General features: G+C 45.8%; 111 protein-coding genes, 2 riboswitches and 1 other annotated feature (2 of these 114 cut by a window edge). Of the genes, 92 read left to right on the top strand and 19 right to left on the bottom strand.

Translation table 11 applies throughout. The features are described from left to right. Nucleotides 1-342: the end of a 2,3,4,5-tetrahydropyridine-2,6-dicarboxylate N-acetyltransferase gene (gene dapD, locus SFC66_RS10715; RefSeq protein ID WP_411218671.1), read on the top strand. Its footprint begins 372 nt before the window's first position; 342 of the gene's 714 nt are visible here — the last part of the coding sequence; the start codon falls outside the window, past its left edge; its stop codon occupies nt 340-342. 60 nt (nt 343-402) lie between these two features. Continuing rightward, a complete protein-coding gene (locus tag SFC66_RS10710) occupies nt 403-1,515 on the top strand; it encodes an N-acetyldiaminopimelate deacetylase (RefSeq protein ID WP_411218670.1) in 1,113 nt (370 codons plus the stop codon). A 15-nt stretch (nt 1,516-1,530) separates the two neighbouring features. Here the strand turns inward: SFC66_RS10710 and SFC66_RS10705 are convergent, their stop codons facing one another. After that, nucleotides 1,531-2,385: a mechanosensitive ion channel family protein gene (locus SFC66_RS10705; protein ID WP_411218669.1), complete on the bottom strand. Its 855-nt coding sequence runs from the start codon at nt 2,383-2,385 to the stop codon at nt 1,531-1,533. A gap of 123 nt (nt 2,386-2,508) precedes the next feature. Here SFC66_RS10705 and SFC66_RS10700 point away from each other — a divergent pair, with 123 nt between their 5' ends. The 7 genes from SFC66_RS10700 to SFC66_RS10670 all read left to right on the top strand — a co-directional run bounded on the left by SFC66_RS10700 (nt 2,509) and on the right by SFC66_RS10670 (nt 9,845). Further along, on the top strand, nt 2,509-3,054 hold the full coding sequence (locus SFC66_RS10700; RefSeq protein ID WP_411218668.1) for a peroxiredoxin: 546 nt from the start codon (nt 2,509-2,511) through the stop codon (nt 3,052-3,054). A gap of 3 nt (nt 3,055-3,057) precedes the next feature. Beyond that, the gene (locus SFC66_RS10695) at nt 3,058-3,489 is read left to right on the top strand and encodes a TlpA family protein disulfide reductase (RefSeq protein WP_411218667.1); all 432 of its coding nucleotides are present in this window, start codon (nt 3,058-3,060) and stop codon (nt 3,487-3,489) included. A 67-nt stretch (nt 3,490-3,556) separates the two neighbouring features. Continuing rightward, a complete protein-coding gene (locus tag SFC66_RS10690; protein WP_411218666.1) occupies nt 3,557-4,726 on the top strand; it encodes an alanyl-tRNA editing protein in 1,170 nt (389 codons plus the stop codon). Between the two features lie 218 nt (nt 4,727-4,944). Then, complete coding sequence (locus SFC66_RS10685; RefSeq protein ID WP_411218742.1) at nt 4,945-6,267, top strand: cytochrome ubiquinol oxidase subunit I; 1,323 nt, start codon at nt 4,945-4,947, stop codon at nt 6,265-6,267. Continuing rightward, a complete protein-coding gene (locus tag SFC66_RS10680; protein WP_411218665.1) occupies nt 6,264-7,277 on the top strand; it encodes a cytochrome d ubiquinol oxidase subunit II in 1,014 nt (337 codons plus the stop codon). The genes SFC66_RS10685 and SFC66_RS10680 overlap by 4 nt, the downstream gene beginning before the upstream one ends. A gap of 82 nt (nt 7,278-7,359) precedes the next feature. Next, nucleotides 7,360-8,022: a potassium channel family protein gene (locus SFC66_RS10675; RefSeq protein WP_411218664.1), complete on the top strand. Its 663-nt coding sequence runs from the start codon at nt 7,360-7,362 to the stop codon at nt 8,020-8,022. Between the two features lie 98 nt (nt 8,023-8,120). Then, nucleotides 8,121-9,845 (top strand): pyruvate oxidase, encoded by a 1,725-nt coding sequence (locus SFC66_RS10670; RefSeq protein WP_411218663.1) that lies wholly within the window; start codon nt 8,121-8,123, stop codon nt 9,843-9,845. 35 nt (nt 9,846-9,880) lie between these two features. Here SFC66_RS10670 and rnjA read toward each other — a convergent pair whose 3' ends face one another. Beyond that, nucleotides 9,881-11,548, bottom strand: a complete 1,668-nt coding sequence (rnjA, locus tag SFC66_RS10665; protein ID WP_411218662.1) for a ribonuclease J1 — start codon at nt 11,546-11,548, stop codon at nt 9,881-9,883. Beyond that, nucleotides 11,545-11,757, bottom strand: a complete 213-nt coding sequence (locus tag SFC66_RS10660; protein WP_411218661.1) for a DNA-dependent RNA polymerase subunit epsilon — start codon at nt 11,755-11,757, stop codon at nt 11,545-11,547. Before SFC66_RS10660 ends, rnjA begins: the two co-directional genes overlap by 4 nt. Nucleotides 11,758-12,220: 463 nt before the next feature. On the opposite strand from SFC66_RS10660, the gene SFC66_RS10655 reads away from it, so the two are divergent. Then, entirely contained in the window at nt 12,221-12,994 is a 774-nt protein-coding gene (locus SFC66_RS10655) for a Cof-type HAD-IIB family hydrolase (protein WP_411218660.1), read from the top strand. Nucleotides 12,995-13,276: 282 nt separating this feature from the next. Here the strand turns inward: SFC66_RS10655 and def are convergent, their stop codons facing one another. After that, nucleotides 13,277-13,831: a peptide deformylase gene (def, locus tag SFC66_RS10650; protein ID WP_411218659.1), complete on the bottom strand. Its 555-nt coding sequence runs from the start codon at nt 13,829-13,831 to the stop codon at nt 13,277-13,279. Nucleotides 13,832-14,014: 183 nt separating this feature from the next. Here def and SFC66_RS10645 point away from each other — a divergent pair, with 183 nt between their 5' ends. The 5 genes from SFC66_RS10645 (at nt 14,015) to lpdA (ending at nt 19,810) form a co-directional block, all read left to right on the top strand. After that, nucleotides 14,015-14,668 carry a YkyA family protein gene (locus tag SFC66_RS10645; RefSeq protein WP_411218658.1) on the top strand — a complete coding sequence of 218 codons (654 nt, stop codon included), beginning with the start codon at nt 14,015-14,017 and terminating at the stop codon, nt 14,666-14,668. 405 nt (nt 14,669-15,073) lie between these two features. Beyond that, complete coding sequence (gene pdhA / locus SFC66_RS10640; protein ID WP_411218741.1) at nt 15,074-16,117, top strand: pyruvate dehydrogenase (acetyl-transferring) E1 component subunit alpha; 1,044 nt, start codon at nt 15,074-15,076, stop codon at nt 16,115-16,117. Between the two features lie 3 nt (nt 16,118-16,120). Beyond that, the gene (locus SFC66_RS10635) at nt 16,121-17,098 is read left to right on the top strand and encodes an alpha-ketoacid dehydrogenase subunit beta (RefSeq protein WP_411218657.1); all 978 of its coding nucleotides are present in this window, start codon (nt 16,121-16,123) and stop codon (nt 17,096-17,098) included. Between the two features lie 24 nt (nt 17,099-17,122). Beyond that, nucleotides 17,123-18,397, top strand: a complete 1,275-nt coding sequence (locus tag SFC66_RS10630; RefSeq protein WP_411218656.1) for a dihydrolipoamide acetyltransferase family protein — start codon at nt 17,123-17,125, stop codon at nt 18,395-18,397. 3 nt (nt 18,398-18,400) lie between these two features. Next, entirely contained in the window at nt 18,401-19,810 is a 1,410-nt protein-coding gene (gene lpdA / locus SFC66_RS10625; RefSeq protein ID WP_411218655.1) for a dihydrolipoyl dehydrogenase, read from the top strand. Between the two features lie 38 nt (nt 19,811-19,848). On the opposite strand, the gene SFC66_RS10620 is transcribed toward lpdA, so the two are convergent. Continuing rightward, nucleotides 19,849-20,856 carry a C45 family autoproteolytic acyltransferase/hydrolase gene (locus tag SFC66_RS10620; protein WP_411218654.1) on the bottom strand — a complete coding sequence of 336 codons (1,008 nt, stop codon included), beginning with the start codon at nt 20,854-20,856 and terminating at the stop codon, nt 19,849-19,851. Between the two features lie 176 nt (nt 20,857-21,032). Next, on the bottom strand, nt 21,033-22,592 hold the full coding sequence (locus tag SFC66_RS10615) for a glycine betaine uptake BCCT transporter (RefSeq protein ID WP_411218653.1): 1,560 nt from the start codon (nt 22,590-22,592) through the stop codon (nt 21,033-21,035). A 209-nt stretch (nt 22,593-22,801) separates the two neighbouring features. Between SFC66_RS10615 and SFC66_RS10610 the strand changes: the two genes are divergently transcribed. Beyond that, nucleotides 22,802-23,656, top strand: coding sequence for a polysaccharide deacetylase family protein (locus SFC66_RS10610; RefSeq protein ID WP_411218652.1), 855 nt, complete (start codon nt 22,802-22,804; stop codon nt 23,654-23,656). Nucleotides 23,657-23,683: 27 nt separating this feature from the next. On the opposite strand, the gene SFC66_RS10605 is transcribed toward SFC66_RS10610, so the two are convergent. After that, nucleotides 23,684-25,156 carry an aminotransferase class I/II-fold pyridoxal phosphate-dependent enzyme gene (locus tag SFC66_RS10605; protein WP_411218651.1) on the bottom strand — a complete coding sequence of 491 codons (1,473 nt, stop codon included), beginning with the start codon at nt 25,154-25,156 and terminating at the stop codon, nt 23,684-23,686. Nucleotides 25,157-25,281: 125 nt separating this feature from the next. Here SFC66_RS10605 and SFC66_RS10600 point away from each other — a divergent pair, with 125 nt between their 5' ends. After that, nucleotides 25,282-25,551 carry a UPF0223 family protein gene (locus SFC66_RS10600; RefSeq protein ID WP_411218650.1) on the top strand — a complete coding sequence of 90 codons (270 nt, stop codon included), beginning with the start codon at nt 25,282-25,284 and terminating at the stop codon, nt 25,549-25,551. A 39-nt stretch (nt 25,552-25,590) separates the two neighbouring features. On the opposite strand, the gene SFC66_RS10595 is transcribed toward SFC66_RS10600, so the two are convergent. Beyond that, nucleotides 25,591-26,214 carry a YktB family protein gene (locus SFC66_RS10595; RefSeq protein ID WP_411218649.1) on the bottom strand — a complete coding sequence of 208 codons (624 nt, stop codon included), beginning with the start codon at nt 26,212-26,214 and terminating at the stop codon, nt 25,591-25,593. Between the two features lie 141 nt (nt 26,215-26,355). Here SFC66_RS10595 and SFC66_RS10590 point away from each other — a divergent pair, with 141 nt between their 5' ends. After that, entirely contained in the window at nt 26,356-26,544 is a 189-nt protein-coding gene (locus tag SFC66_RS10590; RefSeq protein WP_411218648.1) for a hypothetical protein, read from the top strand. A gap of 39 nt (nt 26,545-26,583) precedes the next feature. After that, nucleotides 26,584-27,387: an inositol monophosphatase family protein gene (locus SFC66_RS10585; RefSeq protein ID WP_411218647.1), complete on the top strand. Its 804-nt coding sequence runs from the start codon at nt 26,584-26,586 to the stop codon at nt 27,385-27,387. 27 nt (nt 27,388-27,414) lie between these two features. On the opposite strand, the gene SFC66_RS10580 is transcribed toward SFC66_RS10585, so the two are convergent. From SFC66_RS10580 to SFC66_RS10570, 3 genes are all read right to left on the bottom strand, one after another. Further along, nucleotides 27,415-27,579, bottom strand: coding sequence for a DUF5325 family protein (locus SFC66_RS10580; RefSeq protein WP_411218646.1), 165 nt, complete (start codon nt 27,577-27,579; stop codon nt 27,415-27,417). A gap of 16 nt (nt 27,580-27,595) precedes the next feature. Next, a complete protein-coding gene (locus SFC66_RS10575) occupies nt 27,596-27,799 on the bottom strand; it encodes a YlaI family protein (protein WP_411218645.1) in 204 nt (67 codons plus the stop codon). A 118-nt stretch (nt 27,800-27,917) separates the two neighbouring features. Further along, nucleotides 27,918-28,382 carry a hypothetical protein gene (locus SFC66_RS10570; protein ID WP_411218644.1) on the bottom strand — a complete coding sequence of 155 codons (465 nt, stop codon included), beginning with the start codon at nt 28,380-28,382 and terminating at the stop codon, nt 27,918-27,920. A gap of 183 nt (nt 28,383-28,565) precedes the next feature. Between SFC66_RS10570 and SFC66_RS10565 the strand changes: the two genes are divergently transcribed. From SFC66_RS10565 to pyc, 3 genes are all read left to right on the top strand, one after another. After that, a complete protein-coding gene (locus tag SFC66_RS10565; protein ID WP_411218643.1) occupies nt 28,566-28,856 on the top strand; it encodes an Fpa/YlaN family protein in 291 nt (96 codons plus the stop codon). Nucleotides 28,857-29,005: 149 nt separating this feature from the next. Beyond that, on the top strand, nt 29,006-30,250 hold the full coding sequence (ftsW, locus tag SFC66_RS10560) for a putative lipid II flippase FtsW (protein WP_411218642.1): 1,245 nt from the start codon (nt 29,006-29,008) through the stop codon (nt 30,248-30,250). Then, entirely contained in the window at nt 30,238-33,681 is a 3,444-nt protein-coding gene (gene pyc, locus SFC66_RS10555; RefSeq protein ID WP_411218641.1) for a pyruvate carboxylase, read from the top strand. The genes ftsW and pyc overlap by 13 nt, the downstream gene beginning before the upstream one ends. A gap of 35 nt (nt 33,682-33,716) precedes the next feature. On the opposite strand, the gene SFC66_RS10550 is transcribed toward pyc, so the two are convergent. Next, a complete protein-coding gene (locus SFC66_RS10550; RefSeq protein WP_411218640.1) occupies nt 33,717-34,625 on the bottom strand; it encodes a COX15/CtaA family protein in 909 nt (302 codons plus the stop codon). Nucleotides 34,626-34,859: 234 nt separating this feature from the next. On the opposite strand from SFC66_RS10550, the gene cyoE reads away from it, so the two are divergent. The 9 genes from cyoE to coaD all read left to right on the top strand — a co-directional run bounded on the left by cyoE (nt 34,860) and on the right by coaD (nt 40,458). Next, nucleotides 34,860-35,834 (top strand): heme o synthase, encoded by a 975-nt coding sequence (cyoE, locus tag SFC66_RS10545; protein WP_411218639.1) that lies wholly within the window; start codon nt 34,860-34,862, stop codon nt 35,832-35,834. A gap of 108 nt (nt 35,835-35,942) precedes the next feature. Beyond that, the gene (locus SFC66_RS10540) at nt 35,943-36,464 is read left to right on the top strand and encodes a GNAT family N-acetyltransferase (protein ID WP_411218638.1); all 522 of its coding nucleotides are present in this window, start codon (nt 35,943-35,945) and stop codon (nt 36,462-36,464) included. 81 nt (nt 36,465-36,545) lie between these two features. Continuing rightward, a complete protein-coding gene (locus SFC66_RS10535; protein ID WP_411218637.1) occupies nt 36,546-37,571 on the top strand; it encodes a CAP domain-containing protein in 1,026 nt (341 codons plus the stop codon). A 101-nt stretch (nt 37,572-37,672) separates the two neighbouring features. Further along, the gene (ylbD, locus tag SFC66_RS10530; RefSeq protein WP_411218636.1) at nt 37,673-38,089 is read left to right on the top strand and encodes a YlbD family protein; all 417 of its coding nucleotides are present in this window, start codon (nt 37,673-37,675) and stop codon (nt 38,087-38,089) included. 14 nt (nt 38,090-38,103) lie between these two features. Beyond that, on the top strand, nt 38,104-38,337 hold the full coding sequence (locus SFC66_RS10525; protein WP_411218635.1) for a YlbE-like family protein: 234 nt from the start codon (nt 38,104-38,106) through the stop codon (nt 38,335-38,337). Between the two features lie 50 nt (nt 38,338-38,387). Continuing rightward, a complete protein-coding gene (locus tag SFC66_RS10520) occupies nt 38,388-38,825 on the top strand; it encodes a YlbF/YmcA family competence regulator (protein WP_411218634.1) in 438 nt (145 codons plus the stop codon). A gap of 104 nt (nt 38,826-38,929) precedes the next feature. Then, a complete protein-coding gene (locus SFC66_RS10515) occupies nt 38,930-39,205 on the top strand; it encodes a YlbG family protein (protein ID WP_093726711.1) in 276 nt (91 codons plus the stop codon). Nucleotides 39,206-39,418: 213 nt separating this feature from the next. Next, entirely contained in the window at nt 39,419-39,985 is a 567-nt protein-coding gene (rsmD, locus tag SFC66_RS10510) for a 16S rRNA (guanine(966)-N(2))-methyltransferase RsmD (RefSeq protein WP_411218633.1), read from the top strand. After that, nucleotides 39,985-40,458, top strand: a complete 474-nt coding sequence (gene coaD / locus SFC66_RS10505; protein WP_411218632.1) for a pantetheine-phosphate adenylyltransferase — start codon at nt 39,985-39,987, stop codon at nt 40,456-40,458. Before rsmD ends, coaD begins: the two co-directional genes overlap by 1 nt. On the opposite strand, the gene ylbJ is transcribed toward coaD, so the two are convergent. Further along, nucleotides 40,455-41,654 (bottom strand): sporulation integral membrane protein YlbJ, encoded by a 1,200-nt coding sequence (gene ylbJ, locus SFC66_RS10500; RefSeq protein ID WP_411218740.1) that lies wholly within the window; start codon nt 41,652-41,654, stop codon nt 40,455-40,457. The two genes, coaD and ylbJ, sit on opposite strands and share 4 nt — an antisense overlap. Nucleotides 41,655-41,822: 168 nt before the next feature. Here ylbJ and SFC66_RS10495 point away from each other — a divergent pair, with 168 nt between their 5' ends. After that, nucleotides 41,823-42,845 carry a SepM family pheromone-processing serine protease gene (locus SFC66_RS10495; RefSeq protein WP_411218631.1) on the top strand — a complete coding sequence of 341 codons (1,023 nt, stop codon included), beginning with the start codon at nt 41,823-41,825 and terminating at the stop codon, nt 42,843-42,845. Between the two features lie 35 nt (nt 42,846-42,880). On the opposite strand, the gene SFC66_RS10490 is transcribed toward SFC66_RS10495, so the two are convergent. Next, nucleotides 42,881-44,071 carry a nucleotidyltransferase gene (locus SFC66_RS10490; RefSeq protein ID WP_411218630.1) on the bottom strand — a complete coding sequence of 397 codons (1,191 nt, stop codon included), beginning with the start codon at nt 44,069-44,071 and terminating at the stop codon, nt 42,881-42,883. 499 nt (nt 44,072-44,570) lie between these two features. Between SFC66_RS10490 and SFC66_RS10485 the strand changes: the two genes are divergently transcribed. The 3 genes from SFC66_RS10485 (at nt 44,571) to SFC66_RS10475 (ending at nt 45,898) form a co-directional block, all read left to right on the top strand. Beyond that, a complete protein-coding gene (locus SFC66_RS10485; RefSeq protein WP_411218629.1) occupies nt 44,571-45,086 on the top strand; it encodes a YceD family protein in 516 nt (171 codons plus the stop codon). A gap of 32 nt (nt 45,087-45,118) precedes the next feature. Continuing rightward, the gene (gene rpmF, locus SFC66_RS10480; RefSeq protein WP_411218628.1) at nt 45,119-45,292 is read left to right on the top strand and encodes a 50S ribosomal protein L32; all 174 of its coding nucleotides are present in this window, start codon (nt 45,119-45,121) and stop codon (nt 45,290-45,292) included. Nucleotides 45,293-45,421: 129 nt separating this feature from the next. Further along, entirely contained in the window at nt 45,422-45,898 is a 477-nt protein-coding gene (locus SFC66_RS10475; RefSeq protein ID WP_411218627.1) for an RsfA family transcriptional regulator, read from the top strand. 20 nt (nt 45,899-45,918) lie between these two features. Here SFC66_RS10475 and SFC66_RS10470 read toward each other — a convergent pair whose 3' ends face one another. After that, nucleotides 45,919-46,368 (bottom strand): GNAT family N-acetyltransferase, encoded by a 450-nt coding sequence (locus SFC66_RS10470; RefSeq protein WP_411218626.1) that lies wholly within the window; start codon nt 46,366-46,368, stop codon nt 45,919-45,921. Nucleotides 46,369-46,657: 289 nt separating this feature from the next. Between SFC66_RS10470 and SFC66_RS10465 the strand changes: the two genes are divergently transcribed. The 43 genes from SFC66_RS10465 to SFC66_RS10255 all read left to right on the top strand — a co-directional run bounded on the left by SFC66_RS10465 (nt 46,658) and on the right by SFC66_RS10255 (nt 94,931). After that, entirely contained in the window at nt 46,658-47,041 is a 384-nt protein-coding gene (locus SFC66_RS10465; protein ID WP_411218625.1) for a DUF3397 domain-containing protein, read from the top strand. Between the two features lie 37 nt (nt 47,042-47,078). Next, nucleotides 47,079-48,704: a bacillithiol biosynthesis cysteine-adding enzyme BshC gene (gene bshC / locus SFC66_RS10460; protein ID WP_411218624.1), complete on the top strand. Its 1,626-nt coding sequence runs from the start codon at nt 47,079-47,081 to the stop codon at nt 48,702-48,704. Between the two features lie 166 nt (nt 48,705-48,870). Then, on the top strand, nt 48,871-49,302 hold the full coding sequence (mraZ, locus tag SFC66_RS10455) for a division/cell wall cluster transcriptional repressor MraZ (protein ID WP_411218623.1): 432 nt from the start codon (nt 48,871-48,873) through the stop codon (nt 49,300-49,302). A gap of 23 nt (nt 49,303-49,325) precedes the next feature. Next, nucleotides 49,326-50,285 (top strand): 16S rRNA (cytosine(1402)-N(4))-methyltransferase RsmH, encoded by a 960-nt coding sequence (gene rsmH, locus SFC66_RS10450; RefSeq protein ID WP_411218622.1) that lies wholly within the window; start codon nt 49,326-49,328, stop codon nt 50,283-50,285. 18 nt (nt 50,286-50,303) lie between these two features. Beyond that, nucleotides 50,304-50,684, top strand: coding sequence for a cell division protein FtsL (gene ftsL / locus SFC66_RS10445; RefSeq protein WP_411218621.1), 381 nt, complete (start codon nt 50,304-50,306; stop codon nt 50,682-50,684). A gap of 16 nt (nt 50,685-50,700) precedes the next feature. Then, nucleotides 50,701-52,839 (top strand): penicillin-binding transpeptidase domain-containing protein, encoded by a 2,139-nt coding sequence (locus SFC66_RS10440; protein WP_411218620.1) that lies wholly within the window; start codon nt 50,701-50,703, stop codon nt 52,837-52,839. 82 nt (nt 52,840-52,921) lie between these two features. Beyond that, entirely contained in the window at nt 52,922-54,856 is a 1,935-nt protein-coding gene (locus tag SFC66_RS10435) for a stage V sporulation protein D (RefSeq protein ID WP_411218619.1), read from the top strand. 162 nt (nt 54,857-55,018) lie between these two features. Continuing rightward, complete coding sequence (locus SFC66_RS10430) at nt 55,019-56,497, top strand: UDP-N-acetylmuramoyl-L-alanyl-D-glutamate--2,6-diaminopimelate ligase (protein WP_411218739.1); 1,479 nt, start codon at nt 55,019-55,021, stop codon at nt 56,495-56,497. Next, nucleotides 56,494-57,855, top strand: a complete 1,362-nt coding sequence (locus SFC66_RS10425; RefSeq protein ID WP_411218618.1) for a UDP-N-acetylmuramoyl-tripeptide--D-alanyl-D-alanine ligase — start codon at nt 56,494-56,496, stop codon at nt 57,853-57,855. The genes SFC66_RS10430 and SFC66_RS10425 overlap by 4 nt, the downstream gene beginning before the upstream one ends. A gap of 73 nt (nt 57,856-57,928) precedes the next feature. Further along, complete coding sequence (mraY, locus tag SFC66_RS10420) at nt 57,929-58,909, top strand: phospho-N-acetylmuramoyl-pentapeptide-transferase (protein WP_411218617.1); 981 nt, start codon at nt 57,929-57,931, stop codon at nt 58,907-58,909. Next, nucleotides 58,909-60,261 (top strand): UDP-N-acetylmuramoyl-L-alanine--D-glutamate ligase, encoded by a 1,353-nt coding sequence (gene murD, locus SFC66_RS10415; protein ID WP_411218616.1) that lies wholly within the window; start codon nt 58,909-58,911, stop codon nt 60,259-60,261. The genes mraY and murD overlap by 1 nt, the downstream gene beginning before the upstream one ends. Before the next feature lie 29 nt (nt 60,262-60,290). Next, nucleotides 60,291-61,436 (top strand): stage V sporulation protein E, encoded by a 1,146-nt coding sequence (gene spoVE, locus SFC66_RS10410; RefSeq protein WP_411218615.1) that lies wholly within the window; start codon nt 60,291-60,293, stop codon nt 61,434-61,436. A gap of 114 nt (nt 61,437-61,550) precedes the next feature. Next, nucleotides 61,551-61,657, top strand: a riboswitch (SAM riboswitch). 90 nt (nt 61,658-61,747) lie between these two features. Further along, nucleotides 61,748-62,299: an NADPH-dependent FMN reductase gene (gene ssuE / locus SFC66_RS10405; protein ID WP_411218614.1), complete on the top strand. Its 552-nt coding sequence runs from the start codon at nt 61,748-61,750 to the stop codon at nt 62,297-62,299. Nucleotides 62,300-62,311: 12 nt separating this feature from the next. Then, a complete protein-coding gene (locus SFC66_RS10400; RefSeq protein ID WP_411218613.1) occupies nt 62,312-63,586 on the top strand; it encodes an MFS transporter in 1,275 nt (424 codons plus the stop codon). 18 nt (nt 63,587-63,604) lie between these two features. Then, a complete protein-coding gene (locus SFC66_RS10395; RefSeq protein ID WP_411218612.1) occupies nt 63,605-65,011 on the top strand; it encodes an LLM class flavin-dependent oxidoreductase in 1,407 nt (468 codons plus the stop codon). Continuing rightward, nucleotides 65,001-66,191: an acyl-CoA dehydrogenase family protein gene (locus tag SFC66_RS10390; protein WP_411218611.1), complete on the top strand. Its 1,191-nt coding sequence runs from the start codon at nt 65,001-65,003 to the stop codon at nt 66,189-66,191. Before SFC66_RS10395 ends, SFC66_RS10390 begins: the two co-directional genes overlap by 11 nt. A gap of 411 nt (nt 66,192-66,602) precedes the next feature. Then, entirely contained in the window at nt 66,603-67,376 is a 774-nt protein-coding gene (locus tag SFC66_RS10385; RefSeq protein WP_411218610.1) for a cell division protein FtsQ/DivIB, read from the top strand. A 242-nt stretch (nt 67,377-67,618) separates the two neighbouring features. After that, entirely contained in the window at nt 67,619-68,911 is a 1,293-nt protein-coding gene (ftsA, locus tag SFC66_RS10380; RefSeq protein WP_411218609.1) for a cell division protein FtsA, read from the top strand. A gap of 51 nt (nt 68,912-68,962) precedes the next feature. After that, nucleotides 68,963-70,129 carry a cell division protein FtsZ gene (ftsZ, locus tag SFC66_RS10375; RefSeq protein ID WP_411218608.1) on the top strand — a complete coding sequence of 389 codons (1,167 nt, stop codon included), beginning with the start codon at nt 68,963-68,965 and terminating at the stop codon, nt 70,127-70,129. Nucleotides 70,130-70,304: 175 nt separating this feature from the next. Next, nucleotides 70,305-71,225 carry a sigma-E processing peptidase SpoIIGA gene (spoIIGA, locus tag SFC66_RS10370; RefSeq protein ID WP_411218607.1) on the top strand — a complete coding sequence of 307 codons (921 nt, stop codon included), beginning with the start codon at nt 70,305-70,307 and terminating at the stop codon, nt 71,223-71,225. 17 nt (nt 71,226-71,242) lie between these two features. Continuing rightward, on the top strand, nt 71,243-71,962 hold the full coding sequence (sigE, locus tag SFC66_RS10365; protein WP_411218606.1) for an RNA polymerase sporulation sigma factor SigE: 720 nt from the start codon (nt 71,243-71,245) through the stop codon (nt 71,960-71,962). Nucleotides 71,963-72,087: 125 nt separating this feature from the next. Then, nucleotides 72,088-72,870: an RNA polymerase sporulation sigma factor SigG gene (gene sigG, locus SFC66_RS10360; protein ID WP_411218605.1), complete on the top strand. Its 783-nt coding sequence runs from the start codon at nt 72,088-72,090 to the stop codon at nt 72,868-72,870. Between the two features lie 96 nt (nt 72,871-72,966). Then, a complete protein-coding gene (locus tag SFC66_RS10355) occupies nt 72,967-73,230 on the top strand; it encodes a YlmC/YmxH family sporulation protein (RefSeq protein ID WP_411218604.1) in 264 nt (87 codons plus the stop codon). A gap of 61 nt (nt 73,231-73,291) precedes the next feature. Then, the gene (pgeF, locus tag SFC66_RS10350; RefSeq protein ID WP_411218603.1) at nt 73,292-74,104 is read left to right on the top strand and encodes a peptidoglycan editing factor PgeF; all 813 of its coding nucleotides are present in this window, start codon (nt 73,292-73,294) and stop codon (nt 74,102-74,104) included. Continuing rightward, nucleotides 74,101-74,778 carry a YggS family pyridoxal phosphate-dependent enzyme gene (locus tag SFC66_RS10345; RefSeq protein WP_411218602.1) on the top strand — a complete coding sequence of 226 codons (678 nt, stop codon included), beginning with the start codon at nt 74,101-74,103 and terminating at the stop codon, nt 74,776-74,778. The genes pgeF and SFC66_RS10345 overlap by 4 nt, the downstream gene beginning before the upstream one ends. Before the next feature lie 17 nt (nt 74,779-74,795). Further along, the gene (locus SFC66_RS10340) at nt 74,796-75,242 is read left to right on the top strand and encodes a cell division protein SepF (RefSeq protein WP_411218601.1); all 447 of its coding nucleotides are present in this window, start codon (nt 74,796-74,798) and stop codon (nt 75,240-75,242) included. Nucleotides 75,243-75,248: 6 nt separating this feature from the next. Further along, nucleotides 75,249-75,506, top strand: coding sequence for a YggT family protein (locus SFC66_RS10335; RefSeq protein ID WP_411218600.1), 258 nt, complete (start codon nt 75,249-75,251; stop codon nt 75,504-75,506). A gap of 22 nt (nt 75,507-75,528) precedes the next feature. Beyond that, nucleotides 75,529-76,302, top strand: a complete 774-nt coding sequence (locus SFC66_RS10330; protein ID WP_411218599.1) for a YlmH family RNA-binding protein — start codon at nt 75,529-75,531, stop codon at nt 76,300-76,302. 65 nt (nt 76,303-76,367) lie between these two features. After that, entirely contained in the window at nt 76,368-76,868 is a 501-nt protein-coding gene (locus tag SFC66_RS10325; protein WP_411218598.1) for a DivIVA domain-containing protein, read from the top strand. A 69-nt stretch (nt 76,869-76,937) separates the two neighbouring features. After that, nucleotides 76,938-77,157: a binding site (T-box leader), on the top strand. A gap of 61 nt (nt 77,158-77,218) precedes the next feature. Beyond that, nucleotides 77,219-79,972: an isoleucine--tRNA ligase gene (ileS, locus tag SFC66_RS10320; protein WP_411218597.1), complete on the top strand. Its 2,754-nt coding sequence runs from the start codon at nt 77,219-77,221 to the stop codon at nt 79,970-79,972. A gap of 112 nt (nt 79,973-80,084) precedes the next feature. Next, the gene (gene lspA, locus SFC66_RS10315) at nt 80,085-80,549 is read left to right on the top strand and encodes a signal peptidase II (protein ID WP_411218596.1); all 465 of its coding nucleotides are present in this window, start codon (nt 80,085-80,087) and stop codon (nt 80,547-80,549) included. Next, a complete protein-coding gene (locus tag SFC66_RS10310) occupies nt 80,546-81,457 on the top strand; it encodes an RluA family pseudouridine synthase (RefSeq protein WP_411218595.1) in 912 nt (303 codons plus the stop codon). The genes lspA and SFC66_RS10310 overlap by 4 nt, the downstream gene beginning before the upstream one ends. Before the next feature lie 173 nt (nt 81,458-81,630). Beyond that, nucleotides 81,631-82,176 carry a bifunctional pyr operon transcriptional regulator/uracil phosphoribosyltransferase PyrR gene (gene pyrR, locus SFC66_RS10305; RefSeq protein ID WP_411218594.1) on the top strand — a complete coding sequence of 182 codons (546 nt, stop codon included), beginning with the start codon at nt 81,631-81,633 and terminating at the stop codon, nt 82,174-82,176. A 134-nt stretch (nt 82,177-82,310) separates the two neighbouring features. Continuing rightward, nucleotides 82,311-83,678, top strand: coding sequence for a solute carrier family 23 protein (locus tag SFC66_RS10300; protein WP_411218593.1), 1,368 nt, complete (start codon nt 82,311-82,313; stop codon nt 83,676-83,678). 13 nt (nt 83,679-83,691) lie between these two features. Continuing rightward, nucleotides 83,692-84,615 carry an aspartate carbamoyltransferase catalytic subunit gene (locus tag SFC66_RS10295; RefSeq protein ID WP_411218592.1) on the top strand — a complete coding sequence of 308 codons (924 nt, stop codon included), beginning with the start codon at nt 83,692-83,694 and terminating at the stop codon, nt 84,613-84,615. Further along, on the top strand, nt 84,575-85,855 hold the full coding sequence (locus SFC66_RS10290) for a dihydroorotase (RefSeq protein ID WP_411218591.1): 1,281 nt from the start codon (nt 84,575-84,577) through the stop codon (nt 85,853-85,855). The genes SFC66_RS10295 and SFC66_RS10290 overlap by 41 nt, the downstream gene beginning before the upstream one ends. Beyond that, entirely contained in the window at nt 85,852-86,952 is a 1,101-nt protein-coding gene (locus SFC66_RS10285; protein ID WP_411218590.1) for a carbamoyl phosphate synthase small subunit, read from the top strand. The genes SFC66_RS10290 and SFC66_RS10285 overlap by 4 nt, the downstream gene beginning before the upstream one ends. Then, nucleotides 86,945-90,142, top strand: coding sequence for a carbamoyl-phosphate synthase large subunit (gene carB / locus SFC66_RS10280; RefSeq protein WP_411218589.1), 3,198 nt, complete (start codon nt 86,945-86,947; stop codon nt 90,140-90,142). The genes SFC66_RS10285 and carB overlap by 8 nt, the downstream gene beginning before the upstream one ends. After that, entirely contained in the window at nt 90,136-90,909 is a 774-nt protein-coding gene (locus SFC66_RS10275; protein ID WP_411218738.1) for a dihydroorotate dehydrogenase electron transfer subunit, read from the top strand. Before carB ends, SFC66_RS10275 begins: the two co-directional genes overlap by 7 nt. Next, a complete protein-coding gene (locus SFC66_RS10270; protein ID WP_411218588.1) occupies nt 90,906-91,841 on the top strand; it encodes a dihydroorotate dehydrogenase in 936 nt (311 codons plus the stop codon). The genes SFC66_RS10275 and SFC66_RS10270 overlap by 4 nt, the downstream gene beginning before the upstream one ends. Next, nucleotides 91,813-92,529, top strand: coding sequence for an orotidine-5'-phosphate decarboxylase (gene pyrF, locus SFC66_RS10265; RefSeq protein WP_411218587.1), 717 nt, complete (start codon nt 91,813-91,815; stop codon nt 92,527-92,529). Before SFC66_RS10270 ends, pyrF begins: the two co-directional genes overlap by 29 nt. Next, nucleotides 92,513-93,124: an orotate phosphoribosyltransferase gene (gene pyrE / locus SFC66_RS10260; RefSeq protein ID WP_411218586.1), complete on the top strand. Its 612-nt coding sequence runs from the start codon at nt 92,513-92,515 to the stop codon at nt 93,122-93,124. Before pyrF ends, pyrE begins: the two co-directional genes overlap by 17 nt. 332 nt (nt 93,125-93,456) lie before the next feature. Further along, nucleotides 93,457-93,565: riboswitch (SAM riboswitch) on the top strand. Between the two features lie 85 nt (nt 93,566-93,650). Then, on the top strand, nt 93,651-94,931 hold the full coding sequence (locus SFC66_RS10255) for a Na+/H+ antiporter NhaC family protein (protein ID WP_411218585.1): 1,281 nt from the start codon (nt 93,651-93,653) through the stop codon (nt 94,929-94,931). 144 nt (nt 94,932-95,075) lie between these two features. On the opposite strand, the gene SFC66_RS10250 is transcribed toward SFC66_RS10255, so the two are convergent. Further along, nucleotides 95,076-95,498, bottom strand: a complete 423-nt coding sequence (locus SFC66_RS10250) for a translocon-associated protein subunit alpha (protein WP_411218584.1) — start codon at nt 95,496-95,498, stop codon at nt 95,076-95,078. Between the two features lie 760 nt (nt 95,499-96,258). Here SFC66_RS10250 and SFC66_RS10245 point away from each other — a divergent pair. Genes SFC66_RS10245 through SFC66_RS10235 form a run of 3 tightly spaced genes read left to right on the top strand, consistent with a single transcriptional unit; the run spans nt 96,259 to nt 97,984 of the window. Beyond that, nucleotides 96,259-96,753: an RNA polymerase sigma factor gene (locus SFC66_RS10245; protein ID WP_411218583.1), complete on the top strand. Its 495-nt coding sequence runs from the start codon at nt 96,259-96,261 to the stop codon at nt 96,751-96,753. Further along, nucleotides 96,750-97,298 carry a zf-HC2 domain-containing protein gene (locus SFC66_RS10240; RefSeq protein WP_411218582.1) on the top strand — a complete coding sequence of 183 codons (549 nt, stop codon included), beginning with the start codon at nt 96,750-96,752 and terminating at the stop codon, nt 97,296-97,298. Before SFC66_RS10245 ends, SFC66_RS10240 begins: the two co-directional genes overlap by 4 nt. A 2-nt stretch (nt 97,299-97,300) precedes the next feature. Next, entirely contained in the window at nt 97,301-97,984 is a 684-nt protein-coding gene (locus tag SFC66_RS10235; protein WP_411218581.1) for a YfjL-like protein, read from the top strand. A 382-nt stretch (nt 97,985-98,366) separates the two neighbouring features. Here SFC66_RS10235 and SFC66_RS10230 read toward each other — a convergent pair whose 3' ends face one another. After that, nucleotides 98,367-98,906, bottom strand: a complete 540-nt coding sequence (locus SFC66_RS10230; RefSeq protein WP_411218580.1) for a helix-turn-helix transcriptional regulator — start codon at nt 98,904-98,906, stop codon at nt 98,367-98,369. A 234-nt stretch (nt 98,907-99,140) separates the two neighbouring features. Between SFC66_RS10230 and SFC66_RS10225 the strand changes: the two genes are divergently transcribed. Beyond that, nucleotides 99,141-100,037: a DMT family transporter gene (locus SFC66_RS10225; RefSeq protein WP_411218579.1), complete on the top strand. Its 897-nt coding sequence runs from the start codon at nt 99,141-99,143 to the stop codon at nt 100,035-100,037. A gap of 206 nt (nt 100,038-100,243) precedes the next feature. On the opposite strand, the gene SFC66_RS10220 is transcribed toward SFC66_RS10225, so the two are convergent. Next, nucleotides 100,244-101,689, bottom strand: coding sequence for a DEAD/DEAH box helicase (locus SFC66_RS10220; protein ID WP_411218578.1), 1,446 nt, complete (start codon nt 101,687-101,689; stop codon nt 100,244-100,246). Between the two features lie 434 nt (nt 101,690-102,123). Between SFC66_RS10220 and SFC66_RS10215 the strand changes: the two genes are divergently transcribed. Then, nucleotides 102,124-102,621 carry a GNAT family N-acetyltransferase gene (locus tag SFC66_RS10215; protein ID WP_411218577.1) on the top strand — a complete coding sequence of 166 codons (498 nt, stop codon included), beginning with the start codon at nt 102,124-102,126 and terminating at the stop codon, nt 102,619-102,621. A gap of 27 nt (nt 102,622-102,648) precedes the next feature. Here SFC66_RS10215 and SFC66_RS10210 read toward each other — a convergent pair whose 3' ends face one another. Next, entirely contained in the window at nt 102,649-104,355 is a 1,707-nt protein-coding gene (locus SFC66_RS10210) for an Rqc2 family fibronectin-binding protein (protein ID WP_411218576.1), read from the bottom strand. A gap of 88 nt (nt 104,356-104,443) precedes the next feature. Between SFC66_RS10210 and SFC66_RS10205 the strand changes: the two genes are divergently transcribed. The 9 genes from SFC66_RS10205 to rsmB form a co-directional block, all read left to right on the top strand. Then, the gene (locus SFC66_RS10205; RefSeq protein WP_411218575.1) at nt 104,444-107,086 is read left to right on the top strand and encodes a cation-translocating P-type ATPase; all 2,643 of its coding nucleotides are present in this window, start codon (nt 104,444-104,446) and stop codon (nt 107,084-107,086) included. Between the two features lie 114 nt (nt 107,087-107,200). Then, entirely contained in the window at nt 107,201-108,079 is an 879-nt protein-coding gene (locus SFC66_RS10200) for a YicC/YloC family endoribonuclease (protein ID WP_411218574.1), read from the top strand. A gap of 256 nt (nt 108,080-108,335) precedes the next feature. Further along, nucleotides 108,336-108,596, top strand: a complete 261-nt coding sequence (remA, locus tag SFC66_RS10195; RefSeq protein ID WP_411218573.1) for an extracellular matrix/biofilm regulator RemA — start codon at nt 108,336-108,338, stop codon at nt 108,594-108,596. A 14-nt stretch (nt 108,597-108,610) separates the two neighbouring features. Beyond that, on the top strand, nt 108,611-109,225 hold the full coding sequence (gene gmk / locus SFC66_RS10190) for a guanylate kinase (protein ID WP_411218572.1): 615 nt from the start codon (nt 108,611-108,613) through the stop codon (nt 109,223-109,225). A 1-nt stretch (nt 109,226) separates the two neighbouring features. Next, a complete protein-coding gene (rpoZ, locus tag SFC66_RS10185; RefSeq protein ID WP_095214652.1) occupies nt 109,227-109,424 on the top strand; it encodes a DNA-directed RNA polymerase subunit omega in 198 nt (65 codons plus the stop codon). 99 nt (nt 109,425-109,523) lie between these two features. Beyond that, nucleotides 109,524-110,732, top strand: coding sequence for a bifunctional phosphopantothenoylcysteine decarboxylase/phosphopantothenate--cysteine ligase CoaBC (gene coaBC / locus SFC66_RS10180; RefSeq protein ID WP_411218571.1), 1,209 nt, complete (start codon nt 109,524-109,526; stop codon nt 110,730-110,732). Beyond that, nucleotides 110,729-113,131: a primosomal protein N' gene (priA, locus tag SFC66_RS10175; RefSeq protein WP_411218570.1), complete on the top strand. Its 2,403-nt coding sequence runs from the start codon at nt 110,729-110,731 to the stop codon at nt 113,129-113,131. The genes coaBC and priA overlap by 4 nt, the downstream gene beginning before the upstream one ends. Nucleotides 113,132-113,148: 17 nt before the next feature. Further along, nucleotides 113,149-114,099, top strand: a complete 951-nt coding sequence (gene fmt, locus SFC66_RS10170) for a methionyl-tRNA formyltransferase (RefSeq protein ID WP_411218569.1) — start codon at nt 113,149-113,151, stop codon at nt 114,097-114,099. After that, nucleotides 114,086-115,343, top strand: the 5' portion of a protein-coding gene (rsmB, locus tag SFC66_RS10165) for a 16S rRNA (cytosine(967)-C(5))-methyltransferase RsmB (protein WP_411218568.1). Its footprint extends 86 nt past the window's final position; only the first 1,258 of its 1,344 coding nucleotides appear in the window; its start codon is at nt 114,086-114,088; its stop codon lies off the right edge, out of view. Before fmt ends, rsmB begins: the two co-directional genes overlap by 14 nt.

The following is a 115,343-nucleotide window of genomic DNA, read 5'->3' as shown; positions in this document are numbered from 1 at the left end:
GGCGAAGGCACGATGATCGATATGAATGTTGTCATGGGAGGCCGTGCAACTGTAGGTAAAAACTGTCATATCGGAGCTGGTTCTGTATTGGCTGGTGTCATCGAACCGCCATCCGCGAAACCAGTCGTGATCGAGGATGACGTTGTAATCGGTGCGAACGTAGTTGTGCTGGAAGGTGTTACAGTCGGTAAAGGTGCGGTTGTTGCAGCTGGCGCAATCGTAACAGAAGATGTAGCTCCAAACACACTTGTTGGCGGAACGCCGGCTCGTGTATTGAAAGAAATCGATGACCAGACGAAAGCAAAAACAGAGATTCGTCAGGAACTTCGTAAATTGAACTAACAACGGAGAAGGAGCAGATTGCTGCTCCTTTTTTTATTATCAGATAAAGCAGGTGTTAGTATGAGGGAAGATCTAATCAAAATCAGAAGAGACTTACATAAGATACCAGAGCTTGGATTCCAGGAGGAAAAAACGCAAAGCTACTTGCTGGATTATATCCATCAGCTTCCACAGGACAATGTAACCATCAAAACGTGGAAAACGGGTATCATCGTCAAAGTGACTGGTTCTGTTGGAACAAAAACGATTGCTTACCGGACAGATATCGATGGACTCCCGATCACGGAAGCAACTGGACTAGCGTTCCAATCGGAGCATGAAGGGCGGATGCATGCCTGCGGCCACGACCTGCATATGACAATTGCTTTAGGGGCACTGACAGCATGTGCAAAAAATCAGCCTGAGCAAAATATTGTCTTCATATTCCAGCCTGCCGAGGAAGGGCCAGGCGGTGCTTTGCCGCTTATGCAAAGCGGGATTCTAAAAGAGTGGCAGCCGGATGAAATATTCGCTCTTCATATCGCCCCTGAACTGCCGGTCGGTACTGTATCATCCAGAGCGGGTTTGTTATTTGCCAATACAAGTGAGCTGTTCATCGATTTCAAAGGAAAAGGCGGCCATGCTGCTTATCCGCATTTGACAAGGGACATGGTTGTGGCAGCCAGTACATTTGTAACGAATATGCAAGGAATCGTTTCGCGCAATTTGGATCCGCTGCAAAGTGCCGTCATCACGATAGGCAAGATGGAAAGCGGATTCGTTCAAAATACCATTGCTGAAACTGCACGACTGGAAGGTACGATCAGGACGATGGATCCAGATGCCATTGCAGTAGTGAAACAGCACATAGAGCAGCAGGCAAAAGGTTTTGAAATCAGCCATAACTGCGACATCAGCATCGATTATGGCTCGAATTATTATCAAGTATTCAATGATGAAGGCAAGGTGGAAGCGTTCCGGTCAGCAATCAGCACTACATCGCTGACATACAAAGAAGCTGCCCCAGCTATGACTGGGGAGGATTTTGGGTATATGCTGAAGGAAATACCCGGGTTTATGTTTTGGTTGGGAGTCGACTCTCCTTATGGATTGCATCACAGTAAGCTTGCACCAGATGAGAAAGCATTGACATATGGTGTCGAAGCGGTCCTGTCGTACATGAATCGGGCATAAGAAAAAGCGCAAAGCTTATTGCTTTGCGCTTGCTTCATTTCGCTGAAGAAAAACTTGATGCGGATAAGGAATCTCGATGCCTTCCCGGTCAAATGCTTCTTTGATTGCTTTTTTCATATCCCGTTCGGCCCCGTACTGTTCATTATTGGCAGTGTGGCCGATGATCCGCAAGGTGATCTCAGAAGCTCCAAGAGTTTCGACCCCAATGACATCCGGTCCTTCGCGGAAACGTTCATCCTGCTTAAAGGTCTCGCATATCTCCTGAAGCACGCGGAGGGCATGATCGATGCTGTCTTCATAGCTGATACCAATATCGACCATCGCCCGCATGTTGCCGCGGGAATGGTTGCTGATGCCAGTGATGTTTCGGTTGGGGATGAAATTCAGCGTACCATCGAAACTCCTGACCTGTGTCGTCCGCAAGCCGACTTCCTCTACGACACCGTTATAGCCAGACGTCGTGATGACATCACCAACTTCGATCTGCCTCTCTAGAAGAATGAAAAAACCAGTCACTACGTCGCTTACCAAGCCTTGAGCACCAAAACCAATTGCCAGTCCGACAATCCCTGCTCCGGCAATCAATGGACCGATTTGGATATTGAATGTGCCGAACACCATTACGATAAGCAGGAATATCAAGGTATATCCATATGTATTGATCAGTAATTTCTCCAACGTTTTCATTCTGCTCGTAGAAATACGCTGTTTGGAACTTGCTTTATTCAAGCTCGTGCTGATCAGTTTTTTTCCCACAGCTCTCAAAACAAAGTAACCGATGATGATAAGCAACAGCTGCATGCCGATGGACACGGTTTTTTCAATCAAGCTATCATAGTTGAATTGTAGTCCGTCTGTTAGAAAGTTCATACCATGTCTCCTTTTAATTATATGCTCTTAGATGAGTACCCGGATTACTTTGAACTAAAACGTAGTGTAACACATGCTCCCGGAAAGCATATATTGGCAAAGGTAGAAGGAAGGGGAGAGCCTATGATCGGTAGTAACGCGCCCACTTTTGAACTGCCAGCTGTCATGCCGGATGGAAACACAGCCTTAATCAATTTAAGAGAAGAACTGAAAGCGAAGAAATGGCTGGTACTCTTTTTTTATCCTCGCGATTTCAGCACAGTATGTCCAACTGAGCTGAATGACTTGGCCGATCGGATCGATGAAATCAGAAATCTGGATGCAAAAGTGATAGCTATTTCCACCGATAGTCTTCTGTCTCACGCAGATTGGCAAAAGGTACCTCGCGAGCAAAATGGTATCCAGCATATCACGTATCCGCTGTTATCGGATTTCAAAGGTGATGTATCGCAAGCGTATGGTGTACTGGAACATAAGAGCTATACATCTTTGCGTGCTACGGTCATCCTGGATCCCGAAGGCGTTGTTTGTTATTATCTCATGCACGCAGATTTGGTAGGCCGTGATACTTCTGAACTATTGCGGGTCATAAGTGCTTTGCAGACAGGAGAAGCATGCGGTGTGAATTGGCAGCCTGGCGATGAACTTCTCCATAAGGAGGATGCATAAGTTATGATACCTCAGTTACCTGGTTTCATCGATCTGCAAGCAGCAAATTGGCTATATCCGCCGCACCAACATGCAGGAGGAAGACCGATCGTCATCTATTTCTGGTCTGTCAGCTGCGCTATTTGCAAGGAAAAAATACCGGATTTCTTGGAATTTACATCGTACGAAAGGCAATTTTTCGATATCATCTCTGTACACGTTCCTCGATCTGTTTCCGATTTGGACACGGATCTGGTTAATAAATATATAGTCAATAAAGGGATGGACATACCCGTTTACCTTGATAACAGGCATCAAATGAAAAATAGATTCAGAGTGCAAAAACTGCCAAGCATTGTTTTGCTGGACAAAAATGGCAGGATGCGTCATATACAGACTGGCGGGAACTTCACTACCATGCTGCATAACCAATTGGATGCTTTGAAATACAGTTAGAGAATACTTTCTGTGCAAGAGTGATTCATGGTAAGCTTGCTCTATCAGAAAGTAAAGGATGATCGATATGAGCAAGCTGCTTTATAGGGAAGATGCGTTTTGTAAGGAATGGAAAACGGAAATTGACGATACATATGAAAGGGATGGTCTTTTTTATGTTTCGTTAAAAGAAACGGCGTTCTATCCTGGAGGAGGCGGGCAGCCAGCTGATCATGGCACTATAGCTGGACTGGAAGTGAAGTCGCTCGCGAACAAGGACGGAATTACGTATTACGGCTTGGAAGATGGAATTGTTGGAGCGGCAGATTGCTGTATTGACTGGACCCATCGGTTTGATCTGATGCAGCAGCATACCGGACAGCATCTTCTTTCAGCAGCATTCCGTCACGTATTGGATAAAGAAACGATCGGTTTTCACCTCGGGAAAGAAGATGTGACAATCGATATACCTGGCAGTAAATCATCTGCAGATGAGCTGGCATTGGTTGAGCAAAAAGCGAATGAGTGGATTTACGATAATCGAATTGTTTCCAGCTATTATGTGAACTCAGAGGAGCTTGCTGCATTACCTGTCGTAAAACAACCGACCGTGACAGAGAATGTACGGATCGTGGAAATCGACGGAGTGGAATACAACCCTTGCGGCGGCACGCATGTATCTGCGACAGGACAAATCGGAATGATCAAGATCCTTCGAGTGGAAAAACAAAAGCAAGGTCAGCGCATCTATTTTCAATGCGGCAAAAGAGCTTTGGAAACGAGCAGAGAGGTATTCGCTATCGTAGACCAAACTGCGGCACAATTCCAGACCAACACCAAAGAAGTATTGCAGCGTATCCAGAAGCAAACAGTTGATCTGCAAGCTGCTGTCAGAAAAACGGAAGAGCTGAAGGAACAGTTGGAGAGCTTGGAATTGCAAGAGCTAATCCACTCCAAATCGAATATGATTGCTCGCTCCTACGACGGGAAGGATGTGAAATCTTTACAGCGGATGGCTGCCAAGCTACTGGAAACGGGTAAGGAATTCGTCATCTTAGCCGATCAAACAGAGCTTAAACTGGTATTGTCCCATCAGCTTGAAGATTTTCATTGCGGGAATTTATTCCGTACATCATTGTCCGATTTCGGAGGCAAAGGTGGGGGAAACGCTCAAACAGCTCAAGCAAGCTTTCAGCAAAAAGAAGATATGGCGCGTTACATACAATTTCTGCAAGGGCATTACCGAAGCATCGTGTAAACGATGCTTTTTTTTGATGGATTGATTGTTTATGCATGTTATCCAGGAAATCTTGAAAATCCCCGTAATGGCTATAAGTTGGATCAGCGAATTGCTTCCATCCCTATCACCTTGTTTTGGGTATTTTTCTTCTCTTTGGGCATAACAAGAGGAGCGATTATCTATAAAGAAAGCAGGGATATAATTTGTTCGCATATGATAGTGTAATTTTAGCGCGGATGCTAACTTCTATGACACTCGTTTTCCATATCATCTTTGCCACGATTGGTGCCGGTGTTCCGTTGTTGATATGCGCAGCCGAATATGTCGGCATCCGTAAGCGGGATCCCAAATATGTGCTGCTGGCGAGAAGGTGGACAAGAGGATATGTAATCATCGTCGCTGTCGGGGTCGTGACTGGTACCGCTATCGGTCTGCAGCTGTTTCTGCTATGGCCGACCTTCATGCAGATTGCCGGTCATGTGATTGGACTGCCGCTGTTTATGGAAACTTTCGCTTTTTTCTTTGAAGCTATTTTCCTCGGTGCATACATTTATACTTGGGATCGATTCAAAGGAAGGTATACGCATTGGTATCTCTCGCTTCCCGTCGTGATAGGGGGAGGGATGAGTGCTGTTTTCATCACCACCGTCAACGCTTTTATGAATACACCGCAAGGCTTTACGCTGGACGGACGGACAATTACATCGGTGAATCCGATAATGGCAATGCTGAATCCTGCTACGCCTTCAAAGGTATTCCATGTACTCACTTCCTCCTATATGACGTCAGCGGCAATACTGGCCGCCATTACGGCATTTTTCATTTTGAAGTATGGAAACAATGTGTACTATAAGAAAGCACTCAAGCTGACCATGATCATTACGCTGATATTCTCCATCTTCACTGCCATTGCAGGGGATACTTCAGCAAAATTTTTAGCAAGTTATCAGCCTGAAAAACTTGCGGCGGCTGAGTGGCATTTTAAAACCGAAAAAGGTGCAGATTTGATTTTATTCGGTAAGCTCACCGAAGACAATGAAATAAAAGGTGCCATTCATTTGCCAAAGCTGCTAAGCTTCTTATCTTTCGGTGATTTCAATAGCGAGGTTACGGGGTTGGATAAAGTGGATGCAGATCTAATACCGCCGCTATGGATACATTATATGTTTGACTTGATGGTAACCTGCGGGGCTTTTGGAATACTGATCAGCATGCTTTTTCTCGTATTCATGTTCTGGAAAAAGCGGGATCAATATAATAAATGGCTCTTGAGGGCGATAGTCGTGAATGCACCGCTTGCCATGCTGGCAATTGAATTTGGCTGGATTTATGCAGAAGTGGGGCGTCAGCCTTGGATTTTGCGAGGGTATATGCGTGTAGCGGAAGGAGCCATCTCCTCGCCTCATGTTCATTATGTTTTTGCAGCATTCCTGATTCTTTATGTATTGCTGGGTACTTTTGCGACTCTCGTACTAGTCCGGCTTTATAAAAAGAATCCGATTCATAAAGAGTGGGAAATGCGCTTTCCTGATACGTTATTCGGGGGTGATCAAAAATGAATTATGAATTATTGGGGTTATCTGCACTTTGGTTTTTCCTGTTCGCTTACTTAATCATCGCATCCATTGACTTTGGGGCAGGCTTTTTCGCTTACTATGCTATGCAAACGAGAAAAGATCACATTCTAAATCGGCTGATTGGGAGATACTTATCCCCGGTTTGGGAAATTACGAATGTTTTCTTCATTTTCTTTTTCTATGGTCTGGCGTTCTTCTTCCCAGATGCAGGCTATTACTACGGATCAGCCATGCTGATACCTGGATCGATCATTTTGTTATTGATTGGAATCCGAGGCTCATTTTATGCCTTTGAAAACTATGGTTCGAGAAAAAGTAAATTATATACCTTTCTCTATGGAGCGAGCGGGCTCTTCATTCCTGCTGCAATTTCCACCGGACTGACGATATCCGAGGGCGGGTTTTTACGACATGAAAATGGCAGTGTTTATTTACGATATAAAGAGCTTTTGACCAACCCATTTTCATGGTCGGTCGTATTTTTGGCTGTTGTCTCCGTCCTGTACATCAGTGCTCATTTCCTGACGTATTATGCGAATAAAGCCGGTGATGAACCAGCTCGGAAATTGCTTCGTTCTTATGCGCTTTTCTGGGCAGCTCCGCAAATCATCGCAAGTTTGACAGCGTTCATTTTCATCAGCAGGCAAAATCCGGAGCATTACAACAATATGCTGGATCTCTGGTGGATGTTTGGACTTTCGGTATTGTTCTTTCTCCTTGGCATATATTTTGTGTATAAGGAAAGAAAGTATGGTCTTTCGTTCATCTTCGTCATGCTGCAGTTTTTCTTTGCGCTTTTGGGATACGGAATCGGACATATGCCTTATTTGCTCTACAACGAAATCCAAGTGACGGCAGATGCAACTCTACCGGCAATGGGGACGGCATTATTGATTGCATTTGCGGGAGGATTGCTCATGCTTATTCCTTCCTTGATCCTCGTGATGCGTATGTTCTTGTTCGATGCGGAATACGTAAGAGGGAAGAAATGATACAACTTTCACTGTTTATGATAGACTAGGGTTAATTTATGATAGACTAAATACTGGTTTATTAAATAGTGGAGGAAGTACGATGAAAAGAGAATTTGCCGTAATCGGATTGGGCCGCTTTGGCGGGAGTATCTGTATGGAATTGAGCCGGGAAGGTTTCAATGTATTGGCTATCGATATCGAGGAAGACAAGGTGAATGAATTTCGCAATATTGCTTCCCATGCTGTCATCGCGGATACAACGGATGAACAGGTACTGAAAGAATTGGGCATCCGGAACATCGAGCACGTCATTGTTGCCATCGGAGAAAACATTCAAGCGAGTATTTTGACGACGCTTATGCTGAAAGAGCTGGGCATCAAGAAAATAACCGTCAAAGCCCAAAATGATTATCATGAAAAAGTGTTGAGTAAAATCGGTGCCGATCATGTTGTCCATCCAGAACGGGATATGGGCAAACGGATCGCCCATAAAATCATCAGCAACAATATCCTTGATTACTTGGAGCTGAGCGATGAGCATAGTATCGTGGAAGTGAAAGCAGGCAAGAAAATGGCAGGAAGTTCTTTGATCGACCTGGACATTCGTGCAGCGTTCGGCTGTAACGTCGTTGCAATCAAACAGTCGAATGAAATAAATGTCAGTCCTTCACCCGAGGCCGAACTGGACGCGGAGGATGTATTGATTGTGATTGGTGCAGACCGTGATTTGGCTCGCTTTGAGCGTGCCATAGCAGATGAATGATAGCAAAACCCAAACAGAGCTGAAACTGTTTGGGTTTTTTCATGCGTAAAAAAGGTTACATACAAAGAGGGGATAAAAATGAAACAGGAGATGGTAGCATGTTTGAAAGAAGAACGGGAGAAGTATTGGCGGATCAACTGATCGACTGGGGAGTGGATCACATATACGGAATACCAGGGGATTCCGTCAATGAATTCATCAGCGATTTACATAAGAAAGAGGAGGGATTGAAGTTCATTCAAGTGCGGCATGAAGAAGCAGGTGCCCTCGCGGCAGCAGCTTACGGTAAGCTTACTGGGAAGCTTGGGGTTTGTTTGTCGATTGCCGGTCCGGGAGCTGTGCACCTACTGAACGGACTGTATGATGCAAGAGAAGACAAAGCACCGGTTCTTGCCATCGTCGGACAAGTGCCGACAAACGAGCTTGGTACAGGTGCTTTCCAAGAAGTGAAGCTTGAGCAGATGTTCGAAGATGTCGCTGTGTTCAATGAGCGGGCGGAATCATTCGAACAACTGCCGGATCTCTTGAATCAGGCGATACGAGAAGCTTATGCCAATTCAGGTGTTAGTGTGCTTATCGTTTCCGACGATTTGTTCGCACAAAAACACCCAGAAAAGCCGGGCAAAACATCTGCCAGCTATGCAAAGCCGCGTATCGCTCCTGCCAAGCAGGATATGCAGGAGGCAGTAAAATTAATCAATCAAGCGAAAAAGCCGATCATATTGGCAGGTAAAGGTGCAAAGCATGCCCGAACCGAGTTGCTTACATTTGCAGAGCATGTCAAATCACCAATCATTTTGAGTCTGCTTGCTAAAGGAATCATTCCGGATCATCATAGCTATAACTTGGGGCAGCATGGTCAAATAGGGACCACACCTTCGTATGAAGCAATCAATGAAGCCGATCTATTGCTGCTAGTAGGGACAAGCTTCCCGTATCGTTCGTTCCTTCCGGATGATCTGCCGGCAATTCAAATCGACAATAAAGCCAGTGCCATCGGAAGCATCTATCCAGTCGAAGTGGGATTACCAGGGGACAGCAAGGAGGTGCTCCAGGAACTGACCAATCTGACGGAAGAAAAACAAGATACAGCCTATATTGAAAAGTACCAAGAAAAAATGAAAGAATGGCATACACAGTTGCAAGTACAAAAAAAGAGAGAAGAGTCTCCAATACAGCCGCCGCAAATCATGTATGCCTTGGAAAAAAATATTGAAAAAGATGCGGTCATTTCTTGTGATGTAGGAAATGTCACCGTATGGACTACAAGATATCTGCCATTGACACAGCAAGATTTTATTGTATCCGGCCGGTTGGCAACGATGGGCTGCGGGCTTCCCGGTGCCCTTGCAGCAAAAATGGCTTACCCGGACAAACAGGCAATAGCCATTTGCGGAGACGGAGGATTCAGTATGAATATGCAGGATTTCGTCACAGCAGTTAAATACGATTTGCCTGTAAAAGTGATTGTCTTGAATAATAGTCAATTGGGACTGATTAAATTCGAGCAAGCAACGATCGGATCCTCCAACTATGGAATCGATATGGGAGCTATGAACTTTGCCAAATTCGGGGAATCATGCGGAGGGGAAGGCTATCGTGTTGAAAAGTTTGAAGACTTGGAAACGAGCATCAAGCAAGCATTCCTTTCGGATAAGCCAGCCATCATTGATATCGCAATCGAGGATATGGCGCCGCTGCCAGGAAAGATTTCCTACCAGCAGGCAGTGAAATATACGGAATATCTGATCAAGGAATTCTTCTCCACAGGTAAAATAGAGCTTCCAGACATGAAAGAATCAGTCAAACGACTTTTTAAATAAGAAAAGAGCCTGAGCGGTAACGCTCAGGCTTCTTTTTATACTTCCATGATGATTGGAAGTACCATTGGACGGCGTTTTGTTTTTTCAAACAAGAACGGCGCGATAGTGTCTGTAATTTCATTTTTGATTTCAGACCACTGAGTTGTCTTTCTTTCCATCACTTTATTCAAGTGAGCAGAAACGATCTTTTGTGCTTCGTTGATCAGATCTTCCGATTCACGCATGTAAACGAATCCGCGGGATATGATATCCGGACCGGATGCAATGCGGAATTCTTTCATGTTGATGCTGACAACAACAATCACTAGTCCTTCTTCGGACAAGATACGGCGGTCGCGCAATACGATGTTTCCGATATCACCGATACCGCTTCCGTCCACATAGATGGAGCCGGATGGAATCTTACCTGCGATGGCAGCACTGTCTTTACCTAGTGCCAGCACATCTCCGTTATCCATGATGAAGGAATTTTCTTCACTGATTCCAGTAAGCTTACCAAGTTTCATATGCTCGACCAACATACGGTATTCCCCGTGGATCGGCATGAAGTATTTCGGGTTCATAAGTCGAAGCATCAGCTTCTGCTCTTCTTGACTTCCGTGTCCGGAAGTGTGGATATTGTTCAATGCGCCATGAATGACATCGGCTCCTGCACGATACAGCATGTTGATGATGCGGCTCACGCTGATCGCATTACCCGGAATCGGGGAAGAGGAGAACACAACGGAATCGCCTGGCTGGATTTGAATCTGACGGTGTGTACCATTAGCAATCCGGGAAAGTGCAGCCATTGGCTCACCTTGAGAACCAGTACAAAGGATGACTACTTCATTCGCTGGCAATCGATTGATCTGATGCGAGTCGATGAATGTCTCCTTCGGTGCATTGATGAAACCAAGCTCGATACCAAGATTGATATTTGTTTCCATGCTTCTGCCGAAGATGGCAACTTTGCGGCCTGTTTTCACAGCTGAATCGATTACTTGCTGCAACCGGTGAATATTGGAAGCAAATGTAGCAAATATCAAACGGCCATCTACGCGGCGGAAAATATCATTGATACTTTCGCCAACAACTCGTTCAGACATAGTGAATCCTGGAACTTCACTGTTTGTTGAGTCGGATAGTAAGCAAAGTACGCCTTCTTTGCCGATTTCAGCCATTTTAGCTATATCAGCTGGCTGTCCGACTGGAGTGAAATCGAATTTGAAATCACCGGTATGCACGATATTGCCTGGAGGGGTCTTGACTACTACACCGTATGATTCAGGGATACTATGTGTTGTCCGGAAGAAGCTGACAGAAGTTTTTCTGAACTTGATGATATCATCTTCTCCATAAACATTTAGCTTCGCATTGCGCAAAAGGCCATGCTCATCCAATTTATTTTTAATCATGCCCATTGCAAGTTTGCCTGCATAAATCGGAATGTTCACTTCTTTCAAGAGGTAAGGTACGCCGCCGATGTGATCTTCGTGACCGTGTGTGATGAACAAGCCTTTGACTTTGTCCTGATTTTGCACGATATATGTGAAATCGGGAATAACATAGTCGATACCGAGAAGCTCGTCTTCAGGGAATTTGATTCCCGCATCGATGATGATGATTTCATCCTGGAATTGGACACCATACATGTTTTTGCCGATTTCTCCGAGTCCGCCGATGGCAAAAACAGCTGTTTGGTCATTTTTTACGAATTTCATTTCGCTTGCTCCAATTTGAAGTCTTCTGATTGTTTTTCATAAGCAAGATGTGCTTCATCGAGCGGCTGGATGAACTCGATGTTGATGTCACGTTCTGCTAATGTGTTACGTACCTGTCTTACACTTTCCGCTTCCATGTACAAGCTCTTGGAACGCTCGCGTACTGGAATTTCGGAAGGGTTTTCCTGATAAAATACTTTAAATACCATATCTATCTCTCCTATTCTCATGGTTGACAATTGCTTTCTATATCCATAACGAACGGAGCAAGTCCATATAATACCGAATTGCTGGCGTATTGCTATTCAGTTAGATCTTGTCCGCACGTAGTAGGCACTCGTCGTTTTTGGCCAAATAAATCTTTCCACCGTTTCTTTAACTTTTCCTTCAAACGCTTGAGCACACGAAGCAACTCCTTTCGTTCAGCAGAAAAGCAAGAAAAAACGTTTACCCGTCCAATCCCTCTTACCTACAGTATAGTATGAAAACGCTAAGATGAAAACAAAAACACAGCATACTTTCAAAAAAACTGCCGATAAAAGGAAGGGATGGTTGTTTTCTCTTGGGATTCATGTAAAGATATTTTTCGACGAACCTGCATAACTTATACTCGATTATAAGAAGTGGAGAGGAAAGATGCAAGGGGACGAAAGACTAGGAGGAGGATGTACAATGGGGAAAAGCATCGTATTTCTGGATATCGACGGCACGATTTTGAATACAAAAGGTGAAATACCGCAAGCGACAAAGGATGCGGTCCGAAGCTTGAGGGCTAATGGGCATTACGTTGCAATCGCAACAGGAAGGGCTCCATTCATGTTCGAGGAGATCCGCAAAGTACTTGGAATCACATCTTTTGTGAGCTACAACGGACAATATGTCGTTTTTGAAGGGGAAGTCATCCATCGCAATCCGATCGAACGGGATCATCTGCTGCATTTATACAATGAAGCATCCGTAAACGAGCATGCCATGGTCTTCATGGGAGATACAATCATGAAGGCGACGGAAACGGATAATACATTCGTCCGGGATAGTTTGGCGTCCCTTGGTTTTACATATCCTGAAATAGATAAAGATTACTTCCATCATGAACCGATTTATCAAGCTTTGCTATTTTGCGAAGAAAATGAAGAAGCTGATTACGCCGCTCACCATGAGCATGTCCGCTTCATCAGATGGCATCCGCTTTCCTGTGATGTCCTGCCGGGTGACGGCTCCAAAAAGATCGGTGTCATGAAATTGCTCGAAGCAGCAGGCCTTTCCATACAAGACGCGTATGCTTGCGGCGATGGGCTGAACGACTTGGAAATGATCGAATATGTCGGTACAGGGATTGTAATGGGGAATGCCGTGCCGGAATTGAAGAAGCTGGCTGATATACAAACCGTTCATGTAGATGAAGATGGACTTGCGCTTGGTTTGAAGGAAGCTGGATTATTATAATACGTAAAGCGCCTGGGGCATAACTGAAATTCAGTTTTGAAAGACGAACGATGACCTAGGCATGGCTCCGGCAGAACGCGCCGATTCCCACTGCCTTAGCCCTCCTTGGGATGATAGCCACTGCGAGGTCTTCACCTCGCGCTGTTCCCGCAGGACAAGGAATGCTTCGACAGCATAGCCATATATAACTAAAAGCTGCAAAAAAAACAGACAATGCCGTAACAAGTCACGGTATTGTCTGTTTTTTATAGTGCATAAAGGCTTTTGTCCCAACCTCTATTCTTATAGTTCGATTGGTTTGCTATTCTCCGGCTGTGCAAAAGGATTTTCTTTATTTATACGTTCATAGAACATCGTGCCATTCAAATGATCGATTTCATGCTGAAAAACGACCGCTGCATAACCTTTCAAACGTAATTTGATTTCTTTTCCTTCCAATGTGACAGCTTTCACCGTGATACGTGAATAGCGCGGTACATAGCCAGGGATTTCGCGGTCGACGGATAAACATCCTTCCCCACTCATCAAATACGTACTTTCGACAGAATGACTGACGATTTTTGGATTGAATAAGCCATATTCATAATCATTGCCGCTCGGGTCTTCGAAATACACTGCAATCATGCGTTTGGATATGCCTATTTGCGGGGCAGCCAATCCAACACCGGGACGAAGGTCGTATTTTGCTGCGATTTCATCATCCTGGCTATTTTTCAGATACTCCAGCATTTCCGTCAATGTTTGTTTATCTTCTTCCGAAGCTGGCAGCTCCACTTCTTGTGCAACTTGTTCAAGAATCGGATTGCCTTCACGGATGATATCTTCCATGGTAATCATGATGATCACTCCTTGCGCTGTTACTTTTGCGTTTAATAGTTTATCACAAGTAGGGCGCCGTGACACCAGAATCAGTCTGTGAATTGCATTATCGTATTTCTTTCACGTTTCCAGGGTTTGTTATACAATGTATGGGAATACATACATAGAAGCTGTGGGTAACATGGCAGAGGAGGATACGTTTTGCGCAAGTTAGGATTGGGCCTACTCCTGATGGGGAGCGCCGTGGGACTCACTGCATGTAACAATGCATCGCCGGAGGAGCAGGTGTACAACCATCTGGAGGAGACGGTATCCCTTGAATCGGGATATGTCGATCAGCAGGATTCTTTGACGGATTTGGAAAAGAAGGAACAAGATTTATACAATGATATTTTGCAGCTCGGTGATGATGGAATGGATGAGATCAAGAGCAAATCACAGGAAGCGATTGACTTGATCAGCCAGCGCAGGGATGCACTTGCCAAGGAAAAAGAAAGTCTTGATGAAGCGGAAGCGGAATTCAAGGAAGTGGATTCGATCATCGATGACCTGGAAAGTGAAGATGCCAAAGAAAAGGCGCGGACCCTTTACGATACGATGGAAGCCAGATACGGTGCATACGATCAGCTTCATGAGGCATATTCCAAAGCATTGGATGAAGATAACTCCCTATATGAAATGTTCCAGCAAGAAGATGTCACACAGGACGAATTGACTGCTCAAATCGAAAAGATCAATGCAAGCTATGAGGATATCGAAGCTGCCAATGCTGAATTCAATAAACAGACAGAAGCATTCAATGAACAAAAGCAGCAGTTCTACGAGGCTGCAGGATTGAATGTAGCAAGCGAATGATAATTGAAAACCCTTTTCCCGATGTAGGAGGAGGGTTTTTTATTTGTATTGATACAGTATTAAAATATTGTGTAGTACAGTTGTAAATTGGAGAATTGTGAAGATTTCTTTAATACCGTTTTCATAAAATATTATTAATATCTAATCTAAGATGTTGACGTTTTCCGGCAAGATAAGCTAAACTATAACAGGACATGAATTGTATCACTTTTTGTTAACATGATTTATGTAACAGTTTTGTGTACTTCTGTTGTAACCGGTTAAAAGAGGGGATGCAGCGGGTACAGTAAACTATTGTGGTACTTCCTGTGTTTTTGGAAAGGCTATTACAGTAAATATAGTTCTAGGAAGGATAGGTGACTAGCTTTGAAACGTACGCTAGAAGGTATTGAAGAACAATTTGAAATGCTTCAGATCCTTAACGAAGACGGCGAAGTCGTAAACAAAGAAGCTTTACCGGATTTGTCAGATGAAGAATTGAAGGAATTAATGCACAGAATGGTGTATACGCGCATCCTTGATCAGCGCTCCATTGCATTGAATAGACAAGGTAGACTTGGTTTCTACGCACCTACAGCAGGTCAGGAAGCTTCTCAGCTTGGAACGCATTTTGCGCTTGAGAAAGAAGACTTCATCTTGCCTGGATATCGTGATGTTCCACAGCTTATCTGGCATGGTCTTCCGCTATACCAAGCATTCCTATTCTCACGCGGACACTTCCATGGCAACCAGTTCCCTGAAGGTGTGAACGCGCTAAGCCCGCAAATCATCATCGGTGCACAGTATACACAAGCAGCGGGTGTTGCATTGGGTATGAAGCGCCGCGGTAAGAAATCCGTAGCGATTACTTACACAGGTGATGGCGGTACGTCACAAGGTGACTTCTATGAAGGTATGAACTTTGCAGGAGCATACGATGCACCGGCTATCTTTATTGTACAGAATAACCAATTCGCAATTTCTGTACCACGTGAAAAACAAACAAAAGCGAAAACACTTGCTCAAAAAGCTGTGGCTGTAGGTATCCCTGGCGTCGTTGTTGACGGTATGGATGTCTTGGCGGTTTACGCAGCGACTAAAGAAGCTCGTGAGCGCGCAATCAACGGCGAAGGCCCGACATTGATCGAAACACTTACTTACCGTTATGGTCCACATACAATGGCTGGTGATGATCCGACTCGCTACCGTACAGAAGATATGGATACGGAGTGGGAAAAACAAGATCCATTGGTACGTTTCCGTAAATATTTGGAATCCAAAGGCCTATGGTCCGAAGAAGAAGAAAACAAAGTGATCGACCAAGCGAAAGAAGAAATCAAAGCTGCGATCAAAGAAGCGGATAACTATCCGAAAATGAAAGTTTCCGACTTGATCAACAATATGTACGAAGTCCTTCCTTCTAACCTTGAAGAACAATTGGAAGTGTACAAAGAAAAGGAGTCGAAGTAAGTCATGGCACAAATGACAATGATCCAAGCAATCACTGATGCTCTCCGTACGGAACTGAAGAATGACGAAAACGTTATGATCTTCGGGGAAGACGTTGGTAAAAACGGCGGCGTATTCCGTGCGACTGAAGGTCTGCAAGCTGAATTCGGCGAAGACCGCGTATTCGATACACCACTTGCAGAATCTGCAATCGGCGGTATGGCTGTAGGTCTTGCGATCGAAGGCTTCCGTCCGGTTCCTGAAATTCAATTCTTTGGCTTCGTATATGAAGTCATGGATGCAATCAGCGGACAATTGGCTCGTTTGCGCTACCGTTCCGGCGGCACGCAAAGTGCTCCTGTTACAATCCGCGCGCCATTCGGCGGCGGTGTGCACACTCCTGAGTTGCATGCGGATTCCCTTGAAGGACTTATGGCTCAACAGCCTGGTCTTAAAGTTGTCATCCCATCCAACCCTTACGATGCAAAAGGTCTTTTGATTTCTGCGATCCGCGACAATGATCCAGTTATCTACCTTGAGCATATGAAACTTTACCGTTCATTCCGTGAAGAAGTTCCAGAAGAAGAGTACACTGTAGAACTTGGTAAAGCGGCTGTTAAACGTGAAGGTACAGATGTGACATTGATCGCTTACGGCGCAATGGTACAAGCTTCCATGAAAGCTGCCGAAGAACTTGAGAAAAACAACGTATCTGCTGAAGTCATCGACTTGCGTACTGTAAGCCCGATCGATCTTGATACAGTTCTTGCATCTGTCAAGAAGACTGGCCGTGTAGTGGTTGTGCAGGAAGCACAGCGTCAAGCTGGTATCGCTGCTCACTTGATCTCTGAGATCCAAGAGCGCGCTATCCTTCACCTTGAAGCACCAGTGATGCGGGTTGCTGCACCGGATACAGTATTTGCTTTCTCACAAGCAGAAGAAGTTTGGCTTCCAAACCACAACGACATCGTTGAAAAAGCAAACGAAGTAATCAATTTCTAAAAGCAGAATCAGGAGGTAATTATTTTGGCTTTCGAATTCAAAATGCCGGATATCGGTGAAGGTATCCACGAAGGTGAAATCGTAAAATGGTTCGTCAATGAAGGCGACACAGTAGCAGAGGACGACGTACTTTGCGAAGTCCAAAACGATAAAGCAGTTGTAGAAATCCCATCTCCTTACGAGGGTAAAGTACTTAAAATTTCTGTAGGTGAAGGTGAAGTCGCTATCGTTGGCGATACACTTATCACTTTCGAAGGTGAAGGCGGCGAAGAAGGCGGAGATGCTCCAGCTCCAGCTGAGCAGGAACAGACTTCCATCCAAGCTAACGCTACTGAATCCAATGAAACAGTAAAAGAAATCAAAGAAGAAGGTCCTAAAGCTGAAGTTTCCGGTGAACTTATCATCGCTATGCCTTCTGTAAGAAAATATGCGCGTGAGCAAGGCGTGGATATCAAACAAGTATCCGGTTCTGGTAAAGGTGGCCGTGTGCTGGCTGAAGATATCGACAGCTTCAAAAATGGCGGATCTGCTAAAGCTGCTCCACAAGCTGAAGCTTCTGAGAAGAAAGCATCTGCTCCAGTTGTTTCTGGTGATGAGTATCCTGAATCCAGAGAGAAAATGAGCGGAATCCGTCGTGCAATTGCTAAAGCGATGGTTACATCCAAAACGACAGCTCCTCACGTTACATTGATGGATGAAGTAGACGTAACTGAGCTTGTTGCTCATCGTAAGAAATTCAAAGCTGTTGCAGCTGAAAAGGAAATCAAGCTTACGTATCTTCCATACGTTGCCAAAGCGCTTGTTTCTGTATTGAAAAACTTCCCGATCTTGAACTCTTCCATCGATGATGCGACTGACGAGATCGTTACAAAACACTATTACAACATCGGTATCGCAGCAGATACTGAAAAAGGTCTTCTTGTACCAGTTGTTAAAAATGCGGATCGCAAATCCATCTTCACTATTTCCCAGGAAATCAATGAACTTGCTGTGAAAGCTCGTGATGGAAAACTTGCTCCGGATGAAATGAAAGGTGCTTCCAGCACTATCTCTAACATCGGTTCTGCAGGCGGACAGTGGTTCACTCCGGTAATCAACTACCCTGAAGCAGCAATCCTAGGTGTAGGACGCATTGCTGAAAAAGCAATCGTTAAAGACGGCGAGATCGTTGCAGCTCCAGTGCTTGCGCTTTCTCTAAGCTTCGACCATAGAATCGTTGATGGTGCAACTGCTCAAACAGCAATGAACCATTTGAAACGTCTATTGGCTGATCCACAACTAATCATGATGGAGGGATAAGGAATGGTAGTAGGAGATTTCCCAATCGAATTAGACACTCTTGTTGTAGGTGCAGGACCTGGCGGCTATGTAGCTGCCATCCGCGCTGCACAAGAAGGACAAAAAGTAACAGTAGTGGAAAAAGGAAACCTTGGCGGTGTTTGCTTGAACGTCGGCTGTATTCCTTCCAAAGCATTGATCCAAGCTGGCCACAAAGTGGAGTACGCTCATGGTGATGCAGATCTTGGTATCTCTACTGAAGGTGCAAAAGTAGACTTCTCCAAAGTTCAAGAATGGAAAGCTAGTGTTGTAAACAAGCTTACTTCTGGTGTTGGCGGTCTATTGAAAGGTAACAAAGTGGATGTTGTCAGTGGTGAAGTTTACTTCGTGGACAAAAACACTGTAAAAGTTATGGATGAGAAGAGCTCTCAGACTTATACTTTCAACAACTGCATCATCGCGACAGGTTCTACACCGATCGAGCTTCCTAGCTTCAAGTATACTGATCGTGTCCTTGATTCTACAGGTGCTCTTAACCTGAAAGAAATTCCTAAGAAACTAGTTGTCATCGGCGGCGGTTACGTAGGAATCGAGCTTGGTACTGCTTATGCTAACTTTGGTACTGAAGTTACTGTCCTTGAAGGATTGAAAGATATCCTTGGCGGTTTCGAGAAACAAATGACTTCGCTTGTTTCCCGCAAACTGAAGAAAAAAGGCGTTAACATCGTGACGGAAGCTATGGCTAAAGGCGTTGAAGAATCCGCTGACGGCGTAAAAGTGACATATGAAGCGAATGGTAAAGAAGAAACTATCGATGCTGACTATGTACTAGTTACAGTTGGTCGTCGTCCGAACACTTCCGAACTTGGTTTGGAAGAAGTAGGAATCAAGATGACTGATCGCGGTCTTATCGAAATCGATGAGCAATGCCGTACGAACATCGAGAACATCTATGCAATCGGTGATATCGTGGAAGGCCCGCCACTTGCACACAAAGCATCTTACGAAGGTAAGATCGCTGCGGAAGCAATCAGCGGCAAACCATCTGCCATCGATTACAATGGTATTCCGATGGTAGTCTTCTCTGAGCCTGAACTTGCTTCTGTAGGTCATACAGAGCAGTCTGCTAAAGACGCTGGCTACAAAGTGAAAGCTGCTAAATTCCCATTTGCTGCAAATGGTCGTGCGCTATCTCTTAACGACAGTGACGGTTTCATGAAACTTATCACTCGTGAAGAAGACGGTGTTGTACTTGGTGCTCAAATCGCTGGCCCTAATGCTAGTGACATGATTGCTGAGCTTGGCCTTGCGGTTGAGTCCGGAATCACAGCTGAAGATATTGCACTTACAATCCATGCTCACCCATCTCTTGGTGAGATCACAATGGAAGCTGCTGAAGTTGCAATCGGCACACCGATCCATATCGTAAAATAAATCGTAAGAGCCTGCCCCATATGGGACAGGCTCTTATTTTATATATATCCCTTTAGCGTAGTGCACTTCATATTTTCTCCGGCAAACCAATCCTCCACATTGACCTCCATTACAGCACCACGCGCTAGTGCAGTAATCAAATATTTTTTTTCAAAAGTATAAGCAATTGTGTGTAATGTACCAAATAATTTATCGTAATCATCATAGAAGAGTGGGGAAGAAGGATTGGCGAACATTTCGAACAGCTCATTCTGACGCATATATGCAGTCTTTTGGTTTGTGAGAAAGTCATCACGATTCACTGACCCGGTAATATCGTCGCGATTATAGATACGAAATGCGCGGTCCTGAAAATGATTTACGCAATTGATACCAGTTTTCGAGGACCGTACAGAAATCGTCTCAGGTGTGGCTTCAATGACTGCATGATGCCCTTTGGCATCACCAACCGAAAAGTTATAGCATGCGGCATGAGGAAGCTCTCTGAACAGATTGATGACTTGTTCTGTCGTATCACATGTATCTAGTGCTAATCGTACGGCAGACCAAGCTGCCAGTCCTTTCTTGTATCCTTTATTACTGACAAAGTGTAAACCGATTGCCAATCCTTTTTCATTCACACCGTCATGCCTGCCGATAAGCTGAAGGTTGTAGCCGATCGAGCCTATCGCATTTGTCGGAGCAATGAAGCTGAGACAATGATCGTATAAATCAGGTCCGAAATCGTAGTTACGCACAAAATGGTTCTTATCAATAAAAGCGGTACATCCCAGAGCTTCAGTTTTTTTATTGTTAAAGCCGCTGCAGAGCGTCATGGTGTCGCTTAAAGACATCTTCAATCCATCTGAAAGTCCGTGTAGCTCATCCAATAAATGAGGAGCATAATCTGAAAATAATGTTTTGGTTTCTATGTGATTTGTTGAAGCATTGGCGAGCTGCCTGAATTGATCAAGGATTGGATTGGTTAAATAGTAGGAAGCGGTTTTTTTACCGATTTCATAAGAGCTTCCCCTTACTTGAATGATATCCGCTGCAATTTCTTTCATCTCATCACCTCCCTGCAGATTTTAATTCGATAGATTTTATAATATACCTTCAAGTTAATTAGGGGGAACAGGAATATTTCAAATCATGCCATGCAAGAATTACTCGCTACATGTCAAATTCCTTAAGTCAAAAAAGCTGCCGAATCAGCTCCGGCAGCTCCAAAAAGATGTATTTTTTATTGATTTTCTTTTATTTTTTGCTCTTTATCCAAGTCGTTCACTTTAGCATCCCGTTTAAATGCCAAAATCAATGAAATGACAACCAATATCAGTATCACCGCAAATGGCAGAGCAGCGATGATGGATGCTGTTTGGAGTGCATTGAGGCCATCCGTTCCACCAACCCATAATAGAATGGCAGCTACAGCAGACTGCACCAGACCCCAAATCAACTTGATGCTTTTAGACGGATTCAAATCGCCATTCGTCGTCTGCATACCCAATACAAATGTTGCAGAATCGGCAGAGGTGATGAAGAATGTTGCAATAAGCAGCAGTGCAAGAAGGGATAAAATGAACCCTCCAGGCAAATGTGAAAGCATCGCAAACAATCCAACTTCGGATCCTAATTCTTGCACCTCGGAAAATAGGTCGATGTTTTGGAAGAACTCCATATTTAGACCAGTAGCTCCGAAAACAGAGAACCATAATGCACCAAATATCGTGGGGACGAGTAATACGCCGCTGACAAATTCCTTGATGGTACGTCCTTTTGATACGCGGGCGATGAATGTTGCGACAAATGGCGCCCACGCAATCCACCAAGCCCAATAGAATAACGTCCAGCTACCAATCCAGGAGTTATCTCCGTCATATGGCGTCAGACGCATACTCCACTCTGGCAGATGCTGCACATATTGTCCAAGGGAAGTCACGAATGAATCCAGGATGAAACCTGTTGGTCCCATTATCAATACGGCAACCATTAACAAAATCGCAAAGATGACATTGAAATTACTGAGTATTTTTATTCCCCGGTCCAAACCACTCAAAGCGGAACCTAGGAATAAGACAGTGACAACGACGATGATGATTAATTCTGTCTGGAAAGTCGGCTCGACTCCATCAAATATGTAGGATAGCCCGCCGGCAATCTGAATGGCGCCAAGCCCCAGCGATGTGGCAACACCAAAGACAGTGGCAAAAACGGCAATGATATCGATGACTTTTCCTAGCGGTCCGTAGATTCGTTTACCGAAAATCGGTTCAAGGATGGAGCTCACGACCCCGCCTTTTGATTTTCGACGGAAAGTAAAGTAGGCAATCGCCAATCCAAGGATTGCATAGATGGCCCAAGGATGAAGACCCCAGTGGAAAAAGCTGTATGAAAGAGCTGTTGAGCCAGCTTCTCCAGTTCTTGCGGAATCAACGATACTTGGAGGGTTGTTGAAGTGGTTAAGAGGTTCGGATGTTCCCCAGAACACTAACCCAATTCCCATGCCCGCACTGAATAGCATCGCAAACCAAGTTAAGTAACTGTATTCAGGTTTATCTCCCGGTTGACCCAAAGTGATCTTACCGTATTTGGAGAACATCAAGAAGAAGGCAAATCCTAAAAGGAGCGTTGCGGTTATTAAATAAAACCAACCAAAGTTGTTAATGATTCCGTTTTGGATAATCTCGGTTACATTTCCTACATTTCCATTAGGAAGGACAGTATCTGGAATGCTTCCCCATACCAGGAAAGCAAGTACGATTCCGAGTCCCCAATAAAATACGCTAGTTGTTTTCTTCATAAACAAATCCTTTCTGCAGTATGACCCAAAAATTTCATGCAATTTATTATTATAACAATGTCTACTTCATGTTCCTACCCATTCATGAAAATTAGTAAACCTTGACCGGTACAATTCTACTAAACTCGACATCAGTTGACCTTCTCGGGTTACAAGTCCAAAAATTTCCTCTATAATGGCAGTATTATGTCAAAATGGAGGTATTTACAGTGAAGAGATACTTAGTATTTCCCATAGTACTGGGACTATCCAGCTTACTGATCAGTGGTTGTGCCAGCTCGGAAGAGGCAAATTCGGATTCTGATCAAACGAACAGCGCGGATAGTACGGCTTCTGAGCAGAAACAATCTGAGAAAACCAATCAGGCTGAAAAGGAAGAGCAGCAAAAGAAGGAAGAAGAACAAAAAGCAAAACAACAGGAAGAGCAGCAGGAACCTCTGTACGAAGTATCTGAAGTATCTTCCATCGTCCCAATCGATGATGCCGAGCCACAAGTCGCTCTTCTTACTTTTGATGATGCACCGGATAAACATGCGCTTGAGATAGCGGAGTCGCTTAAAGAAGCTGATGCACCGGCTATCTTTTTTGTGAATGGTCATTTCCTGACGACAGACGAAGAGAAAGAAACACTGAAAAAAATCCATGACATGGGGTTTGCAATCGGAAACCATACATATAGTCATGCAAACTTGAATGATTTGACGGAAGAAGAAACAAAAGATGAAATCCTGAAAGTGAATGAACAGGTAGAGGAAGCTATTGGTGAAAAACCGGAATTCTTCCGCGCTCCGTTCGGTGAAAACACAGATTACAGCCGCCAGCTGGCAGAAGATGAAGGAATGACTGTGATGAACTGGACCTATGGGTATGATTGGGAAAGTCAATATCAAGATAGTGCTGCTTTGGCAGATATCATGGTCAACACAGAGTTACTTGGGAATGGTGCCAATTTGCTTATGCACGACCGGGAATGGACAGCCGAAGCGGTTCCGGACATCGTGAAAGGTTTGAAAGATAAAGGCTACGAGCTTGTCGATCCGGATACGATTGAACGGCCATCATGAAAAAACTCCCCAAACGGGGAGTTTTTTTCATTGAAAAGCGCGATGCTCTTTGATGACTCGGATATATTCTATCGATTCGTCCATCAGTCCCTGCACGGGCAATCCTGCTTCCAGGTTACGTTTGATATAAGCGATATTCTCAGAGCTGATGATTTCACCCGGTATGAAAATCGGGATGCCTGGCGGATAGACCATGATGGCTTCTGCGCTGATCCTGCCTTCTGCTTCCTGTAGGGGAATGGTTTCAGTATCAGCATAAAACGCATCACGAGGACTTAATGACAATACAGGTATATCGGGTACGGAAACTTTGATTTCCGTGGAAGATATATCGGCATGATGCAGTTGGGCAAGATCGGCCAATGCATCGACAAGCAGCTGAATCTCCTCTTTAGAATCAGCTGGCGTGATGAGAAACAGCAAATTATATAAATCGGAAAGTTCCACTTCGATATTTTTTTCATTCCGCAGCCAGCGTTCTGCATCACTACCGGAGATACCGAGCTGTTTTACCGATACGAGCAATTTGGTAGGATCCATGGCAAAGGCAGCTTCTGATCCCAATATCTCTTCCCCGGCACAATACAAGCCTTCTATGCCATTGATTTGGTTTCGGGCATCACTTGCCAGCTTGATGGCATGTGTGTTCATTGCCTGCCCTTTGGTCGCGAGCTGGCGCCGTGCTGCATCAAGGGAGGCAAGCAAGATATAGGATGTGCTCGTCGAAGTGAGCATGGATAGTACCGTTTGAACTTGCTCATGGCGTACCAATCCTTCGCGCAGGTTCAAGATGGAGCTTTGTGTCAAAGAACCACCTAATTTATGCACACTTGTAGCGGCAAGATCTGCGCCGGCAGCCATTGCTGAGACCGGCATATCCTCGTGAAAGTGAATATGGACCCCATGTGCTTCATCGACAAGCACCGGAACTTCGAATCGATGGGATATGTCCACGATACGTTTCAAATCAGCTGCGATGCCGAAATATGTCGGGTTGATGACCAGTACTGCTTTGGCATCTGGATTTGCTTCCAAGGCTTTTTCGACAGCTTCCGGGGTTATACCATGCGATATGCCGAGTTTATGGTCCAGCTGTGGATGGACAAAAACCGGAATCGCGCCAGAGAAGATGAGCGCACTTGTCACCGACTTATGAACATTCCGAGGTACGATGATTTTATCTCCTGGTTTGCATACACTCATGACCATGGCCATGATCGGCGTGCTCGTACCCTGGACTGAAAAGAAAGTATAATCCGCTCCAAAGGCTTTAGCTGCAAGCTGCTGTGCTTGTTGGATCATGCCTCGTGGATGATGTAAGTCATCCAAAGGTTCAATATTTATCAAATCAATGGATAGAGCATTATCGCCAATGAAAGCTGCGAATTGCTCATCCATCCCTTTTCCAGTCTTATGTCCTGGTATATGGAATTGCAATGGCTTGTTCGCGGCATGTTTGCGCAAACCGTCGAACAGTGGTGCGTGTTTTTGAGTAAACATCTTAGCTGACACCTCTTTACAAGTTAAAAACAAATGAATTATAGCAAAACTGCTCACTCAATACTAGCATCGCATGGAAAGTTGTTTTCGTGTTACACTATTATCCAGTGATAAGGGGGGATAAAATGAGTTACAGCTATCCAATCGACGAAACATGGTCGAAAGAAGAAATCATCGACGTAGTGAATTTCTTTTCACTAGTGGAGAGGACTTATGAAGATGGAATCTTACGGGAAGACTTGCTGCTGGCTTATGAACGATTCAAACAGATTGTTCCTTCCAAATCGGAAGAAAAGCAGCTTGACGCTAAATTCCAAAAGGATTCCGGTTATTCCAGTTATCGGGCAGTCAAAGCAGCGAAGGCTGCATCTGCAGGAGAAAAAATAAGAATGTAAAAAAATCCCCATCCTGATTCAGGAAGGGGATTTTTGATATCATGCAGGTTCGAATGCTGCTTGCTCATACAAAATGGCTGTATGTTTCAAGACATCCTGACATACCTTAAGGAATGCTTCCTTGGAAGCGAGTGCCGGATCATCAGGTGATAAGTGGACGCCGCAGACCAGTTCTGCCTTTTTGACATGTTGCAAGCGATCTGCGATTTTGTCATAAAATTCATCTGAAATGGGAGAAGCATCCGGTTTCATGTGATCCATCGACCAGACGTAGTCGGAGGGGATGGATGAAAGGATCTGCGCTTTTCCTTCTGTCATCTTCCGGCCGACTGTTTCTTTTAAGGGACTTTCATATATAAGCGCAAACTGAACGAATACATGCGTTCCCCATAATCCGATTTGGAAATGGGGCAGTTTTTTATAGCCGCGTTTGCTGGAAGCAAGAGCGGACCATGTGTCATTCGGTGCATTTTTTGTGCGGCGTGCGTGCTTGGCGACATGTACATACATATCATGATCCGTCACCTGCTCTGCATAAGGCGCAAGCTCGGTCGCAAGCATTTCTAATTTCGGTGATAAGCGGCTGCGCAGTACTTCCATTCTTTCTTCCAATCCATCTATCGAGAAAACATCGAAATCTTCTTTCGTGAATAATGCGGTCATAACTGTCACTCCTTGCAGAAATCTTCTTTCATCATATCATCCGGTTGTGAAATTGCAAGCGGGAAAAGGTTTACAAACCGCATGACAGTGGTATTAAAAACACAAATTGACAGAGTGGGAAAAGGACAGGAGGAGATGGAAATGCGTGATGTAGTGGAAGCTTTGCGAAAAAGGGAAGCTCAGGAAAAGGTGCCGGCCATACGTCTGGAAATCGATTATTATCTAGTAACACTGCATGAAGCGATCCAAGAAGAAGACGACAAGACAATCAAGGAAACGAAATCCAAACTGCGCGTATTGAGCGAGCAATTGAATCGGTTCGAATACTGAGTGTATTGTGGTAAGCTAATGGAAAGAATGGGGGACCACATGATGGAGCAAACAATGAAGCATACATTATATCAGCAAGCACAGCAATGGATACTAGAAGCAGGGCGACTCATTAAAGAAAAGATGGACGAACCACTTGAAATCATGACTAAGTCGAGTCCGAAAGATCTTGTGACAAAGATGGACAAGGCAGTGGAGACTTTCTTCCTGACAAAAATCGGTGAAACTTATCCGTCCCACAAAGTGTTGGGCGAGGAAGGGATCGGTAAAGCGGTATCTGAAACGAAAGGGACGGTTTGGATCATCGACCCGATTGATGGCACGATGAATTTCGTCCATCAGAAATCAAACTTTGCAATCTCGATCGGGATCGTTCACGAAGGAGTAGCTGAAATCGGCTTTGTCTATAATGTGATGGAGGATACACTTTATCATGCAATGCGCAACGAAGGGGCATACAAAGGCAAAAGGAAGCTGCCGATGCTCCCTGAAAAGACACTTGATCAATCCATCATCGAGCTGAATCATTTTTGGCTTTGTCCGAACCGCCGTGTGAACGAAGAGAAGCTGCAGCAGCTCGTTTATCGTGCCATGGGTACACGTGCGTACGGATCGGCGGCGCTTGAGCTTGCTTTTCTTGCTGAAGGGATAACCGATGCGTACTTGACATTCAGTCTGCAGCCTTGGGATTACGCCGGCGGATTTGTAATCCTGCGGGAAGTGGGTGGCAAGCTCACTGATGCTATAGGCGAGCCTGTGGATTTCCTGAACCGGACGACGGTGGTTGCTGCCAACAGCAGCATCCATCAGGAACTGATCGATGATTATATCGAGTTGAAATGAAAAAAAGACGGGTTGTCCCGTCTTTTTTTACTGACCTTTTCTTTTTGCAAAGATGCCGGCACCCATGATGAAGAATCCAGCAATGATGGCTACTGTCATCCAGCCGTAATTTTCGTAGCTGATTGTCACACCGGCTGCTACAAAGCAAGCGATCACCAATATGGCAGTTAATAAAGCCAATCCTTTTGACATCGTTTCACCTCATTTTTTAAATTAAAGGTTCATCTGTCTTCTTTTCCCGGTATAGATTGAAATTTCCGGTTGCTTTTCGTTCATTTGTCCGCAGGGAGATACGCTCCGAACACTCGCTGCATAAATGCATCGTATTGCGCCGGTTCCGTAATTTCTTTGCATGCGGACTTCCGTCATCTATTTCTTCGACTTTATCGCAAAGTACACATTTGACACGCATGCTATCACCTCAGGAGAGTAAAATACCTTTTCAGTTTACCATACGAAAGCCCAAAGTGCGTATCCAGCTTGAAGTATCCTCAGTCATACCCAGATAGAGCCCGAAGCATACCCGATCGTCAGCAGATCTTGATCTGCCGGATGGCTTTGATCGGTGTTTCTTTTCTGCTTGGCAAATAACAATGTGCCGGTCCGGATTCTTTGATGCTGCGACCGTCGATTGCAAACAAAAACATACTGGCCTCAAGCTCATCCAATGGGACGACTTCTTCCCCTTGTTCCGTTATCAAGACGGCGTGGGAGGCATCTTCCTGGATGGCCGCTGTTGCAAGAAAGTCAGCAATCGGCATCACATAGCTATTCTCGAGTGCCCGCTTACGCTCTTCCTTTGTCAGGCTTTTATTGATCGGTGGCTTCATCTTCTGCTGATAAACAGAACGGTCCCAATGTTTTTCTTCAACGGCAGGGACTGCTTCGCTCTCTTTAAAAGCGTTTTCAAAAAGGACTTTGCGATCGTCGAAAATCCAAACGGAGGGATCAAGCGTTAAAGGGAAGTCCACTTTCCCTTTCAGGGTGATTACCATATAATGACACTTCCTTTTCCAGGGTATCTTTACATATATAAGACTATCAATGCATATAGCTTAACATAAAAAATGAACCATTTGACAACGATTCGACAAAATTAATAGGTGGACGTGTCTTGCAATTTAACAGGACTACCGCTAGAATTGTATAGAAGAAGTCTGTTTAACGGAGGGATAATATTGATATCTGAGATCACCGTTAGTAATCAAGAGAAAGCATATGCCCTTCTTTTGGCGGATGCTGATAAAATACTTAAACTAATCAAAGTACAGATGGACAATCTGATGATGCCTCAATGTCCTCTATATGAAGAAGTACTCGACACACAAATGTTTGGTTTGTCACGTGAGATAGATTTTGCAATTCGATTGAACCTGGTGAAAGAAGAAGATGGAAAAGAGCTTCTTGAAAACTTGGAAAGGCAGTTGAATGTGCTGCATGAAGCGGCGCAACGGTCTATGCGTCCATAACAGCGGCCAGCCGTCTGCAATTGTATGTACGGGCATCCCATATGAAAGATGAAACCCCATTGCCCTTTTTTATTGGCGGGGTTTTTTTATTATTCTATGAATCTGACGGTTTATATCGTTCGTAAAATACATACTATGGGAGTCTTAAAATGAAAAAAAGATTGCGTAATTTCGATTTTACTTTACTATTCACTCCTTTGCTTTTGACCATTTTCGGGGCAGTGATGATCTATAGTGCAAGCTATACGGTGGCAGTGGTCAAATATGGTTGGCCAGCCACACACTTCTTCGTTCGGACGCTGATGTGGATTGCGATGTCTTTGCCTATCTTCGCATTCTTCAGCTTTGTACCTTACCAGAAGTTCCAGAGATGGATAAAGCCTATCATGCTTGTTGTCGTCGCAATGCTGGTTTTGGTGTTATTCACGGAAAAAGCAAATGGATCCCGGTCATGGTTCAATCTGGGATTTTTCAGTCTTCAGCCAGCCGAACTCGCCAAGGTGGGCATGATCATTTATCTATCGGCGGTTTATGCGAAAAAGCAGGAATACCTGGATAGTTTCTCCAAAGGTGTCCTGCCTCCGCTGATTGTATTGGGTCTCGTACTCGGCTTGATTGTAATCCAACCGGATGTGGGGTCAGCATCCATTGTATTCCTGATTTCCTGTTCGATCATCATAAGCGCTGGTATCCGCTGGCGGCACTTGAGTCTGCTGGGCCTTGCGGGGGTTGCTCTCGTGCTGGCTGTCCTTCCGCATATGGTAAATGAGGAGCGTATCTCCCGTTTTACAGGTGCTTATCAGCCGTTCAGTGATCAAAATGCACAGGATGGCGGATTCCAGCTTGTGCAGTCGTATCTTGCCATCGGAACGGGCGGCGTTTTTGGTGATGGTCTTGGGCAGGGAGTTCAGAAACTTGGTTATCTGCCTGAACCGCATACCGATTTCATCATGGCCGTGATTGCTGAAGAACTTGGTTTTATTGGTGTTGCTGCCGTATTGGCTATGCTGGCGATCATTGTTTTACGCGGTTTTTATATCGCGAAGCAATGTCGCGACAGTTTTGGTTCATTATTGGCAATAGGCATATCGTCGATGGTGGGGATCCAGACATTCATCAATCTGGGCGCAATCACCGGTTTATTGCCAATCACAGGTGTTACACTGCCATTTGTCAGTTATGGCGGTACATCTTTGATGATACTATTCGCATCCATGGGGATCCTGAATAACATTGCCAAGTATGTACGTTCGCAGGAACTGATTGTGTCAGAAAGCACCTTCACGCAGGACAAGCGTGGAAGACGTCCCTCCAATCGACAGAGGATCCGCACTACTAGTACTACTACACAAACAAGGGGAAAGACTAGAGGAGGAGAACGATGGACGAACTAAAGGGAATCAGCAAAGTATTGGTGGCAAATAGAGGGGAAATAGCGATTCGTGTATTCCGGGCTTGTGTCGAGCTTGGAATACAAACGGTCGCTGTTTATTCAAAAGAAGACAAATCTTCCAGCCACCGATTCAAAGCGGATGAGGCATATTTGGTCGGTGAGGGTAAAAAGCCGATCGATGCCTATCTTGATATCGAGAATATTCTCGAAATTGCAAAAACTTCAGGTGCAGATGCCATTCATCCAGGTTATGGATTTTTATCCGAGAATATTCTCTTTGCAAGACGCTGTGAAGAAGAGGGAATCATTTTCATCGGACCGCGCAGTGAACAGCTTGATATGTTCGGAGATAAAGTGAAGGCAAGACAGCAAGCTTTACAGGCTGCAATCCCGGTAATTCCGGGAAGTGATGGCCCGATTCAAGATCTGGATGAAGCAAAAGCATTCACCGATACACATGGTTATCCAATCATCATCAAAGCATCCCTGGGCGGAGGCGGCCGAGGCATGCGGGTCGTCCGTTCAGCAGAGGAATTGGCCGAATCGTACGAACGTGCGAAATCAGAAGCAAAAGCTGCATTCGGCAGTGATGAAGTATATGTGGAAAAACTCATTGAAAATCCAAAGCATATCGAAGTCCAGATTCTTGGGGATAGTGCCGGAAATGTCATCCATTTGTTCGAGCGTGACTGCTCCATTCAGAGAAGGCATCAAAAAGTCATCGAAGTGGCTCCAAGCGTCGGTTTGCCTGAAACACTCCGCAGCGCCATTTGTGACGCTGCTGTCAAGCTGATGAAGAATGTTTCTTATTTGAATGCCGGAACAGTCGAGTTCCTTGTGGCAGACAACGAATTCTACTTTATCGAGGTCAATCCCCGTGTCCAAGTGGAGCACACCATCACAGAGCTGGTGACAGGTGTCGATATCGTCCAGACGCAGCTGCTCCTGGCACAGGGCTATCTTCTTTCGGATGATCGTCTGAACATCCCTGCACAGTCCGAAATAAAAACGAATGGTTATGCAATCCAAGCGCGCGTTACGACAGAAGATCCGCTTAATAACTTTATGCCTGATACCGGTAAAATCATGGCATATCGCTCCAGCGGAGGATTCGGGGTCCGACTGGATGGCGGAAATGCCTTCCAAGGTTCTGTCATCGGTTCCCACTATGATTCTTTGCTGGTTAAAGTATCAACGTGGGCTGCGGACTACAAACAAGCTGCTTACAAGATGGAAAGAAACTTGCGCGAGTTCCGTATCCGCGGGATCAAAACGAATATCCCGTTCCTGGAAAACGTAATTTTGCATGAGAAATTCCTAACCGCAGACTACACGACTGGTTTTATTGACGAAACACCGGAATTATTCGTCTTTCCGAAACGCCGTGACAGAGGGACGAAAATGCTTCAATATATCGGTTATACGACCGTCAATGGTTTTGATGGCAGCGGGAAAGTGGAGAAGCCTGTTTTTCCTAAACCGAGAGTGCCTAAACTTGCTAAAACGCTTGATTACCAAAATGGAACAAAGCAGATACTTGATGCCCATGGGCCACAAGGGCTTGCTGATTGGCTGAAAGAGCAGGAAGAAGTATTGCTGACCGACACGACTTTCCGTGATGCCCATCAATCGCTTCTTGCAACACGTGTCCGTACTAAAGATCTTTTGACGATTGCAGAGCCGACTGCGAAATTATTGCCTAACTTGTTTTCTGTTGAGATGTGGGGAGGGGCAACCTTCGATGTTGCTTACCGTTTCTTGAAAGAAGATCCTTGGGAACGTTTGGCCAAACTTCGGGAAAGAATGCCGAATGTACTTTTCCAGATGCTGCTGCGCGCAAGCAATGCCGTGGGATATAAGAATTATCCTGATAATGTCGTCGAGAAATTCGTCAAAGAGAGTGCGGAAGCTGGTATCGATGTTTATCGCATTTTTGACAGCTTGAACTGGATCGAGAACATGAAGCCGGCGATCGAAGCGGTTCGCAAGCAAAATAAGGTGGCAGAAGCAGCGCTTTGCTACAGTGGGGATATCCTTGATCCTTCCCGGACGAAATATGACCTCGCTTATTATACAAAAATGGCTAAAGAGCTTGAAGGAGCTGGAGCGCATATCATCGGTATCAAAGATATGGCTGGCTTGCTGAAACCGCAAGCTGCTTATGAGCTTGTCAGCGCTTTGAAGCAAACTGTCTCACTGCCGATTCATCTGCATACACACGATACAAGCGGTAATGGTGTCCTGACTTATGTAAAGGCTGTGGAAGCTGGTGTCGATGTCGTCGATGTTGCGGCCGGCCCGATGGCAGGTTTGACTTCCCAGCCGAGCGCCAGCACGTTTTATCATGCCATGCAGGGGATGGAACGCAAACCATCCATTGATGTTGAAAATTATGATGAACTCGGACATTATTGGGAAGATGTCCGCACACGATATAGCGATTTTGAGAGCGGCATGAAAGCGCCGCATGCCGAAGTGTATTTGCATGAAATGCCAGGCGGGCAATACAGCAACTTGCTGCAGCAGGCAAATGCAGTCGGTTTAGGTGATCGCTGGGATGAAGTGAAAGTCATGTATAGAAGGGTCAATGACTTGTTCGGCGACGTCATCAAGGTAACACCATCTTCCAAGGTCGTTGGTGATATGGCATTATTCATGGTCCAAAATGATTTGGATGAAGACAGTGTCATTGAAAAAGGAGCGATGCTGGATTTCCCGGATTCCGTGATTGAATTCGCACAAGGCTATCTGGGCCAGCCGTATGGCGGATTTCCGAAAGAACTGCAGAAAGTGATTGTCAAAGACCGGGAAGTCATAACGAAGCGTCCAGGTGAACTGCTTCCGCCTGTCGACTTTGACGAGCTTCGCAGTGAACTTGAGGAAAAAGTGGAGGATGAAGTCAGCGAGCAAGATCTCGTGGCGTATTCCCTTTATCCGAAGGTGTTCGAAACGTACGCTGCTTTCAAAGAGGCTTATGGTGATTTATCCGTATTGACAACTCCTACATTCTTCTATGGCATGAAGCTGGATGAAGAGATCGAAGTGGAAATCGAGTCAGGAAAAACGTTGATCGTCAAGTTGGTAGCGATCGGGGAAGCCGGGCCGGATGCAATGCGGACGATTTATTTCGAGTTCAATGGTCAGCCACGGGAAGTGCTTGTGCGTGATGAGCAGGTACAAGCGACAGTCAAAACGACTCCGAAAGCTGATAAGCAGAACAAGAAGCATATCGGTGCAACAATGCCGGGAACAGTCATCCGTTCGTTGGTTGGTGCGGGTGAACAAGTACAAAAAGGCCAGCAGCTTCTCATCACAGAGGCGATGAAGATGGAGACGACTGTACAAGCGCCATTCGACGGGACCATCAAAGATGTGTATGTAAAGGATGGGGAACCGATACAAGTAGGAGATCTGCTTGTGGAATTCCAATGAAAAAATCCACTGCCGTATCAATGGCAGTGGATTTTTTACTGTTCTTTTTCGTAATTCGCGCTTCGGAAGGATAGCATGATATAGTATGTCATGATTCCGAAATAGACGCTGATGATCAACGAATGCATGAGTGCCACGAATAGATTCATTCCAGTGAATATGACAAGCATTCCGACGACTGCTTGTGCAGCCAGGAGGGAGAAGCTGATGATCCAGCCTTTCGTCATTACTGCGTGCCCTTTGTAACGTCTGAGCACTTGGATCATGATGATGAACGACCAGACAAGCGCCAGCATAGCTGCACCTCGGTGAAGCATTTGGACCATCTGTGCTGTGCTTAATCCAAATAGACTTGGATCTGCATTGGAGCAAAGTGGGAAATCACCGCAGACAAGGCTTGCGTTCATATGACGTACAAGCGCTCCTGTGTAGACGACTAAATAAATGAAAATGGTATGCAGATAAAATTGAATTCGCATTCCTTTTTTGATGACAAGCGTACGGGAATCGAACTTCTTGTCCACCTCGAACACGATGAGGGTCAGCAGGAGCACGGAAGCGAATGAAATCAGCGAGATTCCGAAATGCAGCGCCAGTACAGTATCGGATTGCTGCCAGATGACAGCTGCTGCACCAATCAACGCCTGAAGGACCAAAAAGCCTACTGCCACGATAGAAAGAAACTTGACTTCCCTGATATGGCCGATTTTGCGCCAAGCGAAGATAGCAAGTAACAAAATGATTATACCCATTGAGGATGAGACGAAACGGTGGGCAGATTCTATGATTAGTTCGGGCGTGATGTTGGTCAAAGCCCCTTCGCATAACGGCCAGCTCTGACCGCAGCCGTCTGCAGAGCCTGTCTTGGTAACGAGGGCTCCGCCAAGCAGGATGAACAGCATGCCGACGGTGCTGATCACAGATAGATATTTCAATAATTTCACGTATGAACACCTCTTGTATACAAACTTGGATTCATGATAAAGCATCTAGCCTATCGTAACATGAAAATCAATCAAAATCAGAAAGATTTCTTGTCAATTTTATGACCTGTATGCATTCGCTTCAGAAAGTGTTGGACCTGAAACCACCGTTAGTTCGGTAAATTGTCAAAAACCTGCTCAAATGATGAAGCTCGACGTGTTACAATGTTAAAAGTGTGATAGAATACAAGAATTATGTTTAACCAAGCAGACAAGCAGAAAGGATGTGCTGGAGTGGAAAAGGTTGAATCAACTTCTTCACAAGTATTGAACGGTGCCGAACAGGCGGATTCTACTACTAGTCTATGGACAGACTTTAAAGCACTTATAAAAACAGGTATCATAAACTCAAATCTTTTGACCGCTTTTGGTGGTTTCTGGCTCGCGCTTTACATGACGAACCAACATTTTGTCGACCATATCCCGACTTTCATCTATATGATGCTCGGAAGCGGATTGGTCATTGCTGGCGGATGTGTCATCAACAACTATTATGATCGTGATATCGATCACATCATGCAGCGGACGAAAAAGCGTCCTACTGTTACAGGAACGATTCCGCTTTCGGTTGTATTGGTCATGGGTATCGGTTTTACAGTTCTTGGAGCCGGATTCTTATTCCTTACAACATGGCAAGCGGCAGCAATCGGTATTTTTGGCTGGTTTGCTTACGTTGTACTTTATACGATGTGGTCCAAACGACGCTATACAATCAACACAGCAATCGGCAGTTTCTCGGGAGCGGTGCCGCCGCTTATCGGTTATGCTGCCATCGATGGCGGTTTGAGCACAGAGGCTTGGATTGTGTTCGCAATCATGTTCATCTGGCAGACACCGCATTTCTTGGCATTGGCCATGAAAAAAGCAGAAGATTACAAAGCAGCGAATATCCCGATGCTGCCGTCGGTTTATGGTTTTGGAATCACAAAACGTCAGATTGTCGTTTATACAGCATGTTTGCTTCCGCTGCCATTTTATTTAACGACACTCGGAACGATTTTCGTCATCATTGCCAGCGTATTGAACGTTGGATGGCTTGCGATTGGAATTGCCGGGTTCTTCATGAAAGATGACTTGAAATGGGCTACTTGGATGTTCGTTTACAGTCTGAATTACTTGATGATATTCTTCATCGCGCTTGTCATATTTACAACACCTGCGATTTTCTAATTGCAAACAAAAGACACTTCCTGGATAAGGGAGTGTCTTTTTTGCGTTTATATTGGGGGAAGTAGCGGGAATAGGGACGATAAATCGCATCGGAGAGAGGGAAAGTAAATGGATATGGAAACACCACGTTTGAGTTTGAAAGCAATGACGACGGAAATGGGGAAGCAGCTCGTCAGGTTCCCGGTCACTTTTTATTATGAGCAGGAAATCGCGTATGCGACTGATTGGCCGACAAATGCTTTGAAGGCCGAGCTGCCGCTGTATTTGGAGGATGTTACTACCGGAAGGGCGAGTTTCGGTTTTGGTCCATGGATATTACATACAAAATATAAAAACGAAATGGTTGGACATATATTCATCAAACAATCGGAACAGGATGCACTGCAAGCTGAGATTTATTTTCATATTCGTGATGAAATGACAGGGAAAAGATACGAAGATGAAGCGATTTTAAGCATCTGTGACTGGCTTTTGAAACATGGTATCGAGACGATCCATGCCTTTTGCAAGCCGGAAGAAGAAGGCAAGCAGCAAGTTTTGACAAGATGCGGATTCCAAAAGCTTGGCTCGATAGGCGGATTGGTCCAGTTCCGTACTTACGGCCAGCTGCTGCCGGCAGATGGTATGTGAAGCATGTCGAAGGAGTCGTCTATCTCTGCCGTGGATTTTATATTATAATAGTGGCAGCTTACAAAAAGGAGAGCAGGATGCGTGAAAAGTCTGCGAATCGTATTATTGTTACTCGTGGTGGGAGCAGGTGTGCTGTTCTTTTGGAACAGGGATGACTATTTGTCTCCTGCCCAGGATGCAAAAGAGAAAGATACAGAACAAGCCCAAAAAACTGAGGCTGCCCAGAAACCGAATGGTGATATAGAACGGTGGATCAATCAGGAGCCAGGGACTTTGGAACAAGACCAAGGCGAACCAGCCCGGATTGACAAATCCTCGTATGGATATGAATGGTACGTATATGACAAAGGCGATGCTTATGCTCAGTATGCTGTGAAGGATGACCATATCGTCTCTGCATTTGCTGTCGGTGAAGCTAAGCTTGCCAAAGCAGACATTGGTGAGAGCCGTGAAGAAGTGGAAAAAGACTATCCGCTTGAAAACGAAGTGTCTTTCAGATACGGCAGTGATCGATACACATTCAAGCTGAAAGAGAAAGATCAGCAAATCCAGCCGCTTGCCCAGATAGGTGATGGATTGTTCGCTCAATTCTACTTCGATACATTCGAAGACGAATTGACGGCTGTACGGGTACTGACGGATGAACAATTGATAATGGAACGCCCGTATGATGTGACGTACACAGGCCAGCTTCCAGAGCAGCCGCAGCTTTCCGATGAGGAATGGGAGCAAGTGCAGGATGGGATGGAGCAGCAAATCATCGATATTACGAATGTCATGCGATCACATTTTGACGTACCGCCCCTCGCTTGGAATGACCAAGTTGCCGCTGTAGCACTCGGTCATAGTGAAGACATGGAAAAACAGCAGTATTTTTCCCATGTGACACCTGAGGGGGAGGAGCTAGGTGATCGACTGGCAGATGGAAGTGTCAAATTCCGGAGTGCGGGAGAGAATATCGCCGCTGGCTACACCGATGCACCTGCAGCGATGGTTGGCTGGCTCAATAGCGAGGGTCATCGTAAAACGATGCTTGATGACACGTATAAAGAACTTGGGGTAGGTGTGTATCGTTATTATTATACACAGAACTTCCTCTTGCAATGACCGGATTCCTGTAATGGGATTCCGGTTTTTTTGTGTCATTGCCCTATTTTTTTCATACATTAATCAGAGAATGTATAGAACTGGTTAGGAGATGAATGGCGATGTCAGATACGAATTTGCATCCTTCGATTCAGGCATTCAGGCAATTCGTGCAACAACATCCCGAGCTGATTCGGGAAGTGAGACAAAAACGGACAGGGTGGCAGCCTTATTATGAGAAATGGGTGCTGCTGGGGGAAGAGGATCCAAGCTGGCAAGCATATAAAGCAAATGGGGAGCAATCAGACAAAGCTGAAAAAGAGCCTGATTCGGATGAGCAAGAGCAAGAGAAAGGAAAAGAGATGTTCGGTAAAATGATGGGGATGGCAAACCAATTCGATTTGCAAAAACTGCAAGGTCATATTCATCAGCTTAATGGAGCGCTGGAAAATGTGAGGCAGTTGATCGGTCAATATCAAGGCGCCAAGCAGCAGCTGCCGCCAAAGCCAAAGGCGCCTACATTTTTTCACAGAGATTAAAAGGAGGTTGAAAGATGCGGCAGGAAATATATCAACGGTTGCAGCAGCGGGAGGAATTGCTCCGATTCGTCAGGCTGCACCCGATATGGTATCGCACGCTTGCACGTGATCCGAACGCGTTTGCTGAATTGGAGAAGCAGGCGAATTATTTTTACGGCAAAACAGTGCCGCAGCGCATCGGCCAGTTCGGGGAACAGCTGAGCATGGTGAATATGCTGATACAGATGGCAAGGGCTATGCGGGATTAAACTCTTTTCATTTCCCTATTATTTGGTATGATAGTAGTGGAGGTGGTTACATGTTCGCAACCATGGAATTTGTTGAGCTTCTGGAGAAGTCCGAGCGTTTGGGCAAGATGATCCGTGAGTCGGATGTAATGAAAGCTTACGGCTCCGCACAAGATAAGCTCTACCAGGATAAGGGGACGAAGGCGAAAATCGACGCATTCACAGCAATCAAGGAACAATATGAAGAGGTGCAGCGATTTGGCAGATACCACCCGGATTACAGCTTCATCATGAAAGAAATCCGCAGCAAGAAGCGTGAGATGGATATGGATGCCAATGTTGCGGCTTTTAAAATAGCAGAACGTAATCTGCAAAAACTGCTCGATGATATAAGTGCGACACTTGCGGCAACAGTCAGCAAGAATGTCAAAACACCACGGGCAGGTGCGGCTTTGAAAGACTCGGGCTGCGGCTGCGGAAGCGGTGGCGCCTGCGGTTGTGCTTCCTAAAGAATTCCGGTGAGCTTTTTGGCTTGCCGGTTTTTTTGTGTTGCTCATAGGGGCTAGGCTTTGCTACACTAAGAAAAAAGAGCTGTAAAGCGAGGACATTATTTATGTTGACAAAACGGCAAGGAATCGTCGTATGGTTCCAGCATATGAAGAATATCAAGCAGCTGAAACGGCATGGGCATCTCGTATTTGTTTCCAAAAAACAAAAATATGCGATGATCTATGTGAATATGGAGGAAGCGGAAGAGAAGGAAGCGGCATTGCAAAGGCTGCCTTTCGTCTCCAGGACTGCGCTCAGCTATCGTCCCTTCGTCCGGACCGATTTCGAGAATGCAAAACAAGATAAAGCGAAGGAATACGATTATAAGATCGGGATATAAAAAAAAGCCTGCAGGGAATTGCCCTGCAGGCGCCTTTTGTTTCCAGTGAAAACAACAGGCAAAGGGAGAGGAGAAACCGGAGGAAGAGCTTATGGGGAAACGTAAGTCTTCTCCGTGTTCATGAAGCAGCTATTAGCGTGATAGCCGCTTCAATAGTGCAGTATGGACCGGGAAATGAAAGAATATACATTGTTTTTTTGAGGAGTGAATGGAATGCGCGTGATAGCAGGAGAGCATAAAGGAAGGGCGTTGAAAGCTGTTCCGAACCAATTGACAAGGCCGACGACGGACAAAGTAAAAGAAAGTTTGTTCTCGGTCCTGGGTCCTTTTTTTGATGGTGGAGAATGCTTGGACTTGTTTGCCGGCAGCGGCGGCCTTGGCATCGAGGCGTTGAGCAGGGGCATGACACAGTGCATTTTTGTCGATAAACAAGGGAAAGCCGTCGAAACGATCAAGCAGAACCTGACTACATTGAAGCTGACAGATCATGCGGAGGTTTATCGTAACGATGCAGTGAGGGCGCTGAAGGCCGTTGCCAAAAGAGACAAGCAATTCGAGCTCATCTTTTTGGATCCGCCGTATGAGAAAATGTCATACGAGGATTTATTGCAGCAAATCGGTGAAGCGGGCATACTGGCTACAGGAGGGCGCGTTGTTTGTGAACACGATGCCAAGAAGGAATTGCCTGAATTACTTGCTGGATTGCAAGCGGTGAAACGGGACGTTTATGGGAATACTACCGCTATTACGATCTATCAAACTGCGCAGGAGGATGAATAATGACGACGGCAATGTATCCGGGGTCCTTTGACCCAGTCACCAATGGACATGTGGATATCATTCAGCGTGCAGCATCGATATTTGAAAAAGTGGTTGTAGCTGTGGCAGTCAATAGCAAGAAAAAGCCGCTCTTCGATGAGGAGGAACGGATGGAGCTATTGCGGCAGTCCCTTGATCATCTACCAAATGTGCACGTTGCCAAAGCGGAAGGACTGACAGTCGAATTCGCCAGGAAACACGATGCAAAAGTATTGATTCGCGGACTGCGGGCAGTGAGCGACTTTGAAAGTGAAATGCAAATCAGCGGAATCAACCGTCATTTGGAGCCGGGATTGGAAACGCTCTTCATAACAGCTGATTCGGCTTATAGCTTTGTCAGCTCCAGCATTGTCAAAGAAGCGGCAAGCTATGGAGCGGATATCAGCAGGCTCGTGCCAGCTCCCGTACAGGAAGCCATCAAACAGAAGTATTAACCAATCAGTCTGCGCTTCACCAGTATCAAAGTAGCAACTGCGAGCATGATGAGGGTGAAAGCAGGTCCAAAAGAGGCAATCGTGCCAAGCAGCTCCATGGATGTATGAGGGGCTGTTTTTTCATGCAAAAATGCAGCCAGGCTCGTTTCTTGATGTTTCAGGTAAAGCGGCCCGAAGAGAATGGCTGCCAATCCCGCCGCAATGAATCCATGCAAAAGACGCGCGAAAAAATACGGAGCAAAGCGGATATCTGTTTCAGCAAGGATGCTTGCGACTTGGGCTTGTACAGAAAAGCCGTTAAAAGCAAGGATGAAGCTGACGATGATCGTAGGGAAGAAGAAATCCGATCCAGCAGCTTGAGCGATCATCTGTCCGCCCATCGTTATTTCGAATAAGCCGGAGAACATGGGGACGACCAATTCACCCGGGATTCCGAACATGCTTGTTAGAAACCGTAAGCCATTTGCCAGGAAATCGGTTATGCCCAAGATGAATAAAAGTTTATTGAAAACCGAGAACATGATGATGAATCCGCCGATCATGAGCAAAGTTTGAATGGAATTGACGACGGCATCGCCAAATATTTTCCCAAAAGGTCTTTTGTCAGCGATCCGTGTTTCATGCAGTTCCCGGAATGCTCTTTTGATGAGCCCTTTTTCCCGGACATACTCGGAGCGAGGTTCTGAGCGTCCATAAAAACGCATGCAAATGCCGACAAGGATATTGCCTCCATAATGCGCTGCGGCCAGAAGTATTCCCAGATTTGCATCTCCAAAAAAGCTCACGGCAATGACTCCGATGATGAATAGCGGGTTGCTGGCATTGGTGAACGATACAAGTCGTTCCGCTTCGGTTTTAGTCAGTTGTTTTTCCTGACGCAGACGGCTTGTCAATTTCGCTCCCGACGGATAACCGCTGGCCATGCCCATTGCCAAAACGAAGCTGCCGACTCCGGGAACATTGAACAAAGGCCGCATGATCGGTTCACAAAATACACCGATGAAGCGTACCATCCCAAAAGCAATCAGCAGCTCTGCAGTGATGAAAAAGGGCAGGAGGGATGGGAAAACGACTTCCCACCACATATTCAATCCCCGCATGCTGGCTTGCAAAGATGGATCAGGGTATCTGATCAAACTGACTGCCAGCAATAATGCTGCCCCGGCCAGCATAACCGACTTCATTTTTTGCACGATTATCCCTCCAGTTCGTGACAACTGTACTTCTTGATTTTGAAGTAGTAAACTTAATTACAGCTTGTTTGTGTTTGTACAGGCTATCTTAACTATACGCGTGCTTAAAAGGGAAATATGCTTCTTCTTCTGAATAAGTTGAGAAAGCGGGCACGGAAGGGGAACTTACAGATGAAACAGAACACGCGTTATATCCTGTTCGTCATCTTGCTGTTGATCATCGTCTTTTGTTTTTCCGGTATTTACAGGATGCCGTATTATGTGTACAAGCCGGGCGCAGCAGATGCTCTTGATCCGATTGTATCGGTTGACGGCAGCGAAAAGAGCGAAGGGGATATGCATCTTGTCACTGTCCGTGGCGGCCAAGTGACACCATTCCAATATGTCATGGCTAAAATACTGCCATACCACCAAATCGAAAAACTAGAGGACGTCATACCTGAAGGTGTTTCCGAGGAGGAATATACACAGGCGCAGCTGATGCAAATGGAAAGTTCACAGGAAGCGTCCACCGTCGTGGCCTATGAAGCAGCAGGTGCTGACATCCAAATCGATTATAAGGGTGTATACGTCGTCTCGGTCGTAAAAGATTTGCCGGCAGATGGTCAACTGAAACAAGGTGACCTCATTACTGCTGTAGATGACCAGACAGTGAAGGAAGCAACGGATTTGACTGATTATGTCACATCCAAAAAAGTTGGCGATACCATCACCTTACAAGTCGAAAGGGATGATAAACAGCAGGCGAAGACTTTGAAGCTTCAAGCACTTCCGAATACAGACAAGCCGGGCATCGGTATCACGCTTGTAACGGATCGCGATGTAACGGAAGATCCTGAAGTCACGTTTTCCAGCGGACAAATAGGCGGACCTAGTGCTGGGTTGATGTTCAGCTTGGAAATTTATGATCAACTGGAAAAAGAAGACCTTACCAAAGGTATGCAGATTTGCGGTACCGGTGAAATAGACTATGACGGGAACGTCGGTCGTATCGGAGGAATCGATAAAAAGGTTGTTGCTGCGGATAAAGAAGGCTGTGCTGTCTTTTTTGCACCAAATGAGCAAGGTGCGAAAGATTCCAATTATCAACTGGCGAAGCAAACAGCAGAGGATATCGATACAGACATGCAAGTCGTACCGGTCGATACGTTTGATGATGCTAAAAATTACTTAGAAAAAATGTCTGCAAAATAAAAAGAAGGATGCATCGCTATGGTGCATCCTTCTTTTTATGTGAAAATCGGCGGCGAGATCTCCTGTCTGCGCGCATCAGCAGCTGTTTTTGGTGCCAATATGCTATAATACGCATCCGATGCTTGCAGTTCCAAGTCGGCGATAGGATGCATGCCATCCTTCAATTGCGTATACAACGGAACTTCAAGCTGTTTTTTTCGTGAAGCAAGGAAGGCCTGTCCTTTTTTCGTCATGCCAAGGACGCGAATGTAAGGAGTATATGGTGCACCTTGAAGAAACGGGCCGACTGTTGGCTTTTGTGTATTGCAAAGCAGGTGAACACAGACGCGCTGCAATCTTGTCCATGTGTATCGTTTCGTTTTAATCAGCGAAAGGAATTGCTGAAAGCTTGTCGATTGCGCGATGTATTTCTTGAAGCGATATTCCAAACCTTCCTCCATGCCTTGTATGTTTCGCAGCATTTCTGCAGACCGTGTCAGGATGAGATAGCGCAACAGTGGAAAATAAGCTTCCCAGCTATGAAGGTTTTCTGTTTCCAGTGAGGCAAGTGTAACGTCTGGCACAGCTTTTTTGACTTCCTGCTTTTTCTTATCCTGCCATGCAGAGCGGATGGAAGTGGCACTTGCGATCGGTCCGGATATGGATTGTTCATGATAGCCTGCTTGAACACGTTTAATCGTATCGACATGCACTGACGCTCCGAGTTTTCCAACTGCTTTCAAATAGGCGAAGCCCAAAATATTATTGGGACTGGTCAAGTCAAGAGAGGACTCCAAGCCGATCGCTTCATACGCTTTCCGATTTGCTTCCGGAAAAGATAAACCGAGCTCCAGCTGCATCTTCAGTTCGTGCGCATGAGCTGCTTGATGTTCTTCCTGAACCGCCAATGCTTGCTGGAATGGTTCGATCGATCCCTCTTCGGAGCCAAAGACAAGCTGATCGACTTGCAGTGCTTGCAGTATCGATACAGCTCCTGCAGCAAACAGGTCTGCATGCTGGACAGCATAAAGAAAAGGCAACTCCACAACCAAATCGATACCAGCAGCAAGTGCTGCCTGTGTCCGGCTGAACTTATCCAAAATGGCAGGTTCCCCGCGCTGTGTGAAATTACCGCTCATGATGGCAATCATAGCATCACAGCCGGTTAATTTTTGAGCCTGCTGTATATGATAAACATGACCGTTATGTAATGGGTTGTATTCGACAATGAGGCCGCATGCGTGCATGGATAGGGCTCCTTTCTGTTTGGATTGGGTATAAGCGATGAATCCCTGCGTGGGGAATACACCCACTCCGGGCTCCCTCACTTATCCCTACGTTTCTAAACGGTTTCTTCCGCTTTTCGGGTGTTGTCTAGCTGCTGAAACCAGAAACTGCGGTATAAGCGATGAATCCCTGCGTGGGGAATACACCCACTCCGGGCTCCCTCACTTATCCCTACGTTTCTAAACGGTTTCTTCCGCTTTTCGGGTTTGATCCAGCTCCGAAAACCAGAAACTGCGCTGTAAGCGATAAATCCCTGCGTGGGGGAGAACACCCACTCCGGGCTTTCTCACTTACCGCTACGTTTCTGAACGGTTTTCTCCGCTTTTCGGGTGTGCTATAATAGAAATAATGTTCTTTACTAAGAATATAGGCTAATTATTGCCTTGGTGTAAAGAAAATATATTGACAAAGCTTCTGTTTTTTTTTACAATTACTTTTGTTGCCATGAGGTGAATTAACGTGAAAATTCCGGTTCAAAAGCTTAAAGCTAAAGGTCTTGAACCTTTCGAATTTACAGAGCAAGTGGATGTGTCAGACATCCAGGGCAAGAATGATATTCGTCGGATTGATCCGGTGAAGGTCAGCGGTCAGGCGACGTCGTATGGTAACGACATAACTGTCAAGTTCGCGATTGATGGCAAGATGATTCTTCCGTGTGCGCGTACATTGGTTGATGTGCCGTATGAATTCCATGTCGATGCGACTGAACTGTTTACTTTGTCTCCATATGCAAGCGCGGATGACGAGTCAGAGATTCACCCTATTGAGGGAGAACTGCTTGACTTGAAACCGTATATAGAGGAAAATATCCTATTGGATGTTCCTTTCCGTGTTTTCTCCGACGATCCGCAGGCATTGGATAATGCCGCGAAAGAAGGAGAAGGCTGGCAGCTTGCCAGTGAGGAAGCACAGCAGGACAAAATCGACCCGAGGCTCGAGAAACTGCAAGCTCTCTTGAAAAAGGACGACGAATAAAGCATTGTAACGATTGAAGGAGGTGTAGGACCGTGGCAGTACCTAAAAGAAGAACTTCTAAAAAAGTAAAAAACCAACGCCGTACACACAAGAAATTGCATGTACCTGGAATGGTAGAGTGCTCTAACTGTGGAGAACTTGCAAAACCACACCACGTTTGCAAATCTTGCGGACATTACGATGGAAAAGCAGTGGTTGAAGCGTAAGAAACAAAGACGACATCTGTCGGCTAAATTGCCGATAGATGTTTTTTTATATTCTATCTTCCTTTTTCTAGTCTAGTATTTTTCCCTCTCGCATACATTGATAGCAGAATACAAGAGGGGGGAAGCATTTTGAAAAGTACAAGACAGGATGCATGGTCGGATAAAGAGGATGTAATGCTTGCAAATACGGTTTTGGATTATATCCAGGAAGGCAAGACGCAGCTCGATGCCTTTCGGGATGTCGCGGTAAAGCTCAACCGGACAGCAGCGGCATGCGGATTCCGGTGGAATGCTTCGCTTCGTCAGTATTATCAAGCGGATATCGAAGTTGCAAAGCAGCAGCGCAAGCAGCAGAATTCTCTAGCGGAAACAGAAGCTGCCCCGACAAAGGATGAGAAAGAATCCGTCAGTTTGGAAGCGGCGATCGATTTGCTTGAAAAAGTGAAGCTGAATATCCAGGTGCCGAAAAAAGAGCCGCTTGAGGAACTGCGCACGCTGCAAGCGGAAAACATCAAGCTCAAGGAACAGATCAAGCGGTATCAGGATGCATGTATTGAAATGGAAAAGCTTTGCCGCTGGGTAATCGAGGAAGCGGAGACAAATTAAAAAGCCCAGATGGGCTTTTTTCATTTTGTCGGCTGCCATGTCATGACGGACAAGTTATCTTCTTGTTTTTGGCTGTCTTTGAAGTTCAGTTTTCTCCAGAAACCTTCCGAGTTGACTCTCGCTTTCGTACGGACTGGTTTTGCGAAAGACTGGACGAATTCGACTAATGAAAGCCCGAGCTTATTTCCTTGGTATGCTGACAGCACTTCGAGTTTTGTTATTTCCACATAGCCTTTTGGAGGATAAAAAGTATTGTCGCGCTGTTCGTTGACGAATGATAATGCCATTCTGGCGGCAAGTTCATTGTCCATGTAGATGCCGTAAAACAATGTATCATCATCACTTTCAATCAGACTGAGCCGGAATTCATCCAGCATCGAAAGCTCCGCGTTCCCCTGTGCAGCAAAGCGTTCGAAATCCTCAGCCGTTTTGTAATTCACCGGTAATTTTTCCACTTTAGCAAATGTCATACAGAATCCCCTCTCCGTATTAAAAATTTTGCTTCATTCGTATGCTTCCAATATATATGAAACCGTTTACAAATTCAAGTGTTATATTTCTTGTATCCATTCAGCCGATTCTTTTGCTAAAATAAACAATTAGGTATGAAAACGATGCGTAACAAAGCGTATTTGCCGTGATCCTGGCAAATGGCCCCTGGTAATATCGTACGCTAACACTTAAACAAGCGGTTACTTATACGGACTTTGCTTACTATAGTATACTTGGACTTATGAAACAGCAGGAGAGGACTAATCCATGACTCATTTAATTGCTTATCTTCTTGCGGCAGCAATCACTGTTCCGCCGCTTGCAACTTGGATATATCATATGGTTGCCCGCCGCATCATCCGCAAAAGGCGGAATGCTTTTCTGCACAGCGTGCAAACTACTGCCGTGTTCTATATCTTTTCTGTTATGATAATGTTGCAAATCATTTTACAGCATACAGTAATCGGTTATATGATAGGATTCCTTGCGGTACTGTTCATCGTGATCGTGCTGATGCATCATAAATATCGCGGCGAAATCGTATTCAAGCATGTGTGGCGGATTTTTCTGCGCATTTGTTTCCTATTATTCGGTCCGCTTTACATCCTGTTGTTGGTGACAGGTGTTATCATCACATTTATCAGACAATAATACATATAACAGATGTCAATATAAAGGAGTACATATCATGGTAATACAACCAATGGGGCTAGTCAGCCCGAATAAATTGGTGACCGATTATCGGGCGGAGCTTCCAGCTCTCATGGATAATTTCGATTTCACCCCATTTTCTAAAGAAAGCTATGCATCAAGGCTGAAGGAGTTGCATGCCCGCAGCTACCCAAGGGAAGCACTCGTGGAGCTTCTGCGCAGACGAAATGAAGAATGGGGAGCTGACGCAAAAGCGCTGGCCAATATCGATAAATTAGCTGATTCCAAAACGGTGGCTGTCGTAGGCGGTCAGCAGGCTGGTTTGTTCACAGGCCCGTTGCTGACATTGCATAAAATCACCAGCATCATAGCACTTGCTTCGGAGCAAAGTGAAAAGCTTGGCACAACCGTCATACCTATCTTTTGGGTGGCAGGAGAGGATCACGATATAGAAGAAATCAATCATATCTACCTCCCGCATGGTAATGGTTTGAAAAAATATAAATGGAAACAGTACGTGACGGAAAAGATAGCTGCTTCCAATATCCAACTGGATGATGACTTGACGCAAGCGTTCCTGCAGGAAGTGATCGCATCCCTGCCGGAGACTGCTTTCACGAAAGATATCCACCGGATCGTCAGTGATATCCTTGTTCAGTCTGATACTTTCGTTGATTTCTTTGCCAAGCTCATTCATCTCTTATACAAAGAAACTGGTTTGGTGCTGATGGATTCTGGCGATGCAGAATTGCGCCAAATCGAGCGTCCTTTTTTCCGGGAGCTGATCACTAAACAGCCTGAAATAAGCAATGGTGTTTACGCTGCATCACAGAAACTCCAGCAGATGGGATATACCGATGTATTGGGTGCCGAAACTGATGACGCTAATCTGTTTTGTTATATTGAAGGGGAAAGAACGCTGCTTGTCCGTGATGCAGACGGTAAATGGCGAGGCAAGGGTGACGAAGCCGTGTTCACGGAAGAAGAACTGCTGCATATAGCAGAATCAAATCCCGAGCTACTCAGCAACAACGTGGTTACACGTCCGCTCATGCAGGATTATCTGCTGCCGGTCCTTGCTTTTATCGCAGGTCCCGGAGAGATTGCTTATTGGGCGAATCTGAAACCGGGATTCAATGCCGTCGGCTTCAAGATGCCGCCAGTCATGCCGCGCCTTTCTTTCACACTGCTGGACAAGAAGACGGAAAAGCTGCTCGATCGTTATCAGGTGAAGCTTGAAAAAGCGGTAACCACTGGCGTTGCGGCAGAAAAGGTTCATTATCTCGCTGCACAGCAGCAGGCGCCGTTAACTGCCATTTCCGAGCAAGTGAAGCAGGCAGTGGCAGATTTGCACGCGCCGCTGCGGCATAGTGCTGCTTCCATCGCTGATGATCTTGGCAAGTTGGCAGAAAAAAATCTTCAGCATTTGGAAGAAGATATCGATTTTCTTGTCAAGCGCATGGAAGCAAGAATCAAAGAACAGCATAGTGTAGCATTATCCCACTTTGATCATATCCAATGTATGCTCCACCCTGAAAATGGGCTGCAGGAGAGAACGTGGAATCTATTTCCTTTCTGGAATATGCATGGTGTGGGGATATGGCGCGAATTAGCGCAGAAAAGCTATGATTTCACCAATGCCCACTATATCGTCAGGTTATAATGAAACAGAAAACGTGTCTGGTCGACGACCAGGCGCGTTTTTTTGTGCAGAAACGTCCGAAAAAGCGCTAGCGAAGGGAGAAAATGCTAGTAAAAAGTGTGAATAATGAGGTGGTGAAATGTGGGGGGATGTGGTACTATGAAAATGGAAAGTGGGGGCGGAGTCTATGTTTATGGGGGAATTTCAGCATTCGGTCGATACAAAAGGGCGTATTATCGTACCCGCCAAGTTCCGAGAAGGCTTGGGGGAGCGTTTCGTACTGACCCGAGGATTGGACCAGTGTCTGTTTGGTTACCCTATGGAGGAATGGAGACTCCTTGAAGAAAAATTGAAAAAGCTGCCATTGACCAAGAAGGATGCCCGTGCATTCACTCGCTTCTTCTTTTCAGGAGCAGTCGAATGTGAGCTTGATAAGCAAGGGAGGATCAATATCCCTGCACCGCTCCGGAAGTATGCGTCGCTTGAGAAGGATGTCGCCATCATTGGTGTATCCGGACGGATTGAATTCTGGGCGGAGAGCGAATGGAATTCCTACTTTGATGAATCTGAGGAATCTTTTGCTGAAATCGCTGAAAATATGCTTGATTTCGATATTTGATGGTAGCCGAAAGGATGTATAACTTGTTTGAACATTATAGTGTGCTGAACAGAGAGACGATTGAAGGACTCGCTGTGAAGCCAGAAGGTACATATGTGGATTGCACCCTAGGCGGAGGAGGTCATTCCGAAGTGATATTGAAGCAGTTATCCGGCAAAGGAAAACTGTATGCGTTTGACCAGGACAAGCAAGCCATCGAAGCCACATCAGCGAGACTCGCGGAATATGGTGATCGAGTCGAATATATTCAGGCGAATTTCCGTCACTTGAAAAGCGAATTGGAGGAAAGAGGCGTCACGGAAGTGGATGGGGTTGTATTCGACCTTGGCGTGTCATCTCCGCAGCTTGACCAAGGAGAAAGAGGATTCAGTTACCAGCACGATGCACCGCTTGATATGCGCATGAACCAGCATCAGGCGCTATCTGCCTACGAGGTGGTCAATACGTGGTCTTACGAACAGCTTGTACGGATTTTTTTCCAGTATGGAGAAGAGAATTTTTCCAAGCAAGTTGCAAGAAAAATAGAGAATAGACGAGAAATGAAACCGATCGAAACAACATTTGAACTTGTGGAATTGATCAAGGAAGCGATTCCTGCACCAGCAAGAAGGAAAGGCGGCCATCCGGCCAAACGGATTTTCCAGGCCATCCGGATTGCCGTGAATGATGAATTGCAAGCATTCCGCGAAGCACTGCAGCAGACAGCAGAGATCGTTGCAGTCGGAGGAAGAGTGTCAGTCATCACTTTCCACTCGCTGGAAGACAGGATGTGCAAACAGGCGTTCAAATCATGGAGTACACCGCTGCCTGTACCGCGCAATATCCCGATATTGCCGGAAGAAAGCAAAGCACCGTTTGCTCTCGTTACGAGAAAGCCGATACTCGCAAGTGACGAGGAATTGGAAGATAACAGAAGATCTCGTTCCGCCAAACTCCGCGTAGCAGAGAAAATAAAACCGTGGAGTTCGCAATTTGAATTTTAATACAGGGGAGGAATAAGCTTGAGCGCAGAACGAGCAAGAAGTTGGCAGCAAGGCAGTCCGGCACAAAGACCGCAGCAGCAGCCTAAACGACAGGTAAAAGTCAAGGTTCACAAAAAGACGTGGATCACACCAGGGGAGAAGGTTCTTTATACATTTTTCAGCTTGATCATCTTGGCTGCAGCAGCTTATTTCGTAACCTTTGCTGCTTCCACGTATAACATCAACCGTGACATGGAAGCACTGGATTCCAAGATCAGCCATCAGCAGGTTGCCAACAAGGACCTGACTTATGAAGTGAAAGAGCTGAGCAAACCGGAACGCATCATCGATATTGCGCGTGATGCTGGTCTGAAAGTGCAAAGTGCAAAAGTGAAAGAAGCAAATAAAGTCTCTGAATAAGAAAGGTACTGTGAAAATGAAAAGAAATAAGACGTCACAAAGAATGGCTTTGATTCTATTATCCATCTTTGCCGTACTTTTTCTTGTCTTAGCTGGACGTTTCTTGTTCATACAAGCCTCTGGTGAAGTAGCTGGGGTTAATTTAAAAAAATATGCGGAAGAAAAACGGACCGACTCGTATCAGCTTGAAGCGACGAGAGGGAAGATTTTAGATCGCAATGGAATGGAGTTGGCGTACGATCAGCCAACTTATTCTATTTATGCGATTGTAGATGAAAGTTATTCTGCCGATAAAGATAACCCGCTTCACGTCACAGATGTGGACAAGACAGCAGAAGAGATTGCGGCTGTCATCGATGGTGATGCAGCTGATATGAAGAAGCGGCTGCAAGAAGGAATCGACGATGGGAAATTCCAAGTTGAATTCGGATCTGCAGGTAAAGGATTGTCACAAAATCAGAAGAAAAAAATCGAAGATCTGAAATTGCCGGGAGTTCAATTCACGGAAGAAGCCAAACGCTTCTACCCGAATGGCACCTTCGCCTCGCAAGTGATTGGCTTGGCACAGCGGAAAGATGGCGTGATAGCAGGCATGACGGGCATCGAACAGCAGCTCAATGATCAGCTTGCCGGGAAAAACGGCAATATAGCCTATGAGCGCGACGGTTATGGTTTTAAACTCCTGAACCCGAGCGAAGAAGTCACCGCAGCTGATGATGGGGATAATGTGTATCTGACAATCGATCAAAAAATCCAAACCTTGCTGGAAGATACACTCTCCCAAGTGGAAGGAAAGTGGAATCCGAAGAAAGTCAGTGCAATCGTCATGAATCCTAAAACCGGTGAAATCGTAGCAATGAGCAACCGGCCAAGCTATGATCCGAACAATCCGGAAAACGTGGAGAACTGGTACAACGATGCCATTTCCAACCCGGTTGAACCAGGTTCGACGATGAAGATGTTCACAGTCGCGTCTGCAATCGAAGAAGGGAAATGGAATCCGGATGATACATTCAAGTCGGGATCATTCAAACCAGATAAAGATACTACTATCAGAGACTGGAATAAGAATGGCTGGGGAACGATAACCTATTTGGAAGGCATGCAGCGGTCATCCAATGTCATGGTAGCGAATCTTGTGGCAAATAAGCTTGGGGAAGATAAGTTTCTTGAGTATCTGAAGAAATTCCACTTTGATCAAAAGGCGGGAATCGATCTGCCTGGCGAGATTCCTGGTACGATTTTATATAACTATCAATCTGAGAAAATCAGTACTTCCTATGGTCAAGGCACGACAGCCACCCCTATTCAAATGATCACGGCTGCCAGTGCCATTGCCAATGACGGTAAAATGGTGAAACCGCATATCATCGACAAAATCGTCGACCCGGATACGAAGGAAGTAGTCGAGGAGAAAAAGACAGAAGTCCAAGCTGAGCCGATATCGAAAGAAACAGCTGATGAAACGATGAAGATATTGGAATCAGTTGTAACGTCGGAACATGGTACCGGTAAACCGTTTAAGCTGGATGATTATAGCGTTGCTGGTAAAACCGGTACCGCTCAAATCCCGAATCCTAATGGCGGTGGCTATATGCAGGGTAAGGATAACTATCTATTTTCTTTCCTCGGTATGGCCCCTGCAGATGATCCCGAACTGATGATGTATGTATCTGTACTGCAGCCTGAATTGGCCGCAACAGAAACTGGCAGTGAACCATCTGCATTCATTTTCAAGAATGTGATGGAAAACGCGCTGCATTATATGGATATCAGTCCCGATCAGACGAATGAAAAAGAAGAAGTCACCGAAACACGCATTCCTGATATTGAAAGCATGTCCACTCGCGCAACGCAGAAAGCGCTGGAGGATACAGGCATGCAAGTGATGGTTATCGGTAATGGGGATAAAGTTGTTAAAACGAATGTGAAAAGCGGCGATGAAGTCCTTGAAGGTGAGCGTGCCATCATTGTAACGGATGAACCATCGATGCCGGATATCACTGGCTGGTCTGTGCGTGAGGTGCTTGAGTTGGGTGAACTGCTCGAGCTGGATGTCGAAACGATCCATAGCGGCTATGCTATGACGCAAAGCATCAAAAAAGGAACGAAATTGAATAAGAACGATTATCTTGCCGTCGAATTCTCGACATAAAGAACCGAACAGTGGTCTATCCGCTTGCGATCGGACATAACATGGATACAAGCCTACCTTTGTACACGAGGGAGAGATTTGTTTGAAACGAGTATCCAATGTTACGATGCGCAAGCGGTTGGTCACTGTTTTTGTTTTGGCTTTCATCGTGTTCCTCATCATAGGATTCCGGTTAGCATACGTCCAGTTCGTCCAAGGCAAGGACTTGGTGGACAAAGCGGAGGATTCCTGGAGCAGGAATATCACGTTCGAGCCAGAAAGAGGCAAGATACTCGACCGCAATGGTGATGTACTGGCAGAAAATGTTTCCGCACCGACTGTCATGGTCGTGCCGCGGCAGATCGAAAATCCAGACCTGACGGCACAGAAGCTTGCGGATATTTTAGGAATGGAAAAGGACAAAGCATTGCAGCATGTCACGAAAAAAGCATCCATAGAAAGAGTTCATCCAGAAGGACGGAAAATTTCAGAGGAGCAGGCAAAAGCCATTCAAGCATTGAACATGAAAGGAGTCTATATCGCAAAAGACTCGAAACGGCACTACCCAAATGGCGATTATCTGTCTCATGTGCTTGGCTTCAGCGGCATCGACAACCAAGGTTTGATGGGTCTGGAAGCATATTATGACGAGGAGCTGAGCGGGGAAGCGGGCAGTCTGTCGTTCTTCTCGGATGCGAAGGGGCATCGTTTAGAGGATATGGCGGATGTCTATCAACCCCCCACTGATGGAAAAAATCTGCAGCTGACGATCGATTCGGATGTCCAGACGATAATCGAACGGGAATTGAATAATGCAGAAGCAAAGTACAATCCTGACGGAGCAATCGCACTGGCAGTGGATCCCGACACGGGAGAAGTGCTAGGTATGTCATCCCGGCCGTCATTTGAGCCGGAGAATTACAAGGAAGCAGACCCTGATACGTATAACAGGAACCTCCCGATTTGGAGTTCTTACGAGCCCGGAAGTACGTTCAAGATCATCACACTTGCATCTGCCCTGGAAGAAAAAGTGGTCGATCTGGAAAGTGACCATTTTCATGACAGCGGCGCCATCAAAGTCGACGGCGCTACACTGCATTGCTGGAAACGCGGCGGACATGGTGATCAAACGTATTTGGAAGTGGTGCAGAACTCCTGTAACCCAGGGTTTGTATCACTGGGGCAAAAACTAGGCACAGACAGATTGTTTTCGTATATAGAAGATTTCGGTTTCGGACAGAAAACAGGCATCGATCTGCAAGGGGAAGGGAAAGGTATATTATTCAATCCAGACAAAATCGGTCCCGTGGAAACAGCCACGACTGCATTCGGACAAGGTGTGTCGGTAACGCCGATACAGCAAGTGATGGGCGTATCAGCTGCCATCAACGGGGGTTATTTGTATGAGCCGCACATAGCAAAGTCCTGGCAGGACCCGGTCACAGGTGACACGAAGACTGCCACCGAGCCAGTGATGAAGCGGCGGGTCGTTTCCGATGATACGTCGGAACAAGTTCGTCATGCCCTGGAAAATGTTGTGGCTAAAGGAACGGGACGCGGAGCTTATCGCGAGGGATTCCGAATCGGCGGCAAAACTGGGACAGCTCAAAAAGTAGGGGAAAACGGAAGGTATATGGATAACAACTATATCCTTTCCTTCATCGGGTTCGCACCTGCGAATGACCCGGAAATCGTCGTCTATCTTGCGATTGATAACCCGAAGAACACGATCCAATTCGGCGGTAAAGTGGCTGCGCCGATTGTTGGCACCATACTGGAGGACAGTCTTCGTTCAATGGGTGTGAAGCCGCAGACAGACGGCTTGGAGAAGTCTTACAGCTGGCCGGAGGAACCGCCAGCAGAAGCCCCGGACTTCATCGGTATGAAAAAACGGGAGCTGACGGAATACTATACAACGCTTGACCTTGATGTGAGCGGGAGCGGCGAATATATCATCGATCAAGAACCAAAAGCTGGTACGAAGCTTGAGGCAGGATCCACCATCCGTCTGTATTTATCGGAAAACCCGCCGGAATAAATCGGATGAACCATTCCTGCAGACATAAATTCTGGTATAATGGGTTCTGGTAAAAAAGATTTTGCTAAGAGATCTTGTAATTACATGAGGTTTTTTCATGCCTCAGTAAAATTTAAAAATACTACAACGAATTTGTAAGGATAAATAAAGGACGTGGCAGCTTTGAAACTTGCAGGACTATTATCCGCATTGCCTTTTTATAAGAAACAGGCGGAACATGAAAACATCGAAATAACCGGATTGACCATCGACTCCCGTGAAATCAAAACTGGCAATCTATTCATTTGCATAGACGGAGCAGTCGTCGATGGACATACTTTTGCCAAGCAGGCCCAGGAGCAAGGAGCAGCAGCTATCCTTGCCCAGCGCCCGCTTGATGACCTGACCATTCCCGTCATTATCGTGAAGGACACGCTTCGTGCATTGGCTCCATTGGCGAACGTATTTTTCAATCATCCCTCAAAAGAGATGAAAGTCATCGGCATCACCGGAACGAATGGTAAAACGAGCATGACATACTTGCTTGAAAGCATATTCCGTGCCAATGAGGGAGCAACTGGTGTAATCGGCACGATCCAGATGAAGATCAAGGACGAAGCATATCCGGTGAAAAACACGACACCGGATGCGCTATTCCTGCAAAAGGGTTTCCGTAAGATGGTTGATGAAGGCGTGGATACGGCGATCATCGAAGTGTCTTCCCATGCTTTGGATCGAGGGCGTGCACATGGCACTGATTTCGACATCGCAGTATTCACCAATCTTTCGCAAGATCATCTGGATTATCATGCGAATTTTGAAGAATACTTCCACGCGAAGAGCTTATTATTTTCTCAGCTGGGTAATACATTCGACCCAGACCATCCGAAATATGCTGTCATCAATGCGGACGATAAGTATGCTGAGGCTTTGATCAAATCAACTGCCCAGCCTGTTTGTACGTATGCGATCGACAAAGAAGCTGATATCATGGCCAAAGATATCAAGCTTGCATCAAATGGCACCAGCTTCCTGCTGCAGACACCGGAAGGCGAAGCCCATATCTCAAGCAAGCTGATGGGCAGGTTCAATGTGTACAACATGCTGGCTGCCGTTGGTGCAGCTATCTGCAGCGGCATTCCTTTTGAAGTGATTTGTGATACATTGCGCAACACAACGGGCGTAGCCGGACGCTTCGAACCTGTCATGGCCGGGCAGCCGTTTGGTGTGATCGTTGACTATGCACATACACCTGATTCTTTGGAAAATGTGCTGATGACGATAAAATCATTCGTCAAGGGCAAGATAATAACTGTGGTTGGCTGCGGCGGAGACCGTGATAAGACGAAGCGCCCGCTCATGGCCGAAAAATCGGTCCTTTATTCGGATATATCCATCTTCACTGCTGATAATCCGCGTACAGAGGATCCCCAGGACATCCTTGAGGATATGATACGTGGTTTGAATTCCGATGCATATGTCGTAGTTCCGGACCGGGCAGAAGCAATTCAGCGCGCCATCGATCTAGCACAAGCGGATGACATCGTCTTGATAGCAGGAAAAGGTCATGAGACTTACCAAATCGTAGGAAGTCAGGTGCTTGATTTCGATGACCGCCTTGTGGCAGCGGAAGCGATCAAGAGAGCAGGTTTAGGAGAATGACGATGCTATTCCAGAGTGACTTGTTATACAGCTTATTCCCTGATACTACAAAGAATCTTGACTTTACGATAACAGAAGTGAATACCGACAGCAGGAAGAATGCACCAGACAGTTTGTTCGTCCCGATCAGGGGGGAACGATTCGACGCGCACGCTTTCATCGAGCAGGCAATCGCACAAGGAGCTGTCGCTTCTCTTTGGGATAAATCAATCCCCGTGCCGGAAGCTGCAGCGTCAATCGTCCTGTTTCTGGTGGACGACACACTGCAGGCATTGCAAAGACTCGCCCAGGCGCATCGTGAAGCAGTCGATCCGATCGTAGTCGGCATTACCGGCTCCAACGGTAAAACGACAACGAAAGATTTAGTGACGAGTGTGCTGAAAGAGAAATATGATGTGCTGGCGACAAAAGGAAACTTGAATAATCATATCGGCTTGCCGCTGACGATTTTATCCATGCGTCCATCTTGTGAAGTACTTGTGCTGGAAATGGGTATGAGCAATTTCGGGGAAATCGAATTGCTTTCCCATATAGCCCAGCCTGATTACGCCATCATCACCAATATCGGGGAGTCGCATATCGAGTTCCTCGGTTCAAGGGAAGGTATTGCCAAAGCCAAGAGTGAGATAACTGCTGGTTTGGCAAAAGACGGCATGCTGATAATCGATGGTGATGAATCGCTTTTAGCTGCTCACCATAGTAAGAAGACAACCATTACATGCGGTTTCGAAGCGCATAATGATCAGCTTCTCACTATCGAAAAAACTCGTGAATCAACAACAGTTTTTTCTGTGAACGGAGAAAATTATACATTTTCCTTGCTTGGTGCGCATAATGTTCGGAATGCAGGCTATGCAATTGTATTAGGCAGACAGCTTGGCCTTACCCAGGAGCAAATCCAGCGGGCGTTGAGCAAGCCGTCAATGACAGGGATGCGAATGGAGCTGCTTGACGGAGTGAATGGTAGCAAAATCATCAATGATGCTTATAATGCTTCCCCGACTTCGATGAAAGCGGCGATACAGACAGTCCAGGGAATGCCATTTGGCAGACGGATCCTTGTACTTGGTGATATTTACGAAATCGGTGCTGAATCAAAGCGCTATCATCGGGATATCGCAACTGTGATCACTACGGATAGTTCCTATGTTTTCACAGTCGGGGAAGATGCAGATGAGATCAGTGCTGCATTGAAAGATGAACGGATGACAGCTATCCACTTTCCAGACAAAGATTCGTTGACTGAGGCGCTCTTGCCATTGTTACAGGAAGATACCATCGTTCTCCTGAAAGCTTCGAGGGGCATGAAGATGGAATCCATACTTGACACAATCGCTGTTATGGAAGAGAATAAATAGCTGGTAATCAAAAGCGGCGCCACTGGCGCCGGCAATGAATTGGACGGGTGCTTTTTAAAGGAGGAAAACATCAATGAACGTGGCACTTTTACTTGTGACAATTGCGGTAGCATTCATCGTCACCGTCCTTATTTCTCCAATAATCATACCATTTCTTCGCAGGTTGAAATTCGGTCAGAGTATTCGTGAGGAAGGACCTAAATCCCATATGAAAAAGTCGGGTACACCGACGATGGGCGGCGTGATGATCATGATCAGCATTGTCGTATCAACATGGATCATGCATGCAATTGCAAATATAGAAATGAGCCTGGAAACGTGGCTGCTGTTATTCGTATTGGTCGGATACGGCTTACTCGGTTTCCTGGATGATTACATCAAAGTAGCAATGAAACGGAACCTTGGACTTACATCCAAACAAAAGATGATCGGGCAGATCGTCATCGCCATCATCTTTTATGCACTGCTTCGGATGAATGATTTCGGTACGTACATACAAATTCCGGGAACATCGATTCAATGGGACCTTGGCTGGGGCTATTTCTTCTTGATCTTAGTCATGTTGGTCGGTGCATCCAATGCCGTCAATTTGACAGATGGTCTGGACGGGTTGCTTGCGGGTACGGCGGCAATTGCATTCGGAGCTTTTGCTGTAGTGGCGTATTATGATGTGCAGCAAACACAGATCACAGTATTTGCTTTGGCTGTAGTCGGAGCTTTGCTTGGATTCCTTGTATTCAATGCTCATCCAGCCAAAGTGTTCATGGGAGATACCGGATCATTGGGACTTGGCGGAGCAATCGCTGCTGTTGCCATCCTGACGAAAATGGAGATTCTGCTCATCGTCATCGGTGGTGTTTTCGTCATCGAAACACTATCGGTCATGATTCAGGTCATCTCGTTCAAGACAACAGGAAAACGAGTATTCAAAATGAGTCCGCTGCACCACCATTATGAGTTGTCCGGATGGTCGGAATGGCGTGTTGTGACGACATTCTGGGTGGTAGGACTATTATTTGCTGTCATCGGTGTGTACATGAAGGTGGGATTATGATGACTGATTTCGAAACTAAATTCCCATACCAGCACGCGCTTGTACTCGGATTGGCCAAAAGCGGGTTTGCAGCTGCGAGTACACTGCTTGCTCATGGCCGCAGCGTCCGGGTCAGTGATATGAATACTTCCAACCAAGAAGAACTAGTGCAGATATTGGAACAAAAAGGCGCCCAAGTGGAACTTGGTCCGCAGGAAGTGGAACTCTTGGATGGTATTGATGTGTTGATCAAGAATCCAGGAATCCGTTATGAAAACGTGATTGTCCAAACAGCTATGGAAAGAAATATCCCAGTGCTGACAGAAGTGGAGTTGGCAGGTTTGCTCCATAAGGGCACACTGATCGGTATCACTGGATCAAACGGAAAAACGACGACAACGACGCTTGCGTATGAGATGCTCAAAGAAAGCAAAGTGAGCACATTCGTGGCAGGTAATATCGGTACGGCAGCTTCAGAGGTGGCTAACCGGACAACGGAAGATGACAGGTTGGTTTTGGAGCTTTCATCCTTCCAGCTCCAAGGCATCGATCAGTTCCGACCGCATATCAGCGTCATGCTGAACATTTTTGAAGCACATTTGGATTATCACCATTCTTTGGAAAATTATGAGCAGGCGAAAGCAAATATCTTCCGCAATCAGGATGAACACGATTATCTTGTATATAATGCAGAAGATGAACGGCTGCGTGAAATTGTCAAAGCTGCCAAAGCAACGCTTGTTCCATTCTCTGGTGCACAGAAGCTTGAAAATGGAGCATGGTACGATGAAACACATGTCTATTTCAAAGATGAACCGGTAGCTGCCGTGAAGGATATTCTTCTAGTGGGCGGTCACCAGCTTGAAAACATCCTCGCTGCCATTGCGGCGGCTAAGCTTGCCGGCGCGACGAACGAAGGCATCCAGCAAGTCCTGAAGACATTTTCCGGTGTTGAACACCGTCTGCAGTATATTAAGCATCTCAATGGCCGGGCATTTTATAATGACTCCAAGGCTACCAATATCCTGGCAACATCCAAAGCGCTGTCATCATTCGATCAGCCTGTCATCCTTTTGGCTGGAGGTTTGGATCGCGGCAATACATTCGAGACACTGGTGCCTTTCATGGAACATGTGAAAGCATTGATCGTTTTCGGTGAAACAGCTGAAAAGTTGCGGGAAACTGCTTATATGGCTGGCATCGAGCTTATCGAGCATGCCAAGGATGTGAAAGAGGCAGCGGAAGTTGCTTATCGGATTTCCGAAAGCGGAGATGTGATCTTGCTGTCACCAGCATGTGCAAGTTGGGATCAGTATCGGACATTTGAAGAAAGAGGAGACATGTTTGTTGAAGCGGTGCATAGATTAGAGTAGGGGCTTGTCCTGCTCAGCCGCTTCGCTGCATGCGGACCCCCAATTCCAAGTCAAGGAAATGGGGTTTTTCTTTGCGTAAATCTAACATTCCAAAAACGGACTGGCTGTTGCTATTTTCCATCGGGAGCTTGCTTACGATCGGTGTCATCATGGTGTACAGCGCTTCTGCCGTATGGGCGGAATATAAATTTGATGATAGCTTCTTTTTTGCCAAAAGACAGCTTCTGTTCGCCGGGGTGGGGTTGGTGAGCATGCTGGTCATATCCAGACTGCATTACGAAATATGGAGGAAATACGCGAAGGTCATTCTTCTGATTTGCTTCATATTGCTCATCGCTGTCCTGATACCCGGAGTCGGTTTGGTGCGCGGAGGTGCCCGGAGTTGGATCGGTGTAGGGGCATTCAGCATTCAGCCTTCCGAATTTACGAAGCTTGGCTTGATCGTTTATTTGGCGGTGTATTTATCGGCAAAGCAAAAATATATAACTTCCTTGAAGGAAGGCTTCCTGCCATCACTCTTACTCGTCTTTACCGCGTTCGGTATGATCATGCTCCAGCCGGATCTTGGTACAGGTGTGGTGCTTGTGCTGACTTGTATGGTGATGATCCTTGTAAGTGGTGCAAGGATTGCCCACTTTGTCGGGCTTGGCGTTTTAGGTATTGCTGCCTTTGCGGCATTGATTTTGTCGGCACCATACCGTATTCAGCGCATCACTGCCTTCCTCGATCCGTGGGAAGATCCGTTGGGGGAAGGATTTCAAATCATTCAGTCCTTGTACGCAATCGGTCCTGGAGGGCTGATGGGCCTTGGTCTTGGAAACAGTCTGCAGAAATTTTTCTATTTACCGGAGCCGCAGACAGACTTCATCTTTGCCATATTGGCAGAGGAACTAGGCTTCATTGGCGGTGCGGGCGTGATGCTGCTTTTCCTGCTCTTTTTATGGCGGGGCATCCAAGTAGCACTGCGGGCGCCGGATGGTTTCAGCAGTCTGCTGGCATTGGGTATCACGGGCATGATTGCCATTCAATGCATGATAAATATCAGTGTCGTGATAGGTTTGATTCCGGTAACTGGCATCACGCTGCCTTTTTTGAGCTATGGTGGTTCGTCATTGACGCTTACGCTCAGCTCGGTGGGTATTTTGCTGAACGTGAGCAGATATAGTAGACTTTGAGGAATATCATTCCGAGTAAACAGGTATGAATAAAGTACTATATTTTAAATTTTCGTACAATTCGCATTGACTTATCCGGGTGATGCACGTTATATTATAAACAATTTCATACAGTTCTTATCAAGAGAAGCCGAGGGACTGGCCCGATGAAGCTTCAGCAACCTCTGACATTGTCAGAAAGGTGCTAAATCCAGCAAGATTAAAATCTTGGAAGATAAGAGTGCGGGCAATGTAATCAAGCTCTCTTTTCTTCGGAAAAGAGAGTTTTTTTGTTTCGTCACTCTACTACATTGTAAAGGGGAAATGACAAATTGGCAGACATCATCATTTTATCGGGAAGTCCATCCAAACGATCAAGATCGCAGCTGACAGCTGACTACGCTGGAAAATTGGCTGCAAAGCAAGGCTTTACGGTGAAGGAAATCAGTGTCACCGATTTTGCTCCGGAGGATTTGCTTTATGCGAGATTCGATAGTCCAGAAATTGCGGCAGCTGCTCAGTCAATCAACGAGGCCAAAGGATTGATCGTTGCTTCTCCTGTATACAAAGCAGCTTATACCGGTGTATTGAAAGCTTTACTCGATTTACTGCCGCAGCATGCGTTCAGGAATACCCCGGTGCTGCCGATCATGACGGGCGGAAGCCCAGCGCATTTGCTTGCACTCGATTATGCATTGAAGCCGCTGATTGCCAATCTGAAAGGAGAGCCCTTGCAAGGCGTATATTTATGTGATCATCAAATCAATAAGGGAAATACCGAACAGCCGTTCACGGATGAAGATATGGTCAGAAGAATCCATAAGCAGACAAACCAGCTTATCGAGTCGATACGACGAATTCATGCAGCCAGTGCAGTGGAGTGAGGGAGGAAAGTGATGAAAGCGATGAAAGCAAAAAGAACGTTGTTCGGCATCCCGATTCAGGTCATTGGTGGGTTACTGGCAATCTTATTATTTATGACTGGAGATGGCATTGAACAGGCTTTTCTATCTAAATACGTTGTCGATATAGGATTCACTGCCAATCAATCAGCCATCATGTTCAGTGCTTACGGTATCGTACTGACAGTTGCTTCCTGGCTTGCGGGGGTGCTCGGGGAAGTTATCGGACCTCGTAAGACGATGCTGATCGGGCTGCTGACATGGGTCATTTTTGAAATTGGATTTCTTTATCTGGGTCTTTATCTGGAGAGTTTCTCCATGATGGTGCTCATGTACGGCCTGCGTGGCTTTGGATACCCGCTTTTTGCTTTCGCTTTTATTGTCTGGATTGCTTATCGCACGGAAAAACAGAAGCTTGCAACGGCAATGGGGTGGTTCTTCTTCATGTTTGCAGGCGGTATCGGTTTTCTTGGCTCGTATTACCCAAGTATCCTGCTACCATTCATCGGCGAGATGGCAACGCTTTGGAGCTCACTGATTTGGATAATAGCAGGAGGGATTCTTGGTGTTGCGTTAGTGGATGACAAAGATCGCCACGGAATCAGGATCCAAGAACAGAATACAGGTAACAAGTGGGCCGAAGCGCTAAAAGGTATCACGATTCTATGGGAAAACCCACGCGTTGCTGCTGGCGGCCTGCTTCGGACGATAAACACAGCAGGATGGTATGGATTTGTGATTGTGATGCCGGGCTTTTTTACAAGTTTATTGGATATCTCAACAAGTCAGTGGCTGCAGCTTTGGGCCGTGCAGTCAGTCAGCAATATGGCCGCTGGAGTGCTCTTTGGCATGTTGGGCGATAAGATCGGCTGGGTCAAAGTAGTGCGCTGGTTTGGCTGTGTCGGTGCGGCAGGCTGTTCTTTGCTGTACTACTACATACCGATAGCATTCGGAGCCAACATCCCACTGCTCCTCTTGAATAGTATTCTCTTCGGTGCAGCTATTGCTGCTTTTGTTCCGCTGTCAGCCATATTGCCGACACTTGCCCCTAATAATCGCGGCGCGGCAATCTCAGTGCTCAATCTGGGCGCAGGAGCAAGTCAGTTCCTGGGACCGGTGCTTGCTGGTGTGCTGAACAACTATGCCGGAATCATTGGAGTGGTTTGGGGGTTTGCCATTCTCTATACTATCAGTTTCCTGCTTACGCCATTTCTTGCTCCTGCCTCGGCAGCGCAAGTGCATGTGACCAAAAAGCTCGCTGTCAAATAATCAAAGGGGGAATTCCGCATGACAAACAAACGGATTTACTTGAATGCATTTGATATGAATTGTGTTGGGCACCAATCACCAGGGTTATGGACGCATCCTGACGATCAGGCACATCGTTATAAAGATTTGGAGTACTGGACTGAATTAGCTCAAATATTGGAGCGCGGACAGTTTGATGCATTATTTTTAGCCGACGTACTCGGGACATATGATGTGTATCAGGATTCGAGGGAAGGAGCAGTCCGGCAGGCTGCCCAGGTACCGGTGAATGATCCGCTTCTTGTCGTGCCGGCAATGGCTCAAGTCACCAAGCACCTTGGTTTCGGCGTCACAGCCTCTGTCACGTATGAGCATCCTTACAGCTTTGCGCGTCGCGTATCGACACTGGATCATTTGACGAAAGGCCGTGTCGGCTGGAATATCGTCACCTCCTATTTAGAGAGTGCAGCAAAAAATCTCGGCTTGGATACGCAAATCAAGCATGATGAGCGCTATAGTATCGCCGAGGAATATTTGGAAGTATGCTATAAACTTTGGGAAGGCAGTTGGGAAGATGATGCGGTGATTCGTGATACGGAACAAAAAATATACACGGATCCAGAAAAGGTACATGATATCCATCATGAAGGAACGTATTTCAGCGTTCCAGGGGCACATCTTTCCGAACCATCCCCGCAGCGTACGCCGGTCCTTTTCCAAGCGGGATCATCGTCAAGAGGCAGAGCATTCGCTGCCAAGCATGCAGAGTGTGTCTTCATCAGTACACCGACGGTAGCTGTGACAAAAAGCTATGTAACAAAACTGCGGGAGGAGACGAAAAAACAAGGTCGTGATCCTGATGAGATAAAGGTGATGAGTCTTTTTACGCCGATTGTAGCTGAAACAGAGGAAGCGGCACAGGAAAAATTGGCTGAATACCGCTCTCATGCAAGCTATGAAGGTGGTCTGGTGCTTTTAGGCGGCTGGACTGGAATTGACTTCTCTGAATACGACCCCGATGAAGAACTTCGTTTTGTTGAAAATGAAGCAATTCATTCAGCGATTGAGACGTTCACTAGAGTAGATCCGAATAAAAAATGGACGGTCCGTGAAGTGGCTGAATTTGTAGGTATCGGCGGAATTGGTCCCGTAGTGGCCGGAACGCCGGAACAAGTAGCCGATGCCATGGAAGATTGGGTGGAACAGACTGGAGTGGATGGATTCAACATAGCATACGCCGTGACGCCAGGAACATTTAAAGATCTTGCTGATCATGTGGTGCCGATTCTAAAGCAGCGCGGCAGAATCCGGTGCAATTATGAGGGAACTACATTGCGCGGGAATCTGAGCGGGGGAGACAGACTGCCAGATCATCATCCAGGCCGACAAATCGGAAAAACGGTTCAACTGAGCGAAAAGCAAGTGGTGAGACATCATGTTGAATGAATCTATGACAAAACTAGACACCATCACTTCACTGATCGATGAAGCTGTCAGCCAAACCATTGCGCCATCAGCAGATCGGCTTGACCGGGAAAAAGTTTTTCCGGAAGCCAATCTGCAAGCGCTGGCAGCAAAAGGTTTGAACGGTATTTTATTGCCTGAGCATTTAGGTGGGCTGCATGCAGGTTACAAAGCATTTTCAATTGTGGCAGAAAAAATTGCAGCACATTGTCCTTCCACAGGCCTAGTGTATACCATGCATGTGGAAGCAACTGATGTTATTCGCCGATTTGGAACAAAAGCACAGCATGATAAATGGCTGAAACCTGTACAAGGGGGTAAATTCGGCACAACATCCACAAGCGAAAGGACGTCGGGAGGAAGATACTGGATCAATACAAGCCGAGCAACACGTACAGCGGACGGTTATGAATTGAATCTGGAAAAATCTTTTACGACCAGCAGCGGATTTGCCGATTTCTACATCATCCAAACTGGTTCGCCACATGCCGACAGAACGGATGATTTGAGTTATTTTATCGTAGAAGGAACAGATCCGGGTCTTCGTTTTGGAAGCTGGGATGCACTAGGTGTAAGGGGAAACCATAGTTCATCACTCACTCTGTGTAATGTGCAGGTATCAAAAGAAAATCTGTTAGGGAGTGAAGGTGATGGCCGGGAGATAGTGGAGACAAGTATCGCTTATTTGCTTGGTCTCGGATCTGTCTGGACAGGGCTTGCCGGCGGTATCATCGATACAGTCACCGACTATGCAAAGCGGAATCACCATCATGATGTGGGGAAAAGCCTTGGTGACTATCAAGTCATCCGAAGCCTGCTTGCCAAAGCCGTGATTCTCCATAAAAGTCTGGTTGCTTGGCTGAATCAGCTGCGTGACGATATTGATCATCAGCTGCAAAACGGACCAGACAGACTCCGTTCGACCACTCAGCAAGACTTGCTGTCATTTAAAATATATGCTTCAGACACTGTGAATGAGATTGCTCAACTAGCCATGGACATCACAGGTGGCTATGGTTATAAAATTGGGAAACTGGAAAGGTTTTACCGTGATAGCAGAGCGGGTATAGTAATGGGGCCTTCCAACAATCTTGCTCGTGAAATCCTGTCAAAGCAGCTTATTGGTATTTCAGAAGACTTGTGGACAGAAACCTCTCGATAAGAGGTTTTTTTTCTGTATTCCCATCCAGTTCACCATCTGGAATGGGTTTTGTGGAATGAAAATACATAATCAAGAAGCAACAGTGGTAATTTTTACTACCAGAAAAAACATAGACAGACCGCCAAAACAGAGCACGTAAAAACGAATGTCATGGTAGAATAGGGGAGAAGATAGAAAACAAGCTTAACCGAAGCAGATCCTGCGAAAAGAATCATCAATGGAAGTTTTCATTTCTTGGTCATGGAAGAAGGAGATTGACTGCTTCTTATGTAATTAGGTAGGAAGACCTTTTTACACGGTAAATTATTTACAATTTGCTGGTTGCTGACTCCTTCCATATTATGAATGTGTTATAATTTTATAATTACAATACAAGCAGTTATCAACTGTACAGCATAGGAAGAAGAGGAAATGAGCGAAAAAAAGAAAATCGTTTCTATTGAGGACCGTATTCCGAAATTAAAACAAGCGAGGAAGAAGAAGGCAAACAGACGTCTGATATTCTACTTGTCTATCTTTTTCGTCTTGATCTCGATCATCGTTTACTTGCAATCGCCGCTGAGCAACATCAACCGCCTGGAAGTGGAAGGGAATGACTTCCTTCCGGAGGAAACTATCATTCAAAGCAGCGGATTGACGACGTCGGATAATATGTGGCGCATTGATAAAGATGATATCATCAAACGGATAAAGGGCAATGAAGAAGTTGAAAAAGTGTCGATCAGCCGGGGATTCCCTGCCACTGTCACAATCAATGTGACGGAGCTTGGCAGAGTAGGTTACCTGCAGCTGGATGGAAGTTTCCGGGCGCTTTTGGCAAACGGAAGCATATCGGAAAAAAGATGGGATAAGCCAAAATCCGATGCTCCAATGCTCTATGGTTTTTCAGACGATAAATATCTCGATGAAATGGCCGAGGAGCTGGATCAGCTGCCCGCGTCCATAACCGGGCTCATATCCGAGATCCATTACAAGCCGACAGAAGACAATCAATTTCTCATTCAATTATTCATGAACGATGGCAGGGAAGTGCAAGGAACGATCCGTACATTCGCTACCAATATGGAGGCTTATCCAAGCATCGCGGCTCAGCTCGATCCAGAAGTCGATGGTGTGCTTCATATGGGTGTGGGTACTTATTTCGAACCATCCCAGAAGAAAAAGGAAGATGAGAAGACGGAGTAGGGCCGATGAACAGAAATTCAGTGTATTTTTGTCGGTTTATGTAGAATAAACTGGCTATATGCGGTATAGTCGAATCAAATAAGTGTATATTGCGCTAATTTCTGTTAAAATACTGCTTTTTCGTCAAATTTCCTAATGGAATTTGTTATAATTATGCGTGTCTGTAGACGAATACTTAAATTAAATATGAAAATGCAAAAAAATGCTGGGCGACATGTCTCTAGGATTAGGAGGTGCCTTACGTGAACAACAGTGAAATTTTAGTCAGCTTAGATGTAGGAACATCAAAAATTAAAGTGATTATCGGGGAAGTTTTTCCAGACTCCCTTAATATAATCGGTGTCGGTACGGCAAAATCAAATGGTTTGAAAAAAGGCGCCATCGTCGATATTGATCAGACAGTCCAATCGATACGGAGTGCTGTCGAGCAAGCCGAGCGAATGGTCGGCATGCAAATCGAACGTGTAGTCGTCGGAGTGAATGGAAATCAAGTGCAGCTTCAGTCCTGTCATGGTGTGGTTGCTGTTTCGAGTGAAACCAAGGAAATAGACGACGAAGACGTTGCGCGTGTGATCGATGCGGCACAAGTAGTGTCCATCCCGCCTGAAAGGGAGATTGTCGATGTCATTCCGAAGCAATTCATCGTGGATGGCCTGGATGGTATCAATGATCCGCGCGGCATGATCGGTGTGCGCTTGGAAATGGAAGGGACCATCATCACTTGTTCCCGGACAGTCTTACATAATCTATTGAAATGCGTCGAGAGAGCCAACTTAGAAGTAATGGATATATGTCTGCAGCCACTTGCTGCGGGGGCTGTCGCCCTTTCTGAAGATGAGAGGAATCTTGGAGTTGGCTTGATTGACATCGGTGGTGGCAATACCACTGTTTCCGTGTTTGGCAATGGCGAGCTGATGGCTACAAGTGTCGTACCGCTCGGCGGTGACAACATCACCAAGGACATATCCATCGGCATGAAGACTTCTTCGGAAGAAGCTGAAGTGATCAAGCTTGGATATGGACATGCCTTTTATGATGATGCGAGAGAAGAAGAAACATTCGAGGCATCGATCATCGGCAGCAACAAGAAACAGACTTTCTCCCAGCTTGATGTCGCGGATATCGCAGAAGCGCGCGTTGAAGAAATCTTTGCGTATGCAGACAGTGAAATCAAGCGCATGGGCTTCCCGGAACTTCCCGGCGGCTACGTCCTCACTGGTGGAACATCCATGATGCCTGGAATGCTCGAGCTTGCTCAGGATTGTTTCCAAGCGAATGTGAGACTTGCAATCCCGGATTATCTTGGCGTAAGGGAACCGCAGTTCACCAGTGCCGTTGGAATCTTGCAATTTGCCTATCGGAATGCGAGAATACAAGGGAAGGAAATCTTCACAGCAGTATCGGATGGAGATTTCGACGAGCCGGAAAGAAGACCGGCCAAACCTGCTAAAACTACTAAATCAGATAAGAAAAAAGGCGAAGAAAAAAAGAAAGAATCAGGTATCGCCAACCTGTTCAAGTACTTTTTCGATTAAGACAGACACGTCATCTAAAGGTGGACGGTTTGTAAATAGGAGGACGTTAGAATGTTAGAGTTTGACACAAATATGGAAACATTAGCTACGATAAAAGTCATCGGCGTCGGCGGCGGCGGAAGCAACGCTGTCAACCGTATGATCGAACATGGCGTCCAGGGCGTGGAATTCATCGCGGTGAATACTGATTCACAAGCATTGAATCTTTCAAAAGCGGATGTCAAAATGCAGATCGGTGCAAAATTGACTCGCGGTCTTGGTGCTGGTGCCAATCCAGAAGTGGGCCGCAAAGCAGCTGAGGAAAGCAAAGAACAGATCCAGGAAGCCCTGCAAGGTGCTGATATGGTATTCGTTACAGCTGGTATGGGAGGCGGTACCGGAACAGGTGCTGCCCCGGTCATCGCCCAGATAGCCAAAGAGCTTGGTGCACTGACAGTCGGTATCGTGACTCGTCCATTCTCCTTTGAAGGACGCAAACGTCAGACACAGGCACTTGCTGGTACAGAAGCATTAAAAGGCAGTGTTGACACACTGATCGTCATTCCGAATGACCGATTGCTGGAGATCGTCGATAAAAATACACCGATGCTTGAAGCATTCCGTGAAGCGGACAATGTTCTCCGCCAAGGTGTACAAGGCATTTCTGAATTGATCGCCGTTCCTGGTTTGATCAACGTCGACTTTGCTGACGTCAAGACAATCATGGCCGATAAAGGGTCCGCGCTTATGGGTATCGGTATCGCAACGGGTGAAAACCGTGCCACGGAAGCTGCGAAGAAAGCGATCAGTTCTCCATTGCTGGAGACTTCCATCGATGGCGCACATGGCGTCTTGATGAATATCTCTGGTGGTATGAACTTAAGCCTGTATGAAGTGCAGGAAGCAGCTGATATCGTAACGAGCGCAGCTGATCAGGAAGTGAACGTGATCTTCGGTTCCGTCATCAATGAAGATTTGAAAGATGAAATTGTTGTCACTGTCATTGCGACAGGTTTCGATGAGGCCCAAATTCAGCAAGCGATGAATGCACCCCGTCCGAAAGCACGTCCGGCAGAGAAGGAAACGCGTGAATCACAGCAGCCGGCAACATCCGAAAGAAGAAGAGAGCGGGAAGAACTTCGCCGTGAGGCACCGTCTCAGCAGCAGCCACAGCGTAAGCAGGAAGAGGATACATTGGATATCCCGACATTCCTTCGCAACCGCAACCGCAGAAAATAATCAAGAAAGGATGGTATCCTATGATGCCATCCTTTTTTTTATGCCCAAAATTGTTAGACAAATTAGGCGGAAAATACATAAAAAAAGTGCTTGATAGCAGGCATAAACTGACAGCATTTGAATCGGTGCTCCGTTATACTAACTTCATCTATCAAAGGTGAAAGGAAGAGCTGACGTGACGATCTATCTGGATGCGGTTTGGACACTCAATCTATTTTTGGACGGGCTTTTGCTTTTGGGTGTGCAAGCGATAGCAAAGATGCAAGTAACAAAGCTTCGGATTTTCACGGGTGCGCTGGTTGCATCTGCCATTGTTCCGATAACCGTCTTTTTTCCAGAAAGCTATCTAGCCCATCCGGCAGGTAAATTGCTCTTTTCCATGCTGATTATCTGGATTGCTTTTGGATTCCGTTCTGTTACGCGCTTTATTAAATTGCTGCTGCTTTTCTATTTTGTCACATTCGCTGTGGGAGGCAGCTTGTTCGCCATCCATTATATGCTACAAACTCAAGCAGCATTCACGTCCGCCAGCTTTTTGACTGTCAGTACAGGATATGGAGATCACGTCAGCTGGCTTTTTGTAGCCATCATGTTTCCGGTAGCATTGTATTTTACGAAAAACAGAATGGACAAGCAGCGATTTGAGCAGTTCCGCTATGATCAGCTGCATACCGTCCAAGTGAGCATCAATGGCATGTCACATAAAACAGACGGCTTCATCGACAGCGGGAATCATCTATCCGATCCACTCACGAAGAAACCGGTCATAATCTGTGATCAATCTTTCTTGGGAAACTGGTTCAATGAAGAAGAATGGCAGCTTCTTGATAAAGCCAATAAGGAGTTGGATTTGGAGATGCTGCCAGAGGACTGGAATTATGAATTCTCCGTAGTCCCGTATCAAGGAGTTAACGGAGAAGGAGCTTTGATGCTAGTTTTGAAGCCTGACAGCATTTTAATTGAATTGGATCAAGCAACGATAAAAACCGATCGGGTCTGGATTGGCATCCAATTCGGCAACCTGACTGCAGATCATCGTTATCACTGTCTGCTTCACCCGTCACTTGTCCATGATGCCAGCACACAAGCGGGATAACAAGAGAGGAGAAAAACATGATTAAGAAAGCATGGAAGCTGAAGATTTGGTGGTATAAGATCCTTATCAAGTTAAAGATAAAGCGCAAGGAAGTCTATTATATTGGCGGCAGTGAAGCATTACCGCCTCCGTTATCGAAAGAAGAAGAATTCAAATTGCTGCAGCTCTTGCCCACAGGTGACAAATCCGCGAGGGCCATGCTTATCGAAAGGAATTTACGTCTAGTAGTATATATAGCTAGGAAATTCGAAAACACGGGGATCAACATCGAAGACTTGATCAGTATCGGAACAATCGGATTGATCAAGGCTGTGAATACGTTCAACCCGGAGAAGAAAATCAAACTTGCGACATATGCTTCCCGCTGTATCGAAAATGAGATTCTCATGTATCTGCGCAGGAACAGCAAATTGAAATCAGAGATTTCCTTCGATGAACCGCTCAATATCGATTGGGATGGCAATGAACTATTGTTATCCGATGTTCTTGGGACAGATGATGATATCATCACCAAGGATATCGAAAAAAATGTAGACAAAAACTTACTGAAAAAAGCCCTGGAGCAGCTCAATGACAGAGAGAAGCAAATCATGGAACTGCGCTTTGGATTGGTCGGGCAGGAAGAGAAGACCCAAAAGGATGTAGCTGATATGCTTGGCATTTCCCAATCCTATATTTCGCGGCTGGAAAAGAAAATCATCCGCAGGCTCCAAAAAGAATTTAATAAAATGATTTAAGCCTTACTGGCGCTTGACACTGTCCATGCTCGGACGGTGTCAGGCGCTTTTTGTTTGTGCATAAAAAAAATCCCGAGGGGAGATACTGTGCTTGCATCGCATCTTCAATCGGGAGGTCAAGGAATATGTCGAGACAGAAAGTTGAAATATGTGGAGTAGATACTTCGAAATTACCAGTACTCAAAAACGAGGAAATGAAAAAGCTATTCATCCGCATGCAGCAAGAGAACGACATTTCAGCCCGGGAAGAACTCGTCAATGGCAATCTCCGTCTTGTGTTAAGTGTTATCCAGCGCTTCAATAATCGAGGGGAATATGTCGACGATCTTTTTCAAGTAGGCTGTATCGGACTGATGAAATCCATTGATAATTTCGATTTGAAGCATAATGTGCGTTTCTCTACATATGCTGTGCCGATGATCATCGGGGAAATCCGCCGCTACCTCCGGGATAATAATCCCATTCGTGTATCCCGCTCATTGCGTGATACCGCATATAAAGCTTTGCAAGTAAGAGAACAGCTGATTGCAAAGACTTCGAAAGATCCGACCACAGCAGAGATTGCTGCCGAACTAGGCGTCAAGCCGTCGGATATAACATTTGCCATGGATGCCATCCAGGATCCAGTATCATTATTCGAGCCTATTTACAACGATGGCGGTGATCCGATTTTCGTTTTGGATCAGCTCCGCAGCGAGTCTGAGAATGATGTTGCCTGGCTTGATAATCTATCGCTCAAAGAAGGTATGCATCGGCTTAATGAACGGGAAAAGATGATATTGAATAAGCGGTTTTTCCAAGGAAAGACGCAGATGGAAGTCGCCGATGAAATCGGTATTTCGCAGGCACAAGTATCACGGCTGGAAAAAGCAGCGATAGAAGAGATGAACAAGCAAATGTTTGAATGAAGGACACCTCTCTTGGGTGTCTTTTTTTATTTTGAATGCTAATTGGGCAGCTTGGCCGCATAGACTAAAGAAAAGCAGCAAAGGGGCTGGGTGAGCGTGACACTTACCGAATTGCAAATGAAAGACATCATTTTGATGGAAAACGGGAAAAAGGTAGGCAATGTATCCGATTTGGAAATCAATGCACATAATGGACATATCGCGGCGATTGTCGTGACGCTGAAGGGGAAAATGATGGGGCTGTTCGGCAAGGAAGAAGAACTGGTCGTTCCATGGAATCAGATCGTTACGATCGGGACGGATGTCATATTGATCAAAAGCCCGGAACAAGCATTCGAAACTGAAAAAGCCAGCAAGTAATCTTGTACAGAATCAGGTGGAAATATGGTACTATAAAAGCAATCAGAGGAGTGGGTACCATATGAAAGAAGCAGTTTCCAGATTGCAGGATCTGTACATGGAGCTTGACGGCTGGTCATCTCCTGATGATATCATCAGCGGAATCACAACAAAATACAACGGTGTGAGCAAAGCACCTTTTGATAGCCTGAATATGGGACTTCATGTCGGCGATGAACCTGAAGATGTCATCAAGAATCGCGAGCTTTTGGCAGAGGACATTCAGTTCCCGCTGGATAGATGGACATTGGGAGAGCAAGTGCACGGTACGGAAATAGCAGTTGTCACCAAGTGCGAAGCTGGTCGTGGCAGTAAGTCCCTGACTGACAGCATCCCAAGCGTCGATGGTCTGATCACAAATGAAAAGGGCATGCTGCTGGCAGCTTTCTTCGCCGACTGCGTGCCGCTTTATTTCTATGATGCAGCTAGTGGCTGGATCGGGATGGCGCACGCAGGATGGCGCGGAACCGTTGCCGATATGGCAGGCAAGATGGTGGAGTCCTTATGTGCACATGGAGCGGGCAGAGATAGTTTGCAGGCCATGGTTGGCCCTTGTATTTCCAAAAACAGATATGAAGTGGATGATCGCATCGTGCAGCAGATACCCGGACAATTCCGTGAGAAGGTGTTGTCACCAAGCGCACAGGATCGCCATCAACTTGATTTGCAGGCATTGAATCGTCTGTATTTGCTGCAAGCAGGCATCCGGGAAGGGAATATACGGACAGCAGCTTATTGTACATACGATCATGAAGCATTCTTCTCCCACAGGGAAGATCAAGGAAAAACCGGCAGGATGCTAGGTTTCATCGGAATGAAAGAGGCGCAGGGATGAATACAGTACAAGAGAATTTAAAGCATATCAGGGATGATATCCGTTCGGCAGCGGCGAAATCCGGCCGTGATTCTGAGGATATAACACTCCTAGCCGTTACGAAATATGTTACAATTGAACGAACAAAAGAAGCTGTAGATGCTGGTATTGTCGATTTAGGCGAAAATCGTATCGAAGGCTTTCTAAAGAAGCAGGCAGCAATCGGAGAAAAAGCGGTTTGGCACTTCATCGGCAGCCTGCAGACCAGGAAAGTGAAAGATATCATCGAGAGCGTGGATTATCTGCATGCACTTGACAGACTATCGCTTGCGAAGGAAATCCAAAAACGATCTTCTAAGAAAATCAAATGTTTCGTGCAGGTCAATGTAAGCGGGGAAGAATCGAAATCAGGCGTGTCACCAGATGAGACGATTGCCTTCATTCGGGAGCTCGCGGCATACCCTGCAATTGAGGTTGTCGGCTTGATGACGATGGCACCCAATACGGAAGACGAAGATGTACTGCGCAGTGTTTTCAGCGGGTTGAGACAGCTGCGTGATGAAGCGGCAGCAGCACATATGGCGCATGCACCTTGCACTTTGTTATCCATGGGAATGAGTAATGATTATAAAATCGCAATAGAAGAAGGAGCTACCCATATCCGGGTCGGTTCTGCCCTTGTAGGTCCATATTAAAAAGTGAGGTGAAGAAAATGAGTTTTAAAAACAAGATGAAGAATTTCTTTACTGTGGATGATGATGAATATGAATATGTCGAAGAACAGCCTGCTGAACAAGAAGAAATCGAGCCATACGGTCAGGGCGGACGCACTCAAAATCCAAACCAGAATGTTGTCAGCTTGAAAAGTGTACAAGCTTCTTCCAAAGTTATACTTTGTGAGCCGCGGACGTACAATGAGGCACAGGAAATTGCCGATCATGTTGTCAATAGGAGGGCAGTCGTCCTGAATTTGCAGCGCGTCGACCATCATCAGGCAAAGCGGATCGTCGATTTTCTCAGCGGCACAGTCTATGCTGTCAACGGGGATATCCAAAAACTAGGCAGTCAGACGTTTCTATGTGCACCGGATAATATCGAGCTTACCGGTTCGATATCCGATATGATAGAAGAGCAGGATGATTATAATAAGAGGTGGTAGAAGCAGATGCTTTTAGGCATAATAATGTTAGCATTTCGGATTTATTCCATCGCACTGATTGTTTATATCTTATTGTCTTGGTTCCCAGGGGCCAGGCAGTCGGTATTCGGTGAATTTTTGGGACGAATCTGTGAACCGTATTTGGAAGTGTTCCGACGGTTCATTCCGCCGCTTGGCATGATCGATTTGTCCCCGATCGTTGGGTTCATTGTTTTGCGCCTGGCGGAAAGCGGAGTTATAAGCATTTACTATATGATTTTCTAATGACTAAGGGGTATAGGAGAGCGTGAGTATATATCAGCATTACCGGGAAGAAGAACGTCCTTTCATCGACCAGATCCTCTCCTGGATGGAACAAGTGGAACGTCAGTATCAGCCTCGGGTGACCGACTTCCTGGATCCGCGGGAGCAGCTCATTTTCCGGCAATTGTTAGGCGGTCAAACTGAGCTGCAGTGGGCATTTTCCGGCGGGGCGGAGAAAGCGGAAAGAAAACGCGCTATCATTGCTCCGCAATATGATGAGATAACGCCTGCGGATTTCAGTATCGAGCTGCTCGAAGCGGCTTATCCGGATAAGTTTGTCACGCTGGAACACCGTGATGTGATGGGGTCGTTTCTTTCCCTTGGTATCGATCGCAAGAAACTGGGCGATATCAGTGTGGGAGAAGGAGTGATACAGCTTTTCACCACAGCGGACATTGCAACTTACATACGTGCGAATTTGGTTGAAGTCAAAAGAGCCAAGGTGTCTTGGCAAACAGTCGATCATGATCGATTCAAGCCGGAAGAGGTGGAATGGATCACAAGCGAGACGACTGTCTCCTCTCTCAGGCTGGACGCGATCATCAAGGAGCTTTACCGTATGTCACGTCAGCAGGCAGCAGAGCATATCCAAAAAGGGCTTGTCAAAGTGAATTTCAAGACGGTCGAGGATGTCAGCTTCCAGCTGGCCGAAGGAGATCTTCTGTCACTGCGCGGCAAGGGACGCGGCAAGCTTGCAGAAGTGAAAGGTACTACGAAGAAGGACAAGCAGCGAATCACATTGGAAAAATTAAAGTAGCAGTAACGTCTGATTTATGCTATCTTTGTCGAATAACAGCAATTATTTAACAGGAGGTGGCCGTTGTGCCATTAACACCTTTGGATATCCACAATAAAGAGTTTGCCCGCGGATTCCGCGGTTATGATGAAGATGATGTAAATGACTTCCTCGACAGGGTGATAAAAGATTATGAGATCATCATCCGGGAGAAAAAGGATCTGGAAGAGCGCGTGCAGCAGCTCGAAGAACGGCTAGGTCATTTCAATAACATCGAAACGACATTGAACAAGTCGATCCTGGTTGCGCAGGAGACTGCCGAAGAAGTGAAAGGCAATGCAATGAAAGAGTCCAAGCTGATCATCAAGGAAGCAGAGAAGAATGCAGACCGTATCATCAATGAGTCCTTGACTAAGTCCCGTCAAATCGCTTTGGAAGTGGAAGACCTGAAAAAGCAGGCCAAAGTCTTCCGAACGCGTTTGAAGATGCTTGTCGAAGCGCAGCTTGAAATGATTGAAACGGATGATTGGGATGGTTTATTCGCTACAGAAGTAGCATATGAGCCAGAGGAAGAAACAGCGGAATAAACACGGCTTGACGTTTTTCACAAATTTACATATAATTTTACTATTATAAGCAAACACATGACCAAGATAATAAAGACTTTGATCGGGACAGTAGGAAGTCCATACCGCTTACAAGCGAGCCAGGGAAGGTGGGAGCCTGGTGCGGTATTTCTTCCGAATATCACCCGCTAGTTTCCATTCGAACCGAAAGCAGTAGAAATGGACGTCTCATTCACGTTACGAATTCGAGTGGATGGATGATACTAGTCTGTCTATAAGGGTGGTACCGCGAGTCTCTCTCGTCCCTTTTGGGATGATGAGGGGCTCTTTTTATTTACCTGGAACTCGGTCATGATAAAGGAGGAAGAACAATGGATTATAAAGAAACACTGCTGATGCCGGAAACGGCATTCCCGATGCGCGGCAACCTGCCGAACAAAGAACCAAAAATGCAGCAGGATTGGGAAGAACGAAACATGTACCAAAAAGTACAGGAAAGAACGGAAGGGCGCCCGCTTTTCGTCTTACATGATGGACCTCCATACGCAAATGGTGACTTGCACATGGGGCATGCACTGAACAAAGTCTTGAAGGACTTTATCGTTCGCTACAAGTCCATGTCCGGCTTCCATGCACCATATGTACCAGGCTGGGATACACACGGTCTGCCGATCGAGCAGGCGCTTACGAAGAAAAAAGTCGACCGCAAAAAAATGACAGTGGCGGAATTCCGCCGCCTATGTGCTGAGTATGCCATGCAGCAAATCGATAACCAGCGCACGCAGTTCAAACAGCTCGGTGTTCGCGGGGATTGGGATAATCCATATATCACACTGACTAAAGATTATGAAGCAGCACAAATCAAAGTATTCGGTGAGATGGCTGAACGCGGCTACATCTACAAAGGCATGAAGCCGGTTTACTGGTCTCCATCTTCTGAGTCTGCTTTGGCAGAAGCGGAAATCGAGTACCAGGATAAACGCTCTGCATCCATTTATGTAGCTTTCCAAGTGAAAGACGGTAAAAACCTGTTCGAAGGCGATGAGAAATTCATCATCTGGACGACAACTCCTTGGACATTGCCTGCCAATGTTGCCATCTCGCTTCATCCGGAAGTGACGTATGTGGTTGCTAAAGTTGGCGATGACAAATATGTCGTGGCAGAAGATTTGCTTGGCAGTGTGACAGAAACGCTTGAATGGAGCAGTCCTGAGGTACTCAAGTCATTCAAAGGTAAAGAAGCGGAGTATGTGACAACACAGCATCCATTCTATGACCGCGATTCCTTGATCATCCTTGGTGAACACGTAACGACCGACAGCGGTACAGGCTGTGTACACACAGCACCTGGACACGGGGAGGAAGACTTCTTCGCCAGCCAGAAATATAAATTGCCGATCATCAGCCCATTGGATGACAAAGGTGTATTCACAAGTGAAGCACCTGGATTTGAAGGTGTGTTCTATGATAAGGCAAATAAAGATATCACAGAACTATTGGAAGAAAAGGGCGCTTTGATGAAGCTAGAATTCTTCACGCACTCTTATCCGCATGACTGGCGTACGAAGAAACCAGTCATCTATCGTGCGACAGCGCAATGGTTCGCTAGTATCAAAGCATTCCGTGAGCAAATCATCGAACAGATCAAAGAAGTGGAATGGTTCCCGAAATGGGGCGAAACACGTCTTTATAACATGTTCCGTGATCGCGAGGACTGGTGTATTTCCCGTCAGCGTGCGTGGGGTGTTCCGATTCCGGTATTCTACGGCGAAAATGGCGAACCGATCATCACGGAAGAAACGATCCAGCATGTTTCCGATCTATTCCTGGAGCACGGTTCCAACATCTGGTTCGAAAGAGAAGCAAAAGATTTGCTGCCGGAAGGATTCACTTCCGAGCACAGCCCGAACGGCATCTTCACGAAAGAAACAGATATCATGGACGTATGGTTCGATTCTGGTTCTTCCCACCAAGGTGTGTTGGTGAATCGTCCGGAGTTGCAGCGACCGGCTGACCTTTACTTGGAAGGTTCCGACCAGTATCGCGGCTGGTTCAACTCTTCCTTGACAACTGCAGTTGCTGTGACAGGCAAAGCGCCATACAAAGCAGTCCTAAGCCATGGATTCGCATTGGATGGTAAAGGTAAGAAAATGAGTAAATCACTTGGGAACATCGTGGTACCTTCGAAAATCATGAAGCAGTACGGTGCGGATATCCTTCGCCTTTGGGTTGCTTCTGTTGATTACCAATCCGATGTGCGTATCTCTGATGAGATCATCAAGCAAACATCCGAAGGCTATCGTAAAATCCGGAACACATTCCGCTTCCTGCTTGCCAACTTGCATGATTTCGACCCTGCGAAGGACAGCGTAGCGCATGCTGACATGGTGGAAGTAGATCGTTATATGCTGGCGAAACTTTCCGATTTGACGAAGCGTGTACGACAAAGCTATGACAATTACGAATTCGCAGATGTATATTCTGCAATCTTAAGCTTCTGTTCTGTCGAGCTTAGTGCGTTCTATCTTGATTTCGGTAAAGATATCCTGTATATCGAATCTGCTGATCACCCTGCACGCCGAAGCATCCAGACTGCTTATTACGAAATCGTAAAAGCACTACTGCAAATGCTGGCACCGATCCTTGCTCATACAACAGAGGAAGCTTGGAGCTACGTTCCTGGGGATAAAGCAGAAAGCATCCAGCTGACTGACTTCCCTGAAGCTCTTGAAATCGCAGATCATGATGAGCTTTTGACGAAATGGGATCATTTCATGAAAGTGCGCGATGATGTACTCAAAGCATTGGAAATCGCCCGCAGTGAGAAAGTCATCGGTAAATCACTTGAATCCAAGCTTACGATCGTTGCAAAAGACGATGCAACAAAACAGCTGCTTCAAAGCATCAGCAACTTGCATCAATTACTCATCGTATCTGAAGCGAATGTAGTGGATGCAGCTGATAATGCAGCTGATTATGAGCATGTGGCTGTATCTGTCGAGAAACATCCGGCAGATCGCTGCGAACGCTGCTGGGTTGCTTCCGACACAGTTGGTCAGGATGAAAAACACCCTGAGCTATGCTCACGCTGTGCAAGCATCGTGGAAGCACATTATCACGCATAAGGAGAGAAAGCTTCGCTTTTAGGCGGAGCTTTCTTTTTATCTGGACAATCTTTTTCCTTGCATCTGTGGTAAAATGCAAGATAGATTGTATGGAACGGAGGAAATGGAGTCCATGTATTTTGTGATTGCGATTATTTTGATCATCATCGATCAACTAACAAAATTGCTAGTAGTGAAGAATATGACGGAAGGAGAGTCCATATCGATCATCGATAATTTCCTGTACCTGTCTTCGCATCGTAACCGGGGGGCAGCGTGGGGGATTTTGGAAGGTCATTTTTGGTTCTTCTATCTTGTAACTGCGATTGTTATTGTCATAGTCAGCTACTATATTGTGAAATATAGCAAAGAAAGCAAATTGATGGGTGCCGGTCTCTCGCTTGTACTTGGCGGAGCCATCGGCAATTTCATCGATCGCCTGTTTCGCAAAGAAGTCGTCGATTTCGTCGATACACGATTCGGTGACTATCATTACCCGATCTTCAACGTGGCGGATTCCTGTCTCGTCGTAGGTGTCATTCTCATCATCATTGCAATGCTGCTGGATGAGCGAAAGAAAGGAAGAAAGAAAGCATGAGTCAGTTGGAACATAAAGTCGCAGCCGAAGAAGCGGGCTTGCGCATCGATAAACTCTTATCCGATATCCAGGAGGATGTTTCCCGGAGCCAGGCACAGGGCTGGATCAAGGATGATCTGGTTACGGTGAACGGCGAAAAAGTAAAAAATAAGTATAGTGTGCATGAAGGGGACCTTGTGCAATGGTCGATTCCGGAACCAGAGGAAATGACGCTCGAAGCAGAAGATATCCCGCTTGAAATCATTTATGAAGATGATGATATCGCAGTCGTGAACAAGCCTCGCGGTATGGTCGTGCATCCTTCCAATGGACATCAGTCCGGTACGATGGTGCATGCACTGCTTTATCATTTGAAGGATCTATCTGGCATCAATGGGACAATGCGCCCTGGCATCGTGCACCGTATCGATAAAGATACAAGCGGCCTGCTTGTCGTTGCTAAACATGACAAAGCGCATCAGAAATTGACTGATATGCTGAAGGACCATGATATCGAACGTAAATATCGAGCCATCGTCCATGGTGTCATCGATCATGAATTCGGCACGATCGAAGCACCGATCGGCCGTGATAAAAATGATCGTCAAAAAATGGCTGTCGTGGAAAATGGTAAGCGCGCTGTGACGCATTTTGAAGTACTGGAACGTTTTGAGGATTTCACTTATATAGAGTGTAAGCTGGAAACAGGCAGAACACATCAGATTCGTGTGCATATGCAGTATATCGGCTATCCGCTTGCAGGTGATCCGAAATACGGTCCGCGCCGCACGCTCGATATCGGCGGCCAGGCATTGCATGCTGCTGTGCTTGGATTCAATCACCCGATAACTGGTGAACGGATGCATTTTGAAGCACCTGTTCCGGAAGTGTTCCAGGAAGAATTGGACAAGCTTAAATTCAACGCTTGACAGCCAATCACTGACATGCGATACTGAATGAAGTTGAATAAGAACCTTTAAGACAGTCCAGAGAGGCTGATAAGGAAGCGGAGATGAACGGGATACGTGTAGTATCCATGCCCCTTATTGCCCCACGGCGATAAGGGGTTTTTTTCATAGCTTCAAGAAAAGGTGGGAAAGAAATGAACAAAAAAGCAACCTTACTGGATCAGGCTGCAATCAATCGTGCCCTCACAAGGATTGCCCATGAAATATTGGAGAGAAATAAAGGCCCGGAAGATTTGGTGCTAGTCGGAATCCAAACAAGAGGTGTTCCCATCGCCAAGCGTCTGCAGCAAAAAATCGAGGGAATCGAACAAGTGACCGTTCCGCTGGAAGAAGTGGATATCACATTATACCGAGATGATTTGGCACATGCTTCAGAGAACCAAGAGCCAATGGTTCAGCCTGTGAAACTCGGAACGGATTTGACGAATAAAACAGTCATCTTGATCGATGATGTATTATACACAGGAAGAACAGTCAGAGCAGCAATGGATGCGATCATGGACGCGGGACGTCCAGCGCAGATCCAGTTAGCGGTTTTGATTGACCGAGGCCATCGGGAATTACCGATAAGGGCTGATTATATCGGGAAAAACATCCCGACTTCGCAATCGGAAGTCATCGTCGTGGAATTACAAGAGACAGATGATTACGAGAGCGTAGATATTTACGAAAATGAATAAGGACCTTTAATGGAAGTCCAGAGAGGCTTACAAGGTCGCAAGCAACGTCGTCACGACAAGTGGCAGACGTATGCCTCTTTGCGACCAAAATCGCGAAGAGGCTTTTTTTATAGGACAAAAGAGGAGAGAATCAAATGAAACCAGCACTTAACATTCATGACATACCAAAATGGAATCAATGGATCATATTCAGCTTACAACATTTATTCGCCATGTTTGGCGCGACGATCCTTGTACCGGCATTGACCGGTCTGGACCCGGCAGTAGCACTTGTATCCAGCGGTGTCGGCACACTGGCATTCATCTTGATCACAAGAGGAAGTGTACCGGCTTATCTAGGTTCGAGCTTTGCTTTCATTTATCCGATAACGCAATCCATTGAAAGTGCCGGCATCGGCGGAGCGATGGTCGGCAGCTTCTTCGCAGGCCTTGCTTACGGAATCGTAGCCATCGCCATTCGCCTTGGCGGAATGAAAAGCATCATCAAACTGCTTCCGCCCATCGTCGTCGGACCGGTCATCATCGTCATCGGTCTGGCACTTGCTCCAACCGCAGTCGATATGGCAATGAATGCACCAGATACAGGGGAATACAGCACTAAATACTTCATGATTGCACTAGTAACATTGGCAATCACCGTCGCAGCATCCATCTTCCTGAAAGGATTCCTTGGATTGATTCCAGTCTTGATCGGCATCATCGGAGGATATGTCTTCGCCCTTACACAAGGTATCGTCGACACAAGCGGCGTTCAAGCTGCATGGAACCAGATCGTGACAGCAGATTCCATCGGCGCTTTCTTCAGCGGAATTTTCACGGTACCGAACTTCACCATACCGTTTGTCGACTACAATGTAGCAGATGTCTTCAGTTGGCAGCTTTTCTTCACAATGGTGCCAATCGCAGTCGTAACGGTATCCGAACATATCGGGCATCAGCTGGCACTTTCCAAGATTGTCGATCAAAACATGCTCGTCAAACCTGGTTTGCACACATCACTTGCAGGTGATGGAGTGGCAACGATGATCGCTTCCTTGCTTGGCGGACCGCCGAACACAACTTACGGCGAAAATATCGGGGTACTGGCAATCACAAGAGTATTCAGCGTCTTCGTCATCGGCGGTACAGCGATACTTGCCATTCTGTTCGGCTTCACTGGCCTTATCACGGCCTTGATCAGCTCGGTGCCATCAGCGGTCATGGGCGGCGTGAGCATCATGCTGTTCGGTATCATCGCTGCCAGCGGACTGCGTACGATGATCGACAGCCAGCTGGATTTGGGAGATAAACGCAACCTGATCATCAGCTCGATCATCTTGGTCATCGGAATCGGCGGAGCCTTCCTACGCTTTCAGATTGCCGAGCTCGACTTGGAAATCAACAGCATGGCACTGGCAGCACTGGTCGGAGTCATCTTGAACCTTGTGTTGCCAGGGAAAGAATCCGGCCTTGGAAATGGCAGTCTGTTCACAGTCGAAGATCAAGAACATGCATCCGAATAAGGGGGAGAAAACCATGAAGCATTTCGTATCGATGAAGCATCTTACTGCAGGAGAACTGCTGCAGCTCGTACAGCTCGCCACAGACATACAAACACAGGGGGTATCTGGATACAGGGAGCAGCTGTTCGCAGCCAATCTATTCTTCGAGCCGAGCACACGGACGAAGATGAGTTTTACCGTAGCAGAACGGAAACTTGGCCTGGAAGTGCTGGACTTTGCCGCTGAGGCATCCAGCGTGACCAAAGGCGAGACCGTATATGACACTGCAAAGACCCTTCAATCGATCGGAGCTTCGGTCCTTGTCATCCGTCACCCAGAGGAAAACACAGCTGCGATACTCGCAGAGAAGCTGGACATCCCGGTCATCAATGCCGGTGATGGTAAAGGGGAGCACCCGACACAATGCTTGTTAGATCTGATGACGATTTATCAGGAATATGGACGCTTCAAGGACTTGAAAATCGTGATTGCCGGAGATATCCGTCACAGCCGGGTTGCCAGAAGCAATGCGATGGCTTTGCGCAAGTTGGGGGCACAAGTCTTTGCAGCAGGCAAACCGGAATGGATGGATGAAACACTCGGGATCCCGGTGTTGAGTATGGATCAAGCAGCGGAACAATGTGATGTCATGATGATGCTGCGGATTCAGTTTGAACGTCACGAAACAAAAGGCGAGTCTGCGGATTATCTAAAGAAATATGGGCTGACAGCAGAGAGAGAAAAGAGAATGCAGCCCCGCAGTATCATCATGCACCCGGCACCAGTCAACCGCGGTATCGAAATCGACGACAATCTCGTTGAAGCGCCGCGCTCGAGAATCTTCCGTCAAATGGAAAACGGCGTAGCAGCACGGATGGCAGTTATCATTACACTATTGGAAGGATGGGGAATAAAGCATGGCTACAATCTTGACAAACGCGAAGCAGTTAACAGCTGATCAGAAACTGGAAGAAGTGATGGTGAAAATCGAGGATGCTATCATTGCGGAAATTGCCGAACAAATTGAAATAACAGCAGATGATCATGTGGAAGATTTGGATGGACAGCTAGTGACAGCTGGTTTTGTGGACGTACATGTCCATTTGCGTGAACCAGGCGCAGAAAAAAAAGAAACAATCGAAACCGGCACAAAAGCAGCTGCCCGGGGCGGGTTTACGACAGTGGCAGCCATGCCGAATCTTCGCCCTGCACCGGATTGTCCGGAAACACTGCAATCCATCATGGCTCGCAATGAAGAAAGCGGCGTGATCCGCGTCCTGCAATATGCTGCCATTACGAAGCAGCAGTTAGGTCGGGAAATCGTCGACATGGAAAACATGACAGAAGCATTTGCCTTTACCGATGATGGTCTTGGCATCCAGTCGGCCGGTATGATGCTTGAGACGATGCAGCGCGCAGCAAAGCTCGGAATTCCAGTTGTGGCACACTGCGAAGATGACAGCCTTGTACCTGGAGGAGTCATGCATGAAGGAACAGCTAGCGAGCGGCTAGGCCTGCCCGGTATCAACAGTGTTTCCGAATCCGTACATATTGCACGTGATATCCTGCTGGCAGAAGCTGCTGGCTGTCATTATCACATCTGCCATGTGAGCACAAAAGAATCAGTCCGGGTGATCCGGGATGCGAAACGTGCTGGAATCCGCGTGACTGCCGAAGTGACACCGCATCACTTGCTTTTGATAGACGAAGACATCGAAACCGATGACGGGAATTTCAAAATGAATCCACCACTCAGGTCCGATGCTGATCGTCAGGCGCTGATCGAGGGTCTGCTTGATGGAACGATCGATATGATCGCAACAGATCATGCACCGCATACTGCTGAAGAAAAGAATGTCAGCATGCTGGATGCATCATTTGGTATCGTTGGATCCGAAACGGCATTCAGTCTGCTTTATACACATTTTGTCGAAACAAATATCTTTACCCTGAATCAGTTGATTGATTGGCTGACAGTCAAGCCATCACAAGCATTCGGGCTTCCATATGGCCGTTTTGAGATCGGTGCAGCAGCAGACATAGCTGTATTGGACCTGGAAGCAGAAGGCGAAGTGGATCCATCTCGATTCCAATCAAAAGGAACAAACACACCATTTATCGGCTGGCGCTACAAAGGAGAGCCGACGATGACCATCTTTGGCGGCGAAATCGTGTACAGAAAGGAAGCGGTAAAATGAAGAAACGACAACTTATCCTGGAAGACGGTACAGTGTTTACAGGTACAGCGTTCGGCAGCGATAGCGCAACAACTGGAGAAATCGTCTTCAACACAGGAATGACAGGCTATCAAGAGATTATATCCGACCCTTCCTACTGCGGTCAGATCGTTACACTGACATATCCGCTGATCGGAAACTATGGTATCAATAGTGATGATTTCGAAAGTATCCAGCCGTCCATTCAAGCACTGGTTGTGAAAGAAGCGGCAGCAGCACCTTCCAACTTCCGGAAACAGCACACAATCGATGCTTTCCTCAAGTTCCATCTGATTCCAGGCATTGCAGGTATCGATACTCGCAAACTGACAAAAATCATCCGCAAGCAAGGTGCAATGAAAGCTAGATTGACAGAAGCGGTTGACACACTGGCAACGACTGCTGATTGGGAAAACATTTCCCTCCCAAATGATCAAGTGCAGCGCATGAGCACTGCCAAACCTTATGTCGTGCCTGGCCGCGGCAAGCGTATCGTCGTCATGGACTTTGGCATGAAACACGGCATCCTTCGTGAACTGGCTGCGCGTGACTGCCATATCACAGTTGTACCTTGGCATTACACTGCCGAACAAATCCTTCATTTAAATCCCGATGGTGTCATGCTGACGAATGGACCGGGGGATCCAAAAGATGTGGATCCTGCCATCAATACCATACGTGAGCTGATCGGCCAAGTACCGATTTTCGGTATCTGTCTCGGCCACCAGCTGATTGCGCTGGCGTCCGGTGCGGACACAGAGAAACTAAAATTCGGACATCGGGGCTCCAATCATCCTGTCAAAGACTTGGAGACAGGAAAAACCTATCTTACCTCACAAAATCATGGCTATACGGTCACGAAAGAATCGTTGGCTGCAACAGATCTCGTTTTGACACAAACAGCGTTGAACGACGGTACCGTAGAAGGACTCAAACATCGGATTCATCCGGTCATGTGCGTCCAATATCATCCAGAAGCAGCACCAGGACCTGAGGATACCCGCCATCTATTTGATAACTTTCTTACAATGACAGCACAAAGCAAGCAAACAGCCAAGGGGGAAGCAACTTATGCCTAAACGTACTGATATCCAGAAAATCCTTGTCATCGGCTCCGGTCCGATCGTAATCGGACAAGCGGCAGAATTCGACTATTCCGGCACACAGGCATGTCAGGCGCTGCGTGAAGAAGGCTATACGGTCATTCTGGCCAACTCAAACCCTGCCACGATCATGACAGATCACACCGTTGCCGATACAGTCTACATGGAGCCGCTCACGGTGGAATTCCTGAGCAAAATCATCCGCAAGGAACAACCAGATGCCTTGCTTCCGACACTCGGCGGTCAAACTGGATTGAACTTGGCTGTGGCACTGGACAACTCTGGTATCTTGAAGGAATTCGGCGTTGAATTGCTTGGTACATCCCTTGAAGCAATCCAGCAGGCAGAGGACCGTGAACAATTCCGCGACTTGATGCACAAGCTTGGAGAACCAGTACCGGAGAGTCAAATCGTGACGACAGTAGATGGTGCTGTAGCATTCTCAGAAGAGATCGGTTTTCCGCTCATCGTCCGTCCAGCTTATACTCTAGGCGGTACTGGCGGCGGCATGTGCTACAACCTGGAAGAGCTCAAGCAAATCACCAAAAACGGACTGGCACTCTCCCCAGTGACTCAATGTCTCATCGAACGGAATATCGCTGGCTTCAAAGAAATCGAATACGAAGTGATGCGCGATAAAAATGATCAAGCCATCGTCGTCTGTAATATGGAAAACGTCGATCCAGTCGGCATCCATACTGGTGACAGCATCGTCGTAGCACCTTCCCAGACACTGAGTGACCGGGAATACCAGCTGCTGCGCAATGCGAGCATCAAAATCATCAAAGCACTGCAAATCGAAGGCGGCTGTAATGTCCAGCTTGCTCTCGATCCGCATAGCTTCAATTATTACATTATCGAGGTTAACCCTCGTGTGAGCCGTTCCAGCGCGCTCGCTTCCAAAGCGACAGGCTATCCGATCGCCAAGATGGCCGCAAAGATTGCTGTCGGGTTGACACTTGATGAAATCAAGAATCCCGTGACAGGTACGACGTACGCATACTTTGAGCCAGCACTGGATTATGTTGTTGCCAAACTGCCGCGTTTCCCATTTGATAAATTCGTTAGCGGCAACCGTAAACTAGGTACGCAAATGAAAGCAACCGGAGAAGTAATGGCAATCGGCCGCAATGTGGAAGAAGCTTTGCTGAAAGGTGTCCGCTCCCTTGATAATAAAGCAAACGGGCTTGCATCCATCAGTCTGGAGAGCATGAGCTCAGAAGAAATGGAGCAGCGACTCGTCAAAGCAGATGATGAGCGTCTGTTCATACTCGCTGAAGCTTATCGCCGTGGTTATACCGTGGAACAGCTGCATGAACTGACCAGGATCGATCGCTTCTTCTTATGGAAAATCGAAGCACTGATCCAACTGGAAACCAGATTGGCTCAACAGCCATGGGACATGGAGCTACTGAAAGAAGCGAAGCAGAAAGGCTTTTCCGACCGGGAAATTGCCCACTGGTGGAATACAGCAGAAGATAAGGTCTACCAGTTCCGTCTGGAAAACAAGCTGCAGCCTGTATACAAGATGGTCGATACATGTGCTGCGGAATTCGAATCACAAACACCATACTTCTACAGCACCTATGAGGAAGAAAATGAGTCGGTCGCTTCTGATAAAGAGAAAGTGATCGTGCTCGGCTCCGGTCCAATCCGCATCGGACAAGGAATTGAATTCGACTATGCAACAGTCCACAGTGTCCTGGCCATCAGGGAAGCGGGCTATGAAGCTATCATCATCAATAGCAATCCAGAAACAGTTTCCACCGATTTCAGTGTGTCGGATAAACTGTATTTCGAGCCGCTTACGCTGGAAGATGTCATGCATGTCGTGAATCTTGAAAATCCCCTCGGTGTGATCGTGCAATTCGGCGGTCAGACTGCCATCAATCTGGCAGAAGGTTTGGAGCGCCGGGGAGTGAAAGTTCTCGGAACGTCACTAGAAGCAATCGATGCGGCAGAAGACCGGGATAAATTTGAAAGATTGCTTGATGAACTGCAGATTGCAAAACCAGATGGAGCCAGCATCACAAAGCTTGAAGATGCTGCAGCAACTGCTGAAAAGATTGGTTATCCAGTACTTGTGCGCCCGTCTTACGTCATTGGCGGCAGTAATATGGAAATTGTTTATAACGATGAAGAACTGCAGAACTATATGGAAAAACGCGTACATGTGCGCCATGATCACCCAGTGCTGATCGATCAATATCTGACGGGCATCGAGGTAGAAGTGGATGCCATCAGTGACGGGGAAACGACCATCATCCCGGGTATCATGGAACATATCGAACGCGCTGGCGTCCATTCCGGGGATTCCATCGCTGTCTACCCGACACAAACGATATCTGAAACATGCCGCCAGCAATGCATCGAAGCAACCATGCAAATCGCCAAGGCACTCAGAGTAAAAGGCTTGATCAACATCCAGTTCGTCATCCACCAAAACAAAGCTTATGTACTGGAAGTGAATCCGCGTGCCAGCCGCACCATCCCATTCCTATCCAAAATTACGCATGTGACGATGGCAAATATCGCAACGCGTGCAATCTTGGGTGAAAAACTGGCTGATATGGGCTATGTTTCCGGACTATTGCCAGAACCAGAGGATGTGTATGTCAAGGTACCAGTATTCAGCTTTGAGAAGCTGCGCAGTGTCGACACGCTGCTCGGCCCGGAAATGAAATCAACAGGCGAAGCAATCGGACATGATCGCACTCTCGAAAAAGCGTTATACAAAGGATTGCTTGCTTCGGGCTTGTCATTACCGCAAGAAGGAGCCATTTTGCTGACAGTTGCAGACAAGGATAAAGAAGAAGCGATGCAGATTGCCAAACTATTCTACGCACTCGGGTTCCAGCTGTACGCAACTGAGGGAACAGGCGCGGCAGTCGAAGAAGCAGGCCTCCCGGTCACGACAGTTGGAAAAGTCGGTGCATCCGAGCAGAACGTCATCAGCATCATTGAAAATGGCGAAGTGCAATTCGTCGTCAACACGTTAACATCCGGCAAACAGCCGAGATCTGACGGCTTCCTCATCCGCCGTGAAGCGGTCGAGCATGGCATTGCCTGCCTGACCAGCCTTGATACAGCTAGGGCAATCGCAACGATCATCGAATCGATGACGTTCACTGCCAAGCCAGTCGTAGCAGGAGGCGTTTCATCTTGATTCATGAGCATCTTGAGATCATCAGTAAAAAAACAATCGCAAAAGATACAGTGGAAATGACATTCAAGGGAAAGATGGCGCAGGAGAATATCCTGCCCGGTCAATTCCTTCATTTACTTGTAGGGGAAGGCAGCCAGCATATGCTGCGCCGTCCTATCAGCATCGCGAGTGTGGATAAACAGCAATCGACGATAACGATAATCTTCAAACTGCTCGGTGAGGGAACAAATACACTTGCCAAAGCCAATCCCGGCGATCAGCTGGATGCGCTTGGTCCTTGCGGGCAAGGATATCCGATACAAGATTTGCAGCTGGAAAAGGCACTTTTGGTTGGAGGGGGCATCGGTGTTCCTCCTCTATACTACCTGGCGCAATGCCTGAGGGAAAAAGGTGTGGAAGTCACGATGGTGGCAGGCTTCCAGAACAAAGAGCAAGTCTTCTATGAAGAAGCTTTCCGGAATCTTGGAAACTATCATCTGGCAACCGACGATGGCAGTGCAGGAGAAAAAGGCTTTGTGACCGATATCATTGCCAGAGATCAGATCGAGTTTGATGAATATTTCACTTGCGGTCCAACCGGCATGCTGAAAGCTGTCTCCACTCAATTAACGGACAAACAAGGCTTCATTTCCATCGAGCAGCGGATGGGCTGCGGCATCGGCGCATGCTTTGCATGTGTCGTTCCTGCACCGGAAAGTGAGAGCGGCTATAAGAAAATATGCAAAGACGGACCTGTCTTCCGCGCGAAGGAGGTTGTGCTTTCATGAAATTAAACATCAATCTTCCAGGCTTGGAAATGAAAAATCCGATTGTGCCTGCTTCCGGCTGTTTCGGCTTCGGCAAGGAATATGCTGATTTGTATGATCTCAATCTGCTCGGTGCCATCACCATCAAAGCCGCAACCGGGACAGCGCGTTATGGTAACCCGACGCCGCGTGTCGCCGAGACCACTTCCGGCATGCTGAACGCAATCGGATTGCAGAATCCTGGCGTCGATCAAATAATGGAAAAAGAGCTACCGTTTTTAGCTGGTTATGATACGCCGATCATCGCCAACGTGGCAGGAAGCACGGTGGAAGAGTATGTGGAAGTGGCACGTAAAATCAGCAGGCATCCAGTCATCAAAGCACTGGAGCTGAACATTTCCTGTCCGAATGTAAAAGAAGGGGGCGTCCAGTTCGGGACCGATCCAGAGCTTGCCAAAAAGGTTACGGCTGCGGTGAAGGAAGTGAGTGATGTGCCACTTTACGTCAAACTCTCACCGAATGTTACCGACATAACGGCCATTGCCCGTGCAGTCGAGGAAGGCGGGGCGGATGGTTTGTCACTGATCAATACGCTGACAGGTATGCAAATCAACTTGGCTGGAAGAACCCCCTTGCTGGCGAACAATGTAGGTGGATTATCCGGTCCTGCCGTAAAACCGGTAGCGATTCGTATGGTCTACCAAATACGCCAAATGACTGATTTGCCGATCATCGGTATGGGTGGGGTCACGACGGCAGAGGACGTGCTGGAATTCCTTCTGGCCGGCGCATCGGCGGTTGCAGTCGGTACGGCCAATTTCCAGCATCCATTCGTCTGTCCTGAAATAATCGATACCCTGCCGGAAGTGTTGCGGAAGTATGGATTTACAAGTGTGGAGGATGCGATCGGAAAGGGGCATGAACATGCAAGCACCAATTTATCTCGCGCTTGACTTTCCGACAGGGGAAGAAGCGCTGCATTTCCTGAGACAGCATGAGCTGGCTGAGGTTCCGGTAAAAGTCGGAATGGAGCTATTCTACCGGGAAGGTCCATCCATCATTCACCGTTTGAAAGAGAATAACCATCCAATTTTCCTCGACCTGAAGCTGCATGACATCCCGAATACGGTTAAAAGCGCCATGCGCAATTTAGCAGGTCTTGATGTGGATGTGCTGAATGTTCACGCGTTGGGCGGAGCGAAAATGATCGAATCAGCAAAAGAAGGTTTGCTGCTAGGCGCAAAAAATAAGATACCTAAGTTAATAGCTGTCACGATGCTGACGTCGATGGATGAAGAAACGGTAGAGAGGGACCTGAAGCAGCCGATGGAGCTTGTGGCTTATGCGCTGCATCTAGCCGAGTTATCCAGTACAGCAGGTGCTGATGGGGTTGTTTGCTCCCCACATGAGGCAGCCAGCATCAAAGCAGCCTGCGGACCTGACTTTCTAACTGTCACACCAGGAATACGGCTTGCCGGTACTGCTAAAAATGATCAGCACCGCATCGCAACACCTGCAAGTGCAAGAAAAATGCAAGCAGATTATCTCGTGGTCGGCAGAAGTGTAACAGCTGCAGCTGATCCAAAACAAGCTTACAAACAAGTAATCGAGGAGTGGAATGACTATGACAACTACAACTAATATCGCCGAAGCATTGCTTGACATAGGCGCGATTCAAATTGATCCAGCCAAATCATTCGTATGGGCATCCGGTATCCATTCTCCGATTTACTGCGATAATCGCCTTACATTGGGACATCCTGAAGTGAGAACAGCAATAGCGCGTCAGTTCCAGCTTAAGCTTGCTGAATTGCCAGAGACGGAAATTATCGCAGGATGTGCCACTGGCGGAATTCCGCATGCAGCATGGCTTGCTGATAAAGCAGATCTGCCGATGGTCTATGTCAGATCTAGCAAAAAAGGACACGGAAAAGGCAATCAGATCGAAGGAGCTGATGTTGCAGGAAAACATGTCGTCGTCATCGAGGATCTGATTTCCACGGGAGGCTCTGTTATCAATACAGTTCAAGCACTGCAGGAAGCAGGGGCAATTGTGACGAAGGTATTGGCAATCTTCAGCTATAATTTGAAGAAAGCAGATGATAACTTTTCAGAAATTGATGTGTCATTCGAGACGTTGACTAATTTTGATGAACTGGCTGTATTACTCGCCGAAAAAGGGAAGATCACAACAACTGAGAAACAAGGGCTGTTGGAATGGCGTAATACATTGTAGGAGGGTGCAGAGATGCACCCTTTTTTTGTTTCAGTGTAACTAAAAAACTAGTTAGTCTCTGATTGTATAGTGTTAGTTCCCTTTTATTCTTTTACAATCCAATCTGGATAACCACGTTTTAAAACGTTTCTTTTAGCGCCTTCAGAAAATTATATATCAATCATGTAATTGACAAGTTCATAAAAGTACACAGTTGGTGAAAGCTGGAGATTAACAACAGTAAGAACAATCTGTCCTTAACTTATTAATAGAATAAATTCCAAAAATATTAGTTGATAAAGATAGGGGTAGTGTGTATAATCCTATCTATTGCGACAAAAAAATATATTATCTTCTTATCGAGAGAGATGGAGGGACTGGCCCTGTGAAATCTCGGCAGCGGAACTTAATTCTTTAAGTTGCTGTGCCAAATCCAGAAAGCTAAAGCTTGATAGATAAGAAGAGTGTTTTATAGTTATAAAGCCTCTTCTTTGCAATCTGGGAAGAGGTTATTTTTTTGCAGTAAAATTTCAAAAGAGGTGGAACAGTGAAGAAGGCAAATCCATGGGCTCTGATCCCATTTATTGTTTTTTTGGTCTTATTTATTGGCTCAGGAATTGTTACAGGTGATTTCTATACCTTCCCTGTCATAGTGGCGATTACTATTTCAGCAGGTGTAGCGTTGGCGATGAATCGAAAAGAATCGCTCACTAAAAAGGTTGATATTTTTTGCAAAGGCGCAGGAAATCCAAATGTAATGTTGATGGTTGTTATATTTGTTTTAGCGGGAGCATTTTCGGAGGTTGCAAAAGGTATGGGAGCAGTAGAGTCTACTGTCAATCTCACTTTATCGATCGTACCTCCAAATTTTCTTATTGTAGGCTTATTCGTAATCGCTTGCTTTATTTCGTTGTCAATGGGTACGTCTGTAGGCACGATAGTTGCACTGGCACCAATTGGTGTAGGAATAAGCGGACAAACCGATTTTTCCGTGGCATTAGTGATGGGTGCCATTGTTGGCGGCTCTATGTTTGGGGATAATTTATCGTTCATTTCGGATACAACAATAACTTCGGTTCGGACACAAGGCGCAGAAATGAAGGATAAATTCAAAGTCAACTTCTTGATTGTGTTGCCAGCAGCCATTGTCACATGTGTTATCTTGGGCTTTTTAACATGGGGAGAATCTGGACACGTTGAACACTTAAGTTATAGCTGGATCAAAATTATGCCATATATTTTAGTGATCATTTTTGCATTGATTGGTATAAATGTATTCCTCGTTCTGGTTTTGGGAGTTGTACTTGCTGGTGTTGTAGGCTTATTGGATGGAAGTTATCACCTTCTGAACTTGATTCAACAAATTGGCAATGGAATGGCCGGCATGTATGAGATTGCTTTCCTTGCAATATTAATAGCAGGAATGGTTGAGGTTATTAAATACAATGGTGGAATTGATTTTCTTCTACAACTCACAACACGGAGGATTAAATCCAAAAAAGGTGCTGAATTTAGCATAGCCGGTCTAGTTAGTCTTACAGATCTATCAACTGCTAATAATACGATAGCTATCCTTATTACTGGTCCACTTGCTAAAAATATTGCGGATAAGTATGGAATTGAGCCAAGAAAATCAGCTAGTATATTAGATCTTTTTTCTTGCTCTATACAAGGTCTGATACCATATGGTGCACAATTTTTAGCTGCTGCCACTGTAGCAGGAATATCGCCAATCAGTATAATACCATACTGCATTTATCCGATTTTAGTAGGAATCTGTGGAATTATCGCTATACTCATTGGATATCCGAAAGCAAAGCAAAACTAAATTTCTTTTAGAACTTTTAAACGAAAAAATTTAAGATGATTGGTTATTTGTTTCCTCTTTATGCAACACTAATTGAGTCCTAAATTGAGCAAAGAACGGGCAATCACCAAAATTGATGCCTGCCCGTTCTTTGCTCCTTCTTATTCAAACATACGACTCGATTACCTTCCTGAAATCCTTATTAATAACCGTATTAAACGCCTTATTAATCATAATTTCCTGCTGATCATTCAATACAATTACTGGATAATAATTCACAATCGGACTTCTTCTGACTTTCAGTTCCTGATATCCGATATGGCTTATTTGTTCTTTTGGGATGGAATACTCCTGACCGTTCAGATTCATTACGATTGCATTTTCATAGATTGATAGTTTGTCGCCTCTTTTAAATAAAAGCAGATATATCCCGAAGAGTACCATCACAGACCCAAATGCTATAAACAGCCATTTCGTGTACATAAAATAAGTGCCGACAAACAGGATAATTCCAGTGATGATGAATCCATAACCATTTTTATTACTATCTGTCTTACCGGCATACAAAAGTTCGCCAAAATCATTCATGTCATTTCCTCCTAAATCTTTACATATATAATATTGTAAAATCTTCTGGTCAATTATACCAGTGTCGATAGTCTCTAATCCAAATGGCGGGTATAAGATTTCCGGGAAACCCTTATTAGTAACCGCGTTTTTAAAAGTTAGACTTAGTGCCTTTAGCACTTTGTTTGTCGAATGAAGTTATCAATAAGAGAGAAGGTGTATGTGCTGCTGGGATGCCATCCATATATCCTATAAATTTATGACTTGATCGAATTATGCCTGGCTTGGATTGGACTCCTTGTCTGCCATAAGTTACACAGAATTCATTTTCTTCCTGAGGCTACCGAATCACACAGCTTGGCAACTTGACTAAGATTGAAACAGGGCAGGTTCCATAACCATTATATGGAGAATTAGCTGCGGAATTCTCTTTTGGGAAACGAAGGTTGAAAGGGTAATGGAGTTAAGGTAAAGTAAAACATGAACAATTTTGTCTTTTATATAGGGTGTTTGCTTTTATAAAAAAAATCCTTGTTATTCAGTTGCTTCCAATTAGCAAGAGCTATTTCAAATCAGTTGATTCATCAAAATCATATGAGTAATTATCATAAGTGCATAATACATAAATAACAAAATGGAGGATTTCGGCACAGGCCCGGAGTTCTCTTTTTTGCTGTTCAAGGAATTTCTTCCCGAATAGTAACAAAAAAATAAAAAATATTGTAACGAAATAGATGCTCAAGGTATTAATACTACGAGCAACAAGAAAGTGAGGGCAGCTATGAATAAGCTTGAGAAAGAATATGAAGAGATCTATCCGAAAATCTATGCATTTTTTTATTCCAAGACAGGAAATCGGATGACTGCTCAAGATCTTTGTCACGATACCTTTTATGAGGCATGTAAAAACATCGCATCTTTTAATGGACGTTCCACCTTGTCGACTTGGGTATTCACGATTGCGACTAATTTATTAAAAAAACATTATCGTAAAAACAAGTATCAACAAAGCTTAATGCAAAAACTTGCACAGATTCCAGAGGCTGAAATTCATTCACTGGAAGAATTGGCAGAAATCAATGAAGATACAAAAATACTCTTACATCATGTCTCGAAACTGGATGATACCTCAAGGGAAATCATATTGCTGCGTATTTATGGAGAACTGAGTTTTGCAGAAATTGGCGTCTTGATCGGCAAATCAGAGAACTATGCGCGTGTGACTTTTCACCGGTTGAAATTAAGGATACAAAAATTAATGGAGGTGACTTTATGAGCAAAAAGTGTACGATTGTGCAAGATTTATTGCCTTTATACGAAGAAGACTTATTGCAGCTGGAGACAAAACAATTTATCGAGGAACATTTGAAAAGTTGCCAAGAATGCCGCCATATCGCAGAGCAATCACAAATTCCACTGCCGGCGGAAGTAAAACGCGGTGGTACTTCCAAGAAAATGATTAAGAGAATAACTGTAAAATTGATGACAATACAGATTTTCTTTGTAGCAATCGCTTTTATATTGGCAATGAGCTCAACCATTAGAAATGACAACAGTGGTTTTATCCTGACCTACGCCATTTTGGGGGCAGTCACGTATCTGTTTTACCGATCGGTCCTCGTTGCCGTCCTGCTTGCGGGCATACCTAACTTCATATGGAATTGCCTATTATATTTAACGGATTGGTTCGGCGAGTTTTATGCTGATAATCTTTCGGAAGCTCTTCAGATAGCGTTGACGACATTAGTTATCCACCTGCTAGTTACCTTTATCGGAATCATTATCGGCTTTTGCATTATTAAAATCAGAGAGGAAAGTTAATTATGAAAAAGAAAATAATATACAGTTTGATTGCACTTGCATTGATTGCTGCCATTTTATTCGCTTACATGCAAATGAGCGGAAATACAACTGACAAAGAAAAAGCAAAGGAGAGCCTGGAAGATTTTTTAGAACAAACTTATCCGGACATGGACTATGAGATCAAGCGGAAGGTGGGGTATGGATGGACCGATGGCACTTATAGTTTCAAAGTTGAAAATAAAGATACAATAGGAGTTGAAACCACCTATACGTTCTATGTCTCCGCTCTCGAACCGTATGAAGTTTACAGCGATACGATCCATGAATCAAAAATAGATAAAAATGCTTCCGAAAAGCTAAATGCCGATGCTGAGAGACATATTCTAACACTCCTCCAGAAAAAAGTGCCGCAAGTCGATTCAGTGGTTACCAATGTGGAAGTATACAATAAAGTTGCCGAGGAATGGACACCGCAGCTGAAAACACCAAAGCCGATTCTCATTATGCTGGAAATTGAAAAGGGAGATTTGACGAAAGAACAAAGGCTGCAACAGAGCCAGGAAATCCAGAAGCAATTGAATAGGGAATCCATCGATTATTATCTAGCTGAAGTAGGGTATAGTAGTGTCATCGATGGTGAGGAAACTTTTGAATACGTTAGTTTTACACCTGAACAAAAATTAACTATAAAAGATGTAGATTAAACAGAAAGTACAGAGGAAATGAGCGTCAATTCCAAATTGTATGCACAGGTATGAATATCCATCCCGTAGAGATTCTAATAGATGAAGTGAATCAGGGATTATGACTCGCAAGTAAGTACTTGATCGTATCGTGCGTTTATGATCCCTGGTGAAGTAACATGTCAGAACAAAGAGATTGAAGAGGGTATCATATTCAGCCCAAATGGTGCGCGGGACTTAGGAGATCATAAAAGGATATCTGAAATCGCTTTACGATGATTAATGAAAGCCTGGACACTTATGTGCCAGGCTTTCATTTCATATTGAAATGGAAAAGAGGATATGAGTGTGCACACTCAACTCCCTTTTACATGACGAGATTACATTATAACCTGTCTTTTACCTACTTACTTTTCCTCTTATAAGCTAAAGGTGTCATCCCGACAGATTCACGAAACTTAGCGATAAAATAACTGGTACTATTAAATCCAACTTGATAGCCTGCTTCTGTGACATTTACATCCGGGTCCCGTAGAAGGAGCATGCTTTTTTTAATACGATAATCAGTTACGTAGCTTAAAGGGGATCTTTTTACGATTCGCTGAAAATAACGACAAGTCTCGGAACGGCTTAGCTGCCCTGCTTTGGCGATATCGGATAGACTCATTTTTCCATTGTAGTGACAATGGATATAATGGAGCATTTGTTTCATACGCTGGCTCTTTATCATGTCAGTCTCTTTGTATTCCAACTTTATACCATTCATGATTAAGTTCTGCCATATATAATTCAGGTGATGCATGACGCTGATTTCGAAAAAAGGTGCCTGCTGTTGTATCAAATGATGCATGTCCATTATGGCTTTTAAAATATTCTTTTCCCAATCTTCCTCTGTTCCTATTTTAATATAAGCTAGATTAGTTGCTTGAATATAAGGGTGCACATATTTAATATGCAAATCCTGTGCTAATAGCGAGTGGGGAGAGGCAATAACATGCTATTGGCAGTTCAACTGTTTTGTGCTGTGTTTGTTCTTCTAATTGCGAATTGATCAAGAAATCTTTGATTTGCATGCTCCAACCTCAATATAGTTATATTTTTATATAAATATTTAGTATAAAAATAGCGCTGATTTATTTATGATGGCATTATTGTAACAGATTGAGGGGGATATTAGGTGAGGAATAGTCGTGTGTTAGGTATTGTATTGGTACTCACCGGAGCTGCATTATGGGGAGTATCAGGAACAGTAGCGCAATATTTGTTCCAGGAAAAAGGGTTCAGTACGGAGTGGCTTACAGTGGTGAGATTATTAGCAGCTGGAGTCGTCTTATTGACGATTGCCTTTGTAACAGAAGGGAAGAAAGTGTGGGCTGTCTGGAGAAGCAAGCATGGTGCGGTTAGTATTGTATTATTCGGTATTTTTGGGATGCTTGCCGTACAGTATACATACTTTGCTGCAATTGAACACGGAAATGCAGCAACTGCAACCATTCTGCAGTATTTAGCGCCAGCACTCATCACATGTTATGTAGCGTTGCGATCAAGATGCCTGCCATCGTTTACAATCATTATTTCTGTTGTAATAGCAATCATAGGTACTTTTCTTTTGGTAACAGGAGGGAATCTCCAATCTCTATCCATATCGGGATGGGCCGTTTTTTGGGGTGTTGCGTCAGCATTTGCTTTAAGTTTTTATACATTACAGCCATTAAGACTGCTTGCGGACTGGGGGGCTAAGATTGTCGTAGGTTGGGGAATGCTGATTGGCGCCGTTAGTTTCAGCTTCGTACGACCGCCATGGCAAGTACAAGGGGAATGGACATTATCTTCTGTAGCAGCAGTGCTATTTGTCATCATTTTCGGTACGATTATTGCTTTTTATTTTTATCTTGAAAGTACAACTTATATTGCTGCCTCTAAAGTAAGCTTGCTTGCTTCTGTTGAACCATTGGCCGCAACATTTCTTTCCATTCTATGGTTTCATATCCCGTTTGGGTTAGCAGAGTGGATTGGTACGATTTTTATATTGAGCACCATCACCATTCTATCCATAGTAAAGGGAGAAAGATAGACTAAGCTGTTAAGACTGATTGGTTGAAATGTAAGTCAAACTTAGTGAATTCACCTGCATCCATCATTTCTATTCAGATCAAGTTAGTATACAAAATCATCAAAGAATGCAAAAAAACCAGACAGAATATTTACAGTCTGGTTTTTTGCTACGAAAGAAGTGCTCAAGCTAAATGTGAAGGGAAAATACGTTTTCACGTCAGAGCTTTATTTAATCGCTTTGCTCACTTTCAGTTTCTTACCCTTAACAGTGGTTTTCTCCATTGCTTGTAAAACAATCGAGCCTTTACCATTCAGGATATCAACATAAGACATGTTATCCTGGATAGTTATGATACCGATATCCTCTGCAGTGACACCAGGTATTTTGGCAATTGTTCCAACGAAGTCAACCGCGCGGATCTTCTTCTTTTTACCGCCATTGAAATGTAGTTTCATGATATCTTGATTGATTCGTGCTGTTTTGTTATTTCTAACCACGCGCTTACTGTTCAGCGTTTCTTCAAATGCAGCTTTCCCGCGAGCTACTTCCTGGGAGGATGGAGCTTCTGTTTCCGGTAAATCAAAGCCAATGTATCTTTCAATTGCTTTAAGGAATTTTCCTTCATAAGGTGTAGCAAAAGTAATCGCTGTTCCCTTATTGCCGGCACGGCCGGTTCTTCCAGTTCTGTGCACGTAGGACTCTTTCTCCATCGGTACATCATAGTTGATGACAAGTTTGACATTATCGATGTCGATTCCTCGGGCAGCTACATCAGTAGCTACCAAGTAGCGGAAGTTACCCATCTTGAAGCCTTCCATCACCGCAAATCGGTCTTCTTGTTCCAGTCCGCCGTGGAGACGTTCACAAGAATAACCAGCTTCATTCAATTCATTGTATACAGTATCAACGTTTTCCTTCGTCCGGCAGAAAATCATGCAGCTGTCCGGATTTTCAACGACTGTAACGTCTTTGAGAAGTGAGATTTTATCTGCTTCTTTTACTTCGATTAAAGAATGTTCGATGGTATCAGCTGTGACGCCAGTTGAAGCAATCTCTATATGCGTAGGGTTCTTCATATACTTATGGCAAAGATTTTCAACATCTCTTGGCAAGGTAGCAGAGAACACCATTGTTACTCGGTCTGTGGGCAATGCTTTTATGATTGCTTCCACTTCATCAATGAAACCTCTGTTCAGCATTTCGTCAGTCTCATCAATGATCAGATACTTGATTTGATCCAAAGCTAGCGTTTCCCGTTCAATATGATCCATTACACGACCTGGGGTACCAACGACTACATGTGTTTTTTGACTCAATTCATCTTTTTGTTTCTTAAAAGGCTCTTTCCCATAGACAGCCACTGCTTTAATACGTTTAAAGCGTCCGATATTCGTAATATCTTCACGCACTTGCACCGCAAGCTCCCTTGTCGGGGTAAGGACCAAGGCCTGTGGTTTCTTTTCTTCCCATGCCACCAGCTCGGAAACAGGTATACCAAAGGATGCAGTCTTTCCGCTCCCGGTTTGCGCTTTAACGACAAGGTCTTGATTTTCCAGTGCTAAAGGAATGACCTTGCTTTGCACTTCGGTTGGGGATTTATACTTTAATACTGTTAGTGCTCTTTGTATTTCTTCGCTGATCTGATAATCAGCAAAATTCATTTCGCTCATTTTTTAACCTCTTTTTTTGGTTTTTCATCTATGTATAGAATTATCTCTTAGAAATAGTTTATGCATTATCCGAATAGGCTTTATTATACTTGAAATGGGTGGGGTAAATCTGCTTTTATCCTAAAATTAATTTATTCCAGCTAAATAACAGTTCGTGCTATGGATAAGATCTAAACTATCGACCTGTTGAAAAATTATATTTTATAATGGTTTATTAGGATTTTCCTCCGAATTTTAAATCATGAATAACTTATGAATAGCGCTAATAATCATATGAATATAGTATGCAATTTAATCTTGATGTAGAACGATCATGTAAGGATATATAACAAAACATTCGTTTCTGAGAGACATATGCGTTATCTTTAGAATGGTAAGCTTAATTTACAGCAATACATAGAAGCAAACAACTTATATGAGATGGGAGAGTAACTGTGGAAATCAAAGAAGTTGTTGAAATGGAGATGTATATAGAAGAACTATCGAGTTTATTCCAATCAATCGTCGCAGGTGGTGCATCCATGAATTATTTGCATCCAATGAGCGATAAGACAGCATTTAACTATTGGGATAGCGTACTTTCTGAAAATGTCCGGCTCTTCATTGGACTGATCGATGGTCAAATCGCAGGAACTGTTCAGCTGCAATACACCGACAAGGAAAACGGCCAGCATCGAGCGGAAATAGCAAAATTGATGACAAGTACAAAGGCGAGAAGGAAAGGCGTTGCAAGAAAGCTGCTTCAGCATGCCGAGCAAGTTGCGAAGGCAGATGGCAAAACGTTGTTACTATTGGATACGGAAAAAGAAGGACCAGCTAATAAGCTTTATCAGTCCGAGGATTATGTACTGTTCGGAGAAGTGCCGGACTTTGCACAGGATGCGTTTGGAACTTATCTTGCGGGTAATTTTTATTATAAGGTAATAAAATAAGGAAGCGCGCTGCGAGAGCGCACTTCCTTATTTATTTGCCAAACGTTTTACAAACTGCTCATCAGGAGTCACATACAACGTCTTCTGCTGATCATACGTAACAAAACCGGGCTTTGCGCCGTTCGGTTTCTTCACATGACGAATCTTTGTGTAATCTACCGGTACCGAAGAGGAAAGTCTGGATTTACTGAACCATGCAGCGAGTTTAGCTGCTTCTTCCAATGTTTCCTCAGACGGTTCGGTCGCACGGATTACTACGTGGGATCCTGGAATATCCTTCGTATGAAGCCAGGTGTCTTGCTTGTTGGCAAGCTTCATCGTCAAGTATTCATTCTGTTTATTATTGTGACCGACAAGGATTGTCGTTCCGTCGGTTGCCGTGTACGTCTCCGGTTGCGGAAGATTCGGTTTCTTGTTTTTCTTTTGCTGCGCTTTTGCCTTCAAATAGCCTTGCTCGCGCAATTCTTCACGGATTTCCTCGACGTCCTGTTCACGAGCGCCTTCGACCTGCTGGATAAGCTGATCGAGGTAGGCGATTTCCGCATTCGTTTTCTCAAGCTCCAACTCGACCATTGTCCGCGATTTCTTTAGCTTATTATACTGTTTGAAATAGCTCTGGGCGTTTTCACTCGGTGTTTTATGCGGGTTGAGTGTGATGGTGAGCTGCTGCTGTTCTGGATCGTAGTAGTCCACGACAACGGCTTCGGTATCACCTTGTTTGATTTGATGCATATGCGCAGTGAGCAATTCGCCTTGACGTTGATAGATATCTGCTTCTTCTGCTTTTTTTAACGTGTTTTCGTGAATGGTCAGCTTGCGGATATTTTTTTCCCGTTCATTTTTCAGGAAGCGAATGAGATCGCCTGCTTGCTGTTTGACACGGTCGCGCTCCGCTTTGCCGGAGTAGAAGCTGTCAATCAGCTCACTCATCGAATCATGATGCTCGCGCGTGCCTTCGATCGATGGGAGGTCCATGACATAAAAGTCTTCTTTTCTTCCTTTAAAGTAAGTAGGCTCATAGTCATCGCGTTTCAGCTTGTCGATGAAACTAGTGTAAACCGCTGCATATTTTTCTTTATCACCCATATATGCCTGCTCCGCCAGTTCATTGGCTAAAACAGGGGATACACCTTGCAGCATATTCAATATCTGTTTGTTCATCTTTCCTGCATTAAAGTCCAGCTTACGCGCAAACTCTGAGGCCTCCAAAGTAAATGGATTCAGCTTTTCCTGGCTCGGCGGCAGCTTGTATGTCTGACCTGGCAAGATGGTACGGTGCCGGTTCACGCTGGAAGATATGTGCTTGATGCTGTCGATGATCATGTCTGTTTCATTATCGACCAGCATGATGTTGCTGTGTTTGCCCATCACTTCCATGATGATGCGTTTTGATGTTGTGTCACCAAGCTCATCTTTGCTGATGAAGCTCAGCTGGATGATTCGTTCGTTTTCGAATTGCTCTACTTTTTCTAAGAATCCGCCTGCCAGATGCTTGCGTAGAAGCATACAGAACATCGGGGGATTCTGGGGATTTTGATACGTATCCTTTGTGATATGCACACGTGCATAGCTTGGATGAGCCGACAGGACAAGTGCGTGGTTCTTTCCTTGACTGCGGAAAGTAAGCACGATTTCTGTATCGGTTGGCTGGTATATTTTTGATAAACGGCCGGTCGCCAATGTGTCATGGAGTTCCTTGGCCACTGCTCTGGTCACGATTCCGTCAAATGCCATATGTTTCACCTCATTCTTTGCTAGTATAGCATTTTATCGGACAAGCACGCATACATTTACTTTAGAAATAAGGGTGGAGGTATGCAATGTGCGATGGTATCAGATTTCAGCAGAAGAAACAGCAAAACAAACAAATTCCGATCCAAATAAGGGCCTTAGCACAAAGGAAGTGCAGCAGCGGCTGAAGCGGGATGGAAGAAATGAATGGAAAGAGGAGAAGAGTGTTTCCCAGCTTGCGCTTTTTTTCGGCCAATTCAAGGATTTCATGGTGCTTGTTTTGCTTGCTGCAACAGTCGTGTCAGGATTGCTTGGGGAATATATCGATAGTATTGCCATCTTGCTGATTGTCGTGCTGAATGCGCTCATCGGCTTTTTTCAGGAGCGGAATGCCGAGAAATCACTCAGCAAGCTAAAAGAATTGAATGCACCGATGGCACGGGTGCTGCGTGATGGGCAGTGGTCGAGAATTTCGTCAGCGGAGCTTGTTGCGGGCGATATCGTGTCATTGTCTGCAGGTGACAGGGTTCCTGCCGATTTGCGCTTGATACGTGTCACAAGTCTCGAAACGGAAGAGTCAGCACTGACCGGCGAATCACTGCCGGTAGCCAAAGTGACAGAGAAACTTGATGCCGATCAGCTTGGACCTCAGGATCAGCAAAACATTGCCTTCATGAGTTCCCTTGTCACAAGAGGGAGCGGCACCGGCATTGTCATCGGCACCGGCTCCAACACAGTTGTCGGCCAGATTGCCGAGCTGCTTGTCGATACGAAACGAAAGCAGACACCGCTTGAAAAAAGACTCGAGAAGCTTGGGAAGATCCTGATTGTGATTGCCTTGCTCCTGACAGCTTTGACCGTTTTGGCGGGTGTTTACAGGGGCAATCCTATATATGAGATGCTGATTGCCGGTGTATCACTTGCGGTAGCTGTCATCCCGGAAGGTCTCCCGGCAATCGTGACTGTTGCCCTTTCCCTCGGTGTTCAGCGGATGATCAAGCAAAAAGCGATCGTCAGACGACTGTCTGCCGTCGAAACACTAGGATCAGCCACAGTTATCTGTTCAGATAAAACCGGAACACTGACAGAAAATCAAATGACAGTCAAAGAAATTTACCTTGATGGTAAAACCTATACAGTTACCGGAGATGGCTATGATCCTTCCGGAGGTTTCTTCCGGGATGGACATGATGCCAAAGAAGAATCACTGCACGAATTCCTTCGTTATGGAGTGCTCTCGAGTCATGCCAAGGTATTTCGTAAAAAGAAGCGCTGGATGATCGATGGCGACCCGACAGAAGGCGCCTTGGTCGTTGCAGCCAAAAAAGCAGGGATCGAGGAAGAAAAGCTCTCGGGCTACGACATCTTGCACGAAATACCATTCGATTCTAAGCGCAAACGGATGACAGTCCTGGTTAGGACGCCTGATGGCAAACAGATTGCCATCACCAAAGGAGCACCGGACGTCTTAATCGAAAAAGCAGCCTTTCTGGGAATAGATAAAAAGCTGCTTGCTGCCAAGGATAAGCAGAATTTATATGAAGCTGTCGATCAGATGGCGGCTAAAGCGCTTCGGACGATTGCAATCTGTATCCGCCAATTCCCGGCTGGATATGATCCTAAAGAAGATGAGCTGGAAAAAGATATGAGTTTCATCGGACTCAATGGACTGATCGACCCACCGCGTAAAGAAGCAAAAGATGCAATCATCGACTGCCGAAAAGCTGGGATCAAAACAATCATGATCACGGGTGACCATGTAAAGACGGCCACTGCGATTGCCAATATGCTGCATATCCTGCCGCCAGCTGGCAGAGCGGTGGAAGGCAAGGAACTGGACCATATGTCAAATGAAGAACTGGAGTCAGAGGTCGACCGCATGTATGTGTTCGCGCGTGTCACGCCAGAACACAAGCTCCGGATTGTACAAGCACTGCAAAAAGCCGGACATATCGTAGCGATGACAGGTGATGGTGTCAACGATGCGCCGGCAATCAAAGCGAGTGATATCGGCATCAGCATGGGTGTGACTGGGACGGATGTTGCGAAAGAAGCAAGCGGACTTGTATTGATGGATGATAACTTTGCCACCATCAAAGCAGCCATCAAGGAAGGCCGGACCATCTATTCGAATATAAGGAAGTTTGTACGCTATTTGCTGGCATCCAATGTAGGGGAAATCTTGGTGATGCTGTTTGCCATGATCCTTGCACTGCCGATGCCGCTCGTTCCGATTCAGATATTATGGGTCAATTTGGTGACAGATGGTCTGCCTGCCATTGCACTCGGTATGGATAAAGCAGAAGATGAAGTGATGAAGCAGAAACCGCGTCATCCGAACGAAGGCATATTCGCCAGGGGACTCGGCACAAAGATCGTAACCCGCGGAATTCTGATCGGATCCGTGACGATCATCGCTTTTATGCTGATGTATATGGGAAATCCGGACAGGCTCGTTTATGCCCAGACTACCGCTTTCGCAACACTCGTCATGGCACAACTGATTCACGTCTTTGACTGCCGCAGCGAGAAATCGGTATTTGCCCGCAACCCATTCGGCAATATGTGGCTCATAGGCGCCGTTATATCGTCACTCGTGTTACTTCTTGCTGTCATATATGTCGGGCCGCTACAGCCGATCTTCCATACGACAGACTTGATCATGAGAGACTGGCTGCTGATACTGGGGCTTAGTGCGATACCGACCGTGCTGTTTGGATTTTTAAAGAAATGATGGTGTAAAGCATGCTGCCTAGTGCAGTGTGCTTTTTCTTTTTGGAATCCTGTAACACGACAAACAACCTCCATTCTGATACACTGTGACTACTACAAAGCCGGAGGGATCAGCTTGACGAAAAGTATGACAGGATACGGAAGCGGTACGGCATCTGAAAGCAATCTGACAGTGACGGCAGAACTGAAGAGTGTCAACTCCCGCTATTTGGATATGAAGTTCAGGCTGCCAAAAGCTGCTGTTTTTCTGGAATCAGCTGTCAAGGAGAAAATCCAGCAAGCTGTCAGCAGAGGAAAACTGGAATTGACGGTGGACCTGGATGGCGGTGCTTTGCGAAAACGCGAAATATCCATTGATTGGGAATTAGCCGAGGCATATATGGATAAGCTGAAAGCATTACGGACGGCATTTGATCTTCAAGGTGATATCGATTTGGATACATTGCTTGCACAATCTTCCGATATCCTTGTCGAGGATGCGCAGCCGGAGCTTTTGGAACTTCCTGATTTAGTCGATCGAGCGCTGCAAGAAGCATTGGCATCCTTCCTGCAAATGCGATTGACAGAAGGAGCTGCTTTGGCAAGAGACATCAGGGTAAGAATGACTGCCATCAGGGCGATGCTGAAAGAATTGGCAGCTTTGCGGCCGCAAGTGATGGAAGCTTATAAACAGCGTATCAAAGACAGAGTCATAAGCTACGTAGCTGGTGAACTGCCGGAAACCAGCCGTCTGTATCAGGAAATAGCGCTATTGGCTGAAAAGGGAGACATAACCGAAGAAATCACCCGCTTGGAAAGCCATTTGGATCAGCTTGCCAGGAATTTGGACAAAGATGTGCCAGTCGGCAGGACATGCGATTTCATCCTGCAGGAAATGCAGCGGGAAGTGAATACGATCGGTTCGAAGTCGACGGATTCCTCCATCAGTATAATCGCTGTCAATTTGAAATCGGAGCTGGAGAAAATAAAAGAGCAAGTGCAAAATATAGAATAGTGTTGAGTTTATGAATGACTATACTTATAATGTATAAGATAGCCATCAAACAAATAAGATATTTATTTTGATGATTGCTGTTAAGTAAAATAAGATATATTTATCTTAACGATATCCATCAAATGAAATAAAATATATTTATTTTGATGATAAAGGTAAAATAATTATAATCATCCCTCTTTCCGATAAGAGAGATCATTATAATTATTTTGCAGCGCCAGTCAAACGAGCAGTACAGCAAGAAGGGAGAAGCAGTATGAGTCTGAAATTGATTAATATTGGGTTCGGGAATGTCGTTTCTGCAACCAGGATCATCTCGATCGTTTCTCCTGAATCGGCTCCCATCAAGCGGATCATCACGGTTGCCCGTGAGGCGGATAAGCTGGTGGATGCTACATATGGTCGGCGAACAAGAGCTGTCATCATCACAGATAGTGATCACGTCATCCTTTCGGCCGTACAGCCAGAGACGGTGGGGCAGCGTGTCCTGCGTGACGATGAACTATCCGAGGAATAGCTAGGAGGAAGCACATGATTGAACAGAAGGGAATCCTTTTCATCCTGTCCGGACCTTCCGGTGTCGGAAAAGGGACAGTGAGGAAGGCATTATTCGAACAGGACACACATCTTCGGTACTCCATCAGCATGACGACGAGGAATATGCGGCCGGGTGAACAAGATGCCGTGGACTATTTCTATAAATCGAAAGAAGAATTCGAGAATCTGATCCAACAGAATAAGCTCTTGGAATATGCGAAATATGTGGATAACTATTATGGTACGCCGCGTGATTATGTGGAAGAAACATTGGAAGCAGGACATGATGTCTTTCTCGAGATCGAGGTGCAAGGTGCGCTGCAGGTCAAAGAAAACTTCCCGCAAGGTGTTTTCATTTTCCTCATCCCGCCAAGCCTTGAGGAATTGAAGAATCGTATCGTCGGCCGCGGGACAGAGACGCCGGATCTTGTGAAGAATCGTCTGAATGCTGCCCGGGACGAGATCGAGATGATGGATGCTTATGATTATGTCGTCGTCAATGATCAGCTTGATCATGCCGTGTCGAAGATCCAGTCCATCGTTCAGAGTGAGCATTGCAAGCGCGAACGTGTTGCAAAAGAATATAAGAAAGCATTGGAGGTTAATTGATATGATGCTAGAACCGTCTATTGATAAACTACAGGAAAAAATCAATTCGAAATACACTTTGGTCACTTTGTCGTCACAGCGTGCACGTCAGCTGCAAGAGACAAAAACAACGAAGATTGCAAACCCGAAATCACATAAGTATGTTGGTATCGCGCTGGAGGAAATTCAAGCTGACCAATTGGAATATACAGAAGAATAAAAGGTGAGGATGCCAGGTGCATCCGATGGAGATGCCCTCGCGATGGTGAACACCAAGCGGGGGTTTCTTTCTTATTGTCCATATGGAGGGGGAAGCAAAATGAATTTAGCTGGAAAAACAATCTGTCTTGGTGTTTCCGGAGGAATCGCTGCGTATAAGGCGTGTGCACTGACAAGCAAGCTGACACAAAAAGGTGCAGATGTTCATGTGATCATGACGAAACATGCTGCGGAGTTTGTGTCACCGTTGACGTTCCAGGCTTTATCCCGAAATCCCGTATATACTGATACTTTTGATGAAAAGCATCCGGAGAAAATCGCCCATATCGATTTGGCTGATAAAGCGGACTTATTCCTGTTGGCACCGACCACAGCCAACTTGATTGGTAAACTTGCAAATGGGATAGCCGATGATATGCTGACTACCACACTGCTGGCGACAGAAGCACCTGTTTATATTGCTCCTGCGATGAATGTACATATGTATGCGCATCCTGCTGTGATTCGCAATATGCAGCAGCTCGATGATTGGGGTTATCATTTCATTGAACCAGAAGCAGGCTACCTGGCATGCGGCTATGTCGGAAAAGGCAGGCTGGAAGAACCCGAATCCATCATTCGGATTCTGGAACAAAGAGCAGAATCCGTGCGAGATCTAACAGGACAGCATGTGCTGGTTACTGCCGGACCGACGCAGGAAACCGTCGATCCTGTCCGATTCTTCACAAATCATTCTTCAGGTAAGATGGGATATGCCCTCGCGGAAGCGGCAGCTGATCGCGGAGCAGATGTGACGCTTGTGAGCGGACCGACACAGCTTCCTCTCCCAAGAGGCGTGAAGCGGATTGATGTGAAGAGTGCAGAAGATATGCTCCAGGCAGTGCTCACTGCATTCGATCATCAGGATATCGTCATAAAAGCGGCCGCTGTTGCCGATTACCGACCTGCGCAAACGTTTGATAGCAAACTGAAGAAAAAAGATGGCGGCTTGACGATCGAACTGGAACGCACGACCGATATATTGCAGACACTCGGACAGCGCAAGCAGCATCAGTTTCTCGTCGGCTTTGCTGCAGAAACGAATGATGCAGTTGCATATGGAAGAGGAAAGCTTGAACGAAAGCGTCTGGATGCCATTTGCGTCAATACGGTCGGACAAGCAGGCGGCGGGTTTCAATCTGACAACAATGAAGTGATTTACTTGAATAAAGAAGGCAAGGAAAAGCATCTTCCTTCTGCAGCAAAGAAACAAATTGCAAATCAGATCCTGGATGAAATCATCTTGGACATGGAGGCTGACAGAAAATGAACATCGCGAAGGTTGTTGTCGACGTCCCGGCGAGTCAGACCGACCGCGTGTATGATTATCTGATTCCTGAAAGCATGATTCAGGTGCTGCAGCCTGGGATGCGCGTTATCGTACCATTTGGGAATCGCCGCATCATGGGATTCATATTGGAAATCGGTAGCGCTGCGGAAGTGGACAAACTGAAAGAAATACAAGAGACGATGGATTTACTTCCGGCACTGACTCCTGAATTGCTCGATTTGGGCGTGTGGATGGGGGAGCAGACGTTGAGCTTCCATATCACGGCATTGCAGGCGATGCTGCCGCAAGCCATGAAAGCAAAGTACAAGAAGATGCTTATCCAGACTGGTGATGTACCGGATACACTGCAGCCGCTATTCCAGGAAACAAACACAGCCAGTTATGAACAATTCGAACATAGCGGTGTTTCGTTATCCACACTTCAGCAAGCAATCAAAGCTGGTCAGATCGAGATGCATTATCAAGTCAACTCCAAGGAAACGAAAAAAACGATCCGCATGGTTGACATAAACAAGTCTGCAGAAGAACTTCAGGAAGCACTTGGACAAGTGAATGCCCGGGCGATGAAGCAAAGGTCGTTGCTTGAACATTTCATCGAGGAGCCAAGTCCGATTCCCCAAAAGCAGCTGCTTGATATGTATGAAACAACTTCTTCTACATTAAAGCCATTGCTCGAAGCAGGATTCCTGCACGCTTATGATAAAGAAGTGCTGCGAGATCCTTATGAAGATAGGCAGATTGAACGGACACAGCCACTGCAGCTTTCCGATTCACAAGCGGAAGCGCTGCGGCCAATACTGAACAGCATCGAAATTGATCGTCATGAAGTGTTCTTGCTGCATGGTGTAACGGGCAGCGGAAAGACAGAAGTATATTTGCAAGCCATCCAACAAGTGCTGGAGAAAGGGCAGGAAGCCATTGTGCTTGTACCTGAAATCGCGCTTACGCCGCAAACAGTCAATCGCTTTAAAGGGAGATTCGGTTCAGAAGTAGCTGTTCTCCACAGCGCTTTATCGACTGGGGAAAAATACGATGAGTGGCGGAAAATCCAACGTAAACAGGTGAAAGTTGCTGTCGGCGCAAGATCCGCCATTTTTGCTCCTTTTGAAAATGTTGGTATCATCATCATCGATGAAGAGCATGAAACAAGCTACAAGCAAGAAGATCATCCGAAATATCATGCCAGGGACATTGCTATTTTCCGCGGAAAGTACCACAATGCGCCCATCGTCTTAGGCAGCGCGACGCCATCGCTTGAATCGTTTGCCAGAGCGGAAAAAGGTGTCTATCATATGCTGGAGCTGCCGGAACGTGTGAACCAGGCGGCGATGCCGGATTATCAAATCATCGACATGCGGGATGAGCTGCATGCCGGCAATCGCTCGATCTTTTCGCGGGAACTTTTGGAGCAGATGAAAGAGCGGCTTTTGAGAAAGGAACAAACGGTATTGTTCCTGAACCGCCGCGGCTACAGCACTTTTGTCATGTGCCGTGATTGCGGTCATACTGTCGAATGTCCTCATTGTGATATAACACTGACGTATCATCGAAGCAGCGAACAGCTCAAATGCCACTATTGCGGCTATGAAGAGCCACTTCCTTCCATCTGCCCCGAATGCGAAAGCGATACGATCCGTTATTTTGGAACAGGAACACAAAAAGTAGAGGAAGCACTCACACAGCTGCTTCCGGAAGCGCGTGTCATTCGAATGGATGTCGATACAACGAGAAGAAAAGGCTCGCACGAAAAGCTGCTTGGTGCATTCGGTCGAGGCGAAGCTGATATCCTGCTCGGTACCCAGATGATCGCCAAGGGACTGGACTTTGAGAAAGTGACGCTCGTTGGTGTCCTGGCTGCGGACTCGATGCTGCATCTGCCGGATTTCCGGGCTGCAGAAAAAACGTTCCAGCTGCTGACGCAGGTAAGCGGGCGGGCAGGACGGCATAGTTTGCCTGGTGAAGTCATCATCCAGACGTACTCGCCTGAACATTATAGTGTCGAACTCGCAGCAGCAGGCGATTACCGGCCGTTTTTCGAGACGGAAATGCGGACGCGCCGTGCCTTTCAATATCCGCCCTATTATTATCTGGCACTGATGACGATAAGCCATCAGAACCAAGTGAAGGCGATGCAGACGACACAAACGATCGTCCAGCTGCTGCAAAAGCATTTGTCCGACCAAGTGCGGATACTTGGCCCGACCCCATCACCTTTGGCGCGGATCAAAGATAGATATCGCTTCCAGTGCATGGTAAAATACAAAAACGAACCGAATCTTCGTGATGTGATCAGGAGGATACTCCACCATTACGAAGACGCACGGAAAAAAGAAGATTTGCAAATACATGTTGATTTACAGCCGTATTCGCTCATGTAGGAAAGGAGCTTATTAGAATGAAACGTATCGTATTCATGGGTACACCGGATTTTGCGGTGCCCGTACTTAAACAGCTGACAGAGGAGGAGTGCGAGGTGGTGCTTGTCGTCACCCAGCCGGACCGCCCGAAAGGACGCAAGCGCATCCTGACCAGCTCACCCGTGAAAGAGGAAGCCCTCAAGCACGGAATTCCGGTTTATCAGCCGGAGAAAATCAAGGAAAGCTATGAAGAAATCTTCTCCTATGAGCCTGATTTGATCGTAACGGCTGCATTTGGACAAATACTGCCAAAAGCGCTGCTGGATTATCCGCAATATGGCTGTATCAACGTACATGCCAGTCTGCTGCCGGAATTGCGTGGCGGAGCGCCGATTCATTACGCCATCCAGCAAGGAAAAGCCGAAACTGGCGTAACGATCATGTATATGGTGGAAAAACTGGATGCCGGCGATATGCTGCTGCAGCGCTCCGTTCCGATTACAATGGAAGACCATGTCGGGACGATGCACGATAAACTAGCAGTTCTTGGCGCGGAAATGGTGCACGATATCCTGCCTGACATTTTTGATCGTTCCGTGACTCCAATCCAGCAGGAGGAAGACAAAGTAACATTTGCCCCGACAATCAAACGGGAACAAGAAGTGATTGATTGGAACCGTACGAACTGGGAAGTATTCAATCATATCCGTGGCATGCACCCTTGGCCAGTAGCCTTCACGACATATAAAGATAAGCCTTTCAAGATTTGGTGGAGCGAACTGCTGGATCAAAAGTACGACGGCGAACCAGGAAGCATCGCTGCGATCGAGTCGGATGGCATCATCGTTGTCTGCGGAAACAATACAGCAGTCAAATTGACTCAAGTACAGCCGGCGGGTAAGAAACAAATGACAGCAGCAGACTATCTGCGCGGTGTCGGCAAAGACATGCAAGCTGGAGAAAGGCTGGGCCAGCATGAAGAAGTATGAACTGCGTGACACAGCCGTCACATTGCTGACACGCATCGGAGACCAAGGCGGCTACAGTCATTTGCTGCTTGACCAGACAATCCGTAATAAAGGTTTTGACAGCAGGGATTCTGGCTTGCTGACTGAAATCGTTTATGGGACATTATCTTATAAACTGACATTGGAGTATTTTCTCCGTCAATTTGTTTCGAAGAAATTGGAATCATGGGCGAAGTGGCTGTTATTATCCGCGTTTTATCAAATGTACGTATTGGACCGGGTACCTGATCATGCCGTCATCCATGAATCGGTGGAAATCGCTAAACAGCGCGGACATAAAGGTATAGCTTCACTTGTGAATGCCGTTCTTCGCAATGCACAGCGAAAAGGGTTCCCTAAGCTGGATAGCATAGAAGATCCAGCAGAGCGTATTTCTTTGGAAACAAGTCACCCGAAATGGCTTGTGGAACGCTGGATTGAGCAATACGGCGAGAACACCGCACGTGAAATGTGTACAGTGAATCAAGTGGAGAAGCCGATCGCAGTACGTGTACAGCCGATGCTTGCGACGCGTGAGGAAGCGATGGAGGAACTGGAGTCCCAAGGATTCACTGTCCGTGCTTCCGCTATCAATCCGCAAGGCATCATCATTGAAGAAGGCAATATCCTGAAAAGTGATCTGTTCCTTTCCAATCAAGTGACCGTCCAAGATCAAACAAGCATGCTTGCTGGTCAAATGGTGGATGCAGCACCTGGTATGACTGTATTGGATGCGTGCAGCGCACCTGGTGGGAAAACGACGCATATCGCGGAGACGATGGAAAATGAAGGCAAGCTGTACGCGTATGATCTGCATGCGAAAAAAGCGAAACAAGTGCAGCAAAAAGCAGAAAAGCTCAAACTGACGATCATTGAAGCCAATCAGGCGGATGCGCGCAACCTGCAGGAGAAACATGATCTTGAAAGTTTCGACCGTATCTTGCTAGATGCACCGTGCTCGGGATTAGGCGTGCTAAGAGGCAAACCTGATATCAAGTACCACAAAACGGAACAGGATGTCCTGTCACTTGCTTCGATTCAGGCAGATTTACTGGAAGAAGTGGCTCCGCTCCTGAAAAAAGACGGAAAACTTGTCTACAGTACGTGTACAGTGGATCAAGCGGAAAATGAACAGGTCGTCCGTGCCTTTTTGGAGAAGCATCCTGAATTCGAGGTCGATCCCGAGTTTAACAACGACCTTCCGGAAGTGGTGCGGCATGCACCAG

Origin of the sequence: Terribacillus saccharophilus (assembly GCF_046592895.1) — a bacterium.
GTDB classification, from domain to species: domain Bacteria; phylum Bacillota; class Bacilli; order Bacillales; family Amphibacillaceae; genus Terribacillus; species Terribacillus saccharophilus_D.
The sequence above is the reverse complement of the archived record's forward strand: the minus strand, read 5'-3'. Positions and strand labels throughout refer to the sequence as shown.

Coding starts and splice junctions, on each gene's coding strand:
- SFC66_RS10710 (WP_411218670.1), top strand. CDS start 403: ATGAGGGAAGATCTAATCAAAATCAGAAGAGACTTACATAAGATACCA.
- SFC66_RS10705 (WP_411218669.1), bottom strand. CDS start 2,385: ATGAACTTTCTAACAGACGGACTACAATTCAACTATGATAGCTTGATT.
- SFC66_RS10700 (WP_411218668.1), top strand. CDS start 2,509: ATGATCGGTAGTAACGCGCCCACTTTTGAACTGCCAGCTGTCATGCCG.
- SFC66_RS10695 (WP_411218667.1), top strand. CDS start 3,058: ATGATACCTCAGTTACCTGGTTTCATCGATCTGCAAGCAGCAAATTGG.
- SFC66_RS10690 (WP_411218666.1), top strand. CDS start 3,557: ATGAGCAAGCTGCTTTATAGGGAAGATGCGTTTTGTAAGGAATGGAAA.
- SFC66_RS10685 (WP_411218742.1), top strand. CDS start 4,945: ATGCTAACTTCTATGACACTCGTTTTCCATATCATCTTTGCCACGATT.
- SFC66_RS10680 (WP_411218665.1), top strand. CDS start 6,264: ATGAATTATGAATTATTGGGGTTATCTGCACTTTGGTTTTTCCTGTTC.
- SFC66_RS10675 (WP_411218664.1), top strand. CDS start 7,360: ATGAAAAGAGAATTTGCCGTAATCGGATTGGGCCGCTTTGGCGGGAGT.
- SFC66_RS10670 (WP_411218663.1), top strand. CDS start 8,121: ATGTTTGAAAGAAGAACGGGAGAAGTATTGGCGGATCAACTGATCGAC.
- rnjA (WP_411218662.1), bottom strand. CDS start 11,548: ATGAAATTCGTAAAAAATGACCAAACAGCTGTTTTTGCCATCGGCGGA.
- SFC66_RS10660 (WP_411218661.1), bottom strand. CDS start 11,757: ATGGTATTTAAAGTATTTTATCAGGAAAACCCTTCCGAAATTCCAGTA.
- SFC66_RS10655 (WP_411218660.1), top strand. CDS start 12,221: ATGGGGAAAAGCATCGTATTTCTGGATATCGACGGCACGATTTTGAAT.
- def (WP_411218659.1), bottom strand. CDS start 13,831: ATGATTACCATGGAAGATATCATCCGTGAAGGCAATCCGATTCTTGAA.
- pdhA (WP_411218741.1), top strand. CDS start 15,074: ATGCTTCAGATCCTTAACGAAGACGGCGAAGTCGTAAACAAAGAAGCT.
- SFC66_RS10635 (WP_411218657.1), top strand. CDS start 16,121: ATGGCACAAATGACAATGATCCAAGCAATCACTGATGCTCTCCGTACG.
- lpdA (WP_411218655.1), top strand. CDS start 18,401: ATGGTAGTAGGAGATTTCCCAATCGAATTAGACACTCTTGTTGTAGGT.
- SFC66_RS10620 (WP_411218654.1), bottom strand. CDS start 20,856: ATGAAAGAAATTGCAGCGGATATCATTCAAGTAAGGGGAAGCTCTTAT.
- SFC66_RS10615 (WP_411218653.1), bottom strand. CDS start 22,592: ATGAAGAAAACAACTAGCGTATTTTATTGGGGACTCGGAATCGTACTT.
- SFC66_RS10605 (WP_411218651.1), bottom strand. CDS start 25,156: ATGTTTACTCAAAAACACGCACCACTGTTCGACGGTTTGCGCAAACAT.
- SFC66_RS10600 (WP_411218650.1), top strand. CDS start 25,282: ATGAGTTACAGCTATCCAATCGACGAAACATGGTCGAAAGAAGAAATC.
- SFC66_RS10595 (WP_411218649.1), bottom strand. CDS start 26,214: ATGACCGCATTATTCACGAAAGAAGATTTCGATGTTTTCTCGATAGAT.
- SFC66_RS10590 (WP_411218648.1), top strand. CDS start 26,356: ATGCGTGATGTAGTGGAAGCTTTGCGAAAAAGGGAAGCTCAGGAAAAG.
- SFC66_RS10585 (WP_411218647.1), top strand. CDS start 26,584: ATGATGGAGCAAACAATGAAGCATACATTATATCAGCAAGCACAGCAA.
- SFC66_RS10580 (WP_411218646.1), bottom strand. CDS start 27,579: ATGTCAAAAGGATTGGCTTTATTAACTGCCATATTGGTGATCGCTTGC.
- SFC66_RS10575 (WP_411218645.1), bottom strand. CDS start 27,799: ATGCGTGTCAAATGTGTACTTTGCGATAAAGTCGAAGAAATAGATGAC.
- SFC66_RS10570 (WP_411218644.1), bottom strand. CDS start 28,382: ATGGTAATCACCCTGAAAGGGAAAGTGGACTTCCCTTTAACGCTTGAT.
- ftsW (WP_411218642.1), top strand. CDS start 29,006: ATGAAAAAAAGATTGCGTAATTTCGATTTTACTTTACTATTCACTCCT.
- pyc (WP_411218641.1), top strand. CDS start 30,238: ATGGACGAACTAAAGGGAATCAGCAAAGTATTGGTGGCAAATAGAGGG.
- cyoE (WP_411218639.1), top strand. CDS start 34,860: ATGTTTAACCAAGCAGACAAGCAGAAAGGATGTGCTGGAGTGGAAAAG.
- SFC66_RS10540 (WP_411218638.1), top strand. CDS start 35,943: ATGGATATGGAAACACCACGTTTGAGTTTGAAAGCAATGACGACGGAA.
- ylbD (WP_411218636.1), top strand. CDS start 37,673: ATGTCAGATACGAATTTGCATCCTTCGATTCAGGCATTCAGGCAATTC.
- SFC66_RS10525 (WP_411218635.1), top strand. CDS start 38,104: ATGCGGCAGGAAATATATCAACGGTTGCAGCAGCGGGAGGAATTGCTC.
- SFC66_RS10520 (WP_411218634.1), top strand. CDS start 38,388: ATGTTCGCAACCATGGAATTTGTTGAGCTTCTGGAGAAGTCCGAGCGT.
- SFC66_RS10515 (WP_093726711.1), top strand. CDS start 38,930: ATGTTGACAAAACGGCAAGGAATCGTCGTATGGTTCCAGCATATGAAG.
- rsmD (WP_411218633.1), top strand. CDS start 39,419: ATGCGCGTGATAGCAGGAGAGCATAAAGGAAGGGCGTTGAAAGCTGTT.
- coaD (WP_411218632.1), top strand. CDS start 39,985: ATGACGACGGCAATGTATCCGGGGTCCTTTGACCCAGTCACCAATGGA.
- SFC66_RS10495 (WP_411218631.1), top strand. CDS start 41,823: ATGAAACAGAACACGCGTTATATCCTGTTCGTCATCTTGCTGTTGATC.
- SFC66_RS10490 (WP_411218630.1), bottom strand. CDS start 44,071: ATGCACGCATGCGGCCTCATTGTCGAATACAACCCATTACATAACGGT.
- SFC66_RS10470 (WP_411218626.1), bottom strand. CDS start 46,368: ATGACATTTGCTAAAGTGGAAAAATTACCGGTGAATTACAAAACGGCT.
- SFC66_RS10465 (WP_411218625.1), top strand. CDS start 46,658: ATGACTCATTTAATTGCTTATCTTCTTGCGGCAGCAATCACTGTTCCG.
- bshC (WP_411218624.1), top strand. CDS start 47,079: ATGGTAATACAACCAATGGGGCTAGTCAGCCCGAATAAATTGGTGACC.
- mraZ (WP_411218623.1), top strand. CDS start 48,871: ATGTTTATGGGGGAATTTCAGCATTCGGTCGATACAAAAGGGCGTATT.
- SFC66_RS10440 (WP_411218620.1), top strand. CDS start 50,701: ATGAAAAGAAATAAGACGTCACAAAGAATGGCTTTGATTCTATTATCC.
- SFC66_RS10425 (WP_411218618.1), top strand. CDS start 56,494: ATGACGATGCTATTCCAGAGTGACTTGTTATACAGCTTATTCCCTGAT.
- mraY (WP_411218617.1), top strand. CDS start 57,929: ATGAACGTGGCACTTTTACTTGTGACAATTGCGGTAGCATTCATCGTC.
- murD (WP_411218616.1), top strand. CDS start 58,909: ATGACTGATTTCGAAACTAAATTCCCATACCAGCACGCGCTTGTACTC.
- spoVE (WP_411218615.1), top strand. CDS start 60,291: ATGCGGACCCCCAATTCCAAGTCAAGGAAATGGGGTTTTTCTTTGCGT.
- SFC66_RS10400 (WP_411218613.1), top strand. CDS start 62,312: ATGAAAGCGATGAAAGCAAAAAGAACGTTGTTCGGCATCCCGATTCAG.
- SFC66_RS10395 (WP_411218612.1), top strand. CDS start 63,605: ATGACAAACAAACGGATTTACTTGAATGCATTTGATATGAATTGTGTT.
- SFC66_RS10390 (WP_411218611.1), top strand. CDS start 65,001: ATGTTGAATGAATCTATGACAAAACTAGACACCATCACTTCACTGATC.
- SFC66_RS10385 (WP_411218610.1), top strand. CDS start 66,603: ATGAGCGAAAAAAAGAAAATCGTTTCTATTGAGGACCGTATTCCGAAA.
- ftsZ (WP_411218608.1), top strand. CDS start 68,963: ATGTTAGAGTTTGACACAAATATGGAAACATTAGCTACGATAAAAGTC.
- sigE (WP_411218606.1), top strand. CDS start 71,243: ATGATTAAGAAAGCATGGAAGCTGAAGATTTGGTGGTATAAGATCCTT.
- sigG (WP_411218605.1), top strand. CDS start 72,088: ATGTCGAGACAGAAAGTTGAAATATGTGGAGTAGATACTTCGAAATTA.
- pgeF (WP_411218603.1), top strand. CDS start 73,292: ATGAAAGAAGCAGTTTCCAGATTGCAGGATCTGTACATGGAGCTTGAC.
- SFC66_RS10345 (WP_411218602.1), top strand. CDS start 74,101: ATGAATACAGTACAAGAGAATTTAAAGCATATCAGGGATGATATCCGT.
- SFC66_RS10340 (WP_411218601.1), top strand. CDS start 74,796: ATGAGTTTTAAAAACAAGATGAAGAATTTCTTTACTGTGGATGATGAT.
- SFC66_RS10335 (WP_411218600.1), top strand. CDS start 75,249: ATGCTTTTAGGCATAATAATGTTAGCATTTCGGATTTATTCCATCGCA.
- ileS (WP_411218597.1), top strand. CDS start 77,219: ATGGATTATAAAGAAACACTGCTGATGCCGGAAACGGCATTCCCGATG.
- lspA (WP_411218596.1), top strand. CDS start 80,085: ATGTATTTTGTGATTGCGATTATTTTGATCATCATCGATCAACTAACA.
- SFC66_RS10310 (WP_411218595.1), top strand. CDS start 80,546: ATGAGTCAGTTGGAACATAAAGTCGCAGCCGAAGAAGCGGGCTTGCGC.
- pyrR (WP_411218594.1), top strand. CDS start 81,631: ATGAACAAAAAAGCAACCTTACTGGATCAGGCTGCAATCAATCGTGCC.
- SFC66_RS10300 (WP_411218593.1), top strand. CDS start 82,311: ATGAAACCAGCACTTAACATTCATGACATACCAAAATGGAATCAATGG.
- SFC66_RS10295 (WP_411218592.1), top strand. CDS start 83,692: ATGAAGCATTTCGTATCGATGAAGCATCTTACTGCAGGAGAACTGCTG.
- SFC66_RS10290 (WP_411218591.1), top strand. CDS start 84,575: ATGGCTACAATCTTGACAAACGCGAAGCAGTTAACAGCTGATCAGAAA.
- SFC66_RS10285 (WP_411218590.1), top strand. CDS start 85,852: ATGAAGAAACGACAACTTATCCTGGAAGACGGTACAGTGTTTACAGGT.
- carB (WP_411218589.1), top strand. CDS start 86,945: ATGCCTAAACGTACTGATATCCAGAAAATCCTTGTCATCGGCTCCGGT.
- SFC66_RS10270 (WP_411218588.1), top strand. CDS start 90,906: ATGAAATTAAACATCAATCTTCCAGGCTTGGAAATGAAAAATCCGATT.
- pyrF (WP_411218587.1), top strand. CDS start 91,813: ATGCAAGCACCAATTTATCTCGCGCTTGACTTTCCGACAGGGGAAGAA.
- pyrE (WP_411218586.1), top strand. CDS start 92,513: ATGACAACTACAACTAATATCGCCGAAGCATTGCTTGACATAGGCGCG.
- SFC66_RS10250 (WP_411218584.1), bottom strand. CDS start 95,498: ATGAATGATTTTGGCGAACTTTTGTATGCCGGTAAGACAGATAGTAAT.
- SFC66_RS10245 (WP_411218583.1), top strand. CDS start 96,259: ATGAATAAGCTTGAGAAAGAATATGAAGAGATCTATCCGAAAATCTAT.
- SFC66_RS10240 (WP_411218582.1), top strand. CDS start 96,750: ATGAGCAAAAAGTGTACGATTGTGCAAGATTTATTGCCTTTATACGAA.
- SFC66_RS10235 (WP_411218581.1), top strand. CDS start 97,301: ATGAAAAAGAAAATAATATACAGTTTGATTGCACTTGCATTGATTGCT.
- SFC66_RS10220 (WP_411218578.1), bottom strand. CDS start 101,689: ATGAGCGAAATGAATTTTGCTGATTATCAGATCAGCGAAGAAATACAA.
- SFC66_RS10210 (WP_411218576.1), bottom strand. CDS start 104,355: ATGGCATTTGACGGAATCGTGACCAGAGCAGTGGCCAAGGAACTCCAT.
- remA (WP_411218573.1), top strand. CDS start 108,336: ATGAGTCTGAAATTGATTAATATTGGGTTCGGGAATGTCGTTTCTGCA.
- gmk (WP_411218572.1), top strand. CDS start 108,611: ATGATTGAACAGAAGGGAATCCTTTTCATCCTGTCCGGACCTTCCGGT.
- rpoZ (WP_095214652.1), top strand. CDS start 109,227: ATGATGCTAGAACCGTCTATTGATAAACTACAGGAAAAAATCAATTCG.
- coaBC (WP_411218571.1), top strand. CDS start 109,524: ATGAATTTAGCTGGAAAAACAATCTGTCTTGGTGTTTCCGGAGGAATC.
- priA (WP_411218570.1), top strand. CDS start 110,729: ATGAACATCGCGAAGGTTGTTGTCGACGTCCCGGCGAGTCAGACCGAC.
- fmt (WP_411218569.1), top strand. CDS start 113,149: ATGAAACGTATCGTATTCATGGGTACACCGGATTTTGCGGTGCCCGTA.